This is a genomic window from Galbibacter pacificus, assembly GCF_029603165.1.
GTDB lineage: Bacteria > Bacteroidota > Bacteroidia > Flavobacteriales > Flavobacteriaceae > Galbibacter > Galbibacter pacificus.
In genome coordinates this window covers 346,029-461,371 of the sequence record NZ_JAQSVC010000002.1, presented here as the reverse complement: position 1 = coordinate 461,371, position 115,343 = coordinate 346,029, and the positions used below count along the sequence as shown (strand labels likewise).

Here is a 115,343-nt window from a genome sequence, read left to right as displayed (position 1 = left end):
TATATACCATAGAAAGTCATATAGGCAACCATTCTAACTATTCAGATTATATAATATTTGACCATAAGTTAAATTATCATACAGACGCATAGATGTTTTATAGTAGGGTTAAATCACCCTATTCCATGAGCATCCACAATCTTTATTTGCAATTCATCCCAATCTTCCTTAGTCATTTGCTTTACTTTACCCTTTAATGGTATCAAAATACGGTCAAATAAAGCTACGGCATGATTGTAATGGTGAGGGATAAAATACAGTTCTTCTTTTATCGGTAGGTTAAATGTTATATTCAAAACATACATTTTGATTTGAGCAAAGTACTTAATGTGTATTTCTTTGATATACTTACCCATAACCTCCTTTTTTGTAGTGAAATCCGTACTACTTTTTATTTTCTGGATTTCATCAGCTATATCTTGCTCCTTAACAGCCGATTCTTTTAAAAAATGGAGTTGCTCGTTTATGCGGTTCTGCTTTTCCAGGATTTCATTTTTTCCCCTCTCAATCCTTACAAGTTCAGGTTGTACATCAGCCTCGCTAAGCACTCCTTTTACAGTCAATCTCACGGCGTTTTGCCTTTCTTTCTCTAAATTAGCCGTCTCTTTAGTGAAACCATTGTACAAACGCTCTAAATCACTAATCTGAGTACTTAAATCATCACTTGAAAGGTGTTCTTTGACTTTTTCGGTAAGATACTCATCTTTAAAAAAGCGTTCCCAAATGAATTGCTCTAAATAATCAATATTTATGCTTCTATTTCCGCAATTCAAATCTTTGTAACGTTTAGAACTACACATGTAATAATTATCTTTTTTATTCACTCTGGTACGGCCATAGTAATTACGTCCACACCTACCACAAATAATAAGTCCTTTGAGCATGTACTTGTGTTCTACTTTCTTCCCTCTATTGTTCAGATTCTTTTTTAAATTATCCTGTACCTTCTGCCATAGAACAGATTCAATAATCGTAGGACATTTATATAATTTACCCCCAAAACTTCTAACGCCCTTATAGACTTCATTTTTCAGAATGGTGTATACAGTACCGTCACGCCAGATTACGCTACTTTTATCTTTCTTATCCCTGTATTTTCTTGGTATATACTCTCCCTTGTAAGTGTTATATCTCGTTGGTGTGTTCTCTTTATTTAATGCTTCAGCAATTGTTTTGGTACCTTTACCTGAAAGGGATAGTTCAAATATCCGTTCAACAACTTCTGCTTCTGCATCATTAACTATCATATAGCCATTTTCATCGGTCATGTAACCATAAGGCAAAATACCATGGGCTTTACCTTGTGCGGCATTGCTGGCTAGTACTTTTTTGGTTTGATAGCTTTGCAATTGTGCTTGATATTGATTCAGATTTGAAAGTATGGAGGTAGTTAAAAGCGTTGTAGGGTCATTAAAATCCAGCTTTTCATTTGAACCAAAATATACATCGATATTATTCTTTTTGGCCACATCCACAAAAAAAGCAAATGTTAAACTATTCCTATCCAAACGGTTCTGATTACGCATCCATACTGAGGAGACTATACCGCTATTCATTTCATTCATCAAAAGCTGTAGTTGTGGACGTTGTGCAATATCCAAAGTACCGCTTACCCCCTCACCTTCATTATATATTTTGTAGTTTAAATTATGAGCTTTAGCAAATTCCTTACCTTCGCTTAGTTGGTTCTCAATTGAATTTGAATCTTCATCTTCCTTGCTTAAACGGACGTAAATAGCTAACATAGTTATATATAAAGTGATTAATTTGCAAATATGGATGCAATATACTATATTTGTACCACATTTAACTATAACACATCCAAAATTGTATGGTGTGGGCTCCTAAATGGCCGCTGGTTCATGATGCCTTTTTCTACCGTCCTAGCTGTAACAGAATGTATTTTTGTTGTTTCCAGTGCCTCGTTTAATGTCATTGGTGGTAAAATAAAAGGCAACCGCTTGGCCAACATTGTCTTTCCGGCGCCTGGCGGACCAATAAGTATGATGTTATGCCCTCCAGCGGCGGCAATTTCCATGCTTCTTTTAATGCTTTCCTGTCCTTTTACATCAGCAAAATCGTATTCGGGAAAATTAAGCGTTTTATAGAATTCTTCTTGAATGTTAACTTTTGTGGGTATTAAAACAACCTCTTTGTCAAAATGTTCGATAACTTCAAGAATGTCTGTCACCCCATATATCTCATATCTCAACTCCTTCAACTATGGCCGCTTCCTTGGCATTTTCATTGGGCAGGATAAATTTTTTAAATCTTTCGTCCTTGGCCTTTATTGCAATAGGAAGTGCACCTTTTATGGGCTGTAGGGTTCCATCCAACGATAATTCGCCCATAATAAGGTAGTCGTCAAGGTTATCGACTTTGATCTGTTCAGAAGCTGCCAGAATGCCTATGGCCAAAGTAAGGTCGTATGCCGAGCCTTCCTTGCGCATATCGGCTGGTGCCATATTTATGGTGATTTTTTTTCCGGGGATTTTATATCCGTGATATTGTAACGCAGAAACTATTCTATAATTACTTTCTTTAATGGCGTTGTCGGGTAATCCTACCAAATGGTAGCTTATGCCCTGCCCTATGTTGACTTCAACGGTAATGGTTGTAGCTTCAATTCCAAAAACGGAACTTCAAAATACTTTTCGTAGCATAGAATTATATTTATATATCTAAATATAATAAAAAAAATGCTATAATAAAGGATTACATTCTTTATATCTATAAAAAGACCGTGTATCCTATTAATCAAAGAAGTTGAAGTGAGTTTAATTTTTTAGATGAATAGAACGGTATCTATTTCCAGAAAATTATTCCTTGATAATGAGCAGCGAAGCTTTTACGTTTGTGTTTAAGTTCCATTCGTTTGCGGAAATTTCTCCCCCTTTATCGTCAAAAACAGCAAATTGTGCGGTATTTGGGGAATAGGCACCTTCGTTTAAAGCCCTAAACTCGATTTTGTTGAAGCCGGGCTGCAAATCGAAATAAAACCCTTTAAAGCTACCTTCCAGAAATACATTTGGAACCACTACTTTATCGTTTATAATAATGCTTACCCTATCCCCATCTATATTTCCATGGTCCCGGCACAATATCTTTACGGTTTTGGAATTGGTTTTGAAATCTCCAAAATACTGCGTTGTGGTCGCCCCCAATTTTTCTCCGTCTTTTCTATTGTATTCGCGGTTCAGCTTTTTGTCAAAACGGTCACCGGCATCCAAAAAAGCTTCGTTGCTATCCATTAAATTTACCTCTTTATTGGCAATGTCTACAGCGGTTTTTTCCTTTGGTGCCTCGGGAACATTAATATCTGGAACTGCCTTAATGTCAAGTGGCTTTTCTTCGGGGGTTTCGTTGTTTGGTTGTTCTGTTGCACCTAAACCTTTTAATGGAATTGGCGTATTTGGCAAATCTCCCTGTGCATATGTATTTAGTCCTATCAATAATACGATCAATGTGAATAAAACCTTCATTTTTTCATTAAAATTCATATTCGCAATAAATATAGATATAGATGTTGAATTCTTCTTGACTTTTTTAAATCATGTAAAAATAATAACCAAATCTATGCCAAAGCTTTAAATTATGTTAATTTGAATCTAATTTCCTTACATGCTACTTCAGATAAAAAGAAATTTAACCTGTTTTTTATTCACCAAAAAAAGAAAAAGCCAATTTTTGAAGCGGTTTGAATGCTAAAAATTGGCTTTCCGGGTTGGTTAATTAAGAATTACCCTTTATCCCTTTCAAGTTGCCGTTGAATTTTACTTATTGCAGATTCTATGGATTTTTCGGGCTCTATTACATTGTATGTCCCCCAGAATTCGGGGTCTGAAAATCCAGAGGCTTCATCTGCTATAATAATCGACGGCCTTAACCTTTCTTTTGATTTTATGTCTCTTCCCGTTCCGTTTTCATGCCAGTCGGTAATTGCCATTTCACTGCTTACGTAATACTTCGAGTTAAATAATTTACCCTTCCGGTCTACAACAAAGGCCAGTTGTACATTGCCATAACCATAATACCACTTCCCGCTTTTAATCCGGTAATCTACCCTATATGAAGCTTCTGTCGGGTATACATCTATATCGTTCGGTTTTCTCCTTACCAGTAGGTCGCTGGCCTTTTCTTTATCTTCAACATTTAAATTAAAAACAGCGCTTGCCAGTGCTTTTGTTTCGGCATCGATATACAGCTTGCCATAAAATAATGGCTCAATAACGTTTTCTTTTTGTTTAAAACTAACTACATAGACCGGCTTGTCGTTTATGTTGGTGGAGGCATCAAAACTAAAATCGTAATAAGTAATCAATTCTTTTGTAAAGATATATTCGGGATATTTCATAATATCCACAAAAAGCGGTGTAAAAGGTCCTCCTTGCAGTTTTAGTGCCACGGTATCCAGACGCGAATAGTTTGTGCTTTTTCTGGATTTGTACAGATCAATGATATCTTTTTTTGCTGATGAATTAGGTTGTTTATAAATATAAGCCACTGCTTCTGAAAGCGATGCGTCCCGTCGCCTCTTTTTAATAGTTTCCCTGTAAAAGGCGGTCATTTTAACGGGCTGGGTCAAGTAATTGTCCCCGTTTTTTTTAAGCATGGCCAAAACCAGGCTCAATGCGTCTTTTGGAGCGCTCAAATCTATTTGAGGCAATTCTATGGATACAGGGCTCAATGCAATTTCATTGTCTTCTTTTTTTAAGTTGGTTAACGGCACTATTTTTTGCTGATATCCTAAAAAAGATACAATTACGTTGTTTGAACGTATGGAATCGTGCACTTTTAGCACAAATTCCCCTTCTGAATTGGTTATTGAGCTTATGTTTGTATTTTCTATGGCCAAGGTTGCAAAAACTAATTTATCGTTTGTCTTGCTATCTATAACAGTTCCTTTGTATTCTTTATATTTTAAAGTGTCTTGTGCTAAAACAAGGGGGGTGTTAATAGCATTGGTTGTAAAACAAGCCATTAAAATAAAGAATTGCACCCATAAAACAGGCCTTTTTAAAAGAATGCTCACCATATGCCTGAAATTTTTAATTAAACCATTAAAAGATACAATATTTTTTGAAATAATTATAAAATATATATCGTTTTTTAGCGTTCTATAACAGAAGGTAAATTTGATTCAAAAAAAATCTCCCACGATGAATATCCGGGAGATTTAAGTAGGATTCAGGTAAGACTTGAAGCAAGTCTTTTCTGTTGGTTTGAATATAAAATATGTTATGGGGCAAGCATATTTTAAATTCAGACTAAAAGTACATGAGATTTATAACAATTAAAATTTTTTGTTGTAAAACCCCTTTTTTTGTATGTGTACGTTTTTTAAATGTGTATTTAATGCAAAATTACGATAATGATTTATCGATGTTTTGATATAAAATACTTGAAATTAATTTCATTAAGTCTTCAAAAACCACGGGCTTTTCAATAATTCCGTCAACATTTAATTGTAACGAAGCAATTGCTTTTTTTTGCTGCTCTTTTGAAACTGCAATAACTGTGGGAATATTAAGTTGTAATTCCTTTTCAATCCGCTCAACCAAATTAAGCCCTGCATAACTGCTGGACGACAATCCAAACACAACAATATCGGGTTTATTGAATTTTAAAGTATTAAACACCATTGCTTCATTTAACTGGGTAACAACATGGTAACCATGTTTTTTTAACCTGAAAGACAGCAAAGAAGCTACCATTCTATCGTCTTCAACCAATAAAATGCTTTTTTTATTCATCCAAAAGTTCTATTTGCTGTTTAACTTCACTTAAAACGTGGGTATATTCTTTTTTAAAGTCGGTAATGAGCTTTTCAATGTTCTTAAAAGTATCCAAATGCTGGCATTCGGTTTGTATAACGTCTATGTAGTCCAACAAAGAATACGCTTGTATCATTTCCAGTCCGTTTTTTATTTTATGAGCCGCCCTGGAAATAGAAAAGCGGTCTTTGGCCTTGAGATATATAGCGGTAGCATCGTAAAATTCTTCAATGTTCTCATTCAGCAACAAAACAATTTCGCTTATGTATTCCTTGTCGCCAAGGCAATCGTTTACCAATTTGGTAATATCGGCTCTTTTTAATCTTTTTTCTCTATTCACTCCTAGTATGGTATTATTAATCATTACATACAATTATACTGTTCAACTTAGCTTTGGTGTCTATTTTCATAACCATATAAGCTGGTTGGTATACGTTGTTTAAATAGTTTGATTTGGCCAACTAAACATAAATTAAAAAGACCCCAAATCCTTGTAATTTACGTTTAACAGTAACAAACATATTTCTAATCGTAAGGAAATAAAATTTTTTGTTGTGTAGTGCAATTTTTTGTATGTGAAAAAAGTCAATTACGAAACCAGCAAATTATCTTAAATTTTGAAGGATAAAATCAATGGTTGTATTGATGTTTTTATTGCCTGAATACGAATCGGTTATATGTACCGACTTAGAAGCCAGGCCGTATTCTTGCAGTTTTAGAATAGAGTCTACCCTGTCCAGCGATACCTTTCCGGTGAGTAATGGTGTAAGCGGCTGTCCCTTTTTGTAGTATTCGTATATTTTTTTAAGTCCGGTGAGGTATAAAAAATCTTTGGTAAAACCGCCTCCTCGGTGTATCCTTAAGGTTATAATAAATGCCTTGTCCCTATCCAATTTATATTGGTTGTGCAAAAGGTCGAAGGTATCGGCAAACGAATATCCTTTTATTAGGCTATCGGCCGCTATTACACGATATGCCAATATTTTTAATCGGTCCAGGGTCAAGGCGCCGCTCATGTATTCGCTAAATACGGCCAACCCTTCTTGTGTTTCTACGTTTTTTGGAAAACCATTTGAAAAAATCTTCAACGGTTGGTTAAGTCCGTTAAAAGTAGTTACCATATGCACCCCTATTTCATGGTTTGCCAAGGTTTTAAGTTGATTGTCGCTAAAACGGGCGTTCTTTTTAATGGCAAGGGTCTGGGTACTGTTGGAAACCATGGCATCGGCAGCAATGCTTGTAGACAATTTTATGTTTAAAGGAAAATCATAACGTTTTACAAAATCTTCAAAATAAGCCTTAGCATCGAGGGCCGTATATCTTTTTTCTGAATCCGAAGATGCAAGCTGATCTTTTATATGAAGGATAAAGTTGGCATTGGCAACATCTTTTTCTTTTGGGGTACCGTACAGACGCAAGCTATTGTAAAAAAATTTCTTCCGCTCCCCTATTGCCTCGGCACATTGCACCATATTGGCATAATAATAAATAACGCTCTGGTAAAGCGATCGTATATCGTTGTCCGGTATTTTTTCAAGCCTGTTAGAAAACAAAGCCCGTTGCAACTTATAGGCATTAAAGTTCTGCTTGGGGTATTTAAAAACAGGCTCTTCGGTATATTTTGACGAGAAAAAGCGGTGTTTTTCCTTTTCGGCATTCAAAGGGTTTAAATAACTAAGCAATTCAATACGCTTGATAAGCCTATCCAGGTTCTTATCTATTTCAATAAGGTCTATATGCTCCCTTATAAGGTCGTCGGCAATCATTACACTTCACTTTTAAGCTCGGTTTTATTTGGGTCGTAATCCAGCATGCATTCACTTTTGGCAATTAAAGAACAAACCGTTGCGTCTCCAGTTACGTTTACAACGGTACGCATCATGTCCAAGATTCTGTCTACAGGAAGTATAATACCGATCCAGGCCGGGTTAAGCCCAACCGATTGAAGCACGATAATGAGCATTACCAATCCTGCGCTTGGTACTGCCGCTGTTCCGATGGAAGCTAATGTAGCTGTAAGTACAATGGTTAATTGTTGACTAATGGTAAGATCTATCATATGTAATTGTGCTACAAAAACTACTGCTACTGCTTGATACAAACAAGTACCATCCATATTTATTGTAGCACCTATAGGAAGTACAAAACTTGTTATTTTTTTGTTCACGCCTAAATTATCTTCCACACATTCTATGGTTACAGGAAGTGTAGCAACACTACTCGATGTTGAAAATGCCAATGTTTGTGCCGGGCTCATGGCTTTGAAAAAGCCGAAATACGAAATTACACGGATAAAAATTTTGAAAATACCCGGATATACTACAAATATCATCAAAGCTAAACCTAAAGCAACCGTAAGTGAATACCAACTTAAACCTTTAAAGATTTCGAATACTTTACCAATATCATTTCCTGCCATTTTGCTTACTATTCCTGCTAAAAGAGCAAATACAAAAAACGGAGCCGCTTTCATAATTAAATCAACCATTTTAAGAAATACTTCCATAATTCCATCTACAAAAGCAAGTACCGGTTTGGATTTATCATTTGGAATAAAAAGTAAACTAATACCGAAGAAAAGGGCAAAGAATATTACCTGCAACATTAAGCCGTTATCGGCCAAAGACAAAAAGATATTGTCTGGAACAATATCAACCAATGGTTTTAAGGGGCCAGCATCTTTGGTCTTGTTGGCCTCGCTCATTTTTTCACCTACTTCACTGGTCGCGGCCTCTTTTAGCTCATCTTTGGAGAGGTCAGAAATATGTTGCGCCCGCTCAAGAAAAGCCGGGTCGTGCAAATAATTAATTCCGTCTTTAATTTCTAGGTTTTCAGAAGCGGCCCACAACTCATAGCTTATCCTGTTATCTATCCTGCTTTCTTCATCAATAAGTTTTCCTGGCTTTATAAAGTTGACCAAGACCAACCCCAACGAAACCGCAAGTATTGTGGTAATAAGGTATGCCAAAAGCGTTTTACCGCCCATTCTACCCAAACTTGACGGATCCCCAATATTGGCAACACCATTTATTATGGAAAAAAGCACCAACGGTACAGCTATAAGCTTTAATAAGTTGATAAAAATGGTCCCGAAAGGAGCTATCCAATCAATGGTAAATTGGCTCAATCCCATTTTACTGGAAAAAATTGCCCAAATAATACCAAGTATCAAACCTATAATAATCTGCCAGTGTAGTGCTAGTTTTTTCACATGAATTGTTTTAAGTTAACAAAGATGTTTAGTTTAAGCTTTTATAATTTAGCGTAATATACTATTATTTATTAAAGTATAATCTGCCAAAACCAAGGCTGCCATAGCTTCCACAATAGGGACTGCACGTGGTACCACACATGGGTCGTGCCGGCCTTTCCCTTGCATTTCCACTTCTTCTCCTTCTTTGTTTATTGTTTTTTGCGTTTGCATGATCGTAGCAACTGGTTTAAAGGCAACCCGGAAGTAAATATCCATCCCGTTGCTAATACCACCTTGTATTCCTCCCGAATAATTTGTTTTGGTAGTGCCGTCCTCATTGTAGAGGTCGTTATGCTGGCTCCCTTTCATGCTGGAGCCGCCAAAACCGCTTCCGTATTCAAATCCTTTAACTGCATTAATGGAAAGCATGGCCTTGCCCAATTCTGCATGGAGCTTATCAAAAACAGGCTCTCCAAGCCCAATAGGAACATTTTGAACAACACAGGTTACAACGCCTCCAACGGTATCGCCTTCCTTGCGGATTTGCCTGATGTAATCTTCCATTTTTGAGGCCAATGCCGTATCGGGGCAGCGCACTATATTGGTTTCTGCATTGGCAAGATCTAGCTCGGTGTAGTCTTTTTCAAGTTGTATGCTTCCTACGGAAGACACAAAAGCGTTAATTTTAATGCCTTTTAGCATTTGCTTGGCAATGGCACCTGCCACTACCCTGCTGGCTGTTTCCCTTGCCGAGCTTCTTCCGCCGCCGCGATAATCCCTAAAACCGTATTTTTTATCATAAACATAATCAGCATGAGAAGGCCTGTAGCTATCTTTTATATGAGAATAATCGTGCGATTTCTGATTGGTGTTTTCTATAACAAAGCCAATGGGCGTGCCGGTGGTCTTTCCTTCAAACACTCCGGAAAGAAAACGAACTTCATCCGGTTCTTTGCGTTGGGTTACAATGGCCGATTGTCCGGGCTTTCGCCTATCGAGGTCTAATTGAATTTTACTAATATCCAACTCAATGCCCGCCGGGCACCCATCTATAATTCCTCCTAAAGCCTCGCCGTGAGACTCGCCAAAAGTGCTTAACTTAAAGAGGTTTCCAAAGGAATTTCCTGACATAAAATTTTGATTTTGACAAATGTAAATTTTAAAAAAGAGAAACAAAAATTAAATATGCGTAATCATAAATTAATATTTAACATGAAAATATAACTATTCTTAACAATCCTATCATAAATATTTAATTTTCAGGAAATACAATACCGCCATGTGTTTCTTTATTTCGTAGTACCAAATTAATACGATTGAGAAAAAGAAAATTAGAAGTCGTCGTAATTTCAGATGTGCACCTTGGCACTTTTGGTTGCCATGCAGGAGAATTACTCTCTTATTTAAATAGCATCTCTCCGGAAAAATTGATCCTAAATGGCGATATTATAGACATATGGCAGTTTAGGAAAAGGTACTTTCCAAAAAACCATCTTCAAGTAATAAAAAAAATTATAGATCTTTCTACCAAAGGGACCGAAGTATATTACATTACCGGAAACCACGACGAGATGCTCCGTAAATTTAGTGACGTAACCATGGGGAACATCCATATATTGGACAAATTGACAATGAATTTGGACGGAAAAAAAGCATGGGTTTTCCACGGCGACGTTTTTGATGCCTCCATCCAGCACACTAAATGGATAGCAAAATTGGGCGGATGGGGATATGATTTTTTAATTTTGATAAACAGGTTCATCAATTGGTTTTTGGTAAAAATGGGCCGGGAAAAATATTCATTATCAAAAAAAATAAAGAGCAGCGTAAAAAAAGCCCTTAAATATATAGCCGATTTTGAAAAGGTAGCAGCCGACCTCGCCATTGAAAATGGGTACAAATATGTGGTTTGTGGCCATATACACCAACCTCAAATGCTCCGGAAGGTCAACAAAAACGGTACTTGCCTATATTTAAACTCTGGAGACTGGATAGAGAACTTAACCGCCCTGGAATATCACGACAAACGTTGGGAACTTTACCATTTCAATGAAGATAAACTAAGCCCTTTTTATTCCGACGAAGATATTAAAAGCATGAACTACAAAGAATTGTTGGCCGCAATAACCATTACGGGCAAAAAATAGAATTAATTTTTTATATTTGGAAAAACCAAAACATACCATGGGGAAACCCGTTAAAAAACAAATATAAATTTTATAAGGGATTAACATTATTTCATGCGCTGTATCTACCCCATTGCAACACTGTTTTTTATAGCTTTCTATTGCTCTTGCTCCAGTAACGAATCCATTTCAGAAGAATTGTTGGCCGAAATAGGAAGCGAAAACTATTTTCCTTTGGAAAAAAACAACCATTGGACCTACAATATCGAAGCAGAAACTTCGGCAAAAGATAGTGTCTGGGTGGAAAAAGACTCCTTAATTGAAGGGGAAATATATTACCAAGCCAAAGGCAATGCCCAAAAAAAGGGCTTTTTTACAAATTTGATTTCCAGTTCGCTTGTGGCAAAATCAAAAAGCAAACTCTTTTTAGACGGAAACATTAGCCAGCTTATCCCCGGTCTGGAAATTCCAGTGCATAATTTGACGCTTTTGGACACAAAAAGCCCCTTGGGCGGTGAACTTTATACAAATTCGGGCATTAGTACCTACGAATACAACAAATACATTCTTCATATAGAATATACCGTTTCTACCAAAACAGAAGCTGTTTTAAACGATTATACCTTATTTGATGATACTTACAACAACGTTATAAAAACCTCCTTAACGGTTAACATAAAAGGGATTTTAACTACAGATGTAGATGGGTACGAACTAACAATTCCCGTAATCAAGGATCAAGATGCCATTATTTCCACCCAATATTTTGCACCTGGAATCGGACTTATTTATAATGAAGCTGCCATAGCTTATCAACTTTCCAATCTCGATCAACTGGAGGGCAAACTTCCTTTTCCTACAGAATATTCAGAGGTTATTACCCAAAGTATTGAAGATTTTTCTATTTTGAATTAAAGATTATTCATCATAAAATTGAAAGTGCCCATATATTCTTATAATATTTTGGTAATATTGACTTCTTTCTTCACAAAATCTTATTAAAAGACATTTTTTGTATTTATCTACATTATAAAATTTAGTATTTTTAGATTAATTACCTCGGGAATCCCGGGATTCATTTTTAAAAATAAAAATATTTCGACATTGATGCCGGAAAAATATCAAATCTCACTTGGTGAGTAAAACTGACGAACTATGCAGATAAATTTTGAATACGACAATGTTGCTGCCAGCAGCCGTTTGGAAGAACTGACCCGAAAAAGAGTAAATAAGCTGGTTGATAAATACGATTTTATTGTAAGGGCCGACGTGTTTTTTAAAACAGAAAACACATCTTCCAAAAATACGGGTAAAATTTGTAAAATCAGGGTTAGCGTCCCGGGGCCACGCCTTTTTGCAGAAGCATCCCATGAAAAGTTTGAGATGTCCATTGCCGAGGCCACCGAAGACCTGGATAAACAACTAAAAAAGAGAAAAGAAAAAATGAAGGCCAGGAAATAGCCTATTTAAAATAATATCAATTTTCCCTAAAACTGCTACACAATAAAATTTAAAGTGAATTTTTTAAAATAATTAGTCGTGGAAAAAATGGGAATAATAGCAACCAATGAAAATCAGATAAAGTTTATATTCGATTCAAGTACGAAACTTGGGCGCGAATGTCAGGCTTATGCAGCTTCGGCAGGGGCCAAAATATTGGCCATAGATATCAACAAGACCAAAATAGCCGATACGGAATGGGCAGAAATAGCAGAGCGGGTGGGCAAAACGTTGCCTGAGCTCATTGCCACCGACCATCCTGCATTTACCAATACTTATGGTACCAACGTGGAACTGGATGAAAACGATGCCCTTAAAGTACTTAACAAACATCCGGAAGCATTTGTTTACCCCATTGCAATACGTGGAAACGAAGCCATTGTGGCGCATTCTTTTTCGGATGTGCTAAAATTGGTAAAACCGGATTCCTCGGGAATTGACATTCCTTAAAAAACAAAGGCCTAAAAGCGGCATACCATTTTTAGGCCTTGATATTATTTTAAAAAGGAGGTTTTTCTTATTGGTTTCCTTTTTTATAATCTGCAAGGAATTTTTCCAAGCCTATATCGGTCAATGGGTGTTTTAACAATCCCGTAATTGCAGAAAGTGGACCGGTCATAACATCGGCACCAAGTTTGGCACAATCTATTACGTGCATGGTATGGCGCACGGATGCGGCCAAGATTTCTGTTTCAAAACCATAATTATCGTAAATCAACCGGATGTCGGCAATCAATGCCAAGCCATCGGTAGAGATATCGTCCAGCCTTCCAATAAAAGGAGAAACATAGGTTGCCCCAGCTTTTGCGGCCAACAAGGCCTGCCCGGGAGAAAAAACCAACGTACAGTTTGTTTTAATGCCTTTATCAGAAAAATACTTAATTGCCTTTACCCCATCTTTAATCATGGGAACTTTAACAATAATCTGCTCGTGCAAGTCTGCCAGTTCTTCGCCTTCCTTTATAATGCTGTCAAAATCGGTTGCGATAACTTCGGCAGAAACATCGCCTTCCACTAAGTTACATATGTCAACGTAATGCTTTAAGATATTGTCTCGTCCCGTAATTCCTTCTTTTGCCATTAATGAAGGGTTGGTAGTTACACCATCTAAAACCCCTAAGGCTTCTGCTTCAGCAATTTGATCTAAATTTGCCGTGTCTATAAAAAATTTCATAACCTAAAATACTGTTCTTGATTTTACAATTTTATTAATACAGTAAAGATACTGCTCTATTTTGTCTTTTTATACTAAAAAACAAATAACATTTATAAAGTTATAATTTAATAACACTTAGTTGGGTATTTTAAGAAAATTCTAAGAGAAAGCAGTTAAATTGAAGGCATAAAAAAAGGCAAGCTACCTACATCGCACCGCTACAACCATATACCCTTGCTGCGTTCCCGCCCTGGGGGATTCTATAGGAGCTGGTCGTGTAGGACTTGCCGGGTGCAAATTTACAAACTTTTTATGTTAGCACAATAATTTTACTATCTTAATTTTATTAAATAAATTGCTTAAAAAATAAAACATGACCATATATTTCTATAAGTTTTTAATCGTCAGTTTTTTAGCGGTGTCCGTTGGCGGATGCAATGGCGCCAATTCTTCCGGAAAAAATCTTTTTTCTCTTAAAATAGATTCCAATACCGGTAAAATCCAGCAGGGAAGCACTATAAATGTGGACCTCAAGAACCGGAAAAATAAGGAAATAGATTCGGTTACCTATACTTTGCACGGTAACCCCATTAAGCTTAACAACAACGCGTATACCATAAATACCGATAAATACGGCATACAAAATTTGGAAGCTACTGTTTTTTTTGAAGGTGAATCGGTAAAAATTTCGGAAGACATTACGATCCTTTCCGATAAAGCCCCAAAAGTGTATACATATGAAGTAATCAATACATATCCCCACGACATAAAAGCCTACACACAAGGACTGGAGTTCTATAACGATACCTTATACGAAAGCACTGGGAACCCGGGTAGAAATGGGCAATCCTCTTTGAGAAAGGTAGATTATAAAAGCGGGGAAATCCTTAAAAAAATCGACTTGGATAATATGTATTTTGGTGAAGGGATAACAATTATCAACAACAAAATATACATGCTTACCTGGCAAGAAGGCACCGGGTTTGTATACGACCTACATACTTTTGAAAAATTGAGCACCTTTAAGTACAACAAAAGCAAAGAAGGCTGGGGACTTACACACACAAACGACGGAAAAAAAATATACAAAAGCGACGGAAGCGATAAAATATGGATACTGAACCCCGAAACGCTGGCCGAAGAAGATTTTATAGAAACCGTTACCAATACCTCTGTTTTTAACAGGGCCAACGAACTGGAATATGTAGACGGCAAAATCTACGCCAACGTATACCAAAAAGACAGCGCCATGATTATCGACCCAAAAACGGGCGCAATTATCGGGGTTATAGATTTTAGGGGATTAAAAGAAAAGGTAAAGCAGCACCCCTATTTGGACGTTTTAAATGGAATTGCATACAACCCAAAAACAAAGACCTTCTTTGTTACCGGAAAAAATTGGGATAGACTCTTTGAAGTAATTATCAAAGAGAAATGATTTTTAACATCTAAATAATTTGCCCAGTATTAAATATTATTATTTATACAATAATTATTCCCATAATTATTGTCTTTGTAATTTTAGTATCTTGGTTCTTTACAAGAAAGAAAATATCAAACAACAATCGTAATGATTGGGAAAATAAAGTGAAATATTTAGAAGAAAATAAAAATGAGTTCTGAAAAAATCTGAAAAAAGAATACGGAAACACAAACCAACATAATTGAAAGAATATACAGAAATAATCCATGTTCAGGAAGAAGACCTGGACGATTTAAAACATGTTAACAACGTGCGGTATGTGCAATGGATTCAGGATATCGCAAAAAATCATTGGTTGAATGAAGCCTCCAAGGAAATGCTCGACGCCTATATTTGGATGGTCCTTACGCATTATATTGAATACAAGGGACAGGCATTTTTAAACGATGAAATATTGCTTAAAACATATATCGAAAAGGCCAAAGGGGTTACCTCTACCCGTATTGTGGAAATCTACAACAATAAAACCGAAAAATTATTATTGCGTTCCAAAACAGACTGGTGTTTGATAGACAAAAACAGCAAACGGCCCATTAGGCTTACAGATCAATTAAAGAATATGTTTACCTAAACTTAACTATTGGTTTTTCTTGTTCTTCTCCATTATCCATTTGGACATATATTTGCTAGCCTGCACGGTTTGTTGCATGAGCATGGCGCCCGTAAAATTTTGCGTTCGGTGGCCGGTCAAATTTTGAAGTATTCCTGTAATTGAAGTCTTTAGCAGTTCCTTGTGCTTTTGTCCGTCAAAACGGTGTTTTAAAATAGTTGCGCCATTTTTCCGGGCTTCTTCCCAACTGTTATTCTTATTTTGATACAAATCTACCGCCGCTTGCACAAAAGCCTCTGGATTATCAAAAACGGCACCATTCCATGGAAAGTTACCGTTTATACCTTCAGCACCAATTGTAGTAGTAACACTTGGGGTGCCATACAACATAGCTTCAACAAGCTTGCCTTTTAACCCCGCACCAAATCTTAAAGGTGCCAGGCAAACCTTGGCCTTTTGAAACTCCTTCTTGGCATTTTTTGCCCAGCCATGAACCAAAAAACCGTCTTTTTTATTGTTTAGGTTATGTACTTTATCACCTGCATAAGCACCAAAAATGTGCAATTTAGCATCGGGTAATTTCCTTTTTATATGTGGCCAAACAGTTTCCTTTAAGGCCAAAACGGCATCCCAGTTTGGAGCATGGATAAAATTACCAATAAAAATAAAATCCTGTTTTTCTTCCCACGCCAGCCATTTTTTTTGCAACTCATTTAAATTTTCATCCAGCAAAAAAGGTAGATGGCACAATAATTTCTTATCAATTTTAAAAAGTCCTGTCAACAATGCATGTTCCGCTTCAGAAATAATCAGCGATATATCGCAGCGGTAAATACTTGCAATTTCCCTTTTGGCAAGATTGTTTTCAAGCAATTTTAAATCTCCTGCGTTATTTTCGTCTTTTAAGGCCAGCCTACGCGCATCCCTCAAAAAATGTAGGTCCTCGGTGTCTAATATTCTCAAGGCATTGGGGCAATGTTCGGCAATTCTCCACCCAAATTGTTCTTCCATCATGTACCTATCAAAAACAACCACGTCCGGTTGCAGTTCAATAATAAATTCATCAAAAGAAGCACTGTTGAGTTCGATTTTTTTTTGCTGAACCCCTTCGGAAGTCAAATCGTGCATATGTTCGCCATGTTTGGCAGGAGACGCAAAAGTTATTTGGCAATTGGCATCCATAAAAAATCGTATCAACTGAAGTATTCTGCTACCCGCCGCCGACGATGTAGGTTCGGGCCAGACATAGCCTATAAAAAGTACTTTTTTATTTACTAGCCCCACTTTATAAAAATTCGTCTATATCTCCTTTACCCTCACGGAGAATTACAGGTTCTGCGCCCGAAAGGTCGATTACGGTCGATGCCACATTATCTCCATAACCTCCGTCAATAACAATATCTACAAGATTGTCCCATTTTTCATGAATCAACTCGGGGTCTGTGGTATATTCTATCAATTCGTCATCATCGCGTATGGAAGTCGAAACGATGGGGTTTCCCAATTGCTCCACCAAAATCTTGGCAATGGCATTGTCTGGCACCCGTATCCCGACGGTTTTCTTTTTTTTAAAATCCTTTGGGAGATTGTTGTTTCCTGGCAAAATAAACGTATAAGGCCCCGGCAATGTCCGTTTGAGGATTTTAAAAGTCGGCGTGTCTATCTGGCGTACATAATCGGACAAGTTGCTCAAATCGGCACAAATAAATGAAAGGTTGGCCTTTTCCAACTTTACACCTTTAATACGCGCAATGCGTTGCAAGGCTTTGGAATTGGTTATATCGCAACCCAGACCGTAAACCGTATCTGTTGGATAAATAACCAGCCCGCCATTCCGCAATACATCAACAACCCTTTTTATTTCCTTGGGGTTGGGATTTTCTTCATAAATACGGATTAATTCAGCCATTTTGTTACTTTTTTTTATTGTTATGCTGTTACGATCCTATGTTGTTATGCTGTTGAAAGTTGAGGTCCAGAGGTTCAAAGTTGCAAAGATTCAAAGTTTATATTTTTCTGTTATTTGTTAAATGTTAATTGACCTATTCTTGTTGTTATGTTGTTACATTGCTATGATATTACCAGTGACAACAATTAACTGTTAACAATTCTCTTTGTTTGGCGGTAACTATTAACTTTTTCTAACTGCTATACGAAGCCAATTCACTTCAACCTATTGAAAAATCTCATACTATGATGCTACGTTGTTATGCTGTTATGATATTACCCAATTAACTGTTAACAATATAACTAAATCCCTTATCGCTAATCCCTATTCCCTTAATAATAAATCTTACCGCCTTCATCAAAACAATCATCAACCGGCCATGTTTACTTTTTTAACATCTTTTTGGGCCTTTACACGTTCGTGGGCATACACTTTTCCTTGTTCCCACCATTCTGTCATTAATTTATTGTTGAAGTAAAGCGAATTTTCGGTAAGCCTGGTTGGTGTAAAATAGGTATTCAATTTTACATCTTTGTTGATGGCCGCCAATTTCCCTTCAATAATATCATGCGACTCCAATTGGTCCAAAACAAAACTATAAAGGTTTACCATCAATGAAAAAGGGTTTTTGCCCAACACTTTTTTATGTTCCATATTTTCCGTTTCCAAAATAATGGCATCCACCTCGGTAGCTCCCATTTTAATGGCCTCACGAATTGGAATTACACAACCTAGACCGCCGTCGGCATACTCGAAGCCGTTTTTCTTTGCCAGCGACATAAAAGGCACATAATTGCACGACATCCAGATCCAATCGCAAAAATCTTCATAACTATGGTCCGTAATAGACTTATACTCTACCCTGTTCATGGATAGGTTACTTACCGTAACAACAACGTCTTTTCCTTTTTCTTTTAGAAGTTGAAATTCTTCTTCTGAAAAATTTTTGTTTATCTGTTTTCTTAAGTTTTTACTTTCACCAAAGGTCCTTTTGCGTTTTATAAGTTGCCACATTACATTTAGGTAATTAATGGCCACATATTCCTTATCTCCTTTTTTTCTTGTTACAAATGGATTGTTACTGAATATTTTACGCTGATTTACGGTTGTATAGACCTCGTATATTTTTTGAATGTTTCTATTTGCCAAATGCGGAATTAAAAGGCTTCCCGTAGAGGTCCCCAAATAAATGTCGTAATCCCTTCCTTCGTTTTCAATTAAATATTGAGCAACTCCGCCTGCAAAGGCTCCCTTGCTTCCACCACCACTAATTACTAATGCGCGCATATGCTTTTTGTTGTTTGTTGTTTTCTGCTAAAATTTTCGACTTAGGTTTTATTTTCGGCCGTATTTCTTTTTTCTAAACTCATTTTTAAACTTTCAAAAAAGCTATTCAATTTCAAGCTGGCTCGTTTCTTGGTTTTTAAATTTAGCAAAATCATAACCACTTTGCCACCATTTTGTCATTTTTCCCTTGTTAAAGATTAAAGAATTGGTTGTTAGGATTGTAGGTGTATAATAAAAATTTATAATTGCATTGTTATTTGTGGCCACAAATTTACCAATTCTTATGTTTTGATATTCAATTCTGTCTAACATAAAACTAAACATGGTCGTTAAAAGCGAAAAAGGGTTTCTGGACGGCAACCGGTTTAGCTGTGTTACTTCGGTTTGCAAAATAATGGCGTCTATTTCGGTGGCGCCCCGCTTGATGGCCTCCTCGATCGGGACCATGGTTCCAAGGCCACCATCGGCATATTCACAACCATACTTTCTTACAAGGCTCATAAACGGCGTGTAATTACTGGAAATCCATACCCAGTCGCAAAATTCATCATACTCAAAATCGTTTACCGATTTATATTCCACTTGATTTAAGGAGAGGTTGGATACGGTTACTATAACTTCTTTTTCGCCGTGCTTAAGCTCCAAAAATTCTTCTTCGGTAAGGGTATTTCTTATAAGTTGTTTTAAGTTTTCACTTTCGCCAAAAGTTTTGCTTCCCCTTAAAAAATTCCTGACAACATTAAAATGGTTGATACTTATTTGCTGGACGCCGTATTTTTCTTTGATATGAAACGGACAAATATTGAAAATACTTTGATTGTTTACCGAGGTATATACTTCTTTTATTTTTTCTACTTTGTTCAGTGCCAAATGGTTTACCAAAAGGCTTCCGGTTGAAGTGCCTAAAAATATATCGTAATCCCTTTTTAATTCTTCAATAAGGTATTGTGCTACGCCACCGGCAAAAGCGCCCTTACTTCCACCTCCCGATATTACCAATGCTTTCATTTAGGTTGTGTTTTGTTTGGCCCTCTTTTAATTTCCATCAGCTAAAAATATTATTTTAATTGATTACTTAAAAAACTTTGGGAAGTTTTATCCAGTTGTGGCATTATATTTTTCAACACCATTCTATAATCTTCGTTTTTTAATAATTCCGTGAGCAGACCTTTAGAAAATTTAGAAAATTGCCAAACCGGGTGCTTACAAGCCTGAATTAAATTTTTTAGTGATTCTTCGTTAAAAGCCTGTATTTGGAACAAATATTCAAATGCGTGCTGCCTAACCTCAAAATGTTGATAAGGCGATGTATACGATACTAACCGTTGGTAATATTGCATTTTTGTATCCGTTTTGTAGGCTGGTGTAATTAAGGCCAATGTAAGCCAAAGTGTTTCTATATTTTTGTCCTTAAAGCCTACAATTCCTTCCGTGGTATTTAAATATTGGTTCCTATTTTGTGGAAAGTTGACCCAGAGTTTCATCAATGCATTTTCTATAGTAACATAACTCTTGTCCTTAAGAAGGCTTTCGAAAGATTTTTGGAGCGCCGTTGGCACCGTGTCCAGATACATGGCCACGGCTTGCCTGTTTTTAATATTGTTGGAATTGATTGCCTTTTTGTAGGCTGTTTGGGTTTCGGTAACGGAATAGGATTTTAATTTTTTTAGCAGTAACCCAACAATTTCTGTTTGTGTAGTATCAATATAAATTTCGGGATGCTGTTCGGCATAACTTAGCAGTCCGGTTTTATCCATTTTATCGACCCGCAGCAATTCTTTGGCTAAGGTATTTTCTTTTAATAGGTTCTGGGCTTCGGCTATTGGAAATTTTTTATCCACAAACCACGTTTGTACGAAGTCTTCCAATTTGGTCTGACTTTTAGCGGAGGCAATATTGATAAAATCGTTTGTATTTGCATTTTTAAAGGCATAATCGTTTAGGTATTTTTTTATCGATTTTTTAAAAGCCCTGTCCCCTATTAAATTCCTCAACGCAAAAATAGCCCATGCGCCCCGCTGATAAAAGGTAAGACTGCTTGCATGCGGATCCAACAAACTTTCTCCTCCATTATTGGAAAGTTCTTCCAGTTGCTTGGCCGTATGAAACAATTGTACATAAAAATAATCATCACCAAAAATTTCCCTTTCGGCCAACAAAGCAAAGTAAGTGGCAAATCCTTCCTGTAGCCAGTGGTGGGTGCTGTTTTCTTCTGTCACCAAATCGCCAAACCATTGATGCGCCAGTTCATGAGCATTTACGTTGATATAATTTTTGTCGGTATAACCTATGGAATCGACCATATAACTATTCGAAAAAATTGTTAGCGATGTGTTTTCCATCCCCGCATACAAAAAGTCTTTTACCGGAACCTGCTTGTAATTTTGCCATGGAAAGGAAACCCCAATCTCGGTTTCCAGATAGTCAAATATTTTTTTGGAATACCTGTAAGTAGGTGCTACCAAATCTTTATCGTGCGGATTGTAATACATTTCCAGCGGGATTCCGCTTGCAGCGCTGTCTTCTTTTATTTTATAATTGCCAATTACCAAGGCCAATAGATAACTGCTCATTGGGTTTTTCATGTCAAACTCCCAAGTGGTTAAATTGCCCCTGCTCTTTTTGGTCTTTAATTTTCCGTTGGCAACAACCCCGTATGATTGGGGAACAGAAATGGACATGTCGAATTCAATTTTTTCATTCATATCGTCAAAGCTGGGCAACCAATTAGATGTGTACTTGCCCTGCCCCTGCGTCCAAACCTGATCAATGCCGTTTTCTTCAGAAGAAATAAAATACATTGCCTTTTTAGGATTACATAAATATTTGATTTTAAACGTATTTAAATCTTTTTTATTAAATGAATGATTTAGTATAATCTGTGTTTTATTGTAGGTGAAGTCGACTGGTTTATCATTTAAAAAAACTTCGGAAACCTGCATTTGTTTGGCATCGATTATCATTGAATCTATAGCCTTTATAATTTCAAACGAATAAACAACATTTCCGGAAACCTGCTCTTTTTCTGGAATTATTTTTATGTCAATATCTGCTTTTTTAACATCAATATAGGCAGTCTGCTGGGCAAGGCCAAAGAAGGAAGCAACTAAAAATATTGCACTTATGTATAACTTCATGGATTGTTTAATTATACTGCCAAAGTAACATTTTATTAAAAACTAGCCCATAATGTAATGAGGAAATAAGCTAACAAGGGAAAGTTTTTTAAGTACATGGTTCAAGATTTAATATTTTTGGTTTCTGGTTTTAGTCACTTCGACGAAGGAGAAGTCGCATAATATCTATAAGTTAATGAGTTAACAAGTAGATAAACGAAGAAGGGTCTCTTTTTCTATTGATGGTTTTGCTATGGAGTTATGGTGCTATTTGTTGCCAGTGGACTTGATTGTTCACTAATAACAGTTAGCAAGTGTCTATCAACTAATTTAAAATCATAATCAATGGATTGATCATGTCTTTATATAAACGTGAATAATTTCATTTCAGTATAAAAAAATCAATCAAGAAACCACGTTAATCTAGCCCCTAAAAAAAGAGTCGAAATATTCAAAAAATATTTCGACTCTTTTATCTTTTCAATATCACTAGTATTAGCTCACGACCGGACGCTTGGTTATAAACGGTTGGTCGTAATGCCGTTGTCCGGTTGCTTTATATAACGCATTGGCCAAGGCCCCCATGATTGGAGGAAAAGGTGGTTCGCCCAATCCCGTTGGGTGCTCGTTATTTTTAACAAAATGCACTTCAATATCTTTTGGGGCTTCGCTGTGGCGTATTAACCGGTAGCGGTCAAAATTTACCTGTTCGGGTTTACCGTCTTTAAAAGTCAACCCACTATACATGGCGTGCCCAATACCGTCAACGGTGCCGCCTTCCACCATATTGGTGGCGGCAATCGGGTTTACCACCAAGCCACAGTCCACGGCACAAAATACTTTTTTAACCACTGGTTTATCTTCTTTCATTTCCATGTCCAAAATATTGGCCACATACGAATTATGGCAATAATAAGCAGAAACGCCCCGGTATACATTTCCGGTTGTATTTCCGTTCCATCCAGATTTTTCACGGGCCAATTTTAGTACTCCCGCATAACGTTCGGCATCATAATCGTTGTTTTCGCCAACGGGATTATTTTTAGCTTTTTCAAAAAGTTCAATCCTAAATTCAATAGGATCCTTTCCGGCAGCTTCGGCAACTTCGTCTAGAAAGGACTGTTCCGCTCCGGCAATAAAATTGGAGCGTGGTGCGCGAAATGCACCTACCGAAATATTGGATGGTACGTCCCACGATTCGGCCAAGTAATTTTCGACCGCCCCCGCCGGGAACCTATTGGCAAACAGCGGACTTTCGGGGATGCCTCCTGCCCTTACATGGAAACCAATTAAGTTATTATCCTCGTCAAGTGCAGCCCTATATCTGGCGTGATATGCAGGTCGGTAATTACCAAAACTCATATCGTCTTCACGGGTATAAACCAATTTAACGGGAGCTTTCATTTTTTGTGAAATTACAGCGGCTTCCACTACAAAATGGCCGTATAGCCTACGCCCAAAACCTCCACCTTGGCGTGTCATTTGTATTTCAATTTTGTCTAAAGGAAGTCCGATTCGAGACGAAACCGATTTCTCCATAAATTCCGGCGTTTGAATGGGGCCGCTTAAAATAGCCTTATCTGCCGTTACATTGGCAAAAAAGTTCATGGGCTCCATGGTATTGTGCGCCAAAAAAGGAGCTGTATAGCTACGTTCTACTATTTTAGCGGCTTTTTTAAATGCTGAAGCCGGATTGCCATCTTTTCGGGCCTCTTTGGCCAATTTAGCCGATAATGCTTCCATTTTTTCTTTGTGGCTATTGGTATTTTCCATCCCACCGGGAACTTTTACAGAGAAAGAGCCATCGCCCGAAAAATTGGCAAACTCCTCCTCATAACCCTCAAAAGGTTGCCATTCGGCTTTTATGGTCTTCTTTGCGTTCATTACTTCCCATGTAGAATTACCCACAACCACAATCAGCTCGGGAAAAGCATCGGCATCAAACATGCTTTTGGCTTTTCCTTTCTCATAAGTTTTTATACTGAAAACATCTTTAATTCCCGGCATTTTACGTGCTTCGGCATCATCAAAAGACTTTAAGGTAAGTCCAAACGCTGGCGGATGCACAATCATAGCAGTAAGCATTCCTTCTTCATATTGATCGATCCCGAACAAAGGTTTTCCGGTTACGATTTTCTTTCCGTCTACGTTTCTGGTTGCCGTACCAATAATTTTAAACTCGTCCAAGCTTTTTAATTCAACCTCCTCGGGGGCGGTCAAAGTTGCCGCCAATGAAGCTACTTCGCCATAACCTACCGAACGGTTGCTGCTTTTATGGTGAATTACGCCTGCTTCTGTAGTTACTTCTTCTACGGGCACTTCCCATTGTTTTGCCGCGGCCTGTTTTAACATATGCCTTGCAGTTGCTCCGGCCATACGTAAACCGTCCCATCCTTGACGGATGGATTGACTTCCTCCAGCCAGTTGCCGTATAAAAATAGTAGTATTAAGCGGAGCCTGCTCAACAAGTACGTTGTTCCAGTCTATGTCCAGCTCTTCGGCCACGATCATAGGCATGGATGTTTTTACATTCTGACCTATTTCGGGGTTCGGCGACATAATAGTTGCCATGCCATTATCGCCTATTTTAAGATATCCGTTAATTTCAAACCATTCTTTGGGCATTTCTGCTACTTCCTTAGGCGAAGGATTGCACGATGCAAGCCAACTAAACCCAACTACGAGTCCGCCACCGGCCATAGCCGAAGTTTTCAAGAACGATCTTCTTCCATATGATGTTTTTATAAGTGCCACGATATTATTTTTAGTGATTAGTGATAAATGTGATTAGCAAAATTGAATAACTAACTATTCTGTGCTGTGGTTGCAGCCGATTTAATTGCTTTCTTGATGCGTGTATAAGTACCACATCGGCATATATTGCCGTTCATGGCTTGATCAATCTCTTCATCGGTTGGGCTTGGGTTAGCTTTAAGCAAGGCTGTAGCCGACATAATTTGTCCGGCCTGGCAATACCCGCATTGTGGTACGTCCTGCTCCAACCATGCCTGTTGCACCGGATGCTCTCCTTCTTTTGATAAGCCTTCAATGGTGGTGATTTTTTGTTCGCCAACCGCCGAAACAGGCAATTGGCATGAGCGTACCGCTACATCTTCAATATGGATGGTACATGCACCGCATTGAGCAATGCCACAACCAAATTTGGTGCCCACTAATTGAAGGTGATCGCGCAATACCCATAGCATAGGGGTATTAGGGTCTATACTTACTTGTCGTGATTCTCCGTTAATGTTAAGTTTAAAGTCGGCCATATTCTTTATTTTTTGATTAAGTTAATAAATATTGTCATAGGATTACTTGCAAAAAACAAACATTAACTTAGATTTTAGGGAAATATTAACATTATAATGTTACTTTCTATTTCTTCTAAAAGCTGTATAGCCCAAGTATGCAAGGGTTAATATTGCAAAATATATAAAGTACGATTTTGACGAACCCTCAACTGAAGTCAACAATCGCTTCCAACGTATTTTTTTTATAATCCCTTTTTCATTTTTATTCCAGCTGAACCAAATAAGAACAGGTTTTCCAATAATATGGTCAAAAGGAACAAAACCCCAAAAGCGGGAATCAATAGAATTATCCCTATTATCGCCCATCATCCAGTAATAATCCTGTTTAAAGGTATATGTTTTTGCTTCTTTTCCATTGATAAATATTTGATTCCCTTTTAGTTTTAATTCATTATGTTCATATTCTTCAATTACCCTTTTATACAACGGCAATATTCCTTTATTTAATTGAATGGTTCTTCCTGCTTTTGGAATATAAACTGCTTCAAATTGATTTACAGTATTTTTATATGCTCCCGAATATGGAAAAACTTTTTGGACAATGGTTTCCATTTGTACCATGTCTCTGTTGGCGGCAACAACATTTGGGTTTTTCAATAGCTTTTTGACGGCTTTGTTGGTTAATGACTTAAAATAATATAAGCTGGGCTTAATTTCTCCAAACCAGTCGGTAACCCCAAAACGTTCGTACATATATTTTGGAGTAAGCTTACCTCCTTTGGTTTCTACAAAATATGCAAATTGTAGCCTTGCATTTTTTGGCAGTATTGATTTTTTATTATTTATAAAAACATATCCATTGATAATGGACAATGTATCTCCAGGTAAACCGACACAACGTTTAATTAAATTTGTTTTTTTGTCTATTGGCTTGTAATAATTTCTGTTTGGATGAAAGTTGCTCATATCCAAAAGCGTATCAGCAGGTTGGTTGAACACTACAAGGTCGTTTCGTTTTATTCGTTGAAAACCAGGCAACCTCAAATACGGGAGCTGAAACTTATTAAACCATGATGTTTCCTTTTTAGAAATAGCATCGTTAAATAAATACGACTTGCAATTAATAACTGGAATGGTATCGTGAACCATCGGGAAAGCAATTGTTGTTAATGGAATCCTTGCTCCGTAATTAATTTTACTTACAAATAAAAAATCTCCAACAAGTAACGTTTTTTCAAGTGAAGATGAAGGTATTACATACGGTTGAACAAGATATGTATGCACTATTGTTGCAACTACAATGGCAAATAACATAGAACTTATCCATTCACCGATGGATGTTTTAGGTTTCAATGACCTTTTGTTTATATATGATAAATCCATTGAAAAATAGTTTAGATATGCAACATACAATCCTAAACTACATACAACCAAAAATGTATCCAATAGAGTGTTTTTACCATAACTCCTTATAGTTTCAACCCATATTACCAGAAACATGATTAAGTTGACAATGGGAACAAACAATAATATCACCCACCATGTTGGCCGGTTTATAATTTTCATTAAAATAACGGCATTGTATATAGGGGTTGCGGCTTCCCAACTTTTTCTTCCGGCCATTTTATATAATTTCCATGTCGATAAAAAATGTACCAATTGAATAAAAAGAAAATAAATAAACCAAATGAAAAACATACGCGTGAAATTTTCACGAAAATCATCTAATCATGCTGTTAAATCTATTTAAATCATGATTTAGGAAAACAAAATGGGATATTTTAATAAACTTTAACAGTTTGTTTATATTGAACGGGGGTCTTTCCGGTAATTTTTTTAAAGGCAATATTAAATGATGAAATACTGCTAAATCCGCATTCGTAAGCAATTGCAGCCATAGTATAGTGCTTGTATTTATTGGTTTTAAGTAGTTCGACAGCTTGATAAACCCGAAGTTCTGCAATGTATTGCGAATAATTTTTGCCTTCAACCTGATTTATTATTTGCGATAATTGTTTAGATGTTATCCCTAAGGTTTTGCTAAGCGATGTTAAGGTAAGCTCCGGGTTTAAAAATGGTTTATCATCATTCATTAGACGTTTTAATTCATTTGAATAATCCAAAGCCGCATCCTTGTTCAATGATGAATTTTTATACTTTTCCATATCCGAAGAAAAAACATCAAAGCTATAAAAGCCCCAAATAATTAAAATCAATAAAACCACAGAAAAAACAAACGAACTACTTGGGTAAAACGGAACAATATTAAAATAAATTAATACCGCATTGATATATATAACAATCGTGGAAGCAATAAATATTGTAAGCCAATTTTTAACTATTTTCCCTTTGGAAACATTCTCATAAAACCGCTGACTCCTCAAAACCCAATACAGAGCATACAAAGAGTACATGAGGCCATGTGCAAAAATAAAAAAGTAAAATACCCATGAATAAGGTTGATAAATAGCCGGAATATAAGCACTGAGTATAACGGAAAGAAAGAACGGAATAAAATGAAGGTATGTGTAAAGCGTATTCAACTTAGTTTTATTTTTTATAAGATGAAAGCAATACAACCAAACCAATGGCCCAATTACCAAAAAAATACTCAAAAAAATATTGAGAATTGCTGTTTCAATAAAATAGTAATAATGAAACAATGATTTTCCCATCCGCAAGCCGAAACAAAGTAGGTAAAGACCCAAAAAAATGTTTGCGTTGGCAGTAAATTTTCCTTTGCGAAATATCATGATAATTCCAAAGAAAACGCCAAGAATTACGCCAATACTACCAAATAAAAAACCTAAATGATTATAAAACTCCGAGTTTACATTCATTACTATCTACATTTATTATATGCAGCAAATTTATAAGTCCTTTATTTTCAAACCCTTTCTTATTCCTCTAAAGCCTGATAAATTAACGAATGTAGTTTTTCATGATCTTCCATGGTTTTTGTAGGGATGACTTGTGTTAAATAAACCACAACCATATCTTCTTTTGGGTCGACCCAATAGGTAGAATGATATGCCCCGCCCCATCCATATTCGCCAACAGAGCCCATTGTTCCCCTTGCACCAAGGTCTTCTACCACCGTAAAGCCCAGGCCAAAGCCCGTGCCGTCTGCCCAGGGAAACTTAATGTTTCTAAGATGGTTTACAGTCATTAATTCAACCGATTTTCTCGATAATATACGGGCACCGTTTAACGTTCCTTTATTGAGCATCATTTGTAAAAAGCGTGCATAATCGCTGGCCGTGCTTACTAATCCGGCACCGCCCGAGTAACTTGTTCGGGGGCCGTCTACATAGGCTCCCTGGCCTACCATCCCACCGGGATTTGGGGCTTTTTCCAATCCGTTTCCAGAAGGGGAATATACCACGGCAAGCCTGTCTTTTTTGTCTTTTGGTAAATAAAAATAGGTATCGTTCATTTTTAAAGGCCCCAAAATGTTCGTATGTAAAAAGTCATTTAATGTTTCTCCTGAAACGACTTCAATAATGGCACCTAAAATATCAATGCTATACCCATATACAAACTGTTCACCGGGCTGGGCATCAAAAGGAAGGTTCCCCATTTTTTTTACGGTTTCCAAAATAGGTTCTTTTCTATCGGCAAAGTACCAGCCTTGAATCCCGGCTTCTTTCCATTTATCGGCTGCAATACCGTTACCATATCCAATCCCCGAGGTATGCGTTAATAAATCGCGTAGTGTAATGGCTCTTTTGGCAGCTACCACATTATAAGAGCCGTCTTCTTTGGCAACGGCAACCGTTGTTTTTTTAAACTCTGGAATGTATTTTCCCACCTCATCTGTAATGGATAGTTTTCCCTGTTCCTGCAACATCATGATCCCAACGCTTACAATGGCTTTTGTTTGAGAAGCTATACGGAACATATCGGTTTTCTTCATAGGAACATTTTTCTCGATATCCTTTTTACCAAAAGCTTTGTAATAGGCTATTTTTCCATGTCTTGCCACTAATAAAACAGAACCCGGCAAGGCATCGTCTTTTACAAAATCGTTAAAGGTTTTGGTTAAATAAGTAAGTCGGTTTGAAGATATTCCAACAGCTTCAGGACTTGTTTCGGGCAGTGTTTGGGCAGATAGTACACTTAGGTTAATTATTGCCACAAAAAGCATCAACATGGATGCATATTTTTTAACCTTCATTTTGAATATTAATTATGGATTTCACTTACAAATTAAGTGTTTTATTTACTTTTAAAAAAGTCAACAACAATATATCCACTTATAAATATTATTCATGAATGGCATTTAAATGCCTATAGGCTCTTTTTACCTTTTCCCTGTTTTCTTTCTGCATTTCTTTGTAAGTGCTATAACTTGCAGGGGAAAGGGCTGCTTGAAGCTCATCGTCCTTACCCTTCATGAGCGATTTTAGTTCTTGAAATTTTTCGTTTCTGGAAACACTGCTGTTTTTTACTTCAACTGCCTTGTCATAGTATTTTTTGCTGATGCTTATAAAACTGTCCTTTTCGGCACCTGTTAGCTGAAGCTGTTCTACCTGTTTGTTCAACATATCGTTATAAGACATATTTTGTGGGGCTGTTTCTTCTTGTGCCGATACAGAAAACTGAAGCATTATTAATGCTATAAAAAGTAACTTTTTCATGTTATCCTTAATTGGTGTTATAGCATAAAGATAATAAAAATCTAAACGATTGCCCCGTTAATCAAAATAAGTTATACATTGTGTTGTTTTTATTAATTCACTGGGCATTAATGCATTTTAAAATATAATTAGCCCTTTCGCTTGGACTTTTCTTTGGGACTTCATTAATGGTATAATGATATTCTTTGTACGTCTCTGCCATTTTCTTGAAGGTCAATAAAGCTTCTTCCCAATTTTGTTTTCTTTCGCCATCGGTTATGTATATTTCTTTCCACGGCGGAAGTATAAAAACGTTTTTGTTGTACCGTAATTTTTTACCGTACCCATGCATGTGCCCGTTTATTTTTGAATTAATCAATTTGGCATAGCAAAGCGTGTCCAGAAACCCACGATCAAAGAAAACCGGAACAGAACCGGCATGTTCCTTTTCAACTTCTTTATAGCTTTTAATAGATCGGTCAAATAGTAATTGTTTGTACAATTCTGTGTTTTTCCATGGAAGGGCTTCTCCATTATTATGCTTCTGCTCAATTATAAGTTCTCTTGCTATCTCGGGTACAACAACCAAATTTTTATTTTTTAGTTCATTAAGCAACGTTGTTTTTCCAACACCGGGCCCGCCGGTAATAACAAAAAAATTGTTGTTTATAGTTAAGTTCATTGTTTTAATTTGTTGAAGGCACTCATAGGCTTGTAGTTTTTTTTATTATAAACTCATCTTAACTCTTTCCACCCTGCCCGACAAGGGTTATTCTGGTGGGTTGATTAAAAAAGTTAAGACGAGTTCTAATTGAAGCAATAATGGTATACCATTAAAATTATGTAAATCTAGCAATTATATTTGTTTCGCCTATAATAATGCGTTCATATGCATTGGCTCCTTCTATTATGCCAGAGACATCGCTAATGGAATAATAACCGCTGCTTAATGCGCTCATGTGGTCTCTTACATTTTGCCCTAATGCATCCATGGGAACATCATTCAGGCTACTTTCGTTTATCAATCGCCCAGCACTATCAAGCGGCCTTAATTTATACGCTACCCTATCTGAAGTATTTGTAGTGTTTCCACCCACAAGCCTTGCAAAATTGGCATCTTCAATTTGAATTATCTCAACTACAACATCCACATGGCTGGAGCCACTGGACGGGCTAATCCTACCATTGCCATTAATGCTATATGTAGCTCCATCCCGACCGTTTAGTATTAAATCTCCCAATTGTACGGGTTCTGTGGTTGGGTCCAGTAAAGTAATGGAATTATGCTGTAATTGCATACTTTGAGCAATGTACCTTACATGGTTTCCGCCGGCTTTAAAGATTCCCAACCTTTCCAAATTATCTTTTGCATGGCGCAAAAGTGTTCGTTTTTGGGTATTGCTTAGCGTGTTGTAATCTTCTAGGTCCAAGCCATTGTGTGTAGCCAATTCTGGATAATTGGCTACAACGGCATGCAAATAGCCCCTTAATAATAAATAAGAAATAAATGCAGCACTCCACGCTACTTGACTGGGCTCTGTTTGCCTTGCGGTGCTTTCGGCACCAGAAACAGAATAGAAAGGCAACCAATATTCCGTAACTTTTTCTATGCCGTCATTATTATTGTCCAATAAACCTCCTGTCCACCAAGTATTAAATTCATCATGGGCTACCTGTATGGCAAAATTCATAACGGTATCGGCAGGGATATCCCATTGATTTCCCGCCCCCGAAGCTTGCCCTTCAGAAACCAAGGAAAGTCTTTCATTAAATCTTACCACTTGTAGAAACAGGTCTCCAGAGTTGTCTGTAGCCATTTGTTCGAACATTTCAATAAAATCATCAAAATACTCAAATTGTTCTTGCCCGTCCTGAGGATTTATAAATTTAAAGGTAACATCGTCTGGATTGTTTAAATCTCCAGACATTCCAAATAGCAACAATGCATGCGGCGAGAACCCACCTGTAGGATCGGCATCTATAGTAATCCATAATGGTCCATAATTGCTTAACCACTCGTAATATTGCTGAATTGTATAACTTGCCGGTGGCATGGCCTGCATGTTCAACGCGCTTATAAATTGATTTTTTTCTGATGCTGCTAACCCGGTAGCATTGTCGAACATAGTTACATAGTAATTTTCGTTTGGCGGGGTCAAATTTTCTCCGGCCATTCTTAGTATTTCCGGAATTGGGTTCGAGCTGTGTAATTTCCAATTCATCATCATGGTAGCTACCGTTGCCCAACAACCCATAGACGGCTGTATTAACCCTTCAACAGTATAATTTACGTTAACAGGTTGAGAGCCTTCGGGTGGCCTTACGCTTATAGATTCATGGGTGCCATCGGCATCGGTACGCTGTGCCTGTACAGATTGACCACGGTTTACGGCATCGGAAGCTGTTTGGGATAATGAAGGCCTACTTTGTTCGCGCTCAAATTGCTGAGTTTCCCTTGCGCTTTCCCCTCCGTCTATTTGCTGTTGCAAATGTTGACGCGTTAAATTTTGTGCGTCTTCATCGCTTATATTACCATCACGGCGTGCCTGCGAAATACCATCGGCAATGTTTTGAGAATTTTGGGTATTATGTTGCTGGGTTGCCAGGCTTTTTGCCATTTCTGCAAAAGCCTTTGCATTTTCCTGATTGGAAAGATAAGTTTTCATGGCATTTTCCTGATTTCCTGCCAATCCGGTAATATCGTTAAACACGCCTGATTTCCCTAACAATTCTGATAATTGGGATAAACCGGCCCCCGGTGCCGGAGCATCGGGCGCATTTTGTATATTTACCATTGGAGTGGCAAAATCTTTATACTCGGGCTTGTATTCGGTTACGGTTGGCGTTGGGGTTACCACAGGAGCTATTGAAGTAGGCTCTTCGGTCCTAAACTTATCCCAATCCTGAGATGAGTTTTCTTTTACCATTTCGCAGGCATCGCAATTGCCTTGTATGGCTTCCATAAATACGCCACGGGTTGGCACGCTTACCCTATATGGAGGTATTGGGGTAAGGGGCTTGTAATAATCAAACAGCGATGTTTCTATAAATACATTATCGCCAATTTCTTCAAGCATGTTGTTTCTTCCTACGCGGTATCCTTCGGCTACTGGAAAAACCAAAGAATTCCCCGTAATGGTAGTCAATTCGTTTTTTACCACCGATGCCAAGCTGCGCATCACCGATTTATGTCCTGTTGAAGTATATGTTTGTATATTGAAGCCATCGAGGAGCATGTACCGTCTGTCCGGATCCAAATTTGACCACAATATTTTATTATAATGCTCTAAATTACTGTTTAAATGCTCAATGAGCTCGTTTACAAGGTATTCATCTTCTTTTCTGGGGTTTTTCTTTTCGAGTGAATTCAATGGCGTATTGATATTCGGTACATCATCATGTAAGTCGTTTACAAGCCGCCTGTTTACCAAAGTTGACGAATGGTAATCGCTTCTGTAATTAATCTGGATGCTATCTAGTTTAAAGGTTACGTAATTAAAAAACAGATCGTGATATTCCCCGGTTAACGGCGAAGTAAAATCAATTTCTATTTCATCAATGGATTTACGGGTTTTGTTTGTGGGAAGGCCGTTATCTTTTATGTAATATTTTAATATCCTATTCCCTCCTTTATATTTTTGCTCTTCCGTAAGGTCCACATCACCAAGTGGCGTAATGGAAACCCTTGCCCCACCACTTCCAATATTATCTTTTATCAAGTTGCTTACAATTTGCGGTGCTATGTGTTCGTTAAATATCCTGTCCCAATCGGCAATTACATTTCCATTAAAATAACTAAAAAGTTCTTCAAGGTCCATATCCAATATCTTGGCATATGCTTCCCAAAGCTTTTTCTCTTTTTCCATTCCTGCAAAGAAATCCATTTGGGTTGGAACATCGTCACCATCAAAAACAATGCTGATAAAATTCTTAAATACATTTACCCCATTGGATCCATCAAAATTAACACGGATACATTGAGCGGGAGGAACAGTTTCATAATTAGCATCCAAGGTCATAAACATATCAAATATCTGTCCCCGGGTTAAAACTTCGGTAGTTGTGGTATTCCTTTTTATACTTGGGCCTTTTGCAGCACAGGGAACCACTGCCCCCACAATGGTGTCTTTGATGTTTTGGCGTATGGTGCCCGGTACATCTACACCCGCATCTACAGTTACCTTTGTTTTTATTACGGGGAAAGACAGGATTCTGTCAAACCGGGTTTTGGGCCTTGGAATATGGATATTCAGTTTCATATATCCGGTAAGTTCTGTTATAACTTCATCGGCATAGGTCTGGTCTGGAAAATCTACCCTTGCGTAATTTGTTTTTATGCGTTCGTTGGCATCAAAAGCTTTTAATAAAGGGTGCTGTCTCCTTAAAAAAGAAAATGTCCTTAAATATGTATTTGAAGGAATTGGCAATAGGTTCTGTGCCAAAATGTCTTTCCATTTATGAATGTTTTCTGTTGAAAAATTGGTCATTAACAAGGGCACGAACACACACTCTTCTACATGGCTGAGCTCTTGGTATATTGCATAATGCCTCAACACTTCAAAATACATCATGGTAAGGGAATGGCAATGGTTATGGTTGGCAATGGTCTCGGCCGTTACACCATAGTCTTGCCCTTCGGTAACCGTTGTTACCACAGATGCATTTAATTGCCTGTAGCTTTCTGCATTTTGCATTAACGATTGCCTTAGCTTTTCCCCAAAAAACTGAGAGATATTCCTTGAACTGTTTTGAGAGGCAGACGAATTTGAATTTGAAAAACCTCCGGCAACCCCCAAAGACGCACCAATGCCGCCGTAGGAAACCCCAACGCCCAAACCTGCCGACATTCCCGAGGTATGGGCCTTGCTCCTACCGCTCATGTTTTCGTTAATACCCCCACTTAATTGATCGGTAATGAAGCGGTCGCTAATCAATTCTGCCGAAAGGCTCTCTCCTTGTGAGATGGATTGCGACTCGGCACCGGAAAGGGAATGAGATGACTCAAATACCACAATTTGTTTTTTCTGCCCGGGCGCCAATGGCAACGAATATACCAAATCTCCCAACGAGTAACCATCGGCTTTAAAAACCGATTTATAATGAAGTATATGCCCCGTAGCCACCGTAACAGCTTGGTACATGGACAGGTTTTCTTTGGCATCGGGGGCGTCTTCCCAGCGAATTGGGTTGTCCAGGTCTACTTCTTTCCGGTCAAGCGTTTTTCTTCCGCCTACTAAATTGTACTGTATTTTTCCCCGGAAATTTACTTTTTGCAACACATAATTTGCCACTTCGGGGTCGGATATGCGCACAATGGCATTGTAACTATATTCGCGTAGGGTTCTATTTGGGGTGGAAAGGTTGATGCAGGAACCGCCAATATCCTGGGTATACTCGTCTGAATTAATAAGATCTGCCTGGTCGGGCAGTCTCTTTGCCTTTTTGGTAGCATGGCAATCGCAATCATCGTGTTCGTCGGTTTCGGTATTGGTTACCACCACTTCTTCATCTATTAAAAGCAAGAAAATAAAATCGTCTGAAATGGTTTCGTTGGAATCATCGGGATTTACAACCAAATCTACCGGACTACTTGGCATTAACGATACCATTGCCTGGGCCTCTATATAATCGCCATAAGGATAATCCAACGAAAAGTTCCCCGATTTATCGGTGGTTGCAGAACCTACTATCCTGTAAAGTTCGTCGCCGTCTTTTTTTGCCTGAACAATTACCGTAAGCTCGTTTAAATTATACTTATCTCCATTCTGAAGCACTTTTCCACGCAACCGTTTGGTACTTTTTGGTTTTCCGGTTTGCGGATCTACTTCAATGGTACCGGCGGGGTATTTGCGTATTTTTATATCGAGGTTTTGAAGCTCGTCGTTATCTTTATTGAATTTTTCTTCCCAAAGAACTGCACCATCGTACCCTTTTACCTTTACCGAAACTGGCCCGGAGATATTATTGGTCAATAATGGTTCGTCATCATTAAAGTTAAAATCAATGGTATTATCGTCAATGGTATTTCCTGCTTCGGTCCAATTGTATTTTAAAATCTTGGGGGTTCCGTTTACCTGTAAATATTCGACCGACAAATCGTAAAAATCCAAATCCCCCTGAACTACTTCTTCTTCTGAAATAATTTCCAGTTTTCCACCAATGGTCAAGGTTTGAATTTCAGGAATAGCAATGGGGAAATCGAACAATTTGTTGAAATTTTCCTTTAAATAATCAAAAAATTCTTTGCTGATGTTATATTCGGTTTTTTTAAGGAAATCGGCCAATTGCGTGTATCCAATAGTAAATTCGGCTTCGGTTAGTTTTGGGTGCTCGCCATTAAGATCTACAAGAATTTGTATGAAATTAAGCACAAAATCATCAGAAACATTCCTTTCTGGATAAATGGCATCAAAAATATATTTAAACAGCTCGTAAGCTTCTTTATTTATTATAAAAACACGTTTATTGTATTGATCGGCCAAGTTGGCAAGCCCTTTTACGTTTAGTGCATCTTTCTTTTTAGAGTTAATGTCGCCATAAGTGCTTAGAAATCTTGCATATTCTTCTTGATGGTATTTTCTGTCAAAATCAGACGAATAAAGCGACTTCAAATAATAAATCCCTTCAAATTCCTTGGTAGAAATAACCTGATTTAAATCGTCCTTGGTCGTAATGGTAAACTTGAACGAATAATCGTTGATATTAACGCCCTCTTCTTTTAAAATATCTATAAAATGATATAGGAAAAACCCGTAAATGTCCTCCATTTCCGTTCCTGTCAATTTATTTAACGGCACGTTTACTTTATACGTTTCGTCTTCAACATCATGCGAAACCTTAAAAGATTCGAAACCGCTTGCGTAACGGAAAATCTGACTCCGACTAATGTTATACGAAAATTTCGGGATATTTACTTCAATTATAATACTATTGAATTCTGGTTGACGGTTATCGCCTTCTGATGTGAAACTGAATTGAACGGAAGCCATAATATATTTGTTTAGTTTATTTTGATCGAACAAATTTTAAAAAAGAGCAGTGTTAAAAACGGGGTCGGGTTTTTAAAAAAAATGTAGTAGTAGAAATAGTTTAGGCAAACTTTTCTTTTTGAACATTACGAATGTATGCAACTTAAAAAGACTATGTAACAGGGTGTTACCTATTTAAAAAAGGGATTTTTCCTAGGGAAGAACCCCGTACTGGATATTTTTAGTAATTTCGGCGTAAGTTTTTAACATAAAAGCTCAGTTTTTACTTAAAATGGCAAAATCCCACACACATTTTAAACTTTACAAACCATATGGTTACATAAGTCAAATGTACAGTAACGATGAGCGCCAAGCCCGCAAAAAGCGTTTTTTAAAAGACCTGTACAATTTCCCGGATGGAATTATGCCCATTGGAAGGCTCGATGAAAAATCGGAAGGGCTTTTACTGATGACTACAGACGGAAAGCTAAGCAACACCGTTAACCAAAGCGGCATTGAAAAAGAATATTATACCTTGGTTGATGGTGCCATTACCAATGAAGCCATTGAAACCTTGTGCAACGGCGTTAAAATTGGGGTAAAAGGGGAGAAATACTTAACAAAACCTTGTAAGGCAAAGCAAATTGATACTCCTTCCCTACCAACCCGGAAAAAGAAAATACGCGATGAACGCCACGGACCAACCACTTGGATAAGTATTACAATTACCGAAGGAAAATTCCGCCAAGTGCGAAAAATGACTTCTGCGGTGGGGTTCCCTACCCTGCGGCTAGTACGTGTACGCATTGGTGATATTTATTTAGAAAACTTACAGCCCGGCGATGTGGAAACGCTTAGTTCCATTGCATCCGCTGTAATCTAATTGCATTTAAAATTGCCAAAAAGGCAACGCCAACGTCGGCAAAAACGGCTTCCCACATGGTAGCAATGCCGCCAGCTCCCATTATCAAGACAATAAGTTTTATGCCAAATGCCAAAATTATATTTTGCCAAACAATTTTTCGTGTGGATTTACCAATTTTTATGGCCGTTGAAATCTTGGAAGGCTGATCGGTTTGTATAATTACATCGGCGGTTTCTATGGCTACGTCGCTTCCCAGTCCGCCCATGGCTATTCCAACATCGCTGGCCGCTAATACAGGTGCATCGTTAATGCCATCGCCAACAAAGGCAACTTTGGTATTGACTTCTTTTTTAAGGATTTCTACTTCTTGCAATTTATCTTCGGGCAATAACCCGCCTTTGGCCGCATCAATTTTTAACTGCGAAGCTACTTTTTGCGTAATGCTATTTTTGTCTCCGGAGAGCATCATTATTTTTTGAATGCCAACGTTGTGCAATCCGGAAATTGTTTTCGCGGCATCTTCTTTTACCTCGTCTGCAATAACAACCAAGCCCGCATATTGAGCGTCAATAGCAACAAAAACTACGGTCTCCACAATAGTTTCAACATCTTTAGGTAAAGCAATTTTATGGGCTTTCATTAACTCTTTGTTCCCCGCCAATACAACTTTATTGTTTACAGTTCCTTTTAGGCCTTTTCCAGAGATTTCTTCAACTTGGGTGGCCTTGTACAAGTCGGTTTTCAGATTGTAACTACTAATTGCTTTTGCTATTGGGTGCGTAGATTGTTTTTCCAGTGCAATTAAATAATTCATAAACTCATCTTCAGGCAGTTCTTCTGGTTTTATCTGCTGAATATTAAAAACACCATGCGTAACGGTGCCCGTTTTGTCCATTACCACCGTATTGATTGTTGTAATGGCATCTAAATAGGAAGCACCTTTGAATAAAATTCCGTTTTTGGAAGCCGCTCCCAATCCGCCAAAATAACCAAGCGGAATGGAAATTACCAGGGCACACGGGCAAGAAATTACCAAAAAAATAAGTGCCCGGTACAACCAGTCTTCAAAAACATAAGAAGAAACAAAAAAGTACGGAATAAAAGTGAGTCCAATCGCCGCAAACACTACAATGGGCGTATAAATACGTGCAAATTTTCTGATGAACAATTCGGTTTTGGACTTTCTGGCCGTTGCGTTTTCTACCATTTCCAGAATGCGTGCCACAGAACTGTCTTTAAATGCTTTTGTAGCTTCAATTTCTATAACATTTTCCAAATTGATACTTCCAGCAAAAACCTTCTCCCCCTTTTTTAGGGCATCAGGCTTACTTTCACCAGTAATTGCAGCAGTGTTTACAGAAGCTTTATCGGTTGACAAAACCCCGTCCAACGGAATTTTCTCACCTACTTTTACTTGAATTTTCTCGCCAACTTCAACCTTCTCCGGATTAACGGTGCTGTAATTGCCGTTCCTAAATACAGTGGCCGCTTGAGGGCGCACGTCCAGCAACGCCTTTATGTTTCCGCGGGCACGGTTTACGGCAGCACTCTGGAACAGTTCGCCAACCGTATAAAAAAGCATGACCGCGACGCCTTCGGGATATTCGCCTATGGCAAAAGCTCCCAAAGTTGCAATGGTCATTAAAAAAAACTCGGTAAATACATCGCCTTTTTTAATACTGTTTATGCTTTCCTTAATTACAGGAAGTCCCACGGGAAAATATGCAAGAACGTACCAGGCAATACGTATCCATCCTTTAAAAAAAGAAATATTGAAATAATCCAACAATATTCCCGCAATTAGCATAACAAAACTAACAATACCAGGAAGATACGTTTTCAATGCATTTGGGTCGCCGCCATGTTCATGTTCGTGAGAATCATGATTATGGTCGCCGTTTCCACAGCAATCCTTTTGCAAGTCTTTCATTTGAATTTTTTCTTTTGAAGCCAATTCCACACTATTTTATCAATTGAACAACAAATATATACAAGCATGTAGTGCAATGGAATTGCAAAAGAAGCTGCTTTTTCTGAAGCCTTTAAACTAAAAACCTGAAACCAGAAACTTGAAACCCTTAAACTATTTTAAGTGAAGGCACTTACTTTTATCCTTCCTCGTTTTCACTTTCAGCAATGTCTTTACGCAAGTCCAATTTTCTAAATGCAGGAGAAACAATTCCCGTTGTCAATACCGTAACAAGTGTCATTGTACCCCCAAAAACCACGGCTGTTACCGTACCCATTAACCGGGCGGTTAAACCACTTTCAAAGGCACCCAATTCGTTTGAAGAACCTACAAACATAGAATTTACCGAAGCCACACGGCCCCGCATGTGGTCTGGAGTACGGAGCTGAAGGATTGTCTGGCGGATAATCATTGAAATACCATCGAAAACCCCGCTAAAGAACAGCGCCAGTACAGAAACCCAGAACCATGCTGAAAGTCCGAACACAATAATACAAATCCCAAACCCGAATATGGCGCCCAAAAGCTTCATCCCTGCACTTTTGTTCAACGGAAAATATGCCGAAGTAAACATGGTTATCAAGGCACCTACGGCCGGTGCGGCACGAAGAATACCAAACCCTTGAGAGCCCACATGCAAAATATCCTGTGCAAAAACAGGAAGCAGCGCAACTGCCCCGCCAAAAAGAACGGCAATCATATCCAAGGTAATTGCACCAAGGATTATTTTGGTAGTAAACACAAATTTTACGCCTTCGCGTAAGCTTTTAAATACGTTCTCACCAATTTTAGGGTTTAATATTGGTTTTATGGGAATTTGCAACAGATTGACAAAAGCAATGAGCGAGAAGCCAAAGATAAGGCACATAGACCAATGCACGCCAATCCAATTAATACTAAAACCTGCCAAAGCAGGTCCCAAAACCGCACCCATTTGCCATACCGAACTGCTCCATGTGGCCGCGTTTGGATATACTTTTTTAGGCACGATCAATGAAAATAATGAAAAAATAGTGGGACCTAAAAAGGCACGTACAATACCGCCAAGAAACACTAAAAAATAAATGGCATACAACACCAATTTAGTAGACCATCCGCCCACGACGGTAGGCCAAGTAAGCAAAAACAGGCCTAAACTAATTACAGAAAAGCCCAAAATACATTTTATCAACAGGTTCCGCTTTTCCTTTTGGTCAACAATATGGCCGGCAAACAATGCCAGCAAAACCGCCGGGATTACTTCCATGAGCCCAATAATACCCAGTGAAAGCGGGTCTTTGGTAATGCTGTACACTTCCCATTCTATGACCACAAACTGCATGGACCAGGCAAATACCATGGCAAACCTAACAATAAGAAATATATTAAACTCTTTGTAACGTAATGCTGCGTAGGGATCGTTCTTTTTCACAAGTAAAATTGTTAAAGAATATTATAAACATTTTAAAAAATAGCAAAGGTACATATATGAAAAACAATTGAGGATGATCTTTACCCTTAATTTATTTTAAACGGCCGTCTATTTTTTCCAGCAATACTTTACTTTTCTCATTAAACCCTTCCAAAACCGGAATAAAACTTCTATAAATAAGCGCATAATGATACACTACTTTATTTTTATAAATTGGGTCTGCATAAAAGTAATCGTAACTGTTTTTGTCTATTTCCCCATTGAATAATTTTAAAAACCATGGGTATTTGTCGCTCCATTCCTTCATATTGCTCCGTATATCATCATCTATAAAGTTGTGTATCCTGTTTACGTTTTGAATGGATGTAGTATAGAAGTTATTAATTTGGAATACCAAACTGTCTTGATTGGCTTCAGAATAATCGGCATACTCATTTAGGAGGTCGTAGCCCCTCTTATTTATGGTAAACGGATACGAGTTGGTAATTAAATACGGACACGATTTACAATCCATAAATTCTTCTTTTGTATACCCATCGTTCATAATCTTCAAAAAATAAGCCTTTTTATCATTATAAGATTTAAGGATTTTATTTGCTTCAATGGTATCGTTTTTAATATCTTCTGCCACGATGGCCAATATATTGTTTATATTCTTTTTTTGTTTCCGGTCTTCGTTCCAGTTATTAATGGAGACAGCAATTAATATCCCTACCACCACTAAAATTATTTCCCCAAAGGCATATTTAAGGTAATTGACAAGCTTGTCCTTTTTAAGGAATTCTTTCCGTTTGTTTTTGAAGAATTTTATCATTTAAGCGGATTTGTATTTAAAAAAGTCTAAAAAATTACGATAAAAACGAATTGGCAAGTTAAGATATTTCTTATAACCTTAATGCGGGAAAACCAAAAATTAATTACTTGAAAAACATATTCTTATACAAGGTCCAGCGTTGGTTTTACATCGATAAAAAGCAGGATACTTCAGTTGAATTGTATCATTTTAACTTTTTTTTAATAATCTATTTTATGCATACAACCGTAGATATATCAGAATCACTTAAAATAACATTATGAAAAAAACAGCAATAACTTTAATAACGATAGCATTATTGACGTCGTGCGTATCGAAAAAGAAATATGTTGAACTACAGGACCAAAATAGCGAACTTCAAAGTCAGCTACAAAAAAGCCAGGTTGAAAACGAAGAGCTCGAAGGCAAATTTGCCGAAATTCAACAAAGGGTCGATGAGTACAACAATAAAATAAGCAGCCTGACAGAGGAAAACAACAGTCAATTTGTTACTGTTGGCGATGCTGCGGTTATTTCTGAAAACACCAAAAAGGAAATGCGCAAAACTTTGCAAAACGTAGACCCTTCTTTGCTTAGCGGTGCCGAGACCTTAAAAGATTCCATGAATTTGGCCATTTCATACAACCTTCAAAAATCAATGAGCAACAGTAGCCTTAACGAAGATGAAGATATTGCTATCGACATTGATGAAACCGTTGTAATGATTTCCATTTCAGATAAATTACTATTCAATACGGCAAGCTACCGCGTAAGCAACAAGGCCGACGATATCCTTCAAAAATTGGCCGATGTGATTAATTCGGAGCCAAGCATCGAAGTAATGGTAGAAGGACATACCGATGCCAGAAGCATACACAACGCAAAAGTTGAGGACAACTGGGACTTAAGTGTTTTAAGGGCTACTTCGGTTGTTAGAAAATTACAGGACCAGTTTAACGTATCTCCAGAAAAAATGATTGCTTCCGGGAGAGGGGAATTTCAACCGCTTGTAAGCAACGATACCAAAGAAGACAGGGCCAAAAATAGAAGAACACGCATTGTATTGTTACCAAATATAAACAAGTTCTTTGCCCTAATGGCTTCTAATGATTAAGCAATGATGAATTAGAATGAATTAGCACACACTTTAAATTCAAGCGCCTTATTTTTTGATAAATAAGGCGTTTTTTTATTTGGAGCCTTTTGGCTTGGAAGGCTTTATAATAAAAGGAGTAAACCAATCCCAGGTAATTCCAACCGAGAACCGGGCGTAACTATCTACAAAACGATAGTTATAATCATCAAACCCGGCCGAAAATTGAGCTATAAACCCTAAATCGGTATCCCATGGAAATAAAATCGCCCTTGATTGCACCCTGTACGGTTCGGTAGATGGATGTGCCCCAAAATGAACAAAAACATCCTGCCCCACAACATACCTCATTTTGTTCCAATAAGCAGAATATTCATACTTAAATTCCAATTGGTGCCTTCCATAGATATCTACATCTTCTGGATTGTACCCACCAAAATTAAATATGCCCAAAAACCTGTCATGATATAATTGATAAGCCAATGTAAAAGAGTGGATGCGATTAGGCCTGTTATTTTTATCAAAATGATTGATACGGTAGTTTATGGACAATCGTGTAAGGTTGGTTGAAAAATTACCACTTTGCCTGTTTAACATTTCAGACAAATCCGTGTTATCCGTAATTGTTTTATAAATTTCCTTGCTTTCCTCAGATTCGTCATCATACGCTTCACTAAAAGCGCTTTTAGACTGCCCATTGGAATAATGACCGCTCTCGATAGCTAAAGTTAAAAAGTTGTTTTCTTGGGTTTTAATAATGGGCTGCCATCCAAATAATATTTTATATGAAGGCGTTTTGATAGGCTTGGAGGTCTCGTTGTACATCCTAAGCTGTGGCTGAAAACTTGCATATACAGCATATCCCGGCGTAATGGTATCACTGCTGAGCGCTTTTCTGATATCGTTATAAAAACTGTAATAAACCACTGGTTTGGCATCAAAAAGCATCGTTTCGTATGGGTTATTGCCTACGCCGCCCATAATATAAGGCCGCTCGGCAATTGGATAATATTCCTTAAAATCGGACGCTCTAGTATAATCTTGAGCCCTTATATAAAAACTTCCGCTAAATAAAAGAAAAACTATAAAATAAATGCGCATTAGGGTATATGGTATATTATAACAAAACTGCTTCTTAAACGTTTTGAAAAGTTATTTAAGAAGCAGTCTTAAAATTAATTTTTGTTATTTATTGGCCGTTACTTTCCAGATAATTCCAGAATCATCATCATTTACCAAGAGTGCACCGTTTGGCGTAACGCTAACATCTACCGGGCGGCCGTATACTTCGGCATCTTCATCACTTTTAATAAAGCCCGTTAAAAAATCTTTTGGTTGTTGCGGTTTACCGTCTTTAAAAGGAACGAACAAAACCTTGTACCCCGCAAAATTGGCACGGTTCCATGAACCATGTTGCCCAACAAAAGCGCCGTTTTTATATTCCCCCGGAAATTGATCGGCGGTATAAAAAACAAGCCCCAATGAAGCGGTATGGCTTCCCACGGGCACATCGGGAACAATAGCCTTGTTTACCATATCTTGATGTGGGTCTTCTTCCCAACGCGGATCGTTTACAGCCCCATAATAACTAAACGGCCAGCCATACCATCCACCTTTTTTTACACTGGTAATATAATCGGGCACTAAATTATCGCCCAGTCCATCGCGTTCGTTTACGGCGGTCCAAAGTTCTCCTGTTACGGGGTTCCAGTCCATCCCAACCGGGTTCCTGATACCGCTGGCAAAAACAGCTTTATTGCTTCCATCGGGGTTTACCGTTAAAATAGCTGCCCGGTTTTCTTCATATTCCATACCATTTTCACCGGCATTGCTGCCAGAACCTACCGAAACAAAAATTTTATCTTTTGCATCATTTGTAATAATGTTCCTGGTCCAATGGTTGTTATAGCCACCAGCTGGTAAATCGGTTATTTTTTCTCCTTCGGAAGTAATTTTATTATCTCCTTCCTTGTATGGAAACCTCATTAAGCCATCGGTGTTGGCTACATAAAAATAACCGTCCAAAACCAGCATTCCAAAATTTTGATGAAGGCCTTCCAGGAAAACATGCCGTTCGTCCACAACATCATCGTTGTTGGTATCCCTTAAAAGTGTAATTTGGTTGGCACTGTCCTTGCCTGTATTTGCTTCTGCAACAAAAATATCTCCGTTGGGGGCTATGTATGTCCATCGCGGGTGTTTTAAACCGTCGGCAAACCTGGTTACGGTAAAGCCTTCGGGTGCCTGTGGCGTTTTGTTTTCGGGCCAGGCTACCACTTTACTGTTTTTAGAAATAGACCGCGTAGCATATGGGGCGGGTAATTCCATACTTCCTATGGCTGTTTTCACGGTTGGGGTACTGTCTTTTACGGCTTCAGTTGTTGCTTCAGAAGCCTCTTTTTTCGGGTTTTGCTTACATGCAAACACCAAGAAGGATAAGCATAAAACACTTATTGTTCTTTTCATAATAAAAAATTTAAGCTTTTACAAATAGTTATACAACCACTAAAGTACAGCTAAAAAGAATAGTTTGAAAATAGGTTCACGAATAATATTTCTTACGGAGCCAAAAGGCAATTCTTACCAATATAATGAGTGCAGGCACTTCTACCAAAGGACCAATTACACCTACAAACGCTTGCCCGGAGTTTAAGCCAAAAATTGCTATTGCAACCGCAATGGCAAGCTCAAAGTTATTGCCGGCGGCAGTAAAGGAAATAGCCGCATTTTTATCATATTCAATCCCCCTAACCTTGCATATAAAAAAGCCTATAAAAAACATGATGATAAAATAACAAATAAGTGGTATTGCTATTAGCATTACATCTCTAGGGATTTTAACTATAAGTGCTCCCTTTAGGGAAAACATAACAACAATAGTAAACAGCAAGGCAATGAGCGTTAGCGGACTTATAAAAGGAATAAATTTTTGTGTGTACCATACTTCTCCTTTAATTTTAGTAAAGATGCTTCTGCTTATTATCCCTGCCAGAAACGGAATGCCCAAATAAATAGCGACACTTTTTGCTATGGTTGCAATAGAAATATTTATAATAGCACCATGCAAACCAAAAAGCGGAGGCAACTTGGTAATAAACAGCCAAGCATAAAAACTATATCCAAATATTTGAAAAATACTGTTAAGTGCTACCAAACCAGCACCATATTCGCTACTCCCCTCTGCCAAATTATTCCATACCAGTACCATTGCTATGCATCTTGCAAGTCCTATAAGAATTAAGCCTACCATATATTCTGGATAGTCTTGCAAAAATAGTATGGCCAAAAAAAACATTAAAAAAGGACCTATTAACCAATTTAATGCCAAAGAAACGGACAATACTTTTACATCCTTAAAAACTTTGGGCAAAAGTTTATAATTCACCTTTGCCAATGGTGGGTACATCATTAAAATTAAGCCTATTGCAATAGGAATGTTTGTGGTACCGCGATTAAAAGAATTAATATAATTAGGCAACATAGGAAAAAAATACCCTAAAGAAACTCCTAAAATCATGGCGCCAAATATCCAAAAAGTCAGATTTTTATCTAGAAAGCTTAAGGTGCGCTTTTGTATACCGTCTTGAGTCATTACTTGTTAATTTGTGAAAAAACATACCACATTTCCACAGCTATTTGGTTGCTACGTTCCATGTATTTTTTGGCTTGTTCGAGCGAATCATCAAATTCTTTGGGGTCGTTGTACGTAATGGGAATCCTCTTTTCCGCACCAGCAATAAAAGGACACCCGGTATCGGCTTGAGAACATGTCATGATGGCCGCAAAACCATTTTCGGGGTTAAAAACATCGTCGTAACGCTTAGAAAAGCCAATTATAGGATGTTCATTTTCTGCATATTTAATAGCATATACCGGATTTTTACCTTCTGAAAGGGTCTGTATTCGAAACCCTTGCTCTTTTAAAGTTCTTGTCACCATTGGAAACACAGCGGTTGCTTCGGTCCCTCCCGAATAGCAGGCTACTTTTTTAATACCAAAATGATATGCCATGGTTTGTGCCCAAACTTGTGCCAAATGACTTCTGCGTGAATTATGTGTACAAATAAAATTAATTGTAACTCTCTTGTTTTTAGAATAATTAACATTTACATACTCAATTAAAGGTTTAAATATTTCTTTGCGTTCTTTGGTAACCTCAAGCAGAGTAATTTCAGCAATTTTTTCTTGTAAATTCAAATACATTTGTTAGCTTTTTATTGATTAACAGCAACCTGATTCTGGCGTACAACATGTACTTTTTTCATTTTGAAGGTCGGACAAGGAAACTTTCTTTTTTTGTTGCGGTATGCCACATGCGGCCTTTGCCAAACAATCTGTTTCAGTTCCGGTAAGGACAAAAACATCACCCTCAATATCCAGCCCAAATTTATTGATGGTTTCTCCCTGGTATTCTACTTCAATTTCATGATCCTCCAGTTTTAATACCTTTTCAGATAGTTCAAGAATGTGTATCAATTTTTCTGGGTGCAATCTATGGTTGTAATCATTAGCGCTCCATAATTGAAGTCCAATTCGGCTTTCTTCACGAACGGTTCCTCCACAATCGATAAACTTTTTGTGTATATGCCCTACTTCAGTTACGTGGAAATGTGCGGGTACCAATGTCCCGTTTGGTAGTTTAAAAGCAATTTGTTCCCTGCTTTGCAATGCTAATTTTAATGCTGATAGTTTCATGGTAATTTTATTATTTATTTATTGCTATATTACGATTAATAGAATCAAATTTTTTAACAACAATTTTTATTTTTTGAAGAAGGATTCTGGGTGATAAACGAAGTAAGTACCTGCTGCATGGATTCCCAATTGGTCTCATCTATGCAATAACAAACACTCGTGCCTTCAATAGTACCTTTAATGAACCCCATGTTTTTAAGTTCTTTTAAATGTTGCGAAATAGTTGGCTGCGCCAAACCTATTTCTTCCACCAAATCTCCACAAATACAGGACTGGGCCTTAAAAAGATGCTCAAGAATGGCCACACGAGCAGGATGCCCTATTACCTTGGCTATTTGTGCAATTTCGTTTTGCTGTTTGGTATATATTTCTGATTTGGTAATTCCCATAACATATAATTTGTTTATTGCAATATTACAATTAATATGATTATCAAGCAAGGAAGTTATCATAAAAAATTTAATCGACACGCAAGGCTAAATAATTTTTGATGTTGCTTGATACAATTAGAAGCGGCCCAACTATTTACTATCGGGGCGTTACCCTTCCTAAATGTCGGGTCGGGCTATCCGTTACAAGTCCTCAACCCCAATGCTCACGCTGGGATTTGCGGGCTTTACACTTCTATCCCTAACGCAAAAAAATCAACAATAGAAACTTAGCTGCTCATAATTATAAAATAAATCACTAGGTACTGGCTATAACGAGTCAATAAGTTAATGAGGAAGGATTTTTTTAGTTCAGAGTTTGGGTGTCTGTTTTAGGTTTCAGGTTTTTGATTCATTGTCATGCTGTTATGTTGTTGAGAGTTGAGTGTCCAGAGTTGAGAGGTTCAAAGTTCACCTAACAAAGATCAACGAGCAAGGTTTCAGTCACGTTTAGGGCTCCAACTAATCCCTAACAACAATGGTAAAGGCATAGCTACATAATAACATAACAGCATGACTACGTAGCATCAAAGTATGCGACTTCCCCTTGCGTCGAAGTGACTGTGATTTTGAATAGCTAATGGATAATTGTCAACTGTAAATAGTCAACAACAATTAACTGTTAACAATTAACAATATAACTAATCCCCTATCGCTAACAACACTGAAGGCATAGCTGCATAACAACGTAGCATCTTCACTATTAATATATCTTCTTCAATTACCCAATAACATCAAGTTTTGCAAAACGGAGAAGCAATTTTTTTATGCCGCCGTTGTCAAATCTTATCTCTGCTTTTTTATCGTTGCCAACACCTTCGATCTTAACGATTTCCCCTTTTCCAAAACGCGAGTGCTCAACTTTGTTGCCCACAACAAGGTCGTCGTCAAATAGGTTGTTGTTGGCCACGGGCTCGCCAATATCGGGTTTAATCTTCCTTAATTTCCTTAGTTTTTCCTCCGATGGCTTATGATGAGAAGGCGGCGTGCCCGCCGAAGGTTTGCGCAAACGGAGTTTGCTTTTATCAACATCGCCAAAAATATCCGAATCTATTAATGGTTTATAACGGTAACCGCTATCCATAGGTGGTGTAAGATGTTCCAAATATGTATCGTCTATCTCTTCGATAAACCTACTGGGCTCTGCATCGATTAATTTCCCCCAACGGTATCGGCTTTGTGCATGGGTAAGGTAAGCCTGCTTTTCGGCCCTTGTTAATGCAACGTAAAACAAACGGCGCTCTTCTTCTAGTTCGCTCCTGGTGTTCATGCTCATGGCCGACGGAAAAAGGTCTTCTTCCATCCCCACTATAAAAACATAGGGAAACTCAAGTCCTTTTGCCAGGTGAATTGTCATCAAGGCAACCCGGTCGTCGTCCCCGGCGTCTTTGTCCATATCTGTTGCCAAGGCTATATCTTCCATAAACTCGGATAAATCGCCACTGGCATCGGCCAGTTCTTTTTGGCCTTCAACAAAATCCTGGATACCGTTTAGCAGTTCTTCTATGTTTTCCATACGGGCAATCCCCTCTGGAGTTCCATCTTTTTTAAATTCCTGTAACAATCCGGTTTTTTTGGTTACATGCTCTGCCAACACAAAGGCATCGGCAGATTGATTGGTTACCTGAAAACTTTTTATCATGGTTACAAAATCCTCCAGTTTTCGTTTGGTCCCCGAATTAATCTTTAAGTCTATTCTGTTCAGGTTTTCCATTACCTCAAAAATGGACCGCTTGTAATGGTTTGCAGCGATGGTCAGTTTTTGTATGGTTGTTTGTCCTATTCCCCTGGCAGGATAATTAATAACGCGCACCAAGGCTTCTTCGTCTTTCGGGTTTAATATCAACCTTAAATAAGCCAATACATCTTTTATTTCCTTGCGCTGATAAAACGAGAGCCCGCCATAAATTCGGTATGGAATATCTTTTCTGCGCAAGGCATCTTCAATGGACCGTGATTGCGAGTTGGTACGGTACAATACGGCAAAATCACCATCTTTAAGTTGTTCCTGCATTTTGGTCTCAAAAATGGTAGAAGCTACAAAACGGCCTTCTTCGGCATCGGTTACCGAACGATGTACTTTTATGCTGTTTCCATCGTCGTTGGCAGTCCATACGACCTTCTCCAACCGACTTTTATTTTTTTCAATAACCGAATTGGCCGCATTTACAATATTTCTTGTAGACCGGTAATTTTGTTCCAGACGGTACATGGTAACATCGTCATAATCTTTTTGGAAATTAAGAATGTTGTTGATATTTGCCCCGCGGAATGCATAAATACTCTGGGCATCGTCTCCAACTACACAAATGTTTTGGTAACGGTCCGACAATGCTTTTACAATAAGATATTGCGAATGATTGGTATCTTGGTACTCGTCTACCAGAATATACCTGAAACGCTCTTGATATTTCATCAACACTTCCGGGAAACGGTTTAGCAGTTCGTTGGTTTTAAGCAAAAGGTCGTCAAAATCCATTGCCCCGGCCTTAAAACACCGCTCGCAATATTCATTATATATTTCCCCCAGACGTGGTTTTTTTGCCATGGCATCGGCTTCCATAAGCTCGGGGTTGTTAAAATAAGCTTTTACGGTAATCAAGCTATTTTTATAAGAAGAAATCCTGCTCTGTACCTGTTTGTATTTATATACGTCTTTGTCCAGCCCCATTTCCTTGATTATGGAATTAATGAGCCTTTGCGAATCTTGCGTGTCGTAAATGGTAAAATTGCTTGGATATCCCAGCTTATCGGCCTCTATTCGTAATATTTTTGCAAAAACCGAATGAAAAGTCCCCATCCAAAGGTTTTTAGCTTCACTATTCCCAACAATATTGGCAATACGTTTTTTCATCTCACGGGCTGCCTTGTTGGTAAAGGTTAACGACAGTATATTAAAAGCATCTACGCCTTGGTTCATCAAATATGCAATTCTATAGGTAAGTACCCTTGTTTTGCCCGAACCGGCACCTGCAATAACCATTAATGCGCCGTCTTTATGCAACACGGGCGCCCGTTGCGCCTCATTCAACTCTGCTAAATACTTTTCCAATGTAGTTTTCTTTTTTTTGATATTAAAATATCCGGATGCAAGCCCAAAAATACATTTATCTTTTGGATTAGTCAACAATCAGGGACCGCTCCATAAACATGAACCAAATATTACTTGGGATGTCAATTTAATCAATTAAACGGTATTTTAATGATGATGCTTTTATTTTTTATAAACGAACTCAACAACAATCATTACGGGCTATATCAAGATCGTAGTTTTCCCAAAGTAAAACTTATAATAAATCCTTATATTGGGAAAACATCTGGAAATATAAAGCGCCTTATGATGAATGCCATACTAAATGAAAAAATCCAACCCTGAAATCGAAAATATTACTAATTTTAACCGCCAAACGTAAACAAAATATGAGACAAGTGTTTAAAAAATATATAGCGCTATTAATCCTATTTACTTTATCTGCACATGTTTTTTCGCAAACTTCGCTCAATAATGATATCGATAATATAGAAAGTAAAGTAATAGAGTGGCGCAGGTATTTTCATGAGCACCCCGAATTGTCCAACCGTGAGTTTAATACTTCAAAAAAAATAGCCGAACACCTCACAAGTCTTGGCATGGAGGTAACCACGGGAATAGCAAAAACAGGTGTTGTTGGCATTTTAAAAGGAAAAAAACCGGGAAAGGTAATTGCTCTTAGGGCCGATATTGATGCCTTGCCCGTTACCGAACGTAACGATTTACCATTTAAGTCTGTTGTTAAAGATACTTTTCTGGGAAAAGAAACAGGGGTTATGCATGCTTGCGGGCATGATACGCATATTGCCATTATGATGGGCGTAGCAGAAATATTAAGCAAGCACAATGATTTTGCCGGAACGGTTAAGTTTATTTTTCAGCCCGCCGAAGAAGGCCCGCCACCGGGTGAAGAAGGCGGTGCAAAATTAATGATTAAGGAAGGCGTACTAGAAAGTCCAAAAGTAGATGCAATATTCGGGCTCCATATCAACTCTGAAACCCCTGTTGGTACTATTCGTTATAAGCCCGGCGGGATTATGGCGGCAGTAGAACGCTTTGTAATAAACGTAAAAGGCAAACAAACCCACGGTTCGGCACCTTGGAGCGGTGTCGATCCCATATTGATTTCGGCAAAAATAATAGACGGGCTACAAACAATAATAAGCCGCGAAGCCCGATTGGTAGACGAAGCCGCAGTAATTACGGTTGGAAAAATTACCAGCGGTGTACGTTTTAATATCATCCCCGAAACCGCCGAACTTATTGGAACGGTAAGGACTTTGGACCCCGACATGCGCACCCTGATTTTAAAACGGATGAAAGAAATGGTTCCTACAATTGCTAAAGCCTATGGCGGAGAAGCCACCATTGAAATTGAAAATTTTACCGCAGTAACTTATAACGATGAAAAATTGGTCGATAAAATGTTGCCCTCGTTAGAAAAAGTGGCGGGAAAAGAACATGTAGAACTGGTTAAGGCAACTACGGGCGGTGAAGATTTTTCTTTTTTTCAGGAAAAGGTTCCCGGGTTTTATTTCTTTTTGGGCGGAAAGCCGTTAAATGCTACAGAAGCGGCACCACACCATACTCCCGATTTTTATATTGATGAAAGCGGACTCCTGCTTGGGGTCAAGGCTTTTACACAAATAGTAAATGATTATTTAACAGAATAAATGGAAACAATTTTAGATTTTTTGGGAAATATTCCCTGGTGGGGATGGATCCTTATCGTTTTGGTGATTATTGCAATTAGGGATGTTTTTTTTAATAAAAAGCATATTATTACCCATAACTTTCCCGTGGTTGGGCACATTAGGTATATGCTGGAAAGCATAGGTCCGGAATTACGGCAATATATTGTTGCAAATAACCGTGAGGAGCTTCCCTTTAACCGAATTGAAAGAGGTTGGATATACGCTTCTGCAAAAAACGAAAACAATTATGAAGGTTTTGGTACAGACAGGGATATTCATGAATCTCATTATGTCTTTATAAATAATGCCATGATGCCCTTCAAAATAAAAATGGGGCACCCCAATGCCAGTGATCCTTATTTTTTGCCCTGCGCCAAATTAATCGGTGGATACAATAAAAGAAAACGTCCATACAGGCCTGCCTCGGTTATCAATGTATCGGCAATGAGCTTCGGTTCGCTTTCGGCAAGGGCCATAGCTTCTTTAAACAAAGGTTGCTATTTGGCACATGCATACCACAATACCGGCGAGGGCGGCCTTTCTCCCTATCATAAAAAAGGAGCCGATGTTATTTTTCATATCGGTACCGGATATTTTGGCGTTAGGGACGAACAAGGAAATTTTTCATTAGAAAAGCTTAAAGCCTTAGTTAAAGAATATCCACAGGTAAGAGCCATCGAACTAAAACTTTCGCAAGGGGCAAAACCGGGTAAAGGCGGGGTCTTGCCCGCATCTAAAATCACCAAGGAAATAGCCGAGATACGCCATGTTCCAATGGGAAAAGATGTATTGTCGCCACCAAATCATTCGGCTTTTTCCAATGTCGAGGAAATGGTGGAATTTATAGAGCTCCTTGCCCATGAAACCGGCTTGCCCGTTGGAATAAAGGCCGCTGTTGGAAAACTTGACCAATGGAAAGAACTGGCAGAAATCATGAAAAAAACCAATAAAGGCCCCGATTTCATTACCGTAGACGGCGGCGAAGGCGGTACAGGTGCTGCTCCACCGAGTTTTGCCGATCATGTTTCCCTTCCGTGGGTATATTCATTTAGCGATCTGTACAGGGTTTTTAAAGATGCCGAACTAACCGACCGTATCGTATTTATTGGTAGCGGCAAGCTTGGTTTCCCATCAAAAGCGGCAATGGCATTTGCCATGGGTGCCGACCTTATAAATGTTGCCCGGGAAGCCATGTTGAGCATTGGTTGCATACAGGCCAAAGTATGTCATAACAATACATGTCCAAGCGGTGTGGCAACCCAGAACAAGTGGCTGCAATCTGGTATAAACATTGAAGATAAAGCAGAACGCGTGAGTTATTACTTTAAAAATTTTAAAAAAGAACTTATTGAAATAACACATGCTTGCGGTTACGAGCACCCAAGCCAGTTAACCATGGAAGATGTGGACATAAATCTAGGCGACAAAAGTTTAACCCAGCCATTGGCAAATGTATATGGTTATAATAAAGTAAAAGTTCCTTTTGAGGGAACAGAAAGTTTATTACATTGCCCACACTTAGGTGGCCATTATACCACAGAAGGTGCCATGGATAAATTTAAAAACAAACAAATACGCTATTAACAACAATCCCCATGAACGAATACAAAATTATAGAACTCTTATTTTATGTATTGCCGGCAGTGGTAACAGGTGCCATTGCATATTATTTTTTTAGCCTTCATACCAAAAACGAGGAAGGGCGCAGGCGCTATTTATTGCACAGGGAAACCGAAAAAACGGCACTCCCCTTGCGCTTACAGGCATACGAACGCATGGCTCTGTTCCTGGAACGCATCAACCCTTCTAAATTACTGCTAAGGGTAGCCCCCGAAAGTGCAGATAAAAACCAATATGAAGGACTGTTGATTGCTTCAATTGAAAGTGAATTCGACCATAACCTAGCCCAACAAATATACATTACGGACGAGTGCTGGAACGTTATTAAAACCTCCAAAAACGCCACCATTCAGCTTATAAGAAAAGCCGGAATGAATGCCGAAAATGCCAATAAACTTAGGGAAGAAGTACTTAACGAGCTTATGGAAAAGCAAGCCCCATCGTATACGGCCCTTGGATATATTAAAAAGGAAATACGCGAGCTTATTGGTTAATGTAAATAAACATTCAAAATTATATAAACAGTATTGTTACGCCATTATTTTATGGGATAAAAATGTATTTAAAGGGTGTAATGAGTTGGTTACAAGCTAAAAATCAAAAGGAACTTAATTTCGAAGATGAATGAAATAATGAAAAAATTTCATTAGTATTTATTAAATATTTGAGTTAAAACTTAGCCAAACAAGAATTCACCAACCTAACCTACCCCTCAATAGCATGTAATGCCAATTGAAGGCACTTTTTATAAGTTTCTTCCAAGTCTAAATTTGTGCTGTCTATTTTAACGGCGTCATTTGCTTCCCTTAATGGGGAATCTTTACGGGTAGAATCAATATGGTCGCGATTTTGAACGTTTTTTAGCACTTCATCATAAATTACGTTATCGCCCCTGTCAATAAGTTCCTTATAGCGGCGTATGGCTCTTTTTTCTGGAGAAGCCGTCATAAAAATTTTCAGCTCGGCATCTGGGAAAACAACGGTACCAATATCACGCCCGTCCATTACCAAACCTTTATGGGCTCCCATTCTTTGTTGTTGCTGTACCAATTTTTTCCGCACTTCCGAAACGGCCGCCACCATACTAACCACATTAGAAACCCTTAATGTCCTGATATCTTTCTCAACATTTTTTCCGTTAAGGTGAATATCGGCATTCCCGGTTTGTGGCGTTATTTTAAACAAAAGCTCTATCTCGGGCAGTTTTTCGATTAGCTCCTCCTTTAAAACTTCGTTTTCTTTAATGAGATGATTCTCCAGGCAATATAAGGCTACCGCGCGGTACATGGCGCCAGTGTCTACATAAACATAACCAAGTTTTTTTGCCAGTTTTTTTGCAATGGTACTTTTTCCCGTGGAAGAATAGCCATCGATGGCTATGGTTATTTTTTTCATGTATTTGCTTTTGCCCGGTTAGTTATTGTTGATTGTTCTGTAAAAATAAAAAAATTAGCAAAATTGAACGGTTCTCTAAAATGAGTTTGTTAGTTTTCAAACTATACTGAACGTTGAATTTTGCTAATTTTCATTCAATTATTTATTCAAAAAATAATACCTATAATTTTTTGGCATTTTTTACAGAAACATTGGTTACTGCAATATCGATTACTTCGCTCATTTCCTTTACATAGTGAAAGGTAAGGCCTTTTAGGTATTCTTCTTTAATTTCTTCAATGTCTTTTTTATTGTCTTCGCATAAAATAATTTCTTTTATACGGGCTCTTTTTGCTGCCAATATTTTTTCTTTTATGCCACCAACCGGCAATACTTTGCCCCTAAGCGTAATTTCTCCGGTCATGGCCAAGCTTTTCTTTATTTTTTTCTGGGTAAATAAGGAAACCAAAGAGGTGAGCATGGTTATACCGGCACTTGGGCCGTCTTTTGGGGTTGCTCCTTCGGGCACGTGGATATGTACGTTGTGCTTATCGAACACTTCGGGGTCGATGCCCAGACTATCGGCATTGGACTTTATATATTCCATGGCAATGGTAGCCGATTCTTTCATAACTTTCCCCAAATTTCCGGTAATGGATAAATTTCCTTTTCCTTTGGAAAGAATGGATTCAATAAAAAGAATATCACCACCTACGCTCGTCCAGGCCAAGCCTGTAACCACGCCTGCAATGTCGTTGTTTTCGTATTTGTCGCGTTCCAATCTCGGCGGACCTAAAACGTCTTCCACGTCTTTGGCCGTAACCTTTATATTGTATGTTTCTTCCATGGCTATGGACTTGGCTGCATAACGTACCATTTTGGCTATTTGCTTTTCCAGCCCCCTTACCCCAGATTCGCGGGTATAGCCTTCTACTATTTTTTCAAGCTCCTTTTTGCCAATTTTTAAATCCTTACCGGTAAGTCCGTGTTCTTCCAACTGTTTTGGCAATAAGTGCCTTTTACCAATTTCTACTTTTTCTTCAATGGTATAACCGGTAACGTTGATAATTTCCATCCGATCCCGTAATGCAGGTTGAATTGGCGACAAATTGTTGGCTGTTGCAATAAACATTACTTTAGATAGATCGTAACCCATTTCCAAGAAGTTGTCGTAAAACTCTTTGTTCTGTTCGGGGTCCAATACTTCTAGCATGGCCGATGAGGGATCGCCACTATGGCTTACCGACAATTTATCGATCTCGTCCAAAATAAATACAGGATTGGAGGTCCCTGCTTTTTTAAGCGATTGGATAATCCTTCCAGGCATGGCACCAATATATGTTTTTCGGTGGCCGCGTATCTCTGCTTCGTCTCTTAAGCCACCGAGGGAAATCCTAACATATTCCCTGCCCAAAGCTTCAGCTATGGATTTCCCCAAGGAGGTTTTACCAACTCCCGGAGGTCCATAAAGGCATAAAATGGGCGATTTCATATCGTTTCGCAGCTTTAATACCGCCAAATATTCTATAATTCTTTTTTTAACATCTTCCAGTCCATAATGGTCGTTATCCAAAATTTTCTGTGCACGTTTCAGGTCGAATTTATCCTTTGAGAACTTGTTCCAGGGCAAATCCAAAAACAGGTCAAGATAATTGCGTTGTATTGAATATTCTGCAACTTGCGGATTCATGCGTTGTAACTTGGCCAGCTCTTTCTCGAAATGCTTTTTAATCTTGGCATCCCATTTTTTCTTTTTGGCCTTGATTCGCATTTGTTCAATCTCTTCTTCATAAGAGCCACCACCAAGTTCTTCCTGGATGGTTTTCATTTGCTGATGAAGGAAATACTCACGCTGTTGCTGATCGAGGTCCGACCGCACTTTTGATTGGATATCGTTACGAAGGGCCAATTTTTGAAACTCAATGTTCATATATTTCAAAGTGGCCATTGCACGCTCCTTTAAATTATTGTTCTCAAGAAGCTTCTGCTTATCGAGTACTTCCAGATTCATATTGGAAGAAATAAAATTGATAAGGAAGGAATTACTTTCAATATTTTTAATGGCAAAAGAAGCTTCCGAAGGAATATTTGGGCTCTCTTTGATAATTTGAAGCGCCAAATCTTTAATAGAATCGATAATCGTGTTAAACTCTTCCCCGTCTTTCTCCGGCTTCACTTCCGGAAGACCTTTAATTTTTGCGGTAAAATAAGGGTCGGTAGCTGTTATTTCTTCTATTTTAAAACGCTTTTTCCCTTGAATAATCACTGTTGTGTTCCCATCGGGCATTTTTAATACGCGTAAAATCCTTGCAACGGTCCCGGTAGTGTTTAGGTCGGCCACATCTGGGTCTTCAACGGTTTCGTCTTTTTGAGAGACCACACCTATTACCTTGCTCCCGTTTGATGCATCTTTTATTAATTTGATGGATTTGTCCCTTCCTGCGGTTATTGGAATTACCACGCCCGGAAAAAGCACGGTATTTCTCAAGGGCAAAATGGGCAGTGTTTCGGGTAAAACCTCATTATTGATTTCCTCTTCGTCTTCAGGAGTCATTAATGGAATCAACTCGGCATCATCATCAATATTTTGCAATGACAAACTGTCAATGTTTAAAAATTTGTTGTTACTCATAGTTTTTATAAGTCATTCTGTCATTAATAACAGATTCGTTTATCTTTATTTAAATGATCTATAAGAAGCTTATTTAGCGATATTAACCTCGAAAAATTAAATACTTCTGCTTTAAATCAATCAGTATAGGCAATACCCGTGCCAATATTTAGTTTTAGGTTTTTATTGTGCAGGATACTGGACGGCATAAGGAATTGATAATTGTTATTAGGGAGAAGGGACTAGGGATTTGGTATTAGTTAGTTATTTGTTAATGGTTAACTGTTAATTGTTGAGTCTTATTGTTATGCTGTTATGTTGTTGATAATAGTTGATAGTTGATAGTTGATAGTTGATAGGAATTTAAAAAAATAGCTTGAAACCTGAAACTTGGAAAATCAGAAATATTAAAAAGTACCCGATTAAGGATAAAATTTTAGATTAAAAAAGTTCCTTATTAGGAAATCTAAACTAATTTTATAGTATAAGTAAACCCTTTCGGGCAAAGTTTGACTCCGACTTATGAACTATTAAAGAGCAAAAAAAAGCATCGAAGAAGAAATAATTGTCCCCAGATTGAAATGCCAATCGTTATATAAGTGAATATTAAAAATATATAAAATGAAAGAATTTGTATTGATTTTCAGGTTGAAGGATATAGCCGACTTTAAACCTTCGCCGGAGCAAATGCAGGAACGGATGAATTGGTTGGGGAGTATAGCCGCACAAAACAAGTTGGTAGACAAGGGCAATACACTGCTTCCAGCCCCCGGAAGTGCAAAAACCGTTAAAGCAAATAATGTGGTAACCGACGGACCCTATACAGAAATTAAAGAATTTATTAGTGGTTATATTATCGTGAAAGCCGAAAATATTGATGCCGCGGTGGAAATGGCCAAAGCCAATCCTATTTTCGACCAAGTTGGTGGGAATATTGAAGTCCGTGAAGTCCTAAAACGGGATTAAGATTGAAAAAAACGCAACAATACAATCAACTTTTACCGCATCTGTTCCGAATGGAATATGCAAAAATGACGGCTGTTTTATGCCGTCATTTTGGTTTAAAGCATCTTGAAGTTGCCGAAGACATTGCCAGCGATACTTTTTTAAAGGCATCTGAGCATTGGGCAATTAACGGGATACCCAAAAATCCTACGGCATGGCTCTATACCGTTGCAAAGAACAAAGCCAGGGATTACTTTAAACACCGGGCTGTTTTTGAAACAAAAATTAAAGACAATCTCAAGCCGGGCGACCCCGAACCTTTTAACAAATTTGAGTTTGGCGATCAGATGATTTCCGATAGCCAACTGGCCATGATATTTGCCGTTTGTAACCCGGACAATTCCAAAGAAAGTCAAATTTGCTTGGCACTTCAAATTCTTTGCGGTTTTAGCCTAGAAGAAATTGGCAATGCTTTTTTAACTAAAAAAGAAACCATAAAAAAGCGGTTGCTAAGGGCACGAAAAAACCTTCGAAATAACGATTTTCAAATCCAGACATTAAGCAAAACTGCTATTAAATCTAGGTTGAACACGGTTTTAAAAACGCTATATTTACTTTTTAACGAAGGGTATTTTTCTAAAACCAATAATAAACCCATAAGGAAAGAGCTTTGTTCGGAAGCTATCAGGTTAACTTTGTTATTAACCGATAATGCATTGACCAATACCCCCGAAACAAACGCCCTGTTGTCTTTAATGTGTTTTCAAAGCTCCCGACTGGAAGCTAGGATCAATGATAAAGGGGAATCTATTTTGTTCGAAGAACAGAATAGGGAATTATGGGACAAAGCGCTTATTGAAAGGGGAAATTATTATTTGATAAATGCAACGAATAGTAATGAAACTTCCAAATATCATTTAGAAGCAGGTATTGCCTATTGGCATACCACACCAGCAGTTGAAAATAAGTGGAAACATATTTTAAACCTATACAACCAATTAGTTCTTATTGATTATTCGCCCATAACGGCACTAAATAGGACTTTTGCATTTGCCAAAGTATACGGACATGAAAAGGCTATTACAGAAGCCAAAAGTTTATCGTTGATCCATAGTAATTATTACCATGAACTGTTGGGTTTTTTATATGCAGAAAAAAATGTGGACAAAGCAATTGTTCATTATAATCGAGCCATAGACCTTACAAAATCTAAGGTGGAAAAACAGACATTGACGAAAGAAATAAAGCGATTGAAAAAGAGCAAAGGGCAGTAAACAAAATCCAAAAAGGTTAATGGTAATTTACCTGTTCAATAAGTTCCAACCGTTTAACAATGGATTTTTTTTGCAGCATAGTACCGGGCGACAAAACAGCATTGGCCCCTATCCTACTTCCATCGCCCACCAAAGCTCCGAATTTCTTCACATGTGTTTTAATAATATTACCCCCAATTAAAACCCATATTTTTTTGTTTTCCCGTTCGTTATAATGATTGGCGGCTATGGAGCCTGCTTCAAAATTTACGTCATGACCAATAATACTATTGCCGATATAATTAAAATGGGCAACAGCCGAATTGTTTAATATAAAACTGCTTTTTATTTCGCAACCGGCCCCTATTTTAACATTGTTACCAATAAAAACACCCTCTCTTAAATAGGCATTGGCACCAATAAAGCTATTTGAACCAATAATGCACGGAGGTTTTATAACCGCACCTGCTTCAACAATAGCAGTATTATGCACGGCATTTCCCTGTTCAATAACATAATCATTCTCAAGGAACAATTGTTTTTCTTTTAATATGTTTACAATGTTGTTGGTAAACTCCCATGGATATTGGTGTGGGTTCGACAAAAAAGGGAAATCAGCAATAAAAGTGGCCCATAATTGTTTATCCATGCTTAGTCTTTTTTAATAGGGACCATGTACACGGGAATTTCGGTGTGTTCCAGTACAGACGATGCCACGGTACCAATTAATAGCTTCTCGAACGTGCTATGACTGTGCGTTCCCATAACAATTAATGAAGCGCCCCATTCTTTGGCATAATTAAGAATTTCATCGGCGGTATCGCCTTCTGAAATATGCGAGGTTACTGTATTATCGTTAAGGTGCTTTTGTGCCGTGTCTAAAAAGTCTTTTGCTACCTTCTTCATTTCATCCTGAAACTTTGGGTCGAATGTAACGTTCATGGCATCATAGCCCATAAATGAAGGATACTGAATTCCGTAATATTGCAAATTACTGATTACATGCAATAAACAAACTTGGGCATTAAGCGTTTTGGCTAATTCATAACCCTTTTCAACCACTTTTTCGGTCGTCGGGTTATAATCTATTGCAATTAATACTTTTTTCATGATCTGTATTGGTTTATCATCAATGTACCATAACGGCATCTATTACCAATAAAGATAGTTAAATTGCGGCAAAATAGTTTTGTATCATCCGTTAAGATTTTCAAAATAAAACATACAATAACCACGGTAGCACCTTCCGATACATCGAAATCATTTTAACATAAATTTGAAAAATAAGTTTAAATTATATTGGCCGCCATATAATTGTTTTATGTTACGGCCAATATAATTCTCCATTTATGAGAAATAAGCGTAGATGGCAATAACCAAAGCACATATTGCCAATCCTACCGGAACCAAAAATTTGTATGGTTCTATATTTACCTTTTGTGTGTATTCTAGTTCAAAATCTGTTTTTCTTGGCGCTATTTTACCAATAATCAACATTATAATGATGTTTGCAACAAATAAAATTGCCATAACGTGTAAATAATGCGGGTAAGCCAATGTGCCTATTTCGGCCAGTTTATCAGGATCGGTAATGCCCGATGCCTTTGCGGCTTCCACGGCGTTGTTGGTCATCATTGGCTTTACAATAAACTGGCTAATAATATACAATAAACTTCCGGAGACAATACCGACCTTGGCGGCCAAGGCAGGCACTCTTTTGGTTAAATACCCCACAACAATAATGGTCAAGATCGGGATACTATAACATCCGTTTACTTCCTGCAAATAACCAAAAAGCCCTTGAGGTGCATTGGCTATAAGCGGAGCAATTAACATGGAAAGGATAGCTAGGACAATTCCAAAATACTTTCCGTTTTTAATAATGGCGAGCTCCGATGCGTCTTTATTTATGTATTCCTTGTAAAAATCTATACTGAAAAGTGTTACCGAACTATTTAGGGCACTATTGAACGAACTTAAAATGGCACCAAATAGAACGGCTGCGAAAAACCCTAACAATGCTTTGGGCAAAACGGCACTTACCAATAAAGGATACGCGCGGTCTGGCGTTTCCAGCTCTGGGCCGAACATTTGAAAAGCAATTATTCCCGGCAATACCACAATAAGTGGCCCCAGAATTTTTATAAAAGCAGCCAATAAGAGTCCTTTTTGCCCTTCTTTAAGATTTTTGGCTGCCAATGCACGTTGTATAATGGCCTGATTGGTTCCCCAATAAAACAATTGAACCAGCATCATCCCTGTAAAAATGGTACTAAAAGGCACCGAATTTGTTGGTCCCCCCATGGATTTGAATTTTTCGGGAGCCTCGGTCATTAAAGTAGAAATCCCTTCGGTAATAGACCCATCGCCAATCATCAACAATCCAAAAACAGGAATCATCAAACCGCCTATTAACAATCCTATTGCGTTTACGGTATCAGACACGGCAACGGCCTTTAAACCTCCAAAAATTGCATAAATAGAGCCTATAATACCAATTCCCCATACGCATATCCATATGGAAGTTGTATGCGATACCCCTAAAAGTTCGGGAATTTTAAACATATCTGAAATTGCAATGGAACCCGAATACAACACAATGGGCAGTAATATAATTACGTACCCCAATAAAAACAATGCCGAGGCAATGGTTTTTGTGGACTTGTCGTATCTAGTCTCCAAAAACTGGGGAACTGTTGTAAGTCCGCCCTTTAAATAGCGGGGCAATAAAAATATGGCCGTAACCACCATTGCCAGTGCAGCCAATGTTTCCCATGCCATTACCGAAAGTCCTTCGGTATATGCCTGACCATTAAGTCCTACAATTTGTTCGGTAGATAAGTTTGTTAAAAGTAAAGAACCGGCTACTACCCCGGCGGTAAGACTTCTCCCTCCAAGGAAGTAACCATCGGAGGTATTTTCATCTGTTTTTCGTGTTGCAATATAGGCTATTACGGCTACCAAAAGCGTAAATCCTACAAAGGAAAGTATTGCCATGCCAAATGTTTTTAGTTTAAGTTAGATTGCGAATATAAAATATTTCGGGAAACTTATTTGAGATTTTGACAATTAAAAAGCACTGTTTTTGCTCAAAATGGCAACGTTTTGTTGCATTATTGACAATGAGCTCAGTCCATAAAAAAAGGAACTGAAAAAATTCAGCTCCTTTTTTAAGTCTTAATCCATTTATAATCAATCCAAAACCTTAAACTCTATTTTAGACGAATTATACACACGGTGTGTTTGCTTTTTAAAGTCTTCTTTTTTCGCTTTAAAGATATTGTCTACATAAGTTTGCGGATTCAAATCGATTAACGGGAACCAAGTGCTTTGTATCTGCACCTGCATTTTGTGTCCCTTTTTAAAGGTATGATACACATCTTGCAAGGTAATATTTACCGGAGTTACTTCGTTTGGAACAAAAGGTTCGGGATTTTCAAAACTGTTTCTAAAACGGCCGCGCATTACTTCGCTGCGCACCATCATATGGTAATTGCTCATTTTTAAATAGTCTTGTGTTTCTTCAAAATCTTCTGCATCGGGTGGAAATACATCTATAATTTTCACCACCCAATCGGCGGCAGTTCCCGTTGTGGACACTTGTAATTTTGCCAAAATATCGCCCACTACCGTCATGTCTTCCTCCAAAACAGGCGTTTCAAATACCAACACGTCTGGTCTACGCGCTGCAAAACGCTGGTCGTCGGTCATATATTTTCTTGGCGTAAAAACCATTTTAATATCTTCGCTGTAAGGAACCGGCTTTTTGGGGTCGCTTATAAATTCTTCATAAGAATATTGCATGGTCATTATTTCACCCAACGTTTGGTTCTGACCCATGCTGAACGATTTATCTGCTGTATTTTCCGGTGGCCAAACATCATATTTCTTCCATTCATTTAATCCTGTATCATACACATAGGCTTCAGGTAAACCAGACTCCCCTTTTCCGTTGTCTTTTAAGAAATGATTAAAAAATTTGGTTTCGATGTCATCTTGAAAAAATTCAGAAATATTATCCCCAAAATACACGTTTCCAATAGCCTGGCGCCCTTTTTTTCTTGCCCAGTCCCCATGGCTCCATGGGCCCATTACAATAGTGTTGTAATTATTGCTAGTCTTTTCTATGGTTTTATAAGTTGAAAGCGGTCCGTACAAATCTTCGGCATCAAACCAGCCACCAACAACCATGGTTGCAGGTTTTATATTTTTTAAATGTTGAATAATGCCGCGCGATTTCCAGAACTCATCATAATTAGGATGGTCTTTTAACTGTTGCCAAAAAATATTGTCTTCTTTGTAATACTTGTCCAAGTTGGTCAACGGTCCCGCATCTAGAAAAAACTGATACTGGTCTTGTGTGTTCAGCTCAGGAAAAGCGTACCAAGATTCTTTGGCAGGTTTGTCTTTCATATACCCAAAAACGGCCGTTGCACGCCAATAACTCAGTAGATAAGCCCCGTTATGGTGGAAATCGTCAAAAAAGAAATCGCCAATGCACGCCTGTGGGGAAACTGCTTTTAAATTGGGGTGGTCGCTTAAAAGTGCGTATGTTGAGTAAAAACCGGGGTACGAAATCCCCCAGACCCCAACATTCCCATTATTGTTGTCTACATTTTTTACCAACCAATCTATGGTATCGTATGTATCGGAAGCTTCATCTACTTCCTTTTTTTTCTTGTTTGGGATATAGGCCCGCATATTGTCGTAAACCCCTTCGCTGTTCCATCTCCCCCTAACATCTTGATAAACAATTACATTGCCTTCTTTCATCATTGTTTCGTTCGGCCCTATTTTGGAACGGAACTGGTCTTCGCCATATGGCTGGCAACTATACGGTGTACGCTGCATTAAAATCGGGTATTTTACAGAAGTGTCTTTAGGACTGTAAATGGTGGTATGCAGCTTTATGCCGTCCCGCATGGTTATTAATACCTCCTGTTTGTTGTAATGGTCTTTTACATTGTACTCCGTTTGTGCTTTTAAGCAACTGAACGAAGCCAATAGAAATACGAGCAGAATTTTCTTCATATGAATTAGGTTATAAATTAGCAGATAGATTATAGAAACTCAAATTTATCATTCTCTACCGTGAAAAGCCAATTATTTGTGTAGAAACTGTTCCTTTTTTATGTATGAATGAATTTTAGTAGTTGACGGCACCTCTCTTTTCTTGGTAAATCAATCATACCCTCACCAGCAATTGGCGTTAAGCTTTTTTAGAGCGCATGGCCTTGGTTTTGGTTACCGATGCATCTTCGATAAAATTGGCATATTCTTTTGTGCCGATTCCATAGATGGCGATTTTTCCGTTATTGTCGGAATGTATTCCCCAACCATATCTTTTTGTTAATGGGGAAGCCCGGAAACAAGGTTGTCCTTTTGAAAAAAACTTAAGGCGCTCTTTTTCCCATTTATCCTTCGGAATTGCATTTCTTGTAGCGTAGACAAAAAACAGAACATCGTCTGAAGTATATTCATATGGATGATCGTACAATACGTCAAATTGATAATTGGCCACGGATTTTTTCCCTTCTCTTCTCGGGGGGACTTCTGCCATTTCGAGCGGACAATCATCGGCCACTGCTATAAATGTATTTTTGCTATTTGTGGTATGCAACTTCATGTCAACCTTCCTTTAAGGTTTTTTCTATCCTTTTATCTGGAATGACCCAAAATAAAGCAACCAAAGAGTACATAACAATCCCAATAACAGGCTCGATAAAAGAAAAAGCAATCCCCAATGCATATAACAGTAAAGACCCTACTAATTTTTTATCATTTTTATACACATTGCCTACTTTAGAGTTTTTCCCTTCCAACTTTATGGCATTGTGCACAAGTAACTTAAAGCCCAATGCGGCCATAAACAGTACAATACCATATAAAACCGTTGGGTTGGTCTCAAAATGATTCTCTCCCATCCATCCAGTTACAAAAGGAAAAAGCGATAACCAGAACAGCAAATTGAGGTTAGACCACAAAACCCTACCATTTACCTTGGTAACCGCATGCATTAAATGATGGTGGTTGTTCCAATAAATACCAACATATACAAAACTCATTATATAGGTAAGAAACACAGGCAATACTGAAAACAATGCGCTAAAAGTTGCGCCTTCGGGTACTTTCATCTCCAAAACCATAATGGTAATAATAATGGCCAGCACGCCATCGCTAAATGCTTCTAGTCGGTTGGTATTCATATAAATAATTTATAAAATAATAAGACTTCAACCCAAAGATAGCATTTTAGACTTAGTTTTGCACCATGGTTTACTTAACCCAAAGCACCCATTTATCGGCAAAATATGTATTGTTTACATTATTCCGCTGCAAACTTTTAATGGTTATATAACGGTCTGCCTTATATAAATACACATAATAATAGTTGTTCTCCGGATTGATAAAGAATTTCGGTTCGAAGCCCTTACTTCTTAAATCGTCTACAAAATCGTTAAAATAATGTTCTTGGGAGAACACATTCACAACAAGGTAAAACCCTTTTTCAATGCCCGGTGCACTTGCAATGGTTTTATAGCTTGTATCGGTACCAAAGACTTCGGTAGTTACTGCCGTACTGTCTATATTTTTACTGTCTAAAGTGCTGGCAATGGAATCGCTTTGCCGCAGAAACTCCTGATATTGGGCTTCAATCTGCTCGGCCTCGGTAAGCGTTTGCTTTTCGGCATTATCAGTCTTTACTGTTGCTGTTTTTTCACCAGTATTATTCAATGTTTCATTAAACTGGGCCTGTGCATCCTTGGCATAATCTTCATCGTCTACTTTATAGTCTTTGACTGTTTCGGCTGTTTCAGGCGGAATGTTTTTATTTTCTTCATCATTGTTTGTTTGCTTGCCTGCATTATTGGCCACGGCCACTGCCGAAGTTGTTACTGCTGCTTTTTCGGTCGCATTATTTTTTGGCACCTGCACACTTTTGTTTTCTTCTTTTGCACCGTACAATGCATAGTTGTTTGAGGCATCTTCAACCTTTACTCCGTCCTGTTGAGCATTGGCATCAGTTTGTTTGCCGGCAACTTCTTCTTTGGTTGTATTGTTGTTGGCAATTTCCTTTGTTTCTCCATCTTCTTCATCTTCTCCATCGGTTTTACCTTTACTTTCACCTCCATAAACAGCATATTTTTCGGTAGCATCTTTGGTTTCTACTTGAGTTTCGGCAACAACTGCGGTTTCCGGTAGTTTATCATTAACCATATTATTGGCGTCCTCGGCACGTTTTCGTTTTATTTCTTCTGAAGAAATATAGTCTTCTTCATTTACGTTTTTAGATGTTACGGCTTTTCCACCCTCCGGGGCTGGATTTTTACGCATTTTTCTCGGTCCCAGTTCTATGGTGGCTATGGCTTCGTAAGTACTTCCGAAGGCATTATTGGTTTGGCTTGTGCCCGCTTCGTAATTAATGCCAATGCTTATACCGTCTCCTATTTTAACGCCAATACCCCCCATAATTCCAAAAGTGCTGTTGTAACCGGCCTGGAACCAGCCTGTGTACGGAAGGTCTATCAAGGAATTAAAACCATATTGAAAATCGTCGTTAGGCAAGGTCTTTCCATAAACCAATGTACGCCATTTGGCATCTTCCAGAAGACCTACACTTTGATCGAACGATTTTGTATATGCCAATTGGCCCGAAAATATTTTATCGGAAAAATCGGTTAAAGTATTAGAATCGTTAAAATTATAATCGAAAAGGTTTTCGGCATAAACGCCAATATCAAAATTGCTTACGGAAAGATTTACACCCGGCATTACCAATAAAAGAAAATCATCTTGATTATCCAGGATAGCCGGATCGGGCTCTGGCGTATTGATCGCGTTTTTGTTAAGTCCCCTTCTAAAAAGGGTCGAGTTCATACCCACAGTCAATTGTACGTTATCCGTAAACTGTACGCCATAAGCATAATTCAGGATAAGTCCCGAATCTGTAAGCAGTCCTAAATTTTGTTGGTACAAACCTAGACCAGCACCAGAATGCTCCCCGACCTTTCCGGAATAACTAATAAGGTATGTTTGCGGGGAATTTTCAACTCCGGTCCACTGTATCCTACTCCAAAAACTTACAGCTTTAGTGTCGTTACGCACATAACTATAGGTCGGGTTTACCAAAAACTTATCGTATTTGGTTAAGTTATGCTGTCTCCAATCGACGATAGTGCTCTTGTTTTCAACCTGGGAAAATAGCACATATGATGCCAATAGCATACCAATAGTAAGCAGGTAATTTTTAGTCATAAAAAACTAAACTATTTGGGGTTAAATAATAGTTTCAGTTTACTAAGGTAATGGAACCTTTTTTAATATTCTTCCCTTTTTTGTTAATAAAGTAGTAGAAAACAGGGGTTTCCGTGCTCATATTGGTAGAAGAATCTGGCCAATTATTTGTGTAATTATTTGTTTTTAAGATAGTTGACCCATACGAATCGCATATAATTACCTCTGTATCGGGGTCGTTGATAAATTTTTGCGGAAGCGTCCATTTATCATTAATGGAATCGTTGTTCGGACTTACAACATTCGAGATTTGAACCACATTGTTGGAAGTTACTTCGATATTTTTTTCAATCTTGCAACTACCCACTTGGGCTATGAGCGTATACGTGCCTTCTTCCTGAATATTAAAGGTAGTATTTGTACTAAGTATGTTCCCTTCGCTGTCCAACCATTCGTAACTCTCTCCGCCCGTTGCATTGGCCTGGATAATCCTATCGGGAGAAATGGTAATCTGTTCTCCGGGGTATATGGTTATTAAATCTTCCGTGTTCTTTTTTAAATCTACTTTTTCGGTAGAAATGGCACAGCCACCATAACTTACTTCAGCATAATAAGTCCCTTCATTTTCGGTAGAGAAACTATTTTGCAATCCAGAAGCCACCAGCGTCCCGTTTTTAAACCATTTGTACGTAGCTCCTTCCAACGGAGTGGCCAATAGCCTTCCTTGATTGCTTATGCAAGACATTGGTTTGTCTATGGTCAAAGCTATGTCGGGCAATCCAAGAACCATTTCTTTGCTGTTGGACATAAAAGTTTCGCCCTTGTAGGTTATCTGCAATTGGTATTTACCATTTTTCTTATAGTCCAACGCAATTGATGCACCGGTTTGCTGTGTAGTTTCATCATCTTTAAGCCATACCATATTAAAATTGTGCAAGAAATCGTTATCAATGGTTATTTCGTCTCCGTTTGATAATGTTCCCCTCAAACTCGTAAGTTTTAAAGATGCTTTGGTAGTCTGGCATGCTTTATAAGAAGCATCGGTTCTTATTTGGGCAGTAAAAGACAGGGGCTCGTATACTTTAAAGGTTTCCGATTTTACATCGTCATCGCAATCGTTCCCAGAAGAAACCTCGGCATAATATTCCCCTTGTTGGGACACGGTAAGACTGGAAGAATTAATGCCATCTTTCATTAATTGTCCGTCTTTATACCAATTTATAGATGCAATATTGTTGTTGGTGCCAATGGATAACGTTGCTTTGTTGTTCCCGATAATAACAGCGTTTAATGGCGATATTATTTCTACAATGGTATTTTTATTTTGGAGCAAGCTCACCTCGCTAGAAGAAGAAGTACATCCGCCATCGTTGGTCACCTCCAAACGATATACCCCAAAACCTTCACCGTCTTTGTTTATCTCCAATGTAGGGGCATATTCGGGCAGGTTTCCTATTTTTTCATTGTTTTTGTACCAAGCATAGATATAGTTTTCGTTATCTACGGAAGCCTCAAGGGTAACCGGCGAGTTGGCACACGTTTGTATGTTTTCGCCTCCTAAAATAGACACCTCAAAATTTTCGCCCTTGGTAACAATCACCAAGTTGGAATAAAGCGTTCCGGTACAGTTGCCATAATAAGGCTCTGCATAATATTCGCCGGGCTCGGTAACATTCAATTTATTTTCGGTAGTAACTTTTAAAATCTCACCATTTTTATACCACACATATTCATCGGCTACGTCTTTGTCTAGATTAATGGTAGCCCCCGAAGTACTGCACAGGCTTACGTCCTGGAAGTTGTTAAGCACAAGTTCTTCGTTGGGCACAAAAAAAGCATCAAAGGCTGCGGTGGCCTCCCCTATCATGGTCGGCGAAGATGCCCTGAGGCGCATTTTGTAATTCTCGCCATAAACGGTTTCTGGCAACGAAAACGATTCGGTAAATTCAAACGAATAGTTTTGACCTTCCACGGTTTTTAAAACCTTGGCATTGTTGAAACTTCCATTTTTATCAGATAATTCAATGAAAAAAACATTGTCTGCATTAAAAGGTTTTTCATTAAAAGCAAAGGTAGCTTCAAAGTCATTAAAACCATCGTTAACACAAGCATATTCAAACTGAAGTTGAGGAGCAGAAATTTTTTGGCCATAACTGTTATAAGCTAACAGTAAACAAAAAACAGCGTAAGTAGTAATTTTTTTCATAGTGCTCGATTTTAAAATATTGGGCGATTCTTAAAACCTATTCTATGCAAAATTCAAAATGTAAAAAACTCTATTTTGGTTCATTTTGCATATATCAAATATATTAAATAAAAAATAATACTCGTTTAAAAACCTATTTTTTCGATGAAACGCATAGTTATTTTTTAGTTTCATAAAATGAGATGAATTATAAAAACATAAAAGAAACCTTATAAACTCCTTATTTTGAATGAATTAAACAGCATTTTTAATGTGAAATATAAAACTTGGCAAAATTACGCCTTATGTGAAGCTAAAAACATGACATTTATCATAATTTGATGGTTTAACATATCTTTATCCAAAATTTAGATGGATGAAATACATATTATTATTGCTGTGCGTGTTAAACTTTGGTTGCAAAAATGCCAATGAAGATAAACTTGCAGAAACTACAACATTATATTTTATAAGACACGCTGAAAAAAACAGGGAAAATCCCGATGAAGAAAACCCGGCACTGACCAAGAAAGGGTTGGAGAGGGCAGAAAAATGGAGCGAGATACTAAAAAACGTTCCTTTTGATGCGGTTTATTCAACCAATTACACAAGAACAAAGCAAACGGCAACACCAACAGCAAGCAAGAATGGCCTGTCAATTACCACTTACCCGCCCGAAAATCTGGATATTGAAAAAATTTATACGCAAGGCTTGCACCATGTGCTGGTTGTGGGCCATAGCAATACGGTACCAAAACTTGTAAACAAGCTGATCGGGAAAGAAACTTATACGGACATTGAAGATACCAATAACGGAAACCTTTATATAGTTACCCTTGAAGGCAAAATGGTAGTTTCGGTTAATCTACTGACCATTAATTAACGTTTGGAGCGTTTTCTACTTTTACATCCTTTAATGCTATCTTAGACAATAATTCCAGTCCACCCGCCTGAAAAAGGCTATCGAGCTGGAAGAGGCTTGCTTTTGCTGATTTTGGCTTGAAATTGTTGTAATCTACAAAATCGATCCCGTTTACGTTTCTACGGTTATACGCTTCCCTGAACCGCATTCCGCCTTCGTTTACGTGATATGAGTATGCTAAATAATCTACCTTGAAATTCTCTTTGTTGATCCAATACACAAATTTATCCTCATAATCTTTTCCGCCGCCCTCTTGGTCGAACCATACCTTGATTTTATAATAAGCAACCCCTTTTATTTCTACCGAAGGCAATAACTCCTTATTTACAGCCTTGCCGTTAAGCCCGTAAGGAAGGTATGCAAAATAATGCACCGAATTTACACTGTTTTCATATTTACTGGCGGTCGTGTCTGCTAACTGTATTTTATCCCCATTTACCAGCCTTGTAAAACCGTTATTGGTTAGAATATCTGTTATGGTCAGGGAATCCTTAGTAATTCTTTCCAATTCAAACCTACCGTTGCTCCTAAAGGATTTATATGTTTTGCCCCTAAACACAAAAGAAATTTTCTTATTGTCCAATTTGTTCATTCCCGAAGCTTCAATAGACCTATTTATAATTGCCGAGGCATCTTCTTTTCTACTACAGGAAACATTGGCAATGCACAAAACTATAATCGCGGTTAACAGTGCTACTTTTTTCATTTTAAATAAAGGGTATTTAGATTGGACATATTATAGGACTCAGGCTATAAAACAAACCTACAAAATATTCTGTTGGCGCGATCCAGAAAAATTAATAACATTCAAGCGGGCTTTTCTGATCGGGTTAAGAATACATATGCCCCATTGTTGACTTTGACAAACAAAAAAAGGCATTAAAAAAATGCCTTTAGGAACTATATCACTTAAAATCAATCAATTAAAACAGTTTTTTGCTCGGGTGATTTTAAATGACAACACGAATGTAAAACCATTAATGGCCTAATAAACCGATTCTTTTTTGAAATGTTTTACCAATAAATAATACACAACAGCCCTGTATTTATTTCTGTTGGATTTTCCATATTTTTCCAAGACGGCATCAATTGCCTTATCAAGACCATCGGATTCTGAAAGGCCCAGTTTCTTGATCAAAAAATTATTTTTAACCGTTTCAACTTCTTTTGGGTCGGTTCCCGAAACCGTGGAAGCATCATCATTATAAACAGCAGGACCCAAGCCCACGACTACTTTGGTAAGCAAATCTTTATCTGCGGTTACACCACATTTTTCTTTTAGGTCCGCGGCATATTTAGCAACTAATTCGTCTCTTTTACTCATGATTTAATTTTTTTATATAATTAATGATGCTTAAAAATATTAATTTTTGCTCAAAAAAGTAAAATAATTGAGTAAAATTTCATCATTCATTTTCCTTGGGGTAAAAATTTCCAACAAACATGGCTTAGACGATTTTTTATATAAGTGCTTTATACTGGATTCCAAATCGGTTTCGCAGTCAACAGACTTATATTCAAATCCATATGTACTGCAAAGTCCTTTTGCATTTAGATTGTGCGTGGTTTCAAAATAATTATCAAAATTTTCTGAATTTTTATCGCCTGGCAGAATCCTAAAAATGCCCCCACCCCCATTATTTATAACAATTATTCTAAAGTCTGGCCTTATATAATTGTTCCAAAGTGCATTAGAATCGTAAAAAAAGCTTAAGTCCCCGGTAATCAATATGGTTGGGTTGTTTGTTGCTGAAGCTGCCCCGACCGCCGTGCTCGAACTTCCGTCAATTCCGCTGGTGCCACGGTTACAGAATACCTGCAACTTCTCGTGAAGCTGAAATAATTGCGCATAACGAATGGTAGAACTGTTGCTTAATTGAAGTTGGTAATTTTCTGGAATGGTTTTTAACACGCGTTCGTATACCTTAAAATCAGAAAATGGTATCTGTGTAATATATTCTTTGTGGGCATTGCTCCTTTTTGCCTTTATTTTTAACCATTTGGTCTGAAAGTCGCTTTTAACAGGTGTTACTTCCTTTAAAAAATCCTGAAAAAATAAATTTGGGGTGGTCTTAAAATGCCTTTCCAAACAGTAATATGTATTGTATGCCTTTTTTGCATCGATATGCCAATGGTGCTTTGGCCGATACTTTCTAAGAAAGGCCTTTATTTTTTTTGAAACTACCATCCCGCCAAAAGTAAGCAGCACTTCCGGTTGCAATTCCCTGAAGAACTCATGGGCATTTTCCAGTTTTTCAATTGGAGCTATAATTTTGTCTATGTTGGGGAAAAAATTGGAGTGGTGTAAATTGGACGTAGTTTCGGTAAATACCAATACCGATGGATCTTGGGCCAATTGCTCCAAAAATACTTTCTCGACACAATCTGGCGCATTTACACCAACCAAAATCATTTTCCTTTGTGCTTTGTTCCATATGTCTACGTAAGGATTTAAAACTTCAGCAGAAAGTTTTTCCCTTTTTATTTTGGGCATATTATTTTCTGGAAACACAAACTGCGTCCCGGTTTTATGGTACAAAGGCTCTTCAAAAGGAATATTTAAATGGACCGGCCCACTTTCTTCAAAAGCAATATTCAACGCCTTGTTGATTTCTTCTTCGTTTTCTTTTTGTATTGCCTGCTGAAGTTTAACAGGGCCAATCTGTGCCTCCATTAAAGGTTTGTTCTTCCCATCGCCAGAAATTGCCATATCTTCTTCACGTAAATCCTGTTTTAAATTTGCTGAATACAAAATATGCCTTTCGTATACATTGTCTTGACGGATGGTTTGCCCGTCGCCAATATCTATTTTGTAAGAAGGCCTGTCGGCCGATAATACCACCAACGGAATATCGCTATAAAACGCTTCGGAAATTGCCGGATAATAATTCAACAATGCAGAGCCCGATGTGCACAACACCGCAGTCGGTTTTTTTAGTTGCTGGGCGATTCCCAGTGCAAAAAAAGCGGCGCTTCTTTCATCTACAATACTGTATGTTTTAAAATATGGGTCCTCTGTAAAACTTATGGTAAGCGGGGCGTTTCTACTGCCCGGAGAAATAATGATATGTTCAATTCCTTTGGCTTTGCACAAGGCCGAAACGGTCTGTGCTAAAGGTATGCTAGAATACTTCATTAAAATAAACTAAGGTGATTTTATATACACAAAAATACTCAATTATGTGTGCTCCGCATTAAAAAGAAGGATTTATTTCAACAAGGCGTCGAGCATAGTCCGGGATTTATTTTCGGTTTCCAGCCATTCCAATTGAGCATCAGAGTCTTTGGTAATCCCCCCGCCAACATATATAATTAATTTCCCTTCTGTATATTGCATGCACCTTAAGTTTACAAAAAGGGATGTTATTTTTTTGGTATCTTCTTTAAAATTCAGTTCTCCTAAAAACCCCGTATAATAAGCCCTGTTGTAGCCTTCTTCCTTCAAAATAAAATCTTTTGCCAACTCGGTTGGGAGTCCGCAAACGGCCGGCGTTGGGTGCAAACAAGCAACAATATCCCCAATATTACCGGTATTGGCTTTGCCACGTATATCTGTTTTTAAATGCAGCAATGGCCCCGCTTTTATCGTTTTTACTTCGGATACTTCTATTTTAGGACAGATTTTTTTCAAATTTTCAAGAATAGATTCAGTAACCAGCTCCTGTTCTGTTTTTTCCTTATCACCCCACTCAACGTCCATTTTCCCATTATATTTTTGAGTACCTGCCAATGCCATGGTTTTAAACGCCCTGTCTTCAGCAACCAATAGTACCTCGGGTGTGGCGCCAAGCCAGAGCCCTATTTCGGGATGATACCAAACATAACAAAAAGCATTTGGATATTTTTGCACAAGCTTTTTAAAAACCAAAATAAAATTAAAAGTAGGGAGTTCTATTTCTTTGGTACGCGATAAAACCACCTTTTGCAAGGCCGTTTGCTTAATGGTGGAAACTGCATTTTCTACCAGAGCCATGTGTTTTTTTTCTTTTAAACTTTCTTTCTTCAACAAAACACCGTCCAATTGTTGTTCCTCATTGGAGAAATTATGCCCGCATTCCATCGCTTGGGAATTTTCCCTTGGAATAAGTATGCTTTTTTCGCTATTGCTAAAAGGTACAAAAACAAACCCCTCCTTTGTGTATTTTTCAGTATAAAATACATCATTGGTTAATTGCAATAACCCGCTTATTTTATTAATGTTTGGCTTATTATATATTACAAATGGCTTTTGCTCTTTATGTTGCTTTTTTATTTTATCAAAAAATGCTTCGGAAGCTAACTTCATCTCTATTTTTCTTTTGGTAAAGCAATGGTGGTAAGTTTTGAAACCGATACCAGATTTCCGTCTTTATCGGTAATCTTGATTTCCCATAACTGCGTGGTCCTTCCCTTATGAATAATTGTTGCCTTGGCAAAAACTTCGCCTTCGCGAATACTTTTTACATGATTTGCAGAAATTTCTATGCCCCTGACAAAAAACTCGGAAGTATTTAAAAAAATGTACGATGCGGCACTGCCAACACTTTCGGCCAATGCCACCATTGCCCCTCCGTGCAGCACCCCATCTGGTTGGTGAACCTTGGGCGTAACCGGCATTTTGGCAATTAAATAGTCTTCGCCAAGCTCGGTATACTCAATGTTAAGCGTTTCCATGAGCGTCTTTTTGCACCGCTCTGTAATGATTGATAAAATTTTTTCTTTATCAGCATTCATATCTCTACTTTTGAAACGTAAAAATACAACAACCGCAATGAATATACCGACCCTTGAAAACGAAATTGTAAAACTTTCCCCGCTTACCATGGAGAATTACAAAAATTTATATGCCATTTCTTCAGAAAAAGATTTATTACAATATTCCCCTTCAAACATTTCCACATTGCAGGCCCTTATTGAATATGTACAGACCGCCATCGATCTTGCCAGAAAAAACGAAGCCGTTCCATTTATAATTCTTGACAAAAGGACGGACCGCTATGCCGGAAGCACCCGCTACATGAACATAGACTGGGAAAATAAAGTGTTGCACATTGGTGCCACATGGATTGGACGTGACTTTCACGGGAATGGCTTGAATACGGCAATGAAGCAATTAATGCTGGACTATGCCTTTTTTAAGATGAATTTTGAAAAGGTGGAATTTAGGATAGACGAAAGAAACATTCGTTCCAGAAAAGCAGTTGAAAAACTCGGTGCAAAACTAGAAGGCATTTTGCGTAAAAATGTTTACTTAATCAATGGTTTTAAACGTAATACCTGTTGCTACGGAATATTAAAAGAAGAATGGATTAAGAAAAGTAACTAAATTATTGCTTTCTAATTCTTACAAATAGTCTTTTTAAGGAATTCTTTTGCATTCGTACTTTAAGGATTGTCCGGTATTGCTTTTCTTTGTAGCCTATGACAAATGAAGCTACTGTTTACAAATCGTTAAAAGATTTTTTTGGTTATGATACTTTTAGGCCACTTCAAAAAGAAATCATTAATACTGTTCTAAAAGGGGAAGATTGCCTGGTAATTATGCCAACCGGTGGCGGTAAATCCATTTGTTATCAACTTCCCGCTATTTTAATGGACGGGGTAACCATTGTAATTTCCCCGTTGATTGCCTTAATGAAAGATCAAGTGGACGGACTGAACATAAACGGTATTTCGGCCCGCTATTTCAATAGCAGTCAGACCCCCGAAGAGCAACACGATATTTATGCACAATTAGAAACTAATAAAATAAAGTTGCTGTATGTTGCGCCAGAAAGCTTATCGCTACTTGAAAACATCTTTAACAAGATAAAAGTTTCGCTGTTTGCCGTAGACGAAGCCCATTGCATCTCGGCATGGGGACACGATTTTAGGCCTGCATATACACAATTGGGGCACTTAAAAAACCGCTTCTCTTCTACCCCCGTTATAGCCTTGACCGCCACTGCCGACAAGGCCACGCGTGAAGATATTTTAGAACAGCTCAATATTCCGAAAGCAAAAAAGTTTGTGGCATCTTTCGACCGGAAAAACCTAAGTTTAGAAGTACGTCCGGGAAACAAACGGATGGAACAAATTGTGAATTTTATAAAAACCAAGCCCAACCAAAGCGGGATTATATATTGCCTTAGCAGAAAAACCACCGAAACCATTGCCAATAAACTACAAAAAGCAGGCTTTAATGCCGAAGCATACCATGCAGGCTTACAACATGCGCAACGGTCTAAAATTCAAGAAGGCTTTATTAATGACACCGTAGCGATTGTTTGTGCCACCATTGCCTTTGGCATGGGTATTGACAAATCGAACGTTCGTTGGGTAATACACTACAACCTGCCCAAAAATATAGAAGGTTATTATCAAGAAATAGGTCGTGCCGGAAGGGATGGACTTCCATCTAAAACGCTTCTTTTTCATAGTTATGCCGATGTGGTACAGTTGCAAAATTTTGCAAATACCAGTGGCAATCAAGAAGTTCAGCTTGCCAAGCTGGAACGTATGAAACAATATGCCGATGCCCTTTCCTGCCGCCGGAAAATCCTGTTGAGTTATTTTGGCGAATTTTTAGAGGAAGATTGCGGAAATTGCGATGTATGCAAAAACCCGCCACAATTTTTTGATGCAACCATACTTACCCAAAAAGCATTGTCGTGCGTTGCCCGCCTCAAGGAGCTGGAAAGCATCGGACCTGTAATTGATGTATTGAGGGGCTCGCATAACCAACATGTGCTGGAAAAAGATTACCAGCACGTTAAAACCTATGGAATTGGCAACAATATCTCATGGCGGGACTGGCAACATTACATTGTACAAATGGTAAACCTTGGGTACCTTGAGATTGCATTCCATGAGCACAATGCACTAAAATTAACCCCAAGTGCCAAAAAAGTATTATTCGAAGCGCAAAAAGTGGCGCTTACAAAACCTACCGATAAAATTACTGCCAGCAATGAAACCAGTACCAATCAAACTACCAAAAACAGTTTGTTTGAACGTTTACGGAAGTTGCGGTTGGAAATTGCAAGAGAAGAAGATATTCCTGCCTATTTAATTTTTAATGATGCCACTTTAAAAGAAATTGAAAAAGAACGCCCTCTTACAGATGAAGAATTTATGCAAATTAGCGGGGTTGGCAAACGCAAACTGGAAAATTACGGATATCAGTTTATTAAAGAAATAATAGCTTTCAATAAAGAGAAAACAAAGAAAAAAGAGCAAAAAAAGGGAAATACCCACCTTAAAACCCTTGAATTGTACCAAGAAGGCTTTTCTATAGAAGAAATTGCCCAAAAAAGGTCGTTAAGCACAACCACCATTTACTCGCACCTTATTACCCTATACGAACAGGGAAAAGATATAAATCTTATAAAATACATCAATAAAGCAGACCTCAAGGCCATAGAAAAAGCAAAAAAGGTATTGAAAAATCCCGAGCAACTAAAACCATATTACGAATATTTTGAGGAGGCCATAGATTATTGGACCATCCGTGTTTGCCTAACCCTACTTAAAGACAAAGAGAACGTTTAATAAACCGTATTGGCTGCTAAATAAAAAATAATTGTAAATCCCTTAAGCAACCTTTCCACATATTTATCATCATAGTATTGCAATGATAAATTATATAGACATGGATTCAGGACATTTTTTAATTCTGATTGGAAAATTAGCTGCTGTTTTAGGAATTGTAATATGGTTGATCAAAGAGATTGGTATTTTCATGCTTAAAAAAAGTAATAAATAACCCGTTCTCCCCTAAACCTAATGTATTTCATTTTGTTATTTTTGTAAGATTTGTATTACACAAAATTGATGTAGTCACTTTTTTCAATTATTTATGAGGGTTTATATACTTTTACCCCGAAAATATTTAAATGTCGAAAAGGTGATTGAAGTTCTTATTCCAATTGGATTGTACGCCACAATACTAGGTGTATTTGTGTGGCTGGTTGCTCAAATAGGAAGAATCTATTTGAAATAAAAAAATCCCGGGCTAAAACCCGGGATTTTTTTATTTATTGAATTTGTATCAGTGCTTACTTCACTTCTTCGAAGTCTACATCCTGTACATCTTCGCCTTCTTTGGCATCGCCTCCGGCATTTGCGTTTCCTTGGGCATCGCCACCTGGAGCCGCACCACCGTTTTGCTGGGCTTCGGCCTGTGCTTTGTACATTTCTTCTGAAGCTACTTTCCAAGCCTCGTTAATTTTGTCCAAAGCAGGTTGAATGGTGTCTACTTCTTTAGATTCGTATGCTTTCTTCAATTCTTCCAAAGCATCTTCAATAGGCTTTTTCTTATCTGCCGATAATTTATCGCCAAACTCTTTCAACTGTTTTTCAGTTTGGAAGATCATGGCATCGGCTTCGTTAAGCTTATCTACTTTCTCTTTGGCTTTTTTGTCGGCATCGGCATTGGCTTCTGCTTCTTTCTTCATTTTATCGATTTCTTCTTCGGTTAAACCTGAAGAAGCCTCGATACGGATATTTTGTTCTTTATTGGTTCCTTTATCCTTAGCAGAAACATTTATAATCCCATTTGCGTCAATATCGAAGGTTACTTCAATTTGAGGCACCCCTCTTGGTGCTGGCGGAATTCCGTCAAGGTGAAAACGTCCAATGGTTTTATTGTCTGTGGCCATTGGTCTCTCTCCCTGAAGTACGTGTATTTCTACAGAAGGCTGATTGTCTGCGGCTGTAGAGAACACTTGCGATTTTTTTGAAGGAATGGTTGTATTGGCCTCGATTAACTTGGTCATTACACCGCCCATGGTCTCGATTCCCAAAGAAAGCGGGGTTACATCTAGCAACAATACATCTTTAACGTCCCCGGTTAGTACACCACCTTGAATAGCGGCCCCAACGGCAACTACTTCGTCTGGGTTAACTCCTTTGGACGGTTTTTTGCCAAAGAATTTTTCTACTGCTTCTTGTACGGTAGGGATTCTTGTAGACCCACCTACCAAAATTACTTCATCAATATCGCTTTTTGAAAGTCCAGCACTTTTCAATGCTTTTTCGCAAGGTTTGATGGTTTTTTCTACCAAGTCGGCTATTAATTGTTCAAATTTAGACCTGCTCAATGTTTTCACCAAGTGTTTTGGTCCGCTTGCGGTAGCGGTAACATATGGTAAATTGATTTCGGTTTGATTTGCAGATGACAATTCAATTTTAGCCTTTTCGGCAGCTTCTTTTAATCGTTGCAATGCAATAGAATCTTTCCTTAAGTCTATATCTTCATCGGCTTTAAATTCTTCGGCCAACCAATCTATAATTTTTTCATCAACATCATCACCGCCCAAATGGGTATCGCCATCGGTTGCCAATACTTCAAAAACGCCGTCTCCCAGCTCAAGGATGGAAACGTCGTGCGTACCACCACCAAAATCGAAAACCACTATTTTCTGGTCTTCTCCTTTTTTGTCCAGCCCGTAAGCCAATGCAGCCGCGGTAGGCTCATTAATAATTCTTTCTACCTTTAAGCCTGCAATTTCACCGGCTTCCTTGGTTGCCTGACGTTGCGAATCGTTAAAATATGCTGGTACGGTAATAACCGCTTGCGTTACATCCTGACCCAAATAATCTTCGGCGGTTTTCTTCATTTTTTGAAGGATCATTGCCGATAATTCCTGTGGTGTATACAAACGTCCGTCTATGTCCACACGTGGTGTGTCGTTATCTCCTTTGGTTACTTTATAAGGTACTCTGTCTGCTTCTCTTTGAGACTCCGAGAATTTGTTCCCCATAAAACGTTTAATCGAATAAATAGTTTTATTTGGGTTGGTCACGGCTTGACGTTTGGCCGGGTCGCCAACTTTAATCTCGCCGCCTTCAACAAAAGCAATTACAGAGGGAGTCGTTCTTTTTCCTTCGGCATTAGGTATAACTACTGGCTCGTTCCCTTCCATTACGGAAACACAAGAGTTGGTTGTACCTAAGTCAATTCCAATAATTTTACTCATGTTTATGTTTTTATAGTGTTTGAAAAATCTTTTTTAATTCGGTTTGTAAAAGTCAATCTTTATGCCATGCCTAAAAAAATGACAAACTGTCATAAACAAAATGAACCACGCCAAGGCCCCGTGTAAACATTGCCCATGGAACGCACGTATGCTGACACCAATTGTTTTTATACTAATTTTGTTATCGATAAACATCCATATGGTATTAAGTTGAACCCTATAAAAAATGGCCTTGGAAGAAATTAGAAAACAGTTTGAAAAAAACGTTTCCATTACCGATGCAGATTGGCAGCTATTTGCCTCGAAATTAAAGCGGATGGAATACCCCAAAAAGTCCGTTATTTTAAAAAAGGGGAATATAGAAACCTCTCTTTCTTTTATTGAAAAAGGTATTGTGCGCTTCTATATACCAAAAATAGACAACGACCTTACCTTTAGTTTTTCATTTGCGAATTCGTTTGTAAGTGCATACGATTCTTTTTTAACGCAGACCCTTTCCACTTACAATGTGGAAACCATTACAGCAACGGTTCTCTGGCGGTTAACGTACAATGACCTTCAGGAAATATACCAAACAACACAAATTGGAAATACCATTGGCAGGATTGCAGGTGAAGACTTGTTTCTGAAAAAATCCAAACGGGAAATTTCACTGTTGAAAAATACTGCGGAAGAAAGGTATTTAAGTCTTTTTTTAGACAGGCCGGAATTAATTAAACAGATTCCGCTAAAATATATTGCATCGTATATTGGAATTACCCCACAAGCTTTAAGTCGGATAAGAAAGCGTATTTCTTAACTTGGGTTCATTGTGAAAAGCGTGGAAAGATTGGAACTTTGCAGAAACCTTTTTTGAAAAATTCATCTTAAAAAAACAATCAATGAAACCGCTAATTGTACTCATAGGCTCTTTTTTGTTTTCCGCTTTACTACTTAAATTAATACATCGGCATATCGATTATAAATTGGCTGCACGAATTGCAATGACCCTTATGCTGGTTTTTACCGCAATCGGCCATTTTGCTTTTGGCAAGGGCATGCAACAAATGTTGCCTGATTTTATTCCGTACAGGTTTGAAATTGTAATATTAACAGGCATTATGGAAATATGCTTGGCAATCGGACTGTTATTTCCCCAATATAGAATTATCGTTGGCTGGATGTTAATAGCTTTTTTTGTTCTGGTTTTGCCGGCCAATATCTATGCGGCCCTAAACCATATAAATTACCAAACCGGGGAATACAATGGAAACGGACTAACTTATCTTTGGTTTAGGGTTCCATTACAGCTATTCTTTATTGTATGGGTTTATTTTTCCAGTTTAAGGTAGGGTTAAACTACTGGAAATTACTTTTGACATTTTTTTAAGGTAACCTTCATTTAAATTTAATATTAACCAATCAACAACTTTAAACATTTATACTTTTAACTTCGGTAACAAAATGTATATTTGCCATCGCTAAAACGTTTTCGTTCATGGAGTGCATAAGTGTTTTTGATATGCTTAAAATTGGCGTGGGCCCTTCCAGTTCTCATACTTTAGGACCATGGAGAGCCGCCGAAAGATGGATTGCGGAGCTAAAGGAAATGGGACATTTTAAACAAGTGTCTGCAATTACCGTTCATGTATACGGCTCGCTTTCCCTAACCGGAAAAGGGCATGCTACCGACTTGGCCATCCTTTTGGGCCTTTCGGGTGCCGATCCTGAATACATCCCTATTGAGGACATTAATGGTATTGTTGCAAAAATTAAAAGTGAAGGCAGTTTAAGTTTTAACAATGAAAAGATTTTACCTTTTAATTATAAGGAAAACATTGTTTTTCACCGGGAATTTCTTCCTTTCCATGCAAACGGGCTCACTTTTGAAGCAAGACTGAGTTCTGGAAAAACGATTACAGAAACCTATTATTCCATTGGCGGTGGTTTTGTGGTCAAAGAAGAATTAATCCATGCCAAGGAAAATCTCAAGACCCTTAAAACATTTCCCTTTCCCACCCAAAAAGGAACAGAATTACTTGTGTATTGCCAACAGGAAAATGCCAATATTTCTGATATTGTTTTGGAAAACGAGCGGTCGCTCAGGACAGATATTGAAATAGACCGGGAACTATTGCGTATTTGGAATACCATGCTGGAATGCATGCATACGGGTTGCCATACGGAAGGTAACCTTCCCGGCGGGCTCAATGTACGCCGACGCGCATACGACACCCACCAGCGCTTAATGGGCAATGTACCCTATTCATCGCCTCAGGAATGGTTGGAAGCTATAAGAAAAACCGAAGTTAAATTCAGGCAAATTCTTAAATGGGTAAGTTGTTTTGCCATTGCCGTTAACGAAGTAAATGCTTCGCTAGGCAGGGTTGTAACGGCTCCAACCAATGGAAGTGCCGGGGTTATTCCTGCTGTTTTAATGTATTACCTGGTTATTGAAAACCATAACGCAGGATTTAATGAGATAAAAAAATTCCTTTTGGTTGCCGGGGAAATAGGGAGCATCTTTAAAAAAGGAGCCACCATTTCGGCTGCCATGGGCGGGTGTCAGGCAGAAATTGGCGTTTCCTCGGCAATGGCCGCGGGAGCCTTAACAGAATTATTGGGAGGAACCCCCGAACAAGTGCTCATGGCCGCAGAAATTGCCATGGAACACCATTTGGGATTGACCTGCGACCCCATTGGCGGACTCGTGCAGGTACCGTGCATTGAACGCAATTCCATGGGTGCCATAAAAGCAATTAATGCTGCCGAACTGGCACTGGATACCGACCCAAAAAATGCCAAGGTACCATTAGACAAAGTAGTAAATACCATGTGGGAGACTGCCAAAGACATGAACTCGAAATATAAAGAAACCTCCGAGGGCGGTCTGGCCGTTGGCGTGCATTTAAGCGATTGCTGATTGTATATCGGGAATTGATAGGAAAATGCATTTATTTTAATCCCCCTATCTCTTTAATAAAGTGGCCAAAATCCTAACAAAAAGCTAAAACATTTGGTATTGTAATATAATTTTAATCCTTTTGAAACGTTTATCCCAATAACAATAAAAAGATAACATTTATGAAATTATTTAAAACTATATTGAGTGTTTTATGTATTGTAACCATGTTTACTGCTTGTGGTTCTTCTGATGACGATTTTGCTTCCGGTCCGGATGTAGATGATTGCCTCGGGCTTGGAGACCCACAGCTAAAACTGTCTATTCAAGATACTTATACTACACTTCCCGGTAAGGTTTCGGTATTTTTTAAGGTGAATACACTTGAAGGCGAACCGGTATCAAACTTAACGGCAAACAATTTTAGCATCTACGAAAAAGGACGAAACGATAATTGCTACAAGCCTATATCGCCTTCCGAATCAAACGGGAGGATTTCCCCTAATTCGCAAATATTCAATACAAATACGCTTCTTGTACTCGATTTAAGTAACAGTGTATTAAGTTCCAGTTTAGAAGAATTAAAAACTGCATCGGTTAGTTTTGTTGAAGAAGTAATGCCCGCTACTCCTGATGAAAAATTTAAAATGGCCATTTATTGGTTCGACGGAAGCGATGAACTGCACGAATTAAACGCATTAACATCAGACCGTGCAGCGTTAACGACCGCAATCGACAGCATAACAAGCGACATAAGTCAAGACCCATCTACCGATTTGTACGGTGCGGTTATAAAATCTACCGATATAGCAACGGGAATACTCCAGGAAAACGAAGAACTTGATATCTTGGCAGCATCATCTGTAGTTGTTTTTACCGATGGAACCGATCAAGCTGCCCGTTATAGCGAAAGCGATGCCATTAATAAAGTAAAAAATGCCGACGAGAATATTTCTTTTTTCACCATTGGCCTTGGTAATGAAATCGACGAGAATGTCCTGACTCAAATTGGTAAAACCGGAAGTGCATTTGCCAGCAACAAAGAAGAGCTGGAAGATACTTTTCAGGATATCTCTGAAAATGTTGCAGGACAAGCCAATAGTTATTACCTATTTGAATACTGTAGTCCGAAACGAGACGGAAGCGGTGTTAACCAGCTGGTTATCCAAGCCAAGCGCGGTGAAGAGCAAGGCGCCATCCAAACAGAGTTTGACGCTACCGGGTTTACCGGAGGATGTAAATAAAACTTATTATTTAACGTGAGTTCGATATAAAAAAAGTAAAGTTTTCCCATACAAAAAGCAGAAAATTTAGTAAATTAAAGTACTGATTTTTAATTATTTAACTAAACTTTCCGCTTATGCTTTCTATTGATAAAATTACAGAAATTTTTTATCTTATCGATGAATTCTGCAAAGAATTTGAAAAAGTAACCCATGAATCTGCTCTTGAAAAGGATACGGCGAGCAAAAAAAGAAACCGGAAATCAAAATTGTCCGATAGTGAAGTAATAACCATTATGGTGTTATTCCATTATAAACAATTCAGGAGCCTAAAACAAAAGGTGCATATGCAAGGAGAGTTTCCGCAGACCGTGTCCTACAACCGTTTTGTTGAATTACAACAAAGAGCAGTGCTCCCAATGGCCATATTTCTTAAAACATGCTGTCTGGGACGTTGTACTGGCATTTCCTTTATAGACTCGACTCCTTTACGGGCATGCCATATAAAAAGGGAGAAACAGCATAAGACTTTTAAGGGCATGGCTGTAAAGGGACAATGCTCCATAGGTTGGTTCTTTGGTTTTAAGTTGCATTTAATTGTCAACGACAGAGGGGAAATATTGGACTTCATGCTTACCCAAGGGAATGTTGACGACAGGGAGCCTTTGAAAAACATGGGTTTTCACAAACGTATCTTTGGGAAGATTTATGGTGATAAAGGGTATATAGGCAAAGACTTGTTTGAACAACTCATTGTGGATGGGGTCCATTTGGTAACCAAGATTAGAAAGAACATGAAAAATTGCCTGATGCTCTTACAGGATAAGGTCATGCTTAGAAAACGGGCTTTGATTGAAACCATAAACGATGAGCTTAAAAACCAATGCCAAATAGAACACACCAGACACAGAAGCTTTGAGAATTTTATAACAAACCTCCTTTCAGGATTGATTGCTTATTCATTCTTTGACAAAAAACCATCCTTAAATCTTGAAATCATTGATGAAAGACTTGTTGCTTAAATCGAACTCACGTTATTTAATAACACTTAAAAGCAAAAAAAGAGCCTTTTAAAAAGGCTCTTTTTTTATGATTGATATTCTTTTACGATATTCATCCTGAGTTTTCTAAAATAGTCTTCCGCCAGCCAATCTCTATAATTCTTGGTGCTTTTGCTTATACAATACGAGTATCTTTTTATACGGCTGTCTATATCCTCTTTTAGCTCCATTGCCAGCATTCTCGCCTCGTATGCATCATCACTATTGTCAACGCACATTTTGGTGTGCTGTGTCAAAGAACGTTCCAATATTACTTTAGAACGCAATCCTTTTTTAATAGTTTCATCATAAATTTCTTCAATATTAAGAGAAACATCGGCAGTATTTTTAAATTTTTCACGGAGTTTTGGCGGCATTTCGTAAACAAAATTGCTTTCAATTTCCTCATCGTCCTTAATATTTTCCAAATAAAAATCGGGATACCTAAAAATGTGCTGCCAGTCTACCGGCTCGCTCCATAAACCAAACCGGGCAACGTTATTGCCCAAATCTATCACTTTAAACTTATTTTTATTTGGTAACACGCGCGAACCACGGCCTATCATTTGAAAATAAAGTGTTAGCGACCGCGTGGCACGGTTTAAAATAATGGTCTCTACAGATGGCTCGTCAAAGCCAGTGGTTAAAATACTTACCGAACTTAAAATAGCATCGGGCGTGTTTTTAAACCATTTCAAAATTGCCTTACGCTCTTTGTTGCTGTGCGTATTATCTAAATGCCTCACCGGATAACCGGCTTCCCTGAACATTTCGTAAACATACCAAGATGTGTTAATCCCGTTGTTAAAAATAAGGGTTTTGGTCCCTTTGGCCTTTTCTTCGTATGCATGCAGCAGCTTTTCCTGCATTTCCAGGTTTGAATACAGTGCCTCTGAAGATTTTACCGTATAATCGCCATTGATACCAATTTTTAAGGTCCCAAGACCCACATCAAACGAAAAGGTATCGGCTTTTGCCAAAAAACCCTTGTCGATAAGTGTCTTTATGGCTTCCCCGATAATCAGCTCATTGTAATTATCCTTCATGGGAAGCTTTATATTCGAGCTCAACGGGGTTGCGGTAACACCAAGGATAAAACTGTTTTTAAAATAAGACAATAGTTTTCTAAAAGAATTGTAATGCGCCTCATCTATTATTACAAGACCTACGTCTTCTATCTCCAGCTTGTTGTCGTTCAGCCTGTTTTTTAAGGTTTCTACCATGGCAACAAAGCACATATAGTCCTTTTGGTCGGGCAATTCCTTAACCTTGCTGTTTATAACCTTATTTTTGACGTTAAAGCCACGCAGCATTTTGGAGGTTTGCTTACTTAGTTCTATTCTATGCGTAAGCACCACCACTTTTTTATTGTTTTCCTGAATATACCTTCGTACAATTTCAGAAAAAATAACTGTCTTCCCCCCACCTGTTGGCAATTGGTACAAAAGGTGGTAATTATGCGGCTTGTTATGTATACGATCAAAAATCTCGTCTATTGCCCCTTTTTGATAATCGTAGAGCTCCTTTTTTTCTTCTTCTTCAATCGCAAACATGCTTTCTTTTTAGGTAAATGGTTAAACGGGCAAATTTAGCTAGTTTTATCCTTAAAGTGAAATTTTCGACAGAGATAAACACAAGATTAACAAAGAAGTGGCTTTTTTTTCAGCCTAAAAATCAAAAATCACTGGAAATGAAGCTTTTATACAATACTTAACATAATCGCTATGGTCGTTCCATATATTTATCCTAGCTTCGCACTTTATTAAAAACTCAAGCCCGCAAAAATGCTGGCAATAATTAAAATGTATATATGAGTCAAGTAAAGGAAAACGACACAGTTAAAGTTCATTACACGGGAAAATTGGAGGACGGTCAAGTTTTTGACAGTTCACTGGAAAGAGAACCATTGGAATTCACGCTTGGTCAGGGACAATTAATCCCCGGGTTTGAAAACGGAATTTTAAACATGTCGGTTAACGAAAAGAAGACTATCAATATTCCTTCTGCAGAAGCTTATGGTGACATAAGGGAAGAATTGTTCCAGGAAATCCCTAAAGCAGAACTTCCAGAAAACATAGAACCAAAAAAAGGAATGGGGCTTGTTTCCAGAACTCCTGACGGAAGAGAAATACAATTGGTGGTTGCCGATGTAAAAGACGCGTCGATTGTAGTAGATGCCAACCATCCATTGGCAGGAAAAGACCTTACCTTTGAAATTGAAGTATTGGAGATTAAATAGTTTTTTAATCCACTTAATAACAAACGCCTGATGATTTATTTCTCAGGCGTTTTTTTGTAATAGCTTCTTCCTAAAGGAAAAAACATGCCCGTAAATCTTAAAATTATCCTAAAAAACAGGGTTTTAAGACATTAAAAGGGAGTTGTATTTGCTTTTCTGGAAAAAAAATGTTATTAATGCTAGGTTATTATCAATTTATAGAAAAAAATACATGAGACAACTTAAAATTATAAAGCAGGTAACCAACCGCGAGTCGAAATCTTTAGATAAGTATTTGCAAGATATAAGCAAGATTGATATGATTACTGCCGATGAAGAAGTAGAATTGGCACAGCGTATCCGTGAAGGCGATCAGGTTGCCCTAGAAAAGTTAACAAAAGCTAACTTACGCTTTGTGGTTTCGGTTGCAAAACAATATCAAAATCAAGGGCTTAAATTGCCCGACCTTATCAACGAAGGCAATTTGGGCTTGGTAAAAGCTGCCAAAAGGTTTGATGAAACCCGTGGTTTTAAATTTATATCGTATGCAGTTTGGTGGATACGCCAATCTATTTTACAGGCATTGGCAGAGCAGTCGAGAATAGTAAGGCTGCCGCTTAATAAAATTGGGTCCATCAATAAAATCAATAAAGCATACTCTTTTCTGGAACAAGAGCACGAAAGGGCCCCTTCGGCCGAAGAGATCGCAAAAGAACTGGACATGACCGTTAAGGACGTAAAACAGTCCATGCGGAATTCGGGAAGGCACCTTTCCATGGACGCCCCTTTAAAAGAAGGGGAAACATCCAATTTGTACGATGTGGTCCGCTCTGGCGAGTCCCCTAACCCGGACAAAGACCTGTTGCACGATTCCTTAAACATTGAAATAAACCGTGCCCTGGAAACGCTTACCACCCGTGAAGCCAATGTAATCAGGCTAAACTATGGCATTGGCGACCAACAGCCCATGACCTTGGAAGAAATAGGCGATGTATTCGACCTTACCAGGGAGCGCGTTAGGCAGATCAGGGAAAAAGGCATTAGAAGACTCCGCCATAATTCCAGAAGTAAAATTTTAAAAATGTATTTAGGCTAAAAAGTTTTAATCAATAATTTATATCCCGCTTCATCCAAGCGGGATTTTTTTTCGTATACATAAGCAGTGGCTTCACCATAACTTTAATACACCTTTAACCAAAAGACATTAAAAAAAATTGTTTGTTTGTAATCTATGGATAAGATAAAAGCCTATTTAAAAAAATATAAAAAGCAACTGCTCATCGCTTTGGCGAGTTTTTTTGGACTCATCATTGTTTTTGTATTAAGTGTGTATTTAGGGGCCTGGGGGCATATTCCTTCTGAAAAGGAGCTTTCTGAACTCAACCTGAACGAAGCCACAGAAATATTGTCAAACGACGGCAGGCTCATTGGGAAACTGTACATAAACGACAGGCAGCCAATCCCTTTTGACAGTATTCCAGAAACGCTTATCAATGCACTTGTAGCTACAGAAGATGCCCGTTTTTACGAGCACAACGGCGTGGACAATAAAAGTTTGCTTCGTGTTTTTTTTAAAACAATCCTGCTCCAAGACGAGTCATCGGGTGGCGGGAGCACCATTACCCAACAGTTGGCAAAGAACCTATACCCTAGAAAAAGCCTGGGCTCATTGGGAATAATTGTGCATAAATTAAGAGAATCCATAATTGCCAAAAGGCTGGAAGATGTATATTCAAAAGATGAAATTTTATTGCACTATTTAAATACGGTTCCGTTTAGCGACAATACCTACGGAATAGAAAGTGCCTCAAAACACTTTTTCAATAAAACAGCATCGCATTTGTCCATTGTTGAAGCCGCTACGCTCGTGGGCTCGTTAAAAGCCACTTATTATTACAATCCAAAATTATTTCCAAAAAGGAGCATGCAACGGAGAAACGTAGTGCTTTATCAAATGAAAAACTACAAATACCTCGATGAAGAAGCATACGATACCCTTTCTAAAGACACCTTAAAACTGGACATCCAGCAATATAGCTACAACGACGGCATGGCGCCTTATTTTAGGGAACATGTAAGGCTATATTTAAAAGATTGGCTGAAAGAGTACAACCAGAAAAAAGATACCACCATAAATATTTATACCGACGGATTAAAAATACATACCACTATTAATTATGAAATGCAAAAATTGGCCGAAGAAGCCATTAAAGAACATTTAAGCAAGCTTCAGCAACAATTTGAAGAAAGTTATGGAGAAAAGGCTCCGTGGCTTACCAACAAGCTTCTTATAAATACTGCACTGAAAAAAACAACTTCTTATAAAAAATTGGCCAATGCCAGCTTGAATGACGCCCAGATTATGGATTCCCTTCAGAAAGAAAAAGAAATAAAAGTTTTTGAATGGGATAGCATTTCTAAACAAAACTTGAGTACGGTAGATAGCCTAAAACATTATTTAAAATATTTAAATTGTGGGTTTGTATCCGTTAACCCAAAAAATGGCGCCCTGCAAACATGGGTCGGCGGAATTGACTACGAGTTTTTTAAATACGACCATGTAATACAAAGTAAGCGCCAAGTGGGGTCTACCTTTAAACCTTTTGTTTACACTACTGCCATTGAAAATGGATTGGACCCGTGCACGTATTTTTCGGTGGAGCCCGTTTCTTACGAAAACCTAAAAGGCTGGACCCCAGAAAATGCCTCAAAAGACGAAGATGAAGAATACATGAACTATTCCATGGAATACGCATTGAGCAATTCCATTAACACAATTGCCGTAAAAGTACTGGAAAAAGCAGGTATAAAAAATACCATATTGCAGGCACAAAAAATGGGCATTACCTCTGCCCTGCCAGAAGTTCCTTCGTTAGCTTTGGGTACGGCAGAAGTTAGCGTCATGGAAATGGCAAAAGCCTATACTTCATACGTAAATAACGGAATTCCCGCTACGCCCTTTTTTATAACAAAAATAGAAGACGATCATGGAAATGTCTTGATGGAACACGAAAAACCGGAAGAAAACGAAAAAGCTATTTCTGACACCACTAGGGAAGTTATGCTGGAAATGATGAAAGCTACAATTAATAGCGGTACAGCAACCCGGTTACGGGGTACGTATGGACTAAAAAACGATATAGCCGGAAAAACAGGTACCACCCAAAATAATAAGGATGCGTGGTTTGTGGGCATTACACCGGCATTGGTAAGCGTAACCTGGGTTGGGCTGGACAATCACCAAATAGGCTTTAAAACAACGGCCATGGGGCAAGGTGCTAATGCTGCCTTACCTATATTTGGCTTATGGTTGCAAAAAATGAACAAACAAAAAGAGTTAGATGCCATTACACAAACAACATTTAAAACTCCATCAAAAGAAATATTGGAAAGCCTTGATTGCAACCCGGAAAAACGCGATGGTTTTTTTAAAAGATTGTTCAACAATCCAAATAAAAAGAAAAGCAGGAAATTTAAAAGCAAGAAGTAACTATTTTATTACACTTCTTTTATGTTAAATTTGTATCGCTTAATTAAACCTTTATGGAAGATAAAGAGGAATTATTGACCCAACTTAGTTGCCACGTTCACGATTGGTTGTTAAATCAAGGATATGCATTGGGAACCGCTCAAAAAATCAATTTATTAATCAATATTCTTGTAGTTGGTGTTTTTATTTACGTAATAGATCTTATTTTAAGGACTTTTGTGGTTAAGTTTTTTTATTCTTTTACAAACAAAAGCAAAACAACTTTTGATGATTATTTGGTAAAGAGCAATTTTCCAAAGTTTGTTGCGCACATCATTCCTTTTATATTAATCAAGCGCCTTATCCCCTATGTTTTTGTAGATTTCCCAACACTGGAGACCTTTCTTTTAAAAGCTACGGATATTTATTTAATACTGCTTATTGTATTTATTTTAAGGAGTATTGTAAGGAGCATAAAAAATTACCTTCGTACCACCGACCGCTTTTATGATAAGCCTTTGGATAGTTATGCACAGGTTGTTATTATTTTTATATGGTTTATAGGAATTGTTTTTATTTTTTCTGAACTCACCGGCTATTCCATTGTAAAGTTTATTACCGCACTGGGTGCTGCATCGGCCATTTTATTGCTTGTTTTTAGAGACACCATATTGGGTTTTGTTGCCAGCATACAAACTTCTACCAACGACATGGTACGCATTGGCGATTGGATTACCATGGAAAAATATGGGGCCGATGGCGATGTAGTTGAAATTAACCTTGCAACGGTAAAAGTTAGAAATTTCGATAATACCATTACCACTATTCCAACTTACGCACTTATTTCCGATTCTTTTAAAAACTGGAGAGGAATGCAAGAAAGTGGCGGTAGGCGTATTAAAAGGGCAATTTTTATAAAAGCGTCGAGCGTGAAATTCCTTTCACAAGAAGAATTGAAAAAATTCCAGAGCATTCAGGCCGTGCAGCAATATATTGAGCACAGGCAACGCGATATCAATAAGTTCAATACAGAACAGGGCTACGACAAAGACCTCAATATTGTTAACGGAAGGAACCAAACCAACCTTGGTGTCTTTAGGAAATATTGCGATTTGTACCTGCAAAATCATTCGGCCACAAATAAAGACCTTATGATTATGACCCGTCATATGGCGCCTACCCCCGAAGGGATCCCTCTTGAAATTTATGTTTTTTCAAGTGATAAGCGATGGGAAAACTACGAACGTATTATGGCAGATATTTTTGAGCACATAATTGCAGCGGTCCCACATTTTGATCTTGAAATATTTGAAAGTCCTTCCGGTTCGGACCTACAGAATTTTATGAAGAACCGCCAGTCAAATTAATTGATTATTGTTGAAATTGATTGAACCATAAACTTTACTGTTATATCATTGAGCTACATTAACATGTCGGATCAATAATACAATACTCCGTATGCTTTAAAAAAGCTTGGGATTTTCTCCATCTTTGGTTTTAGGAATCTTTAAATCTGTTCCCAATTCCTTATTTAGCTTTTTAATAAAATAAGCCGATAATAAAGGGGATTCTTTTTCCAAGTTTTGATGCACAAAAAAATTAATATTGGAAAGGCCTTCGTCATGCCAAATCTTTAATCTATTCACCCAATCGTCAAGACGCTCGTAATCGGTAGCGTGATTGGCACCTACATACCTTATAAAAGCTTCATTGGTGGTTAAACGCATATGTAAAAGATCTCGTCTTCCGGCCGTGTCCACAAGTACATTGGTTACATTGTTTTCTTCTAATAAATGATATAATTCCTGAGCTACTTTTTCGTCGTTAAACCAATCTGTATGCCTAAATTCAACTGCTAGGCCAAACTCTTTGGGCCATTGTTCAATGAAATGTATTACACGGTCAAAGTTTTTCGGTCCAAAATTATTATGCATCTGCAAAAATATGGTCCCTAACTTGTCTTTAAAATGCGAAACACCGTCTAAGTATTCTGGGAGAAATTTTTCAGGTTCGATAAGCCTTTTCATATGGCTTACCATTTGATTGACTTTTGGAAAAAATTTAAAATCGGCTGGTACCTTTTCATACCATTTATCAAACTGATCGATTGGAAAATTCCTATAAAAAGTAGAGTTCATTTCAATTGAATTGAATTGAGAACTGTAATACGACAACTCATCTTTTGTGCCTCTTGGATAAAAACCTTTTAAATCTTGCTTGTTCCATTTTGCACAACCAACATGCACTTTTAATTTTGCGGTTTTTGTTTTTTTCTTTTTAAGGATTACTTCGGTCTCGGGATGATCTTTCGGTAGCTTAAAATCTATATTTTCAGGATTATTTACTTTTCCAAATTTCATTTCATCAAAAAAATTAAATTTATATATTCTATAATAGTAGCAATCAATTTACAAAAATTGCAATTCTTCAAATAATCTTTTATTAGTTTTTTATTAGCTTTTCATTAAGTTATATGTATAGTTTATATGCTATTATCAAATTAGCAGTCTTTGCTCGTTTTATATATTCTTTTCTCAAAAAAGTTAATTAAAATTTTAATATTCGATTAATTTTTAGCTAATTTTAACCGAATTATGAATTCATTAACATAATTTTGCTAACTATATTGTCTAACCAAAATTAAATGTGTGAAAAACTATTTGACAACTTTCAAACAGCTATTTTTCCCTTTAATATTTGCACTTTTTAGTGTAAGTATGTATGCTAACAAGGGAGGTCTTATTAAAGACAACTCAACAAATCTTCAACAACAAATTACAGGTACAATTATCGACGCCGAGACCGGAACACCAATTCCCGGGGCGAACGTTGTTGAAAAAGGAACTACAAATGGAACAACAACCGATTTTGACGGAAACTATTCCATTACCGTAAGCGCAGACGCTACTTTGGTTTATTCCTATATTGGATATCAAAACCAAGAGATTCCCGTTAATGGGCAAACCACAATCGACGTTACCCTTTCTGCAGATGTTACAGCACTGGATGAAATTGTAGTGGTAGGTTATGGTACCCAACGTAAAAAGGATTTAACTGGAGCAATCTCTGTAGTAGATACAGAAGAATTAACACAGCAGCCCTCTGCTGATGTTACCAATCAATTACAAGGGCGTGTTTCCGGGGTAACAATTACCGGAGGTGGACAACCAGGGGAAGCCCCCCAGGTAAAAATTCGTGGGGCCAACACCTTTGGCAACAACACCCCCCTTTATGTTGTAGATGGCATCCCCACTGATGGAATTGGTGATCTAAATCCAAATGATGTAGAAACCATGCAGGTACTTAAAGATGCGGCTTCAGCTTCAATCTATGGTTCCCGTGCTGCAAATGGAGTTATCATTATTACCACAAAAAAAGGTAAAGGTAAGATGAAGGTGTCTTATGACTCCTACTACGGAGTACAGATGGTACAAAGTGGAAACCCATGGAATATCTTAAATTCTCAAGAAATGGCCGACTTAAACTGGATAGCGCAACGCAATACCAATCCAGGTGAATCCCCAAGCAGTGATCAATATGGGGACGGGGCCAATCCCGTATTACCAAATTACATTGCACCGGTGGGGGCCAATTCAGTAGATGAGTCATTGTATAATGTCGATCCAAATTATACAAATTCAGGAGACGTAAATGATTTTTATAGAATTGTACGCGCCAACAAACAAGGCACCAATTGGTTCCAGGAAATTTTTAGTCCGGCCAGTATTCAAAGTCATAACCTATCGGTAAGTAGTGGTAGTGATCAAGGCAGCTATCTATTCTCTTTAAATTACTTTAACCAAGAAGGAACTTTAATTAATACATACTTAAAACGTTATACCATTAGAGCCAATGCTACCTACAATATTGGAAAAAATGTTCGTATTGGGGAAAATATGAGTTTTACCATTCGTGACAATCCACAAATTGATGCCCTTACAGAAGGAAGTGGCATCGGGATGGCATTTAGAAATCAGCCTATTATTCCCGTATATGATATTATGGGCAATTATGCCGGTTCCTTTGGTAGTGGTTTGGGTAATGCTAAAAACCCGGTGGCTATTATGGACAGGACCCGAAATAACAGAGGGGTATCTTCAAGGATTTTCGGAAATGTTTTTGCCGAAGTTGACTTTTTAAAGCACTTTACTTTTAGAACCAGTTTCGGAGGCCAATATTTTACAGATAGTTTTAACTCTTTCCAGTTTCCTGAATATGAAAACTCTGAAAATTTAACCGTAAACCAATATACGGAAGGAGCTGCTACCAACTTTAATTGGACATGGACCAATACCGTTAAATATCAAAATTCATTTGATGAAAAGCATAACTTAACAGTATTATTGGGTACTGAAGCCTATCAAAACAAAGGGCGCGAAGTTGGTGGTACTACTCAAAATTACTTCTCTTTCGACCCAGATTATGTAACCTTAGATACTGGATCGGGTACGCAAACAAACTACAGTCTTAAATATCAGGATCAATTGGCATCGGTTTTTGGTAGACTAGACTACAATTTTAGTGATCGTTATTTAGTAAGTGCTACTATTCGTCGTGATGGATCCTCACGGTTTTTAGAAAATCAATACGGTTGGTTCCCTGCCTTTAGTGCTGGTTGGAACATAACCAATGAAAGCTTTTTCCCGGAAACTAATTGGTTAAACGACCTTAAAATAAGAGGTGGTTATGGTACTATGGGTAACCAGTTAAATGTAGATCCACAAAACTCATTCACAACTTTCCTTGGAAATCAGCAAGGTTCATATTATGCCATTGGCGGTAGTAATGAGGGTACATCAGAAGGGTTTTCTCAATCAAGAATCGGAAATCCAGGTGCGCAATGGGAAAAGAATATCAATACAAATATTGGTATAGATGCTTCACTATTCAACAACTCCGTGCAAATTACAGCCGATTATTATAAAAAAACAGTAAAAGACCTTTTATATAATCCAAACTTGCCAGCTACAGTAGGCGCGGCAACAGTACCATATATAAATGTTGGAGAAATGAAAAATAGTGGTATTGACATTGATATTTCTACCTTCTTCAACATAACCAAAGATTTAAAACTTAATACATCAGTGACATTAACTTCTTATGATAATGAAATTATAAGAATCACCGATGAATTGCAGTATTTTGATTTAGAAGGAAGACGTTTTAACGGTAGCTCAATTATTAGAAATGCCGAAGGACATTCAATAAGTCAATTTTTTGGATATCAAATAGACGGGTTCTGGAATTCCCAAGCAGAAATAGATCAAGCAAATGCCGATGCCGTTGCCGCAACTGGAAATGCTAACGCTACATATCAAAGTGATGTTGCCGTAGGTAGATTTAGATATGCAGATACAAACGGAGATAATATTGTAAATGCTGACGACAGAACTTTTCTTGGAAATCCAAATCCTGATTTTACATATGGTTTGAATATAGAATTATTATATAAAAATTGGGATTTTAGTATGTTCTTATATGGGTCTCAAGGAAATGATATATGGAACAATGTACGCTGGTGGACCGATTTCTATAGTTCGTTTCAAGGAGCTAAAAGTAAAACAGCTTTGTACGATTCTTGGACACCAGATAACCATAATGCCAGGGCTCCAATTCAAGAAACTACTGGGTCTACTAGTACAGCGGGTGTCCCTAACTCATATTTTGTAGAAGACGGCTCTTATTTAAGGGCAAAACAAATGCAATTAGGGTATTCGTTACCGTCATCAATTCTTGATAAAATACACCTTACCAAGCTACGTTTGTACGCACAAATGGTAAATGCTTTTACAATTACCTCTTATTCTGGACTTGATCCGGAAATATCTGGGGGATCTGTAAACTTTGGTATCGATGAAGGTGCCTATCCTAACCAAAGACAATTGTTGTTTGGACTTAATGTAATATTTTAATTATGTACACTAAAAAAAGAAAATATATGAAAATTATAAAAAGAATAGGCTATATATACACTCCTATTTTAATCTTTATGCTGGCTTTGGGGTCATGTGCCGATAGCTTTTTGGAGCAACCTACCATTGGTGCGCTCCCTGAAGATCAAGTGGCAACTCAAACAGGTGTTGAAGCCTTGTTAATTGGTGCTTATGCCGCTTTGGACGGTCAAGGAAATTCTACCGGTGGAGAAGCTTTGGGAGGTGGAAATCCATGGGAAGCCGCTCCCGATAATTGGATTTATGGTACTGTTGTTGGCGGTATAGCCAGTAAAGGAAGTTTTGGTGGGGATCAACCCGCAATTGACCCTATTGCCAAATTTATTGCTGATCCTTCCAATGGCTTTTTTAATACCAAGTGGAGAGCCACATATGAAGGTATAAAAAGGTGCAACAATACCATTTATTACTGTAATGAAGCCGAGGATATTTCAGAAGGAGATAAAACGAAAATTATGGCAGAAGCCCGATTTTTAAGAGGGCATTATTATTTTGAACTAAAAAAAATGTTCAATATGGTTCCTTGGATTGATGAAACCACAGAGGATCCAAAGCAACCCAACGATCAGGACATTTGGCCTATGATAGAAGCTGATTTTCAGTATGCTTACGACAACTTACCTCCTACTCAAGGTGAATTTGCAAGAGCCAATAAATGGGCCGCCGCCGCTTATTTGGGAAAAACTTATTTATATCAACAAAAATTTTCAGAAGCCAAAACCATTTTTACCGATGTAATTAATATGGGGGTAAATTCCGGAGGTGAAAAATACGATCTCGTTCCTGATTTCAAAGATAATTTTGATGCAGCAACCGAAAATAATGCCGAAACGGTATTCGATATCCAAATGGTCGCTAATGACGGAACCGGAACTATTGCTAATTCCAATCAAGGCGGAAAATTAAACTTTCCATATAACAGTCCGTTTAGATGTTGTGGCTTTTTACAGCCAACACAAGACTTGGTAAATTCCTATAAAACTGATGAAACTACCGGTTTGCCAGATTTGGATAATTACAACCAAAACCCTGTTAAAAATGATATGGGTGTTGCAGCTGATGATTCCTTTACACCCTATACAGGTTCTCTTGACCCCCGCGTGGATTGGACAGTGGGCCGTCGTGGCGTCCCCTTCCATGACTGGGGAGACCATCCCGGCGCTGCTTGGGTACGAGATCAAGCATACGGTGGCCCTTATGCCCCTAAAAAGAACATCTATTGGCAAGCAACACAAGACAAATATGCCGATCAGAGTTCATGGGCTCCTGGTACAGCTATTAACGTGCATATAATCCGTTTTGCCGATGTTTTATTAATGGCTGCCGAAGCAGAAGCACAAGCAGGAAGCCTTGACCTAGCTATGGGATATGTAAACCGTGTTAGAGAAAGAGCAGCAAATCCCAATGGTTTCTTAAAGGAATATGAAGATGAAAGTGACCCAATGGCTGGGTTTGATGAAACTACCAATGCTGCAAATTACAATATAAGCGATTATACCACTGCGCAGTTTGGTTCTCAAGAAGATGCCCTAAAAGCCATCTATTTTGAAAGAAAACTGGAATTGGCCATGGAAGGTCACCGTTTCTTCGACCTTGTAAGGTGGGGTATTGCAGAGCAAACATTAAATGCTTATTTTGCATATCAAGGCTCTATAACAACCGACGTACGTGGCGGTAAGTTCATTCCGGGAAAGAGTGAGTATTTTCCAATTCCACAGGCGCAAATTGACTTAAGTGTTGACGCATCTGGAGAACCAACATTAACACAAAATCCGGGGTATTAGCAATAAATAAAATGCAATACACTCAAAACCTCCGAAATTTGACTTTCGGAGGTTTTTTATTTTACATAAACCGTTTTAATGTTCACAAATTCTTTAATACCAAAACTACCCAATTCCCTACCATAGCCAGATTGTTTTATTCCACCAAATGGCAACCTTGGATCCGATTTTACCAATTCGTTTATAAAAACGGCACCTTCTTGAAATCTGGGAACCAATTTTAAGGCTTCGTCAATATTTTCTGTAAATAAAGAAACCCCAAGCCCAAACTCAGAAGTATTCGATATTTCTATAGCTTCTTCAATAGTTTTAAATGTTTTTATGGCAATTACCGGCCCAAACGTTTCTTCTATAAAAACAGGCATCTCATTTGTGACGTCTGTTAAAATGGTAGGTGGATAATAAGCCTGTTTCCGTTTTCCGCCCAATAAAACGTGTGCACCCATTTTAAGTGAATCTTCAACTTGTTTCTCTAAATCTTCTGCCAGGGATTCCCTTGCCAAAACCCCAATATAAGTTTTTTCATTCAATGGATCCCCGCTTTTTAATTGCTTCACTTTAACAATATATTTTTCTGTAAATTCTTCAGCAATAGCTTCGTGCAATAATAACCTTTTGGCGGCAATGCAACTCTGACCCGTATTTTGGTACCTGGCATTCACCCCTATTTCTACGGCCTGATCTATATTGGCATCTTTTAAAACTATAAAAGCATTGTTTCCGCCCAGCTCTAACACCGATTTTTTTATTTCTTTTGCCGCAGTGCTTGCAACAGCACTTCCTGCAGGTTTACTTCCAGTAAGGGTAACCGCTCTTATTTTTGGGTTTTTTATCACACTATCAACTTTGCTGCTGCCAATAACCAAGTTTTGAAACAATCCTTTTGGAAATCCTGCATCCTCAAAGATTTGTTGTATGTTATTTGCGCTTTGCATTACCGAAGAGGCATGTTTTAAAACTCCTGCATTTCCTGCCATTAGTGCTGGGGCCGCAAACCTAAACACTTGCCAAAAAGGATAATTCCATGGCATAACGGCCAAAATAACTCCCAAAGACTCAAATGAGACATAGCTTTTTTTTGCATCGGTAGGAATCTGCTTCTCCAACAGGAACTCTTTTGCATTTTCTGCATAATAATCGCATACCCATGCGCATTTTTCAACTTCGGCTATTGCTTGCTTTATGGGTTTTCCCATTTCCTCGCTTATGGTCGAAGCATATTCTTTTTTATTTGCCAAAAGTATTTTGGCTGCATGCAGCATCAATTGAGAGCGTTCTTTAAAGGATGTATTTTTCCACTCGTTATATACCGCGTCTGCCTTGTTTATCTGCTGGGCTATTTCTGCATCGGTAAGTTCTGTAAAACTGCATATCTTATTGCCCGTATATGGGTTTATGGAATAAATCATATTCTTTTTCTACTAAATTACTATTTTGTTAATGCTTCTTTCTTAAAGATGTGTTATTGTTTATAACATGGTTGAAAAGTATCTTTTTTTTAAATTTTTGTAGCTAAATATATTCATAACTTTAAAGAAACTTCTCTATTATGGATACCAGAACAACGGATTTGCTTAGTGTACGTCCAGAAATTCCATCAGCATCAGTTTATGATTCAATGAGTAAAGACGAACGTTTCCAGAACGTTACTTTAAGGCCTATTATTAAACTGCAAAACGATTTATTGTTGGAAGCTTTTATAAATTATGCCAACAAGCACAAAGGCGTATTTTTTACTTTATCGCTGGAAAAAAGATTTCTGTATATCGACAATGCCATTCAAAAGGACATTAAGTTTAGGAACTCTTTAAAAGGAATGGTTATTGGACAGTTTACCGTAGATGAATATTTAATTTACATTGAAAACTCGTCTGCCTTGAACAAAAGGATGATGAATTTGGTTATTGAAAGGTTAAAAGATCAAATTCAGCTTTTGGAGCACGAAATAGTTGCTTGATTTTTTATATGATTTTTATGATTTAAGTTTTCATTATCTGTTAATTTTACATAACTGCTCATTTTAAATTTAGATAATGAACAAGGAACAGCTTTACCATAAATGTATCGACATTTTAAACGAAAGGATTGAACGTTACAGAGCCGAAATCAACATTATAAAGGAATCTGCAGAAAACGAGGACAAAACCAAGGGAGATGAAGGCGAAGGCAGCAGCGGCAATGGCTACGGAAGTAATTTTACCAAGATACTGGAATATCTTGAAGAGGCCAACAGCCTTAAGGCTAAACTCAAACAGGTCGATATTTTTCAAACCAACGACACCGTGAAGCAAGGGAGTCTTGTAGCATGCAGTAATGGAAATTTTTTCTTGTCTATCCCGCTGGGCAAAATAATTTTGGATGGCCAAACATTTTTTGCCATTTCCAAAGAGGCTCCTGTTGGTCAGTTGCTTATTGGTAAAAAAATTGGAGATAGCATTAGCTTTAATAACAATACCTATGTAGTTGAAAAAATATATTAATCAATTAAAGAAACCCCGTTTAGGTCGGTTGTCAACACGTCGCTCATGTAATCAAAAAACGGGCGGATTGCTTTAAACGATTCGTCTACAGTATCGATAAACCCAGAAGATGTAGCTTCTTTGTCGGTAAATTTCTTGGTAACCACATATTGCTTTTTTCTTATAAGGTCGATGGCTGTATGTTCCCGGTCGAAACCTTTTGGCGCCGTTTTAAGTTCTTCGCCTTTAAGCTGACCAAAAGTATCCCTAAATTTTTTTTCACTAAGAATTTCCCTTATTTCATCATCATCCAGTTCAAATTCTTTTCTTATCCGCAATAAATCTTCCTTTTCGGGAGCCCAAAAGCCACAGGCCAGAAAAGTATTTCCGGGCTCAATATGCAAATAATACCCGCCCCGTAACCTAGGTTTCGTCCGCTTAAAACTCCCCGAAAAATGTTCTTTATAAGGTTGTTTATTAGCAGAAAAACGAACATCCCTATAAATTCTAAACATTTTCATGTCTTCGATATCGTCATGAAGGCGTAGCTTTTCCATTAAAGCCTGATAAAATGCCTTAACTTCTTGTTGCTCTTTTTTAAATGTTTCTTTATGTTCATTAAACCAGTCTCTATTGTTATTGTCCTTCAGTTTGTTTAAAAAATTATAGACACTTGGCGAAATGTGAGTTATGCTCATACGACTGATTAGTTTTGTTATAGTTTTATAAAGTTATACAAATTGCATGGGCTATAGCATTTATTATTATTAATTTTGAATTAAAAGAGATTGTTATGCAAAAATCGATAGCCGATAGCATTAAAAAACACAAACAACAGCCTAATTTAAAGTTCCGTTTAAAAGAAACTGCCGAAAAATTTACGGACACTTTGTTTTATACTTTATTTGATGCCGAAACTCCAGTTGATGAAAACATGGAAAAACTAGCCGCCACTTTTGAAGACTTGGTAGATTTGGCATGCTGGAACGTAAAAAAGCCATGCTCGAAGGTTTGGGAAAATTATCTGGCAAAGCTTCCACAAATACTGGAATTGCTCAATCTCGACGCAAAAGCATTTGTAGAAGACGATCCGGCAGCACTTTCCAAAGAAGAAGTATACTTGTGCTATCCGGGGTTTTATGCCATTGCCATTTATAGGTTAGCTCATGAGCTGTACGAAACAGGTTTTCCGTTGGTACCGCGTTTAATGACCGAATATGCGCACCGGCTTACGGGTGTGGACATAAATCCGGGCGCTAAAATTGGCAAGTCGTTTTTTATAGACCATGCCACCGGAATTGTTATTGGGGAGACCGCTGTTATAAAAAATCATGTCCGCATATATCAAGGAGTTACTTTGGGCGCCCTGTATGTTGCCAAAAACTTAAAAAACGTAAAGAGGCACCCTACCATAGAAAATAATGTTACCATTTATGCAAATGCAACCATTTTAGGAGGAGATACCGTAATTGGTGAAAACAGCGTAATTGGCGGAAATGTTTGGCTAACAAAGTCCATTCCCGCAAATTCGGTCGTTTCCCATACCCCCGATATTAAAATAAAGACCGTTACCAATGAATAGCTCTTCAATACTTGACCAAATAGGAAATACGCCTTTGGTAGAAGCCAAAGTTTTAATAAATAAGCCGTATGTAAAATTGCTTTTCAAGATGGAAGGTAACAACCCCGGTGGAAGTGTAAAGGACCGTCCCGCTTACAATATGATTAAAAGCGCATTGGAAAGGGGCGAAATTACAGAAAACACCAAAATTATTGAAGCTACCAGTGGAAATACCGGAATAGCACTGGCTATGATTGCCAGCCTTTTCCATTTGGACCTGGAACTCGTTATGCCGGAAAATTCTACCAAAGAGCGGGTACAGACCATGCGGGCATATGGTGCCAAGGTAACCTTAACCTCTGCCGATGTTGGCATTGAAGGCTCCCGTGATTATGCCGAAGCTAAAGTGAGAGACGAAGGCTATGTAATGCTCAACCAATTTGGAAACGACGATAACTGGAAAGCACATTACAAAACCACCGGTCCCGAAATATGGAGAGATACCGATGGCAAAATCACTCATTTTGTTTCTTCCATGGGAACCACGGGAACCATTATGGGTACTTCTACTTTTTTAAAGGAGAAAAACCATCAAATAGAAATTGTTGGGGTTCAACCCACGGATGAATCTAAAATTCCGGGCATACGCAAATGGCCGCAGGAATACCTGCCAAAAATATTCAATCCTAAAAAAGTAGACCAGGTTATTGAAGTAAGTGAAGCCGAGGCACGCAACATGGCCAAAGAGCTTGCCAAAAAAGAAGGTATTTTTGCAGGAATGAGCAGTGGCGGGGCCGTAGCCGCTGCATTAAAATTAATTAAAACCATGGATAAAGGGGTTGTTGTGGTTATTATTTGCGACCGCGGCGATCGTTATTTATCTTCAGATTTATTTGATTGATACGCTAAAATGGAAACACCAATTGTTTCGGTAGAATGGCTTCACTTAAATATAAACGACCCGGATTTAATAATCCTGGATGCCAGTTTGCCTTCAAAAGTAAATGACGAAATAGACAATTTAGGCCAAATCCAGATTAAAAATGCCCGCTATTTTAATTTGAAAGAAAATTTTAGTGACCAAACATCGGTATTTCCAAGCACCTTTCCAGATAAAAAGCAATTTGAAACCGAAAGTAGAAAACTTGGCATTAACAATAAAAGTAAAATAATTATTTACGACAATATGGGCATCTATTCCAGCCCAAGAGCGTGGTGGATGTATAAAGTTATGGGGCACCATAATGTAGCTGTTTTAAATGGAGGGTTGCCAGAATGGATTGCCAAAGGATATAAAACGGTACCGATACAAAAACCTGATACTGAAAAAGGAAACTTTACAGCTTCAATAGATCGCAGCCAAATAAAAAATTATCCATACATTAAAAAAAATATTGAATTGAAACAATCGCTTCTTATTGATGCTCGATCTTCTGAAAGGTACAATGGAATAGCCCCCGACCCGAGAAAAGGGTTAAAAAGCGGACACATTCCAAATTCCATCAATATTCCCTATACAAGTGTTTTAAAAAACGGAAAAATTCGTAATCAAAGAGAATTAATACCTATTTTTGAAAAAATAAAACACGAAAACCCTAAAGCGTTGACCTTTACTTGCGGTTCGGGAATTACTGCCTGTATTGTTTTATTGGCTTCCGAATTGGTTGTAAATACTAAAAAATCAGTATACGATGGGTCATGGACCGAATGGGCAACACTGGAAGGGTTGGTAAACTAATTATATGGAAACCGAAATCATTATTACCATCATTTTAATTCTTATCAGCTTCACCATAAGTATGTTTGGTTCTGTAGTAGGATTTGGCGGCGGTATATTTATGGTGCCCATTTTAATTGCGGTTTTTCATTTTCCCCTTACAACGGCTGTTGGTTCGGTTATGATATCGCTTCTGCCATCGTCACTTATTTCTACTTTTTTAAATCGAAAGGAAGGTTTTGTTGACTTTAAAATGGGAGTTTTGCTTGAAGTGCCAACAATTTTAGGTGTTTTTATTGGCGTCTTGCTCCTTTCGTATATTACTGCGGTGCATTTAGAGGTACTGTTTGCCGTTATGGTTTTATTTTTAGGGATATCTTTCTTCCTCAAAAAAGAAAAGAACAAAAAAGGCCAAGGTTTTTTCTATATGCTCAATAAGCTAAAACCGCGTTACATCATTAAAAATCATTTAAATCATGCCGCATACCGGTTTAGTGTTTGGATGGTATTGTTTTTTGGACTGATGGCCGGAACACTTGCCGGGCTTTTTGGCATTGGTGGCGGTTTTTTAAAAACGCCCATCATGCTTAGGGTTTTTAAAATGCCCGCAAAAATTGCGACCGCTACCGCCCTTTTCATGATTGTAATTACGAGCACCACGGGAAGTATTAGCCATTTTATGCTAGGCCATGTTCAGTTTAGCGAAGCATGGCCAATAATGCTTGGTTTTGCTTTGGGTGCCTTGGGCGGACAAAAACTCAACTTGAAAATAAAAAATGCGACCCTCGAAAAATTAATCGGAATGGGCTTGGTGCTGGCCGCCTTGGTAATGATGTCCAATTTTATAATCAATAGATAACGATTGTATCGCCTCTAAACAAACATTTTTAAGTTGAGAGTTGAGAGTCCAGAGGTTCAAAGTTGCAAAGGTCCAGAGTAGCTTCAAGTATCTAACAATTAACTATTCCCCAATCCCTTTTCACTTATCACTTTTTAAAGTTTCAAACTTTAAGTTTCAAGTTTGAGGTTGTTATGCTGTTATGTTGCTATGATACTATATTGTTGAGAGTTCAGAGTTCAGAGGTTCAATGTTGCAAAGATTCAAAGTTGCAAAGGTCCAGAATAGATTTAAGCATCCTAACAATTAACCATTAACAAATAACTTTTTCACTCATTAACAAACAACAGTCAACTATAAACATACTCAATCTCTATCTGCTTATTCCGCTAGGCTATTTTGATATTCCTTCTTTAGTTCTTCTAATTTATCAGGATATTTTTCTGACAAGTTATTTTGTTCCCCAATATCTTCTTTTAAATTATACAATTGATATTTGTCTGAAGCTCCCGACTCGATATTGACATTTTTAAAAAGTTTAGGTCCTTTTGACGGTGGAATCATTGCCCAATCCCCTTTTCTAAAAAATGTCCCCAAAGACCCCTGAAGCGTCAACTGCTCCCTTCCGTGTGTGCTTTCTCCCATTAAAACAGGCAACAATGCTTCACTATCTTTCGCTTTTTCGTTACTTTTTACCAATTGTGCCAAAGAAGAAAACAAATCTGTTTGACAAAACAAGGCATTGGATACGCCCGGTTTAATTTTCCCTTTCCAATAGGTAAAAAAAGGAACCCGTGTTCCAGCTTCGTACATACTATATTTTCCGCCTCGAAAATCGCCCCACGGTTTATGGTTGCCTACTTTTTCTACAGCATCATCATAATAACCATCGTTTAAAACTGGTCCGTTATCACTCGTAAGTACTATCAATGTATTTTCCAACACTCCTTCTTCTTTCAACGTTTTAATAAATTCGCCTATGCACCAATCGGCTTCCTTAATTACATCTCCCCTTGGCCCCATTCCAGAAGTGCCCACAAATTTTGGGTTTGGTGTTCGTGGCACATGCGGTTGTTGCAGGGCATAATACAAGAAAAAGGGTTTCTTTTTATTAGTTTTTACATAATTTTGAGCTTCTTTTAAAAAAACATTGGCCATTTCTTCATCGTTCCACTTAGCGGTATCGCCTCCCTTCATAAAGCCAATTCTTGGAATTCCGTTTACAATGCTATTATTATGTCCGTGTTCCCACTTCATTTTAAGCATTTCAGGATTGCTGAGCGCTGTAGGTTCTCCCTCAAAATTTTCTTTATAATTCACCTCAATAGGATCGTTTTTATCCAACCCGACCACATAGCCGTTTTTAATATACACGGTAGGTACCCTGTCTTGGGTGGCCGCTAAAATGTACGAATAGTCAAAACCTACTTCATTCGGCCCGGGCTGTATTTGTGCATTCCAATTAATGTCTCCGCTACCAAGCCCTAAATGCCATTTTCCTACAATGCCTGTTGTATACCCCGAATTTTGTAACATTTTTGGCAATGTAACACGACTGGTATCTATTAACAACGGCGCGTTTCCCGGTAAAATTTTTGCTTTTTCCTTTCTCCAAGGGTAAATTCCCGTTAGCAGGGAATACCTGCTCGGGGTGCATGTGGCAGAAGCGGCATAGGCATTGGTAAACCGTACCCCGTTTAGTGCCAACGAGTCCATATTGGGGGTTTGTATGGTTTTGGAACCGTTAAAACTTACATCTCCATAACCAAGGTCGTCAAAATTAATGATTACAATATTGGGAACCGTATTGGTTTTTTGTTTTTCTGCTGAAGTGGAAGATTTTTCATTTTTACAACTTATAAATCCTATCAAGATTACTAACGCACATACAATTTTTCTCATTTGATTTTTATTCTCAGGTTGGTTGATATTCTATTTTGCAGTTCAAGAGCTAAATTCATTTAAAAAATTTATAGCCATTTTTTTCTTTTAAAATAAATAAGCATAATAATTATAATTAAAAACATAATCCCCAAAACAATAAAATAGGCATTTCTATGATGCAGCTCGGGCATATATTCAAAATTCATCCCATAAATTCCCGCAATAAACGTTAGTGGAATAAAAATACTGGCCATTATGGTAAGTACCTTCATTACTTCGTTCATTTTATTGCTTACGTTGCTCATGTACATTTCCATAAGGCTCATGCTCATTTCCCGGAGCATTTCTATGGTTTCATGAATTTGAATGCTATGGTCGAGTACATCGCCTAAAAAGAGTTTGGTGTCTTCTTTAATCAACCGGTGTTCGGTTTTTACCAACCTACTTGCGATTTCCTTGACTGGAAATATGTTTTTCCGTATCCCCAAAACTTCCTTTCTTATTTGCTGAATGCTATTGGCCACATCCTGTTCGGGGCTGTTGTATACTTTTTCTTCCAGTAATTCTATTTTATCTGTTAAATGCTCCAACACAATAAAATATTGATCGATAATAGAATCTATTAGCGCAAAAAACAGATAATCGGCTCCCCTATTGCGGATCCTCCCAAATTTATTGGCCAATCGCTCTCTTACGCCATCAAAAACATCGGCTTCTATTTCTTGGAACAATAACACGGCATGTTCGCAAAGAATAAGAGCCATATGTTCCACTACTAACTGCCCCTCTTTGTCGAGGTACAGCATTTTAAGAACACAAAATATATAATCTTCATATTCATCAATCTTAGGCCGCTGGTTGGTATTTACCAAGTCTTCCAGTACCAACGGATTGATATTGTAATATTTGCCGAGCTTTTCTATATCTTCAACATTGCTGAGCCCCTGTACATTTATCCATGAAATGGCTTCGGTATCCCTAAACTTGAATGTTTCTTCAACATTTTCCAAAACTTTGGTCTCGTAAAAATCCCCTGAATAATCGGTAACCGAAATTTTATTCTCTCCATCTTCACGTAAACCCAAATATGTAACGGTTCCTGGGGCTTTTCCAACTTTCTGTTGAGTTTTAAATGGCTTTTTGATAACCCTTTTAAGATTGATTTTTTTATTTTTCATACAAGCGGTTTTATATCTCGGTGTCCTTAAAAATATAAAAAATCCTAATGCCTGCTTTCCAAAACCTTAACAATATCTTTCAATGTATATCCTTTTGCCTGTAATAAAATAAGGTAATGAAACAATAAATCGGCGCTTTCATTTAAAAACAGTTCTGCATTATCATCTTTGGCTTCAATTACGGTTTCCACGGCTTCTTCGCCTACTTTTTGTGCTATTTTGTTAATTCCTTTTCTAAAAAGCGACGCCACATAACTTTTTTCGTCTTCCCGATTTTCTTTTCTGTTGGAAATTATATTTTCCAACGTTGAAAGAAAACCAAAATCGGCTTGGTTCTTTTCTGCCCAACAAGTATCTGTTCCTTTATGGCAAACAGGGCCAACGGGTTGTACATAGATTAAAAGCGTATCGTTATCGCAATCTATTTTTAGATCCTTTAAATTTAAAAAATTACCACTCTCCTCGCCTTTTGTCCATAAACGTTGTTTGGTGCGGCTGTAAAATGTTACTTTTTGAGTTTCCACCGTTTTTTTATAGGCTTCTTCGTTCATATACCCAAGCATCAATACCTTTTTGGTGTTTTGATCTTGAATAATGGCCGGAACCAACCCGTCTTTGTTTTTGTTAAAATCTATGTTTGTTTTCATATTTTTCGTTGTTACGCTGTTATGTTGCTATGCTGTTATGATGTTACGTTGCTATGTTGTTGAGAGTTGAGAGTTAAGGGTCCAAAGATTCAAGGTTCAAGGTTTCTGGTTTCTGGTTTCTGGTTTCAAAATATTGTTAACAACAATTAACCATTAACAAATAACTAATCCCTTTTCTCAATCACTATCTAACATTTAATCAACCAAAAGCATTATAACCGAACTGGGATTCCATTTTTCTTTAGTTCTTCTTTTAAATCGTTTATTTCTATTTCCTTAAAATGAAAAACACTTGCCGCCAAGGCCGCGTCAGCTTTTCCTTTTAAAAATGCATCAGTGAAATGCTGTGTGTTCCCCGCTCCGCCAGAAGCAATAATCGGGATGTTTAATTCGGTGGAAAGTTTTGCAAGGGCTTCATTTGCAAAACCGTCTTTTGTTCCGTCGTTGTCCATGGACGTAAATAATATTTCCCCGGCTCCGCGCAATTCCACTTCTTTTGCCCATTCAAACAAGTCTATATCTGTTGGTACCTTGCCTCCTACCAAATGTACTTTCCATTTCCCGTTGACCTGTTTGGCATCAATGGCCACCACGATACACTGACTTCCAAATTTTGCGGATAAACTGTTTATTAATTGCGGATTTTTAACCACCGATGAATTTACCGAAACTTTATCGGCACCACATTTAAGCAGGGTGTCCACGTCTTCTATAGACGATATGCCACCGCCTACCGTAAAGGGAATGTTCACGTTTTTTGCCACGCGAAGCACCAAATCGGCCAAGGTTTTTCTTCGTTCTTCGGTAGCCGAAATATCTAAAAAAACAAGTTCGTCGGCCCCATTTTCGGCATATAGCTTTGCCAATTCCACAGGGTTGCCCGCATCACGAAGGGCTACAAAATTTACGCCCTTTACAGTACGACCATTTTTAATATCCAGGCAAGGTATAATTCTTTTTGTAAGCATTTTTTTTTGTTGTTACATTGTTACGCTGCTATGTTGTTATGATGTTACGTAGCTATGTTGTTGAGAGTTGAGGGTCCAGAGGTTCAAAGATTCCAGGTTTCAGGTATCGCTAACAACAATTAACCATTAACAAATAACCATTCCCTTTTCACTTCTCCCTTTTCACTAATAATCATTAACTATTCAAGGTTTCTGGTTTCAAAATATCGTTAACAACAATTAACCATTAACAAATAACTATTCCCCAATCCCTTTTCCCTAACCTTAACTATCTAAAATATAATTTTCTAATTGTTTTAGGCTTATTCTTCCTTCATAAATGGCTTTTCCAATAATTGTCCCTTCACAACCGATTTCTGCCAATTTGGGCAATTCGTCAAAAGTTGAAATCCCTCCGGAAGCTATTAATTTTATGCCTTCAGAAGTATTTATTATTTTTTTATAAAGCTCAAACGATGGGCCTTGCAGCATACCATCCTTGCTGATATCGGTGCAAATTACATATTCAATTCCCTTTTGAAGGTATTTTTGAATAAATGGAAGCAGTTCTTCTTTTGATGCCTCTTGCCAACCGGAAACGGCTATTTTTTCATTGTCGGCATCTGCGCCCAAAATAATTTTTTCGTTCCCGAATTTTTCAATCCAACGCTCAAAAATTTCTGGATCCTTCACGGCAATGCTCCCTCCGGTAATCTGACTGGCACCACTTTCAAAAGCTATGCGCAAATCTTCATCCGATTTGAGTCCGCCGCCAAAATCTATCTTCAAACCTGTCTTAGAAGCAATGCTCTCCAAAACCTTATAATTTACAATATGCTTGCTTTTGGCGCCATCCAAGTCTACCAAATGCAAATGCCGGATGCCGTGTGCCTCAAATTCCTTGGCTACTTCCAGCGGATGTTCGTTGTATACTTTTTTGGTGCTGTAATCTCCTTTGGAAAGTCGCACACATTTACCTTCAATAATATCTATTGCGGGGATGATTCTCATTTTATTTATGTTAAATATTAGATATTCAAAGTTAAAAGTCTATCTTTTTGGTTCTTTTTTTGTGTTTCAATGAATATTATCAATAATTCTGTACTCCCTTGATTTTGGTATCTTAAAGCAGAAATTTCCATCAAAAGGGTAAATTGTTAAGTTCTATCTAACAATTGATTTTATATAAATTCTACTTTTCCCATTTAACTTTTAACATCTAACTTTAAAAAGTTTTCCAAAATACGTTGCCCGGCTTTGCTACTCTTTTCCGGGTGAAATTGTACCCCATAAAAATTGTCTTTTTGCAAGGCTGATGAATAATCGAGTCCATAATTGGACAAAGCTGCGGTTTCGTTGCATAAAGGCGCATAAAAACTATGCACCAAATACATGTATTCGTTTTCCGCGATGTCTTGAAAAAGTCGGGATTTTAAATCGGTTATTTGATTCCACCCAATTTGAGGTACCTTTACTTGATTGCTGAATTTTACCACGTCTACATCAAAAATCCCCAATCCTTTTGTGTTTCCTTCTTCTGATGATTTACACATAAGTTGCATACCCAAGCATATCCCCAATACCGGTTGTTTTAATGTTGGAATGATGCTGTCTAATTTTGTGCTTTTTAATTTTTGCATGGCACTGCTGGCTTCCCCAACACCCGGAAAAATTACCCTGTCTGCTCTTAAAATTGTTTCGGCTTCATCAGACAAAACAGCCGTTATTCCAATTCGTTCAAATGCGAATTTAATACTCTGTATGTTACCTGCTCCGTAATCTATTATAGTTATGTTCATTGTTTAAAAGTTTGAAGTTAAAAGAGCAAACAAAAGAATTTTAACCGTAAAATTCATCAATTTTAGCTATACGATTATTTTCTAATTTATTTATTAATACATTTATTACCATTGAATTATGTAAATTACCTAAAGTATTCCTTTAGTTGATGGCAAAATCATTTTTTCGGTATCCCTTTTTACGGCAGCTTTAATTGCTTTTGCAAAAGCCTTAAAAATCGCCTCTATTTTATGATGCTCATTTTCACCTTCCACCTTTACGTTCAGGTTTGCTTTTGCCCCATCGGTAAACGACTTAAAAAAGTGAAAAAACATTTCGGTAGGCATTTTCCCAATTAGCTCCCTTTTAAAGCTTGCGTCCCAAACCAGCCAATTTCTTCCCCCAAAATCTATTGCCACTTGCGCCAGGCAATCGTCCATTGGCAAACAAAAACCATAACGTTCGATCCCGAGTTTATCGCCAAGTGCCATGCTAAAAACTTCGCCCAGGGCAATGGCCGTATCTTCAATGGTATGATGCTCGTCTACTTCCAGATCGCCTTTTACGCTTATGGTCAAGTCCATTTGCCCGTGACGGGAAATTTGGTCCAACATATGGTCGAAAAAAGCAATTCCGGTATCAATTTCACTTTTTCCGGTCCCATCGAGATTTAATTTGATGTAAATATCGGTTTCGTTGGTCTTTCGGGATATTTCGGCCACCCTATTTTCCAGCTTTAAAAAGCTATAAATTGCTTTCCAGCAATCTGTTTCCAAAGCAATGTAACTATCTAATTCATCTCGTTTTACTGAAATCTCCTCTGCTCCAAGATAACTTTGATTGTTAATGAAGATGCCCTTTGCGCCCAAATTTTTAGCAAGCTCAATATCAGTAAGCCTATCGCCTATTACAAAGGAATTTTGCAAATCGTATTCACTTGAAAAATACTTGGTTAACAACCCCGTATTTGGTTTTCTTGTGGGTGCATTGTCTTTGGCAAAGGTTCTGTCGATAACAACATCTTTGAAGACAACTTCTTCATTTTCAAAAGTTTTCATGATAAAATTATGCACAGGCCAAAAAGTATCTTCGGGAAAGGCATTCGTTCCCAAACCGTCTTGATTGGTAACCATAACCAGTTCGTAATCGAGTTCCGCGGCAATTTTAGGCATGTATGCCAATGCTTTTGGGTAAAAGTCCAATTTATCAAAAGCATCTATTTGTTCATCGGCGGGCTCTTTTATTAAAGTCCCGTCCCTATCTATAAAAAGTACTTTCTTTTTCATTTATAATTCTTTTAAAACTTTAATTAGCTGTTTGTTTTCGGCGGGCGTTCCAATGGTGAAACGCAATGTATTTTTACATAAAGGTTGTGTGCTCCTGTTTCGCACCACAACACCTTTTTTTAATAATTGACGGTACCGCAAATTGGCATCGTCTACTTTTACAAGCACAAAATTGGCATCGGACGAATATATTTTTTCAACAAAATACACTTTATCTAAAACTTTAGATAAACTATCCTTTTCCTCTAAAATTGAGATTATTTCATTTTTTACTGATGTAATATCTAAAACTCTTGAAAGTGCCTTTTGCTGTGTTAACTGATTTACATTGTACGGTGGTTTTATTTTATTGAGTACATGTATGATTTCTTCAGAAGCAAAACAAATTCCCAGACGGATACCCGCCATTCCGTATGCTTTTGACAAGGTTTGCGTAACGATTAAA

Annotated in this window: 94 protein-coding genes, 1 other RNA gene and 1 pseudogene (2 of these 96 cut by a window edge); 34 read left to right on the top strand and 62 right to left on the bottom strand. The window is 37.9% G+C overall.

Annotation, left to right across the window (positions count from 1 at the left end):
* Window positions 1-92, top strand: the end of a protein-coding gene (locus PSF86_RS06455; RefSeq protein WP_277899236.1) for a hypothetical protein. 172 nt of this gene lie to the left of the window's left edge; the window shows 92 of its 264 coding nt (coding positions 173-264); its start codon lies off the left edge, out of view; the stop codon is at window positions 90-92.
* A gap of 21 nt (window positions 93-113) precedes the next feature.
* Here the strand turns inward: PSF86_RS06455 and PSF86_RS06450 are convergent, their stop codons facing one another.
* From PSF86_RS06450 to aroC, 9 genes and pseudogenes are all read right to left on the bottom strand, one after another.
* Window positions 114-1,745: a recombinase family protein gene (locus PSF86_RS06450; protein WP_277899235.1), complete on the bottom strand. Its 1,632-nt coding sequence runs from the start codon at window positions 1,743-1,745 to the stop codon at window positions 114-116.
* 71 nt (window positions 1,746-1,816) lie between these two features.
* A pseudogene (locus tag PSF86_RS06445) lies at window positions 1,817-2,627 on the bottom strand (YifB family Mg chelatase-like AAA ATPase); the annotation flags it as partial.
* Window positions 2,628-2,819: 192 nt separating this feature from the next.
* On the bottom strand, window positions 2,820-3,482 hold the full coding sequence (locus tag PSF86_RS06440; RefSeq protein ID WP_277899234.1) for a hypothetical protein: 663 nt from the start codon (window positions 3,480-3,482) through the stop codon (window positions 2,820-2,822).
* 257 nt (window positions 3,483-3,739) lie between these two features.
* A complete protein-coding gene (locus PSF86_RS06435; RefSeq protein ID WP_277899233.1) occupies window positions 3,740-5,035 on the bottom strand; it encodes a carboxypeptidase-like regulatory domain-containing protein in 1,296 nt (431 codons plus the stop codon).
* Between the two features lie 328 nt (window positions 5,036-5,363).
* Window positions 5,364-5,753 carry a response regulator gene (locus PSF86_RS06430; protein ID WP_277899232.1) on the bottom strand — a complete coding sequence of 130 codons (390 nt, stop codon included), beginning with the start codon at window positions 5,751-5,753 and terminating at the stop codon, window positions 5,364-5,366.
* Window positions 5,746-6,138: a hypothetical protein gene (locus PSF86_RS06425; protein ID WP_277899231.1), complete on the bottom strand. Its 393-nt coding sequence runs from the start codon at window positions 6,136-6,138 to the stop codon at window positions 5,746-5,748. Before PSF86_RS06425 ends, PSF86_RS06430 begins: the two co-directional genes overlap by 8 nt.
* A gap of 241 nt (window positions 6,139-6,379) precedes the next feature.
* Window positions 6,380-7,540 carry a peptidase MATCAP family protein gene (locus PSF86_RS06420; protein WP_277899230.1) on the bottom strand — a complete coding sequence of 387 codons (1,161 nt, stop codon included), beginning with the start codon at window positions 7,538-7,540 and terminating at the stop codon, window positions 6,380-6,382.
* Complete coding sequence (locus PSF86_RS06415) at window positions 7,540-8,985, bottom strand: dicarboxylate/amino acid:cation symporter (protein ID WP_277899229.1); 1,446 nt, start codon at window positions 8,983-8,985, stop codon at window positions 7,540-7,542. Before PSF86_RS06415 ends, PSF86_RS06420 begins: the two co-directional genes overlap by 1 nt.
* 48 nt (window positions 8,986-9,033) lie before the next feature.
* The gene (gene aroC / locus PSF86_RS06410) at window positions 9,034-10,098 is read right to left on the bottom strand and encodes a chorismate synthase (protein ID WP_277899228.1); all 1,065 of its coding nucleotides are present in this window, start codon (window positions 10,096-10,098) and stop codon (window positions 9,034-9,036) included.
* A 185-nt stretch (window positions 10,099-10,283) separates the two neighbouring features.
* Here aroC and PSF86_RS06405 point away from each other — a divergent pair, with 185 nt between their 5' ends.
* The 4 genes from PSF86_RS06405 to PSF86_RS06390 all read left to right on the top strand — a co-directional run bounded on the left by PSF86_RS06405 (window position 10,284) and on the right by PSF86_RS06390 (window position 13,043).
* Window positions 10,284-11,114: a UDP-2,3-diacylglucosamine diphosphatase gene (locus tag PSF86_RS06405; RefSeq protein ID WP_277899227.1), complete on the top strand. Its 831-nt coding sequence runs from the start codon at window positions 10,284-10,286 to the stop codon at window positions 11,112-11,114.
* Between the two features lie 93 nt (window positions 11,115-11,207).
* Window positions 11,208-12,008 (top strand): hypothetical protein, encoded by an 801-nt coding sequence (locus PSF86_RS06400; RefSeq protein WP_277899226.1) that lies wholly within the window; start codon window positions 11,208-11,210, stop codon window positions 12,006-12,008.
* A gap of 240 nt (window positions 12,009-12,248) precedes the next feature.
* Entirely contained in the window at window positions 12,249-12,554 is a 306-nt protein-coding gene (gene hpf / locus PSF86_RS06395; RefSeq protein ID WP_277899225.1) for a ribosome hibernation-promoting factor, HPF/YfiA family, read from the top strand.
* Window positions 12,555-12,641: 87 nt separating this feature from the next.
* Complete coding sequence (locus tag PSF86_RS06390; protein WP_277899224.1) at window positions 12,642-13,043, top strand: arsenate reductase family protein; 402 nt, start codon at window positions 12,642-12,644, stop codon at window positions 13,041-13,043.
* Between the two features lie 67 nt (window positions 13,044-13,110).
* On the opposite strand, the gene fsa is transcribed toward PSF86_RS06390, so the two are convergent.
* Window positions 13,111-13,767 carry a fructose-6-phosphate aldolase gene (gene fsa, locus PSF86_RS06385; RefSeq protein WP_277899223.1) on the bottom strand — a complete coding sequence of 219 codons (657 nt, stop codon included), beginning with the start codon at window positions 13,765-13,767 and terminating at the stop codon, window positions 13,111-13,113.
* 173 nt (window positions 13,768-13,940) lie between these two features.
* Window positions 13,941-14,039, bottom strand: an RNA gene (gene ffs / locus PSF86_RS06380) — signal recognition particle sRNA small type.
* An 89-nt stretch (window positions 14,040-14,128) separates the two neighbouring features.
* Here ffs and PSF86_RS06375 point away from each other — a divergent pair.
* Window positions 14,129-15,187 (top strand): glutaminyl-peptide cyclotransferase, encoded by a 1,059-nt coding sequence (locus PSF86_RS06375; protein ID WP_277899607.1) that lies wholly within the window; start codon window positions 14,129-14,131, stop codon window positions 15,185-15,187.
* 226 nt (window positions 15,188-15,413) lie between these two features.
* Window positions 15,414-15,803 (top strand): acyl-CoA thioesterase, encoded by a 390-nt coding sequence (locus tag PSF86_RS06370; protein ID WP_277899222.1) that lies wholly within the window; start codon window positions 15,414-15,416, stop codon window positions 15,801-15,803.
* 6 nt (window positions 15,804-15,809) lie between these two features.
* On the opposite strand, the gene PSF86_RS06365 is transcribed toward PSF86_RS06370, so the two are convergent.
* From PSF86_RS06365 to PSF86_RS06305, 13 genes are all read right to left on the bottom strand, one after another.
* On the bottom strand, window positions 15,810-17,066 hold the full coding sequence (locus PSF86_RS06365; protein ID WP_277899221.1) for a glycosyltransferase: 1,257 nt from the start codon (window positions 17,064-17,066) through the stop codon (window positions 15,810-15,812).
* 1 nt (window position 17,067) lies between these two features.
* Entirely contained in the window at window positions 17,068-17,691 is a 624-nt protein-coding gene (locus PSF86_RS06360; protein ID WP_277899220.1) for an L-threonylcarbamoyladenylate synthase, read from the bottom strand.
* 408 nt (window positions 17,692-18,099) lie between these two features.
* A complete protein-coding gene (locus tag PSF86_RS06355; RefSeq protein WP_277899219.1) occupies window positions 18,100-19,017 on the bottom strand; it encodes a patatin-like phospholipase family protein in 918 nt (305 codons plus the stop codon).
* 102 nt (window positions 19,018-19,119) lie between these two features.
* Entirely contained in the window at window positions 19,120-20,025 is a 906-nt protein-coding gene (locus PSF86_RS06350) for a patatin-like phospholipase family protein (RefSeq protein WP_277899218.1), read from the bottom strand.
* A gap of 50 nt (window positions 20,026-20,075) precedes the next feature.
* Window positions 20,076-22,154, bottom strand: coding sequence for a M1 family metallopeptidase (locus PSF86_RS06345; protein ID WP_277899217.1), 2,079 nt, complete (start codon window positions 22,152-22,154; stop codon window positions 20,076-20,078).
* Window positions 22,155-22,628: 474 nt separating this feature from the next.
* Window positions 22,629-24,887, bottom strand: coding sequence for a xanthine dehydrogenase family protein molybdopterin-binding subunit (locus PSF86_RS06340; RefSeq protein WP_277899216.1), 2,259 nt, complete (start codon window positions 24,885-24,887; stop codon window positions 22,629-22,631).
* 50 nt (window positions 24,888-24,937) lie between these two features.
* Window positions 24,938-25,405, bottom strand: a complete 468-nt coding sequence (locus PSF86_RS06335; protein ID WP_277899215.1) for a (2Fe-2S)-binding protein — start codon at window positions 25,403-25,405, stop codon at window positions 24,938-24,940.
* A 99-nt stretch (window positions 25,406-25,504) separates the two neighbouring features.
* Window positions 25,505-27,010: a signal peptidase I gene (gene lepB / locus PSF86_RS06330; protein WP_277899214.1), complete on the bottom strand. Its 1,506-nt coding sequence runs from the start codon at window positions 27,008-27,010 to the stop codon at window positions 25,505-25,507.
* Window positions 27,011-27,168: 158 nt separating this feature from the next.
* On the bottom strand, window positions 27,169-27,930 hold the full coding sequence (locus PSF86_RS06325) for a helix-turn-helix domain-containing protein (protein WP_277899213.1): 762 nt from the start codon (window positions 27,928-27,930) through the stop codon (window positions 27,169-27,171).
* Window positions 27,931-28,286: 356 nt separating this feature from the next.
* Complete coding sequence (locus PSF86_RS06320) at window positions 28,287-29,564, bottom strand: serine hydrolase domain-containing protein (protein ID WP_277899212.1); 1,278 nt, start codon at window positions 29,562-29,564, stop codon at window positions 28,287-28,289.
* 88 nt (window positions 29,565-29,652) lie between these two features.
* Window positions 29,653-30,027, bottom strand: a complete 375-nt coding sequence (locus tag PSF86_RS06315; RefSeq protein ID WP_277899211.1) for a hypothetical protein — start codon at window positions 30,025-30,027, stop codon at window positions 29,653-29,655.
* Between the two features lie 97 nt (window positions 30,028-30,124).
* A complete protein-coding gene (locus PSF86_RS06310; RefSeq protein WP_277899210.1) occupies window positions 30,125-30,688 on the bottom strand; it encodes an AAA family ATPase in 564 nt (187 codons plus the stop codon).
* Window positions 30,689-30,845: 157 nt separating this feature from the next.
* Window positions 30,846-36,995 (bottom strand): DUF2272 domain-containing protein, encoded by a 6,150-nt coding sequence (locus tag PSF86_RS06305; protein WP_277899209.1) that lies wholly within the window; start codon window positions 36,993-36,995, stop codon window positions 30,846-30,848.
* Between the two features lie 271 nt (window positions 36,996-37,266).
* On the opposite strand from PSF86_RS06305, the gene PSF86_RS06300 reads away from it, so the two are divergent.
* Window positions 37,267-37,857, top strand: a complete 591-nt coding sequence (locus PSF86_RS06300) for a pseudouridine synthase (protein WP_277899208.1) — start codon at window positions 37,267-37,269, stop codon at window positions 37,855-37,857.
* On the opposite strand, the gene PSF86_RS06295 is transcribed toward PSF86_RS06300, so the two are convergent.
* The 3 genes from PSF86_RS06295 to PSF86_RS06285 all read right to left on the bottom strand — a co-directional run bounded on the left by PSF86_RS06295 (window position 37,829) and on the right by PSF86_RS06285 (window position 42,033).
* Entirely contained in the window at window positions 37,829-39,769 is a 1,941-nt protein-coding gene (locus tag PSF86_RS06295) for a heavy metal translocating P-type ATPase (RefSeq protein WP_277899207.1), read from the bottom strand. The two genes, PSF86_RS06300 and PSF86_RS06295, sit on opposite strands and share 29 nt — an antisense overlap.
* 178 nt (window positions 39,770-39,947) lie before the next feature.
* Window positions 39,948-41,219, bottom strand: a complete 1,272-nt coding sequence (locus PSF86_RS06290) for an MFS transporter (RefSeq protein ID WP_277899206.1) — start codon at window positions 41,217-41,219, stop codon at window positions 39,948-39,950.
* 91 nt (window positions 41,220-41,310) lie between these two features.
* Window positions 41,311-42,033 (bottom strand): DUF6090 family protein, encoded by a 723-nt coding sequence (locus PSF86_RS06285; RefSeq protein WP_277899205.1) that lies wholly within the window; start codon window positions 42,031-42,033, stop codon window positions 41,311-41,313.
* 259 nt (window positions 42,034-42,292) lie between these two features.
* On the opposite strand from PSF86_RS06285, the gene PSF86_RS06280 reads away from it, so the two are divergent.
* The gene (locus PSF86_RS06280; protein ID WP_277899204.1) at window positions 42,293-43,126 is read left to right on the top strand and encodes an OmpA/MotB family protein; all 834 of its coding nucleotides are present in this window, start codon (window positions 42,293-42,295) and stop codon (window positions 43,124-43,126) included.
* A 75-nt stretch (window positions 43,127-43,201) separates the two neighbouring features.
* On the opposite strand, the gene PSF86_RS06275 is transcribed toward PSF86_RS06280, so the two are convergent.
* From PSF86_RS06275 to PSF86_RS06245, 7 genes are all read right to left on the bottom strand, one after another.
* Entirely contained in the window at window positions 43,202-44,206 is a 1,005-nt protein-coding gene (locus PSF86_RS06275) for a hypothetical protein (protein WP_277899203.1), read from the bottom strand.
* Window positions 44,207-44,290: 84 nt separating this feature from the next.
* On the bottom strand, window positions 44,291-45,571 hold the full coding sequence (locus tag PSF86_RS06270; protein ID WP_277899202.1) for a PQQ-dependent sugar dehydrogenase: 1,281 nt from the start codon (window positions 45,569-45,571) through the stop codon (window positions 44,291-44,293).
* Between the two features lie 76 nt (window positions 45,572-45,647).
* Window positions 45,648-46,697, bottom strand: coding sequence for an ACR3 family arsenite efflux transporter (arsB, locus tag PSF86_RS06265; RefSeq protein ID WP_277899201.1), 1,050 nt, complete (start codon window positions 46,695-46,697; stop codon window positions 45,648-45,650).
* Window positions 46,697-47,308, bottom strand: coding sequence for an arsenate-mycothiol transferase ArsC (locus tag PSF86_RS06260; RefSeq protein ID WP_277899200.1), 612 nt, complete (start codon window positions 47,306-47,308; stop codon window positions 46,697-46,699). Before PSF86_RS06260 ends, arsB begins: the two co-directional genes overlap by 1 nt.
* Window positions 47,309-47,326: 18 nt before the next feature.
* On the bottom strand, window positions 47,327-47,800 hold the full coding sequence (locus PSF86_RS06255; protein ID WP_277899199.1) for a DUF6428 family protein: 474 nt from the start codon (window positions 47,798-47,800) through the stop codon (window positions 47,327-47,329).
* Between the two features lie 53 nt (window positions 47,801-47,853).
* Window positions 47,854-48,189, bottom strand: coding sequence for an ArsR/SmtB family transcription factor (locus PSF86_RS06250; protein WP_277899198.1), 336 nt, complete (start codon window positions 48,187-48,189; stop codon window positions 47,854-47,856).
* A 760-nt stretch (window positions 48,190-48,949) separates the two neighbouring features.
* On the bottom strand, window positions 48,950-51,280 hold the full coding sequence (locus PSF86_RS06245) for an ATP-dependent helicase (RefSeq protein ID WP_277899197.1): 2,331 nt from the start codon (window positions 51,278-51,280) through the stop codon (window positions 48,950-48,952).
* Between the two features lie 368 nt (window positions 51,281-51,648).
* Between PSF86_RS06245 and PSF86_RS06240 the strand changes: the two genes are divergently transcribed.
* The 3 genes from PSF86_RS06240 to PSF86_RS06230 are packed head-to-tail and all read left to right on the top strand — an operon-like array spanning window position 51,649 to window position 55,067.
* The gene (locus PSF86_RS06240; protein ID WP_277899196.1) at window positions 51,649-52,932 is read left to right on the top strand and encodes an amidohydrolase; all 1,284 of its coding nucleotides are present in this window, start codon (window positions 51,649-51,651) and stop codon (window positions 52,930-52,932) included.
* Window positions 52,933-54,537 (top strand): FMN-binding glutamate synthase family protein, encoded by a 1,605-nt coding sequence (locus PSF86_RS06235; protein ID WP_277899195.1) that lies wholly within the window; start codon window positions 52,933-52,935, stop codon window positions 54,535-54,537.
* Window positions 54,538-54,548: 11 nt separating this feature from the next.
* Window positions 54,549-55,067, top strand: a complete 519-nt coding sequence (locus tag PSF86_RS06230; protein ID WP_277899194.1) for a DUF7935 family protein — start codon at window positions 54,549-54,551, stop codon at window positions 55,065-55,067.
* A 211-nt stretch (window positions 55,068-55,278) separates the two neighbouring features.
* On the opposite strand, the gene cmk is transcribed toward PSF86_RS06230, so the two are convergent.
* Together cmk and lon are read right to left on the bottom strand one after the other, a co-directional pair.
* Window positions 55,279-55,968, bottom strand: coding sequence for a (d)CMP kinase (cmk, locus tag PSF86_RS06225; RefSeq protein ID WP_277899193.1), 690 nt, complete (start codon window positions 55,966-55,968; stop codon window positions 55,279-55,281).
* Between the two features lie 160 nt (window positions 55,969-56,128).
* Window positions 56,129-58,579, bottom strand: a complete 2,451-nt coding sequence (gene lon, locus PSF86_RS06220) for an endopeptidase La (RefSeq protein WP_277899192.1) — start codon at window positions 58,577-58,579, stop codon at window positions 56,129-56,131.
* Between the two features lie 600 nt (window positions 58,580-59,179).
* Here lon and PSF86_RS06215 point away from each other — a divergent pair.
* Together PSF86_RS06215 and PSF86_RS06210 are read left to right on the top strand one after the other, a co-directional pair.
* Window positions 59,180-59,524: a YciI family protein gene (locus tag PSF86_RS06215; protein ID WP_277899191.1), complete on the top strand. Its 345-nt coding sequence runs from the start codon at window positions 59,180-59,182 to the stop codon at window positions 59,522-59,524.
* 50 nt (window positions 59,525-59,574) lie between these two features.
* On the top strand, window positions 59,575-60,777 hold the full coding sequence (locus PSF86_RS06210; protein WP_277899606.1) for an RNA polymerase sigma factor: 1,203 nt from the start codon (window positions 59,575-59,577) through the stop codon (window positions 60,775-60,777).
* Window positions 60,778-60,793: 16 nt separating this feature from the next.
* Here PSF86_RS06210 and PSF86_RS06205 read toward each other — a convergent pair whose 3' ends face one another.
* From PSF86_RS06205 to PSF86_RS06170, 8 genes are all read right to left on the bottom strand, one after another.
* A complete protein-coding gene (locus PSF86_RS06205) occupies window positions 60,794-61,405 on the bottom strand; it encodes a DapH/DapD/GlmU-related protein (RefSeq protein WP_277899190.1) in 612 nt (203 codons plus the stop codon).
* Window positions 61,406-61,407: 2 nt separating this feature from the next.
* Window positions 61,408-61,866, bottom strand: coding sequence for a universal stress protein (locus tag PSF86_RS06200; protein ID WP_277899189.1), 459 nt, complete (start codon window positions 61,864-61,866; stop codon window positions 61,408-61,410).
* Window positions 61,867-62,103: 237 nt separating this feature from the next.
* Window positions 62,104-63,753: a solute:sodium symporter family transporter gene (locus PSF86_RS06195; RefSeq protein ID WP_277899188.1), complete on the bottom strand. Its 1,650-nt coding sequence runs from the start codon at window positions 63,751-63,753 to the stop codon at window positions 62,104-62,106.
* A gap of 195 nt (window positions 63,754-63,948) precedes the next feature.
* On the bottom strand, window positions 63,949-65,787 hold the full coding sequence (locus PSF86_RS06190; protein ID WP_277899187.1) for a CocE/NonD family hydrolase: 1,839 nt from the start codon (window positions 65,785-65,787) through the stop codon (window positions 63,949-63,951).
* 178 nt (window positions 65,788-65,965) lie between these two features.
* Complete coding sequence (locus PSF86_RS06185) at window positions 65,966-66,382, bottom strand: DUF6157 family protein (RefSeq protein WP_277899186.1); 417 nt, start codon at window positions 66,380-66,382, stop codon at window positions 65,966-65,968.
* 1 nt (window position 66,383) lies between these two features.
* Window positions 66,384-66,962: a TMEM175 family protein gene (locus PSF86_RS06180; protein WP_277899185.1), complete on the bottom strand. Its 579-nt coding sequence runs from the start codon at window positions 66,960-66,962 to the stop codon at window positions 66,384-66,386.
* Window positions 66,963-67,032: 70 nt separating this feature from the next.
* Entirely contained in the window at window positions 67,033-69,012 is a 1,980-nt protein-coding gene (locus PSF86_RS06175; protein ID WP_277899184.1) for a PorP/SprF family type IX secretion system membrane protein, read from the bottom strand.
* A gap of 34 nt (window positions 69,013-69,046) precedes the next feature.
* Window positions 69,047-71,197 carry a T9SS type B sorting domain-containing protein gene (locus PSF86_RS06170; RefSeq protein ID WP_277899183.1) on the bottom strand — a complete coding sequence of 717 codons (2,151 nt, stop codon included), beginning with the start codon at window positions 71,195-71,197 and terminating at the stop codon, window positions 69,047-69,049.
* Window positions 71,198-71,552: 355 nt separating this feature from the next.
* Here PSF86_RS06170 and PSF86_RS06165 point away from each other — a divergent pair, with 355 nt between their 5' ends.
* Window positions 71,553-72,059, top strand: a complete 507-nt coding sequence (locus PSF86_RS06165) for a SixA phosphatase family protein (protein ID WP_277899182.1) — start codon at window positions 71,553-71,555, stop codon at window positions 72,057-72,059.
* Here PSF86_RS06165 and PSF86_RS06160 read toward each other — a convergent pair.
* The 5 genes from PSF86_RS06160 to PSF86_RS06140 form a co-directional block, all read right to left on the bottom strand.
* Window positions 72,052-72,804, bottom strand: a complete 753-nt coding sequence (locus tag PSF86_RS06160) for a DUF6503 family protein (protein ID WP_277899181.1) — start codon at window positions 72,802-72,804, stop codon at window positions 72,052-72,054. The two genes, PSF86_RS06165 and PSF86_RS06160, sit on opposite strands and share 8 nt — an antisense overlap.
* A gap of 279 nt (window positions 72,805-73,083) precedes the next feature.
* The gene (locus PSF86_RS06155; RefSeq protein ID WP_277899180.1) at window positions 73,084-73,422 is read right to left on the bottom strand and encodes a DUF2853 family protein; all 339 of its coding nucleotides are present in this window, start codon (window positions 73,420-73,422) and stop codon (window positions 73,084-73,086) included.
* A 39-nt stretch (window positions 73,423-73,461) separates the two neighbouring features.
* Window positions 73,462-75,234 (bottom strand): 2-succinyl-5-enolpyruvyl-6-hydroxy-3-cyclohexene-1-carboxylate synthase, encoded by a 1,773-nt coding sequence (gene menD / locus PSF86_RS06150; RefSeq protein ID WP_277899179.1) that lies wholly within the window; start codon window positions 75,232-75,234, stop codon window positions 73,462-73,464.
* Window positions 75,235-75,306: 72 nt separating this feature from the next.
* Window positions 75,307-76,383 (bottom strand): isochorismate synthase, encoded by a 1,077-nt coding sequence (locus tag PSF86_RS06145; RefSeq protein WP_277899178.1) that lies wholly within the window; start codon window positions 76,381-76,383, stop codon window positions 75,307-75,309.
* A 2-nt stretch (window positions 76,384-76,385) separates the two neighbouring features.
* On the bottom strand, window positions 76,386-76,811 hold the full coding sequence (locus PSF86_RS06140; protein ID WP_277899177.1) for a PaaI family thioesterase: 426 nt from the start codon (window positions 76,809-76,811) through the stop codon (window positions 76,386-76,388).
* Between the two features lie 37 nt (window positions 76,812-76,848).
* On the opposite strand from PSF86_RS06140, the gene PSF86_RS06135 reads away from it, so the two are divergent.
* Both PSF86_RS06135 and recQ read left to right on the top strand, forming a co-directional pair.
* On the top strand, window positions 76,849-77,403 hold the full coding sequence (locus tag PSF86_RS06135) for a GNAT family N-acetyltransferase (protein ID WP_277899176.1): 555 nt from the start codon (window positions 76,849-76,851) through the stop codon (window positions 77,401-77,403).
* Between the two features lie 95 nt (window positions 77,404-77,498).
* A complete protein-coding gene (gene recQ, locus PSF86_RS06130) occupies window positions 77,499-79,607 on the top strand; it encodes a DNA helicase RecQ (RefSeq protein ID WP_277899175.1) in 2,109 nt (702 codons plus the stop codon).
* A 506-nt stretch (window positions 79,608-80,113) separates the two neighbouring features.
* Here recQ and dnaK read toward each other — a convergent pair.
* Window positions 80,114-82,036, bottom strand: a complete 1,923-nt coding sequence (gene dnaK / locus PSF86_RS06125; RefSeq protein WP_277899174.1) for a molecular chaperone DnaK — start codon at window positions 82,034-82,036, stop codon at window positions 80,114-80,116.
* Window positions 82,037-82,268: 232 nt separating this feature from the next.
* Here dnaK and PSF86_RS06120 point away from each other — a divergent pair, with 232 nt between their 5' ends.
* The 5 genes from PSF86_RS06120 (at window position 82,269) to PSF86_RS06100 (ending at window position 87,162) form a co-directional block, all read left to right on the top strand.
* Window positions 82,269-82,835: a Crp/Fnr family transcriptional regulator gene (locus PSF86_RS06120; RefSeq protein ID WP_277899605.1), complete on the top strand. Its 567-nt coding sequence runs from the start codon at window positions 82,269-82,271 to the stop codon at window positions 82,833-82,835.
* Between the two features lie 82 nt (window positions 82,836-82,917).
* Window positions 82,918-83,367, top strand: a complete 450-nt coding sequence (locus PSF86_RS06115) for a DoxX family protein (protein ID WP_277899173.1) — start codon at window positions 82,918-82,920, stop codon at window positions 83,365-83,367.
* A gap of 146 nt (window positions 83,368-83,513) precedes the next feature.
* On the top strand, window positions 83,514-84,938 hold the full coding sequence (locus PSF86_RS06110) for an L-serine ammonia-lyase (protein ID WP_277899172.1): 1,425 nt from the start codon (window positions 83,514-83,516) through the stop codon (window positions 84,936-84,938).
* Between the two features lie 161 nt (window positions 84,939-85,099).
* A complete protein-coding gene (locus PSF86_RS06105) occupies window positions 85,100-86,161 on the top strand; it encodes a vWA domain-containing protein (RefSeq protein WP_277899171.1) in 1,062 nt (353 codons plus the stop codon).
* Window positions 86,162-86,277: 116 nt separating this feature from the next.
* Complete coding sequence (locus PSF86_RS06100) at window positions 86,278-87,162, top strand: IS982 family transposase (RefSeq protein ID WP_277899170.1); 885 nt, start codon at window positions 86,278-86,280, stop codon at window positions 87,160-87,162.
* A gap of 65 nt (window positions 87,163-87,227) precedes the next feature.
* Here the strand turns inward: PSF86_RS06100 and PSF86_RS06095 are convergent, their stop codons facing one another.
* A complete protein-coding gene (locus PSF86_RS06095; protein WP_277899169.1) occupies window positions 87,228-88,733 on the bottom strand; it encodes a DEAD/DEAH box helicase in 1,506 nt (501 codons plus the stop codon).
* 257 nt (window positions 88,734-88,990) lie between these two features.
* On the opposite strand from PSF86_RS06095, the gene PSF86_RS06090 reads away from it, so the two are divergent.
* The 4 genes from PSF86_RS06090 to PSF86_RS06075 all read left to right on the top strand — a co-directional run bounded on the left by PSF86_RS06090 (window position 88,991) and on the right by PSF86_RS06075 (window position 94,234).
* Window positions 88,991-89,419 (top strand): FKBP-type peptidyl-prolyl cis-trans isomerase, encoded by a 429-nt coding sequence (locus PSF86_RS06090; protein ID WP_277899168.1) that lies wholly within the window; start codon window positions 88,991-88,993, stop codon window positions 89,417-89,419.
* A 211-nt stretch (window positions 89,420-89,630) separates the two neighbouring features.
* Window positions 89,631-90,494, top strand: a complete 864-nt coding sequence (locus PSF86_RS06085) for a sigma-70 family RNA polymerase sigma factor (RefSeq protein WP_277899167.1) — start codon at window positions 89,631-89,633, stop codon at window positions 90,492-90,494.
* A 135-nt stretch (window positions 90,495-90,629) separates the two neighbouring features.
* On the top strand, window positions 90,630-92,888 hold the full coding sequence (locus tag PSF86_RS06080) for a penicillin-binding protein 1A (protein ID WP_277899166.1): 2,259 nt from the start codon (window positions 90,630-90,632) through the stop codon (window positions 92,886-92,888).
* 53 nt (window positions 92,889-92,941) lie between these two features.
* On the top strand, window positions 92,942-94,234 hold the full coding sequence (locus PSF86_RS06075) for a mechanosensitive ion channel family protein (RefSeq protein ID WP_277899165.1): 1,293 nt from the start codon (window positions 92,942-92,944) through the stop codon (window positions 94,232-94,234).
* Window positions 94,235-94,330: 96 nt separating this feature from the next.
* Here PSF86_RS06075 and PSF86_RS06070 read toward each other — a convergent pair whose 3' ends face one another.
* Complete coding sequence (locus PSF86_RS06070) at window positions 94,331-95,227, bottom strand: DUF72 domain-containing protein (protein ID WP_277899164.1); 897 nt, start codon at window positions 95,225-95,227, stop codon at window positions 94,331-94,333.
* A 357-nt stretch (window positions 95,228-95,584) separates the two neighbouring features.
* Here PSF86_RS06070 and PSF86_RS06065 point away from each other — a divergent pair, with 357 nt between their 5' ends.
* Complete coding sequence (locus PSF86_RS06065) at window positions 95,585-98,779, top strand: SusC/RagA family TonB-linked outer membrane protein (RefSeq protein WP_277899163.1); 3,195 nt, start codon at window positions 95,585-95,587, stop codon at window positions 98,777-98,779.
* Window positions 98,780-98,805: 26 nt separating this feature from the next.
* Complete coding sequence (locus PSF86_RS06060; protein WP_277899162.1) at window positions 98,806-100,602, top strand: RagB/SusD family nutrient uptake outer membrane protein; 1,797 nt, start codon at window positions 98,806-98,808, stop codon at window positions 100,600-100,602.
* A 56-nt stretch (window positions 100,603-100,658) separates the two neighbouring features.
* On the opposite strand, the gene PSF86_RS06055 is transcribed toward PSF86_RS06060, so the two are convergent.
* Window positions 100,659-102,011: an NAD-dependent succinate-semialdehyde dehydrogenase gene (locus PSF86_RS06055; RefSeq protein WP_277899161.1), complete on the bottom strand. Its 1,353-nt coding sequence runs from the start codon at window positions 102,009-102,011 to the stop codon at window positions 100,659-100,661.
* A 140-nt stretch (window positions 102,012-102,151) separates the two neighbouring features.
* Here PSF86_RS06055 and PSF86_RS06050 point away from each other — a divergent pair, with 140 nt between their 5' ends.
* Together PSF86_RS06050 and PSF86_RS06045 are read left to right on the top strand one after the other, a co-directional pair.
* A complete protein-coding gene (locus PSF86_RS06050; protein ID WP_277899160.1) occupies window positions 102,152-102,559 on the top strand; it encodes a glyoxalase in 408 nt (135 codons plus the stop codon).
* 76 nt (window positions 102,560-102,635) lie between these two features.
* On the top strand, window positions 102,636-103,082 hold the full coding sequence (locus PSF86_RS06045; protein WP_277899159.1) for a transcription elongation factor: 447 nt from the start codon (window positions 102,636-102,638) through the stop codon (window positions 103,080-103,082).
* On the opposite strand, the gene PSF86_RS06040 is transcribed toward PSF86_RS06045, so the two are convergent.
* On the bottom strand, window positions 103,079-103,759 hold the full coding sequence (locus PSF86_RS06040) for a DUF2461 domain-containing protein (RefSeq protein ID WP_277899158.1): 681 nt from the start codon (window positions 103,757-103,759) through the stop codon (window positions 103,079-103,081). The genes PSF86_RS06045 and PSF86_RS06040 overlap by 4 nt on opposite strands.
* Before the next feature lie 95 nt (window positions 103,760-103,854).
* On the opposite strand from PSF86_RS06040, the gene epsC reads away from it, so the two are divergent.
* The 4 genes from epsC to PSF86_RS06020 are packed head-to-tail and all read left to right on the top strand — an operon-like array spanning window position 103,855 to window position 107,198.
* Complete coding sequence (epsC, locus tag PSF86_RS06035; protein WP_277899157.1) at window positions 103,855-104,643, top strand: serine O-acetyltransferase EpsC; 789 nt, start codon at window positions 103,855-103,857, stop codon at window positions 104,641-104,643.
* Window positions 104,636-105,523 (top strand): cysteine synthase CysM, encoded by an 888-nt coding sequence (cysM, locus tag PSF86_RS06030; protein WP_277899156.1) that lies wholly within the window; start codon window positions 104,636-104,638, stop codon window positions 105,521-105,523. The genes epsC and cysM overlap by 8 nt, the downstream gene beginning before the upstream one ends.
* 9 nt (window positions 105,524-105,532) lie before the next feature.
* Window positions 105,533-106,360, top strand: coding sequence for a sulfurtransferase (locus PSF86_RS06025; protein WP_277899155.1), 828 nt, complete (start codon window positions 105,533-105,535; stop codon window positions 106,358-106,360).
* A gap of 4 nt (window positions 106,361-106,364) precedes the next feature.
* Window positions 106,365-107,198 (top strand): sulfite exporter TauE/SafE family protein, encoded by an 834-nt coding sequence (locus PSF86_RS06020; RefSeq protein WP_277899154.1) that lies wholly within the window; start codon window positions 106,365-106,367, stop codon window positions 107,196-107,198.
* 360 nt (window positions 107,199-107,558) lie between these two features.
* Here PSF86_RS06020 and PSF86_RS06015 read toward each other — a convergent pair whose 3' ends face one another.
* From PSF86_RS06015 to hisC, 8 genes are all read right to left on the bottom strand, one after another.
* The gene (locus PSF86_RS06015; RefSeq protein ID WP_277899153.1) at window positions 107,559-109,079 is read right to left on the bottom strand and encodes a sulfatase family protein; all 1,521 of its coding nucleotides are present in this window, start codon (window positions 109,077-109,079) and stop codon (window positions 107,559-107,561) included.
* 68 nt (window positions 109,080-109,147) lie between these two features.
* Window positions 109,148-110,239, bottom strand: a complete 1,092-nt coding sequence (gene corA, locus PSF86_RS06010) for a magnesium/cobalt transporter CorA (protein WP_277899152.1) — start codon at window positions 110,237-110,239, stop codon at window positions 109,148-109,150.
* A 44-nt stretch (window positions 110,240-110,283) separates the two neighbouring features.
* Window positions 110,284-110,886, bottom strand: a complete 603-nt coding sequence (gene hisIE, locus PSF86_RS06005; protein WP_277899151.1) for a bifunctional phosphoribosyl-AMP cyclohydrolase/phosphoribosyl-ATP diphosphatase HisIE — start codon at window positions 110,884-110,886, stop codon at window positions 110,284-110,286.
* A gap of 212 nt (window positions 110,887-111,098) precedes the next feature.
* Window positions 111,099-111,854, bottom strand: a complete 756-nt coding sequence (hisF, locus tag PSF86_RS06000; RefSeq protein ID WP_277899150.1) for an imidazole glycerol phosphate synthase subunit HisF — start codon at window positions 111,852-111,854, stop codon at window positions 111,099-111,101.
* A gap of 264 nt (window positions 111,855-112,118) precedes the next feature.
* Window positions 112,119-112,844: a 1-(5-phosphoribosyl)-5-[(5-phosphoribosylamino)methylideneamino]imidazole-4-carboxamide isomerase gene (gene hisA, locus PSF86_RS05995; protein ID WP_277899149.1), complete on the bottom strand. Its 726-nt coding sequence runs from the start codon at window positions 112,842-112,844 to the stop codon at window positions 112,119-112,121.
* A 194-nt stretch (window positions 112,845-113,038) separates the two neighbouring features.
* Window positions 113,039-113,632 (bottom strand): imidazole glycerol phosphate synthase subunit HisH, encoded by a 594-nt coding sequence (gene hisH, locus PSF86_RS05990; RefSeq protein WP_277899148.1) that lies wholly within the window; start codon window positions 113,630-113,632, stop codon window positions 113,039-113,041.
* 129 nt (window positions 113,633-113,761) lie between these two features.
* Window positions 113,762-114,898, bottom strand: coding sequence for a bifunctional histidinol-phosphatase/imidazoleglycerol-phosphate dehydratase HisB (hisB, locus tag PSF86_RS05985; protein WP_277899147.1), 1,137 nt, complete (start codon window positions 114,896-114,898; stop codon window positions 113,762-113,764).
* Window positions 114,899-115,343: the end of a histidinol-phosphate transaminase gene (gene hisC / locus PSF86_RS05980; RefSeq protein ID WP_277899146.1), read on the bottom strand. It continues 602 nt past the right edge of the window; the window shows 445 of its 1,047 coding nt (coding positions 603-1,047); the start codon falls outside the window, past its right edge — the gene reads right to left on this strand; the stop codon is at window positions 114,899-114,901. It lies immediately after the preceding gene.

Excerpts from the sequence above, each read along its gene's own strand:
- PSF86_RS06450 (WP_277899235.1), bottom strand. The coding sequence starts at position 1,745 with ATGTTAGCTATTTACGTCCGTTTAAGCAAGGAAGATGAAGATTCAAAT.
- PSF86_RS06440 (WP_277899234.1), bottom strand. The coding sequence starts at position 3,482 with ATGAAGGTTTTATTCACATTGATCGTATTATTGATAGGACTAAATACA.
- PSF86_RS06435 (WP_277899233.1), bottom strand. The coding sequence starts at position 5,035 with ATGGTGAGCATTCTTTTAAAAAGGCCTGTTTTATGGGTGCAATTCTTT.
- PSF86_RS06430 (WP_277899232.1), bottom strand. The coding sequence starts at position 5,753 with ATGAATAAAAAAAGCATTTTATTGGTTGAAGACGATAGAATGGTAGCT.
- PSF86_RS06425 (WP_277899231.1), bottom strand. The coding sequence starts at position 6,138 with ATGATTAATAATACCATACTAGGAGTGAATAGAGAAAAAAGATTAAAA.
- PSF86_RS06420 (WP_277899230.1), bottom strand. The coding sequence starts at position 7,540 with ATGATTGCCGACGACCTTATAAGGGAGCATATAGACCTTATTGAAATA.
- aroC (WP_277899228.1), bottom strand. The coding sequence starts at position 10,098 with ATGTCAGGAAATTCCTTTGGAAACCTCTTTAAGTTAAGCACTTTTGGC.
- PSF86_RS06400 (WP_277899226.1), top strand. The coding sequence starts at position 11,208 with ATGCGCTGTATCTACCCCATTGCAACACTGTTTTTTATAGCTTTCTAT.
- hpf (WP_277899225.1), top strand. The coding sequence starts at position 12,249 with ATGCAGATAAATTTTGAATACGACAATGTTGCTGCCAGCAGCCGTTTG.
- PSF86_RS06390 (WP_277899224.1), top strand. The coding sequence starts at position 12,642 with ATGGGAATAATAGCAACCAATGAAAATCAGATAAAGTTTATATTCGAT.
- fsa (WP_277899223.1), bottom strand. The coding sequence starts at position 13,767 with ATGAAATTTTTTATAGACACGGCAAATTTAGATCAAATTGCTGAAGCA.
- PSF86_RS06360 (WP_277899220.1), bottom strand. The coding sequence starts at position 17,691 with ATGGCTGAATTAATCCGTATTTATGAAGAAAATCCCAACCCCAAGGAA.
- PSF86_RS06355 (WP_277899219.1), bottom strand. The coding sequence starts at position 19,017 with ATGCGCGCATTAGTAATTAGTGGTGGTGGAAGCAAGGGAGCCTTTGCA.
- PSF86_RS06350 (WP_277899218.1), bottom strand. The coding sequence starts at position 20,025 with ATGAAAGCATTGGTAATATCGGGAGGTGGAAGTAAGGGCGCTTTTGCC.
- PSF86_RS06345 (WP_277899217.1), bottom strand. The coding sequence starts at position 22,154 with ATGAAGTTATACATAAGTGCAATATTTTTAGTTGCTTCCTTCTTTGGC.
- PSF86_RS06335 (WP_277899215.1), bottom strand. The coding sequence starts at position 25,405 with ATGGCCGACTTTAAACTTAACATTAACGGAGAATCACGACAAGTAAGT.
- lepB (WP_277899214.1), bottom strand. The coding sequence starts at position 27,010 with ATGGCCGGAAGAAAAAGTTGGGAAGCCGCAACCCCTATATACAATGCC.
- PSF86_RS06320 (WP_277899212.1), bottom strand. The coding sequence starts at position 29,564 with ATGAAGGTTAAAAAATATGCATCCATGTTGATGCTTTTTGTGGCAATA.
- PSF86_RS06315 (WP_277899211.1), bottom strand. The coding sequence starts at position 30,027 with ATGAAAAAGTTACTTTTTATAGCATTAATAATGCTTCAGTTTTCTGTA.
- PSF86_RS06310 (WP_277899210.1), bottom strand. The coding sequence starts at position 30,688 with ATGAACTTAACTATAAACAACAATTTTTTTGTTATTACCGGCGGGCCC.
- PSF86_RS06305 (WP_277899209.1), bottom strand. The coding sequence starts at position 36,995 with ATGGCTTCCGTTCAATTCAGTTTCACATCAGAAGGCGATAACCGTCAA.
- PSF86_RS06300 (WP_277899208.1), top strand. The coding sequence starts at position 37,267 with ATGGCAAAATCCCACACACATTTTAAACTTTACAAACCATATGGTTAC.
- PSF86_RS06295 (WP_277899207.1), bottom strand. The coding sequence starts at position 39,769 with ATGAAAGACTTGCAAAAGGATTGCTGTGGAAACGGCGACCATAATCAT.
- PSF86_RS06285 (WP_277899205.1), bottom strand. The coding sequence starts at position 42,033 with ATGATAAAATTCTTCAAAAACAAACGGAAAGAATTCCTTAAAAAGGAC.
- PSF86_RS06280 (WP_277899204.1), top strand. The coding sequence starts at position 42,293 with ATGAAAAAAACAGCAATAACTTTAATAACGATAGCATTATTGACGTCG.
- PSF86_RS06275 (WP_277899203.1), bottom strand. The coding sequence starts at position 44,206 with ATGCGCATTTATTTTATAGTTTTTCTTTTATTTAGCGGAAGTTTTTAT.
- PSF86_RS06270 (WP_277899202.1), bottom strand. The coding sequence starts at position 45,571 with ATGAAAAGAACAATAAGTGTTTTATGCTTATCCTTCTTGGTGTTTGCA.
- arsB (WP_277899201.1), bottom strand. The coding sequence starts at position 46,697 with ATGACTCAAGACGGTATACAAAAGCGCACCTTAAGCTTTCTAGATAAA.
- PSF86_RS06260 (WP_277899200.1), bottom strand. The coding sequence starts at position 47,308 with ATGTATTTGAATTTACAAGAAAAAATTGCTGAAATTACTCTGCTTGAG.
- PSF86_RS06255 (WP_277899199.1), bottom strand. The coding sequence starts at position 47,800 with ATGAAACTATCAGCATTAAAATTAGCATTGCAAAGCAGGGAACAAATT.
- PSF86_RS06250 (WP_277899198.1), bottom strand. The coding sequence starts at position 48,189 with ATGGGAATTACCAAATCAGAAATATATACCAAACAGCAAAACGAAATT.
- PSF86_RS06240 (WP_277899196.1), top strand. The coding sequence starts at position 51,649 with ATGAGACAAGTGTTTAAAAAATATATAGCGCTATTAATCCTATTTACT.
- PSF86_RS06235 (WP_277899195.1), top strand. The coding sequence starts at position 52,933 with ATGGAAACAATTTTAGATTTTTTGGGAAATATTCCCTGGTGGGGATGG.
- PSF86_RS06230 (WP_277899194.1), top strand. The coding sequence starts at position 54,549 with ATGAACGAATACAAAATTATAGAACTCTTATTTTATGTATTGCCGGCA.
- cmk (WP_277899193.1), bottom strand. The coding sequence starts at position 55,968 with ATGAAAAAAATAACCATAGCCATCGATGGCTATTCTTCCACGGGAAAA.
- lon (WP_277899192.1), bottom strand. The coding sequence starts at position 58,579 with ATGAGTAACAACAAATTTTTAAACATTGACAGTTTGTCATTGCAAAAT.
- PSF86_RS06215 (WP_277899191.1), top strand. The coding sequence starts at position 59,180 with ATGAAAGAATTTGTATTGATTTTCAGGTTGAAGGATATAGCCGACTTT.
- PSF86_RS06210 (WP_277899606.1), top strand. The coding sequence starts at position 59,575 with ATGGAATATGCAAAAATGACGGCTGTTTTATGCCGTCATTTTGGTTTA.
- PSF86_RS06205 (WP_277899190.1), bottom strand. The coding sequence starts at position 61,405 with ATGGATAAACAATTATGGGCCACTTTTATTGCTGATTTCCCTTTTTTG.
- PSF86_RS06200 (WP_277899189.1), bottom strand. The coding sequence starts at position 61,866 with ATGAAAAAAGTATTAATTGCAATAGATTATAACCCGACGACCGAAAAA.
- PSF86_RS06195 (WP_277899188.1), bottom strand. The coding sequence starts at position 63,753 with ATGGCAATACTTTCCTTTGTAGGATTTACGCTTTTGGTAGCCGTAATA.
- PSF86_RS06190 (WP_277899187.1), bottom strand. The coding sequence starts at position 65,787 with ATGAAGAAAATTCTGCTCGTATTTCTATTGGCTTCGTTCAGTTGCTTA.
- PSF86_RS06185 (WP_277899186.1), bottom strand. The coding sequence starts at position 66,382 with ATGAAGTTGCATACCACAAATAGCAAAAATACATTTATAGCAGTGGCC.
- PSF86_RS06180 (WP_277899185.1), bottom strand. The coding sequence starts at position 66,962 with ATGAATACCAACCGACTAGAAGCATTTAGCGATGGCGTGCTGGCCATT.
- PSF86_RS06175 (WP_277899184.1), bottom strand. The coding sequence starts at position 69,012 with ATGACTAAAAATTACCTGCTTACTATTGGTATGCTATTGGCATCATAT.
- PSF86_RS06170 (WP_277899183.1), bottom strand. The coding sequence starts at position 71,197 with ATGAAAAAAATTACTACTTACGCTGTTTTTTGTTTACTGTTAGCTTAT.
- PSF86_RS06165 (WP_277899182.1), top strand. The coding sequence starts at position 71,553 with ATGAAATACATATTATTATTGCTGTGCGTGTTAAACTTTGGTTGCAAA.
- PSF86_RS06160 (WP_277899181.1), bottom strand. The coding sequence starts at position 72,804 with ATGAAAAAAGTAGCACTGTTAACCGCGATTATAGTTTTGTGCATTGCC.
- PSF86_RS06155 (WP_277899180.1), bottom strand. The coding sequence starts at position 73,422 with ATGAGTAAAAGAGACGAATTAGTTGCTAAATATGCCGCGGACCTAAAA.
- menD (WP_277899179.1), bottom strand. The coding sequence starts at position 75,234 with ATGAAGTATTCTAGCATACCTTTAGCACAGACCGTTTCGGCCTTGTGC.
- PSF86_RS06145 (WP_277899178.1), bottom strand. The coding sequence starts at position 76,383 with ATGAAGTTAGCTTCCGAAGCATTTTTTGATAAAATAAAAAAGCAACAT.
- PSF86_RS06140 (WP_277899177.1), bottom strand. The coding sequence starts at position 76,811 with ATGAATGCTGATAAAGAAAAAATTTTATCAATCATTACAGAGCGGTGC.
- PSF86_RS06135 (WP_277899176.1), top strand. The coding sequence starts at position 76,849 with ATGAATATACCGACCCTTGAAAACGAAATTGTAAAACTTTCCCCGCTT.
- recQ (WP_277899175.1), top strand. The coding sequence starts at position 77,499 with ATGACAAATGAAGCTACTGTTTACAAATCGTTAAAAGATTTTTTTGGT.
- dnaK (WP_277899174.1), bottom strand. The coding sequence starts at position 82,036 with ATGAGTAAAATTATTGGAATTGACTTAGGTACAACCAACTCTTGTGTT.
- PSF86_RS06115 (WP_277899173.1), top strand. The coding sequence starts at position 82,918 with ATGAAACCGCTAATTGTACTCATAGGCTCTTTTTTGTTTTCCGCTTTA.
- PSF86_RS06110 (WP_277899172.1), top strand. The coding sequence starts at position 83,514 with ATGGAGTGCATAAGTGTTTTTGATATGCTTAAAATTGGCGTGGGCCCT.
- PSF86_RS06105 (WP_277899171.1), top strand. The coding sequence starts at position 85,100 with ATGAAATTATTTAAAACTATATTGAGTGTTTTATGTATTGTAACCATG.
- PSF86_RS06100 (WP_277899170.1), top strand. The coding sequence starts at position 86,278 with ATGCTTTCTATTGATAAAATTACAGAAATTTTTTATCTTATCGATGAA.
- PSF86_RS06095 (WP_277899169.1), bottom strand. The coding sequence starts at position 88,733 with ATGTTTGCGATTGAAGAAGAAGAAAAAAAGGAGCTCTACGATTATCAA.
- PSF86_RS06090 (WP_277899168.1), top strand. The coding sequence starts at position 88,991 with ATGAGTCAAGTAAAGGAAAACGACACAGTTAAAGTTCATTACACGGGA.
- PSF86_RS06085 (WP_277899167.1), top strand. The coding sequence starts at position 89,631 with ATGAGACAACTTAAAATTATAAAGCAGGTAACCAACCGCGAGTCGAAA.
- PSF86_RS06080 (WP_277899166.1), top strand. The coding sequence starts at position 90,630 with ATGGATAAGATAAAAGCCTATTTAAAAAAATATAAAAAGCAACTGCTC.
- PSF86_RS06075 (WP_277899165.1), top strand. The coding sequence starts at position 92,942 with ATGGAAGATAAAGAGGAATTATTGACCCAACTTAGTTGCCACGTTCAC.
- PSF86_RS06070 (WP_277899164.1), bottom strand. The coding sequence starts at position 95,227 with ATGAAATTTGGAAAAGTAAATAATCCTGAAAATATAGATTTTAAGCTA.
- PSF86_RS06065 (WP_277899163.1), top strand. The coding sequence starts at position 95,585 with ATGTATGCTAACAAGGGAGGTCTTATTAAAGACAACTCAACAAATCTT.
- PSF86_RS06060 (WP_277899162.1), top strand. The coding sequence starts at position 98,806 with ATGAAAATTATAAAAAGAATAGGCTATATATACACTCCTATTTTAATC.
- PSF86_RS06055 (WP_277899161.1), bottom strand. The coding sequence starts at position 102,011 with ATGATTTATTCCATAAACCCATATACGGGCAATAAGATATGCAGTTTT.
- PSF86_RS06050 (WP_277899160.1), top strand. The coding sequence starts at position 102,152 with ATGGATACCAGAACAACGGATTTGCTTAGTGTACGTCCAGAAATTCCA.
- PSF86_RS06045 (WP_277899159.1), top strand. The coding sequence starts at position 102,636 with ATGAACAAGGAACAGCTTTACCATAAATGTATCGACATTTTAAACGAA.
- PSF86_RS06040 (WP_277899158.1), bottom strand. The coding sequence starts at position 103,759 with ATGAGCATAACTCACATTTCGCCAAGTGTCTATAATTTTTTAAACAAA.
- epsC (WP_277899157.1), top strand. The coding sequence starts at position 103,855 with ATGCAAAAATCGATAGCCGATAGCATTAAAAAACACAAACAACAGCCT.
- cysM (WP_277899156.1), top strand. The coding sequence starts at position 104,636 with ATGAATAGCTCTTCAATACTTGACCAAATAGGAAATACGCCTTTGGTA.
- PSF86_RS06025 (WP_277899155.1), top strand. The coding sequence starts at position 105,533 with ATGGAAACACCAATTGTTTCGGTAGAATGGCTTCACTTAAATATAAAC.
- PSF86_RS06020 (WP_277899154.1), top strand. The coding sequence starts at position 106,365 with ATGGAAACCGAAATCATTATTACCATCATTTTAATTCTTATCAGCTTC.
- PSF86_RS06015 (WP_277899153.1), bottom strand. The coding sequence starts at position 109,079 with ATGAGAAAAATTGTATGTGCGTTAGTAATCTTGATAGGATTTATAAGT.
- corA (WP_277899152.1), bottom strand. The coding sequence starts at position 110,239 with ATGAAAAATAAAAAAATCAATCTTAAAAGGGTTATCAAAAAGCCATTT.
- hisIE (WP_277899151.1), bottom strand. The coding sequence starts at position 110,886 with ATGAAAACAAACATAGATTTTAACAAAAACAAAGACGGGTTGGTTCCG.
- hisF (WP_277899150.1), bottom strand. The coding sequence starts at position 111,854 with ATGCTTACAAAAAGAATTATACCTTGCCTGGATATTAAAAATGGTCGT.
- hisA (WP_277899149.1), bottom strand. The coding sequence starts at position 112,844 with ATGAGAATCATCCCCGCAATAGATATTATTGAAGGTAAATGTGTGCGA.
- hisH (WP_277899148.1), bottom strand. The coding sequence starts at position 113,632 with ATGAACATAACTATAATAGATTACGGAGCAGGTAACATACAGAGTATT.
- hisB (WP_277899147.1), bottom strand. The coding sequence starts at position 114,898 with ATGAAAAAGAAAGTACTTTTTATAGATAGGGACGGGACTTTAATAAAA.